General features: G+C 63.7%; 110 protein-coding genes (1 of these 110 running past the window's edge). 56 read left to right on the forward strand and 54 right to left on the reverse strand.

Going from position 1 to position 111,020, the window contains the following annotated elements; genetic code table 11:
* The first annotated feature begins 196 nt into the window (after positions 1-196).
* Entirely contained in the window at positions 197-484 is a 288-nt protein-coding gene (locus ACTIFE_RS09360; RefSeq protein WP_439528886.1) for a GIY-YIG nuclease family protein, read from the forward strand.
* Between the two features lie 284 nt (positions 485-768).
* Here ACTIFE_RS09360 and ACTIFE_RS09365 read toward each other — a convergent pair whose 3' ends face one another.
* The 3 genes from ACTIFE_RS09365 to ACTIFE_RS09375 all read right to left on the reverse strand — a co-directional run bounded on the left by ACTIFE_RS09365 (position 769) and on the right by ACTIFE_RS09375 (position 2,080).
* Complete coding sequence (locus ACTIFE_RS09365) at positions 769-1,173, reverse strand: MarR family winged helix-turn-helix transcriptional regulator (protein WP_439528887.1); 405 nt, start codon at positions 1,171-1,173, stop codon at positions 769-771.
* 147 nt (positions 1,174-1,320) lie between these two features.
* Positions 1,321-1,704, reverse strand: a complete 384-nt coding sequence (locus ACTIFE_RS09370) for a DMT family transporter (protein WP_439528888.1) — start codon at positions 1,702-1,704, stop codon at positions 1,321-1,323.
* A gap of 55 nt (positions 1,705-1,759) precedes the next feature.
* Positions 1,760-2,080, reverse strand: coding sequence for a DMT family transporter (locus ACTIFE_RS09375; RefSeq protein WP_439528889.1), 321 nt, complete (start codon positions 2,078-2,080; stop codon positions 1,760-1,762).
* Between the two features lie 519 nt (positions 2,081-2,599).
* Between ACTIFE_RS09375 and ACTIFE_RS09380 the strand changes: the two genes are divergently transcribed.
* Entirely contained in the window at positions 2,600-2,734 is a 135-nt protein-coding gene (locus ACTIFE_RS09380; RefSeq protein ID WP_439528890.1) for a hypothetical protein, read from the forward strand.
* A gap of 10 nt (positions 2,735-2,744) precedes the next feature.
* Here ACTIFE_RS09380 and ACTIFE_RS09385 read toward each other — a convergent pair whose 3' ends face one another.
* Positions 2,745-3,965 (reverse strand): MFS transporter, encoded by a 1,221-nt coding sequence (locus ACTIFE_RS09385; RefSeq protein WP_439528891.1) that lies wholly within the window; start codon positions 3,963-3,965, stop codon positions 2,745-2,747.
* Positions 3,966-4,333: 368 nt separating this feature from the next.
* Here ACTIFE_RS09385 and nadA point away from each other — a divergent pair, with 368 nt between their 5' ends.
* The 3 genes from nadA (at position 4,334) to nadC (ending at position 8,073) form a co-directional block, all read left to right on the forward strand.
* Positions 4,334-5,419 (forward strand): quinolinate synthase NadA, encoded by a 1,086-nt coding sequence (nadA, locus tag ACTIFE_RS09390; RefSeq protein ID WP_439528892.1) that lies wholly within the window; start codon positions 4,334-4,336, stop codon positions 5,417-5,419.
* A gap of 132 nt (positions 5,420-5,551) precedes the next feature.
* A complete protein-coding gene (locus ACTIFE_RS09395; protein ID WP_439528893.1) occupies positions 5,552-7,204 on the forward strand; it encodes an L-aspartate oxidase in 1,653 nt (550 codons plus the stop codon).
* Positions 7,201-8,073, forward strand: coding sequence for a carboxylating nicotinate-nucleotide diphosphorylase (gene nadC, locus ACTIFE_RS09400; RefSeq protein WP_439528894.1), 873 nt, complete (start codon positions 7,201-7,203; stop codon positions 8,071-8,073). Before ACTIFE_RS09395 ends, nadC begins: the two co-directional genes overlap by 4 nt.
* Positions 8,074-8,167: 94 nt before the next feature.
* Here nadC and ACTIFE_RS09405 read toward each other — a convergent pair whose 3' ends face one another.
* The 4 genes from ACTIFE_RS09405 to ACTIFE_RS09420 form a co-directional block, all read right to left on the reverse strand.
* Positions 8,168-8,761 (reverse strand): HupE/UreJ family protein, encoded by a 594-nt coding sequence (locus tag ACTIFE_RS09405; RefSeq protein ID WP_439528895.1) that lies wholly within the window; start codon positions 8,759-8,761, stop codon positions 8,168-8,170.
* Positions 8,762-8,973: 212 nt separating this feature from the next.
* Entirely contained in the window at positions 8,974-10,422 is a 1,449-nt protein-coding gene (locus ACTIFE_RS09410; RefSeq protein ID WP_439528896.1) for a DEAD/DEAH box helicase, read from the reverse strand.
* A gap of 482 nt (positions 10,423-10,904) precedes the next feature.
* Positions 10,905-11,255 carry a chorismate mutase gene (locus ACTIFE_RS09415; protein WP_439528897.1) on the reverse strand — a complete coding sequence of 117 codons (351 nt, stop codon included), beginning with the start codon at positions 11,253-11,255 and terminating at the stop codon, positions 10,905-10,907.
* 98 nt (positions 11,256-11,353) lie between these two features.
* A complete protein-coding gene (locus tag ACTIFE_RS09420; protein ID WP_439528898.1) occupies positions 11,354-12,478 on the reverse strand; it encodes a PA0069 family radical SAM protein in 1,125 nt (374 codons plus the stop codon).
* A 112-nt stretch (positions 12,479-12,590) separates the two neighbouring features.
* On the opposite strand from ACTIFE_RS09420, the gene ACTIFE_RS09425 reads away from it, so the two are divergent.
* Positions 12,591-13,268: a glycosyltransferase gene (locus tag ACTIFE_RS09425; protein WP_439528899.1), complete on the forward strand. Its 678-nt coding sequence runs from the start codon at positions 12,591-12,593 to the stop codon at positions 13,266-13,268.
* A gap of 13 nt (positions 13,269-13,281) precedes the next feature.
* Here the strand turns inward: ACTIFE_RS09425 and ACTIFE_RS09430 are convergent, their stop codons facing one another.
* Positions 13,282-14,298, reverse strand: a complete 1,017-nt coding sequence (locus tag ACTIFE_RS09430) for a helix-turn-helix domain-containing protein (RefSeq protein WP_439528900.1) — start codon at positions 14,296-14,298, stop codon at positions 13,282-13,284.
* Between the two features lie 291 nt (positions 14,299-14,589).
* Here ACTIFE_RS09430 and ACTIFE_RS09435 point away from each other — a divergent pair, with 291 nt between their 5' ends.
* The 6 genes from ACTIFE_RS09435 (at position 14,590) to ACTIFE_RS09460 (ending at position 21,047) form a co-directional block, all read left to right on the forward strand.
* Entirely contained in the window at positions 14,590-15,090 is a 501-nt protein-coding gene (locus tag ACTIFE_RS09435; RefSeq protein WP_439528901.1) for a cupin domain-containing protein, read from the forward strand.
* Between the two features lie 188 nt (positions 15,091-15,278).
* A complete protein-coding gene (locus tag ACTIFE_RS09440; RefSeq protein WP_439528902.1) occupies positions 15,279-16,769 on the forward strand; it encodes a flavin-containing monooxygenase in 1,491 nt (496 codons plus the stop codon).
* Positions 16,770-17,164: 395 nt separating this feature from the next.
* Positions 17,165-17,878, forward strand: coding sequence for a substrate-binding periplasmic protein (locus tag ACTIFE_RS09445; protein ID WP_439528903.1), 714 nt, complete (start codon positions 17,165-17,167; stop codon positions 17,876-17,878).
* 113 nt (positions 17,879-17,991) lie between these two features.
* Positions 17,992-18,546 (forward strand): chalcone isomerase family protein, encoded by a 555-nt coding sequence (locus ACTIFE_RS09450; protein WP_439528904.1) that lies wholly within the window; start codon positions 17,992-17,994, stop codon positions 18,544-18,546.
* Positions 18,543-19,862 carry an MFS transporter gene (locus ACTIFE_RS09455; RefSeq protein WP_439528905.1) on the forward strand — a complete coding sequence of 440 codons (1,320 nt, stop codon included), beginning with the start codon at positions 18,543-18,545 and terminating at the stop codon, positions 19,860-19,862. Before ACTIFE_RS09450 ends, ACTIFE_RS09455 begins: the two co-directional genes overlap by 4 nt.
* A 189-nt stretch (positions 19,863-20,051) precedes the next feature.
* Positions 20,052-21,047 (forward strand): DUF1402 family protein, encoded by a 996-nt coding sequence (locus ACTIFE_RS09460; protein WP_439528906.1) that lies wholly within the window; start codon positions 20,052-20,054, stop codon positions 21,045-21,047.
* A gap of 12 nt (positions 21,048-21,059) precedes the next feature.
* Here ACTIFE_RS09460 and ACTIFE_RS09465 read toward each other — a convergent pair whose 3' ends face one another.
* Positions 21,060-21,728, reverse strand: coding sequence for an MBL fold metallo-hydrolase (locus ACTIFE_RS09465; protein ID WP_439528907.1), 669 nt, complete (start codon positions 21,726-21,728; stop codon positions 21,060-21,062).
* Positions 21,729-22,360: 632 nt separating this feature from the next.
* Between ACTIFE_RS09465 and ACTIFE_RS09470 the strand changes: the two genes are divergently transcribed.
* The 5 genes from ACTIFE_RS09470 to ACTIFE_RS09490 all read left to right on the forward strand — a co-directional run bounded on the left by ACTIFE_RS09470 (position 22,361) and on the right by ACTIFE_RS09490 (position 25,987).
* Positions 22,361-23,233, forward strand: coding sequence for a cold-shock protein (locus tag ACTIFE_RS09470; protein ID WP_439528908.1), 873 nt, complete (start codon positions 22,361-22,363; stop codon positions 23,231-23,233).
* 107 nt (positions 23,234-23,340) lie between these two features.
* On the forward strand, positions 23,341-23,829 hold the full coding sequence (locus ACTIFE_RS09475) for a GNAT family N-acetyltransferase (RefSeq protein WP_439528909.1): 489 nt from the start codon (positions 23,341-23,343) through the stop codon (positions 23,827-23,829).
* Positions 23,826-24,674, forward strand: a complete 849-nt coding sequence (locus ACTIFE_RS09480; protein WP_439528910.1) for a 23S rRNA (adenine(2030)-N(6))-methyltransferase RlmJ — start codon at positions 23,826-23,828, stop codon at positions 24,672-24,674. The genes ACTIFE_RS09475 and ACTIFE_RS09480 overlap by 4 nt, the downstream gene beginning before the upstream one ends.
* A 159-nt stretch (positions 24,675-24,833) precedes the next feature.
* On the forward strand, positions 24,834-25,283 hold the full coding sequence (locus ACTIFE_RS09485) for a cytoplasmic protein (protein ID WP_439528911.1): 450 nt from the start codon (positions 24,834-24,836) through the stop codon (positions 25,281-25,283).
* A gap of 38 nt (positions 25,284-25,321) precedes the next feature.
* Positions 25,322-25,987 (forward strand): ribonuclease T2 family protein, encoded by a 666-nt coding sequence (locus ACTIFE_RS09490; RefSeq protein ID WP_439528912.1) that lies wholly within the window; start codon positions 25,322-25,324, stop codon positions 25,985-25,987.
* Between the two features lie 108 nt (positions 25,988-26,095).
* On the opposite strand, the gene ACTIFE_RS09495 is transcribed toward ACTIFE_RS09490, so the two are convergent.
* Positions 26,096-26,308: a hypothetical protein gene (locus ACTIFE_RS09495; RefSeq protein WP_439528913.1), complete on the reverse strand. Its 213-nt coding sequence runs from the start codon at positions 26,306-26,308 to the stop codon at positions 26,096-26,098.
* A gap of 299 nt (positions 26,309-26,607) precedes the next feature.
* Between ACTIFE_RS09495 and ACTIFE_RS09500 the strand changes: the two genes are divergently transcribed.
* Entirely contained in the window at positions 26,608-27,228 is a 621-nt protein-coding gene (locus tag ACTIFE_RS09500; RefSeq protein ID WP_439528914.1) for a glutathione S-transferase N-terminal domain-containing protein, read from the forward strand.
* A gap of 43 nt (positions 27,229-27,271) precedes the next feature.
* Here ACTIFE_RS09500 and ACTIFE_RS09505 read toward each other — a convergent pair whose 3' ends face one another.
* From ACTIFE_RS09505 to ACTIFE_RS09515, 3 genes are all read right to left on the reverse strand, one after another.
* Positions 27,272-30,475: an efflux RND transporter permease subunit gene (locus ACTIFE_RS09505; protein WP_439528915.1), complete on the reverse strand. Its 3,204-nt coding sequence runs from the start codon at positions 30,473-30,475 to the stop codon at positions 27,272-27,274.
* A gap of 3 nt (positions 30,476-30,478) precedes the next feature.
* On the reverse strand, positions 30,479-31,966 hold the full coding sequence (locus ACTIFE_RS09510) for an efflux RND transporter periplasmic adaptor subunit (protein WP_439528916.1): 1,488 nt from the start codon (positions 31,964-31,966) through the stop codon (positions 30,479-30,481).
* A gap of 167 nt (positions 31,967-32,133) precedes the next feature.
* Positions 32,134-32,808, reverse strand: a complete 675-nt coding sequence (locus ACTIFE_RS09515) for an outer membrane protein (RefSeq protein ID WP_439528917.1) — start codon at positions 32,806-32,808, stop codon at positions 32,134-32,136.
* A 356-nt stretch (positions 32,809-33,164) separates the two neighbouring features.
* Here ACTIFE_RS09515 and ACTIFE_RS09520 point away from each other — a divergent pair, with 356 nt between their 5' ends.
* The 5 genes from ACTIFE_RS09520 (at position 33,165) to ACTIFE_RS09540 (ending at position 38,329) form a co-directional block, all read left to right on the forward strand.
* Positions 33,165-33,932 carry an SDR family oxidoreductase gene (locus tag ACTIFE_RS09520; protein ID WP_439528918.1) on the forward strand — a complete coding sequence of 256 codons (768 nt, stop codon included), beginning with the start codon at positions 33,165-33,167 and terminating at the stop codon, positions 33,930-33,932.
* Between the two features lie 121 nt (positions 33,933-34,053).
* Positions 34,054-36,096 (forward strand): excinuclease ABC subunit UvrC, encoded by a 2,043-nt coding sequence (gene uvrC, locus ACTIFE_RS09525; RefSeq protein WP_439528919.1) that lies wholly within the window; start codon positions 34,054-34,056, stop codon positions 36,094-36,096.
* A gap of 70 nt (positions 36,097-36,166) precedes the next feature.
* The gene (locus ACTIFE_RS09530) at positions 36,167-37,279 is read left to right on the forward strand and encodes an endonuclease/exonuclease/phosphatase family protein (RefSeq protein ID WP_439528920.1); all 1,113 of its coding nucleotides are present in this window, start codon (positions 36,167-36,169) and stop codon (positions 37,277-37,279) included.
* A 138-nt stretch (positions 37,280-37,417) separates the two neighbouring features.
* Entirely contained in the window at positions 37,418-38,017 is a 600-nt protein-coding gene (locus tag ACTIFE_RS09535) for a thymidine kinase (RefSeq protein ID WP_439528921.1), read from the forward strand.
* 24 nt (positions 38,018-38,041) lie between these two features.
* Complete coding sequence (locus ACTIFE_RS09540) at positions 38,042-38,329, forward strand: HlyU family transcriptional regulator (RefSeq protein WP_439528922.1); 288 nt, start codon at positions 38,042-38,044, stop codon at positions 38,327-38,329.
* 8 nt (positions 38,330-38,337) lie between these two features.
* On the opposite strand, the gene ACTIFE_RS09545 is transcribed toward ACTIFE_RS09540, so the two are convergent.
* Positions 38,338-39,042: a GNAT family N-acetyltransferase gene (locus ACTIFE_RS09545; RefSeq protein ID WP_439528923.1), complete on the reverse strand. Its 705-nt coding sequence runs from the start codon at positions 39,040-39,042 to the stop codon at positions 38,338-38,340.
* Between the two features lie 191 nt (positions 39,043-39,233).
* Between ACTIFE_RS09545 and pgsA the strand changes: the two genes are divergently transcribed.
* The 7 genes from pgsA (at position 39,234) to ACTIFE_RS09580 (ending at position 44,915) form a co-directional block, all read left to right on the forward strand.
* On the forward strand, positions 39,234-39,806 hold the full coding sequence (gene pgsA / locus ACTIFE_RS09550) for a CDP-diacylglycerol--glycerol-3-phosphate 3-phosphatidyltransferase (protein WP_439528924.1): 573 nt from the start codon (positions 39,234-39,236) through the stop codon (positions 39,804-39,806).
* A 31-nt stretch (positions 39,807-39,837) separates the two neighbouring features.
* On the forward strand, positions 39,838-40,089 hold the full coding sequence (gene moaD, locus ACTIFE_RS09555; RefSeq protein ID WP_439528925.1) for a molybdopterin converting factor subunit 1: 252 nt from the start codon (positions 39,838-39,840) through the stop codon (positions 40,087-40,089).
* A gap of 1 nt (position 40,090) precedes the next feature.
* Positions 40,091-40,549 carry a molybdenum cofactor biosynthesis protein MoaE gene (locus ACTIFE_RS09560; RefSeq protein ID WP_439528926.1) on the forward strand — a complete coding sequence of 153 codons (459 nt, stop codon included), beginning with the start codon at positions 40,091-40,093 and terminating at the stop codon, positions 40,547-40,549.
* A gap of 125 nt (positions 40,550-40,674) precedes the next feature.
* Positions 40,675-41,934: a multidrug effflux MFS transporter gene (locus tag ACTIFE_RS09565; RefSeq protein ID WP_439528927.1), complete on the forward strand. Its 1,260-nt coding sequence runs from the start codon at positions 40,675-40,677 to the stop codon at positions 41,932-41,934.
* A 253-nt stretch (positions 41,935-42,187) separates the two neighbouring features.
* Positions 42,188-42,802, forward strand: coding sequence for a MarR family winged helix-turn-helix transcriptional regulator (locus tag ACTIFE_RS09570; RefSeq protein ID WP_439528928.1), 615 nt, complete (start codon positions 42,188-42,190; stop codon positions 42,800-42,802).
* Between the two features lie 3 nt (positions 42,803-42,805).
* A complete protein-coding gene (locus ACTIFE_RS09575) occupies positions 42,806-43,501 on the forward strand; it encodes a response regulator (RefSeq protein WP_439528929.1) in 696 nt (231 codons plus the stop codon).
* 121 nt (positions 43,502-43,622) lie between these two features.
* Positions 43,623-44,915 (forward strand): ATP-binding protein, encoded by a 1,293-nt coding sequence (locus ACTIFE_RS09580; RefSeq protein ID WP_439529009.1) that lies wholly within the window; start codon positions 43,623-43,625, stop codon positions 44,913-44,915.
* A 29-nt stretch (positions 44,916-44,944) separates the two neighbouring features.
* On the opposite strand, the gene ACTIFE_RS09585 is transcribed toward ACTIFE_RS09580, so the two are convergent.
* The 5 genes from ACTIFE_RS09585 to ACTIFE_RS09605 form a co-directional block, all read right to left on the reverse strand.
* Positions 44,945-45,307 (reverse strand): tRNA-binding protein, encoded by a 363-nt coding sequence (locus ACTIFE_RS09585; protein ID WP_439528930.1) that lies wholly within the window; start codon positions 45,305-45,307, stop codon positions 44,945-44,947.
* Positions 45,308-45,381: 74 nt separating this feature from the next.
* Positions 45,382-46,113, reverse strand: coding sequence for a TetR/AcrR family transcriptional regulator (locus tag ACTIFE_RS09590; RefSeq protein WP_439528931.1), 732 nt, complete (start codon positions 46,111-46,113; stop codon positions 45,382-45,384).
* A gap of 178 nt (positions 46,114-46,291) precedes the next feature.
* Positions 46,292-47,110 (reverse strand): pyrroline-5-carboxylate reductase, encoded by an 819-nt coding sequence (gene proC / locus ACTIFE_RS09595; protein ID WP_439528932.1) that lies wholly within the window; start codon positions 47,108-47,110, stop codon positions 46,292-46,294.
* Positions 47,107-47,607, reverse strand: a complete 501-nt coding sequence (locus ACTIFE_RS09600; protein ID WP_439528933.1) for a YbjN domain-containing protein — start codon at positions 47,605-47,607, stop codon at positions 47,107-47,109. The genes proC and ACTIFE_RS09600 overlap by 4 nt, the downstream gene beginning before the upstream one ends.
* Before the next feature lie 248 nt (positions 47,608-47,855).
* Positions 47,856-48,146, reverse strand: coding sequence for an accessory factor UbiK family protein (locus ACTIFE_RS09605; RefSeq protein WP_439528934.1), 291 nt, complete (start codon positions 48,144-48,146; stop codon positions 47,856-47,858).
* A 659-nt stretch (positions 48,147-48,805) separates the two neighbouring features.
* Here ACTIFE_RS09605 and lgt point away from each other — a divergent pair.
* The 7 genes from lgt to ACTIFE_RS09640 all read left to right on the forward strand — a co-directional run bounded on the left by lgt (position 48,806) and on the right by ACTIFE_RS09640 (position 56,147).
* On the forward strand, positions 48,806-49,630 hold the full coding sequence (gene lgt, locus ACTIFE_RS09610; RefSeq protein WP_439528935.1) for a prolipoprotein diacylglyceryl transferase: 825 nt from the start codon (positions 48,806-48,808) through the stop codon (positions 49,628-49,630).
* The gene (locus tag ACTIFE_RS09615) at positions 49,627-50,739 is read left to right on the forward strand and encodes a class I SAM-dependent methyltransferase (RefSeq protein ID WP_439528936.1); all 1,113 of its coding nucleotides are present in this window, start codon (positions 49,627-49,629) and stop codon (positions 50,737-50,739) included. Before lgt ends, ACTIFE_RS09615 begins: the two co-directional genes overlap by 4 nt.
* 550 nt (positions 50,740-51,289) lie before the next feature.
* A complete protein-coding gene (pgeF, locus tag ACTIFE_RS09620; RefSeq protein WP_439528937.1) occupies positions 51,290-52,060 on the forward strand; it encodes a peptidoglycan editing factor PgeF in 771 nt (256 codons plus the stop codon).
* A 3-nt stretch (positions 52,061-52,063) separates the two neighbouring features.
* Positions 52,064-53,221 (forward strand): M24 family metallopeptidase, encoded by a 1,158-nt coding sequence (locus tag ACTIFE_RS09625; RefSeq protein WP_439528938.1) that lies wholly within the window; start codon positions 52,064-52,066, stop codon positions 53,219-53,221.
* 84 nt (positions 53,222-53,305) lie between these two features.
* On the forward strand, positions 53,306-53,884 hold the full coding sequence (locus tag ACTIFE_RS09630; RefSeq protein WP_439528939.1) for a hypothetical protein: 579 nt from the start codon (positions 53,306-53,308) through the stop codon (positions 53,882-53,884).
* Between the two features lie 250 nt (positions 53,885-54,134).
* Entirely contained in the window at positions 54,135-55,067 is a 933-nt protein-coding gene (locus ACTIFE_RS09635; protein ID WP_439528940.1) for a ribose-phosphate pyrophosphokinase, read from the forward strand.
* A 387-nt stretch (positions 55,068-55,454) separates the two neighbouring features.
* Positions 55,455-56,147: an MOSC domain-containing protein gene (locus ACTIFE_RS09640; RefSeq protein ID WP_439528941.1), complete on the forward strand. Its 693-nt coding sequence runs from the start codon at positions 55,455-55,457 to the stop codon at positions 56,145-56,147.
* Positions 56,148-56,156: 9 nt separating this feature from the next.
* Here the strand turns inward: ACTIFE_RS09640 and ACTIFE_RS09645 are convergent, their stop codons facing one another.
* Both ACTIFE_RS09645 and ACTIFE_RS09650 read right to left on the reverse strand, forming a co-directional pair.
* On the reverse strand, positions 56,157-58,280 hold the full coding sequence (locus ACTIFE_RS09645) for a methyl-accepting chemotaxis protein (protein WP_439528942.1): 2,124 nt from the start codon (positions 58,278-58,280) through the stop codon (positions 56,157-56,159).
* 59 nt (positions 58,281-58,339) lie between these two features.
* Positions 58,340-58,909, reverse strand: a complete 570-nt coding sequence (locus ACTIFE_RS09650; RefSeq protein WP_439528943.1) for a hypothetical protein — start codon at positions 58,907-58,909, stop codon at positions 58,340-58,342.
* 429 nt (positions 58,910-59,338) lie between these two features.
* On the opposite strand from ACTIFE_RS09650, the gene ACTIFE_RS09655 reads away from it, so the two are divergent.
* Positions 59,339-59,932 carry a 50S ribosomal protein L25/general stress protein Ctc gene (locus ACTIFE_RS09655; RefSeq protein ID WP_439528944.1) on the forward strand — a complete coding sequence of 198 codons (594 nt, stop codon included), beginning with the start codon at positions 59,339-59,341 and terminating at the stop codon, positions 59,930-59,932.
* A gap of 292 nt (positions 59,933-60,224) precedes the next feature.
* Here the strand turns inward: ACTIFE_RS09655 and ACTIFE_RS09660 are convergent, their stop codons facing one another.
* Complete coding sequence (locus tag ACTIFE_RS09660) at positions 60,225-61,208, reverse strand: hydrogen peroxide-inducible genes activator (RefSeq protein WP_439528945.1); 984 nt, start codon at positions 61,206-61,208, stop codon at positions 60,225-60,227.
* 53 nt (positions 61,209-61,261) lie between these two features.
* Here ACTIFE_RS09660 and ACTIFE_RS09665 point away from each other — a divergent pair, with 53 nt between their 5' ends.
* The 5 genes from ACTIFE_RS09665 (at position 61,262) to ychF (ending at position 64,553) form a co-directional block, all read left to right on the forward strand.
* Positions 61,262-61,465, forward strand: a complete 204-nt coding sequence (locus ACTIFE_RS09665) for a YdcH family protein (RefSeq protein ID WP_439528946.1) — start codon at positions 61,262-61,264, stop codon at positions 61,463-61,465.
* Positions 61,462-61,677, forward strand: a complete 216-nt coding sequence (locus tag ACTIFE_RS09670) for a hypothetical protein (protein WP_439528947.1) — start codon at positions 61,462-61,464, stop codon at positions 61,675-61,677. The genes ACTIFE_RS09665 and ACTIFE_RS09670 overlap by 4 nt, the downstream gene beginning before the upstream one ends.
* A 169-nt stretch (positions 61,678-61,846) precedes the next feature.
* On the forward strand, positions 61,847-62,647 hold the full coding sequence (pth, locus tag ACTIFE_RS09675) for an aminoacyl-tRNA hydrolase (RefSeq protein WP_439528948.1): 801 nt from the start codon (positions 61,847-61,849) through the stop codon (positions 62,645-62,647).
* Between the two features lie 6 nt (positions 62,648-62,653).
* Positions 62,654-63,187: a type II toxin-antitoxin system PemK/MazF family toxin gene (locus ACTIFE_RS09680; protein ID WP_439528949.1), complete on the forward strand. Its 534-nt coding sequence runs from the start codon at positions 62,654-62,656 to the stop codon at positions 63,185-63,187.
* Positions 63,188-63,452: 265 nt separating this feature from the next.
* On the forward strand, positions 63,453-64,553 hold the full coding sequence (ychF, locus tag ACTIFE_RS09685) for a redox-regulated ATPase YchF (RefSeq protein ID WP_106754277.1): 1,101 nt from the start codon (positions 63,453-63,455) through the stop codon (positions 64,551-64,553).
* A gap of 286 nt (positions 64,554-64,839) precedes the next feature.
* Here ychF and ACTIFE_RS09690 read toward each other — a convergent pair whose 3' ends face one another.
* Positions 64,840-67,017, reverse strand: coding sequence for a DUF4214 domain-containing protein (locus ACTIFE_RS09690; RefSeq protein ID WP_439528950.1), 2,178 nt, complete (start codon positions 67,015-67,017; stop codon positions 64,840-64,842).
* Between the two features lie 207 nt (positions 67,018-67,224).
* Here ACTIFE_RS09690 and ACTIFE_RS09695 point away from each other — a divergent pair, with 207 nt between their 5' ends.
* On the forward strand, positions 67,225-67,911 hold the full coding sequence (locus ACTIFE_RS09695) for a fumarylacetoacetate hydrolase family protein (RefSeq protein ID WP_439528951.1): 687 nt from the start codon (positions 67,225-67,227) through the stop codon (positions 67,909-67,911).
* 213 nt (positions 67,912-68,124) lie between these two features.
* Here the strand turns inward: ACTIFE_RS09695 and ACTIFE_RS09700 are convergent, their stop codons facing one another.
* On the reverse strand, positions 68,125-69,021 hold the full coding sequence (locus ACTIFE_RS09700; RefSeq protein ID WP_439528952.1) for an AraC family transcriptional regulator: 897 nt from the start codon (positions 69,019-69,021) through the stop codon (positions 68,125-68,127).
* Positions 69,022-69,128: 107 nt separating this feature from the next.
* On the opposite strand from ACTIFE_RS09700, the gene mbfA reads away from it, so the two are divergent.
* The 3 genes from mbfA (at position 69,129) to ACTIFE_RS09715 (ending at position 71,137) form a co-directional block, all read left to right on the forward strand.
* Positions 69,129-70,112 carry an iron exporter MbfA gene (gene mbfA, locus ACTIFE_RS09705; RefSeq protein ID WP_439528953.1) on the forward strand — a complete coding sequence of 328 codons (984 nt, stop codon included), beginning with the start codon at positions 69,129-69,131 and terminating at the stop codon, positions 70,110-70,112.
* Positions 70,113-70,196: 84 nt separating this feature from the next.
* Positions 70,197-70,655, forward strand: coding sequence for a MaoC family dehydratase (locus ACTIFE_RS09710; protein ID WP_439528954.1), 459 nt, complete (start codon positions 70,197-70,199; stop codon positions 70,653-70,655).
* Complete coding sequence (locus ACTIFE_RS09715; RefSeq protein WP_439528955.1) at positions 70,652-71,137, forward strand: MaoC family dehydratase; 486 nt, start codon at positions 70,652-70,654, stop codon at positions 71,135-71,137. Before ACTIFE_RS09710 ends, ACTIFE_RS09715 begins: the two co-directional genes overlap by 4 nt.
* A 213-nt stretch (positions 71,138-71,350) precedes the next feature.
* On the opposite strand, the gene ACTIFE_RS09720 is transcribed toward ACTIFE_RS09715, so the two are convergent.
* The 3 genes from ACTIFE_RS09720 to ACTIFE_RS09730 are packed head-to-tail and all read right to left on the reverse strand — an operon-like array spanning position 71,351 to position 73,038.
* On the reverse strand, positions 71,351-71,830 hold the full coding sequence (locus tag ACTIFE_RS09720; protein WP_439528956.1) for a GNAT family N-acetyltransferase: 480 nt from the start codon (positions 71,828-71,830) through the stop codon (positions 71,351-71,353).
* Between the two features lie 9 nt (positions 71,831-71,839).
* Positions 71,840-72,493: a 5,6-dimethylbenzimidazole synthase gene (gene bluB, locus ACTIFE_RS09725; protein WP_439528957.1), complete on the reverse strand. Its 654-nt coding sequence runs from the start codon at positions 72,491-72,493 to the stop codon at positions 71,840-71,842.
* Positions 72,494-72,495: 2 nt separating this feature from the next.
* Positions 72,496-73,038: an adenine phosphoribosyltransferase gene (locus tag ACTIFE_RS09730; RefSeq protein ID WP_439529010.1), complete on the reverse strand. Its 543-nt coding sequence runs from the start codon at positions 73,036-73,038 to the stop codon at positions 72,496-72,498.
* Between the two features lie 175 nt (positions 73,039-73,213).
* Between ACTIFE_RS09730 and ACTIFE_RS09735 the strand changes: the two genes are divergently transcribed.
* Positions 73,214-73,849, forward strand: a complete 636-nt coding sequence (locus ACTIFE_RS09735; protein ID WP_439528958.1) for a LysE family translocator — start codon at positions 73,214-73,216, stop codon at positions 73,847-73,849.
* Positions 73,850-73,925: 76 nt separating this feature from the next.
* On the opposite strand, the gene ACTIFE_RS09740 is transcribed toward ACTIFE_RS09735, so the two are convergent.
* The 9 genes from ACTIFE_RS09740 to ACTIFE_RS09780 form a co-directional block, all read right to left on the reverse strand.
* On the reverse strand, positions 73,926-74,801 hold the full coding sequence (locus ACTIFE_RS09740; protein ID WP_439528959.1) for an S-methyl-5'-thioadenosine phosphorylase: 876 nt from the start codon (positions 74,799-74,801) through the stop codon (positions 73,926-73,928).
* Positions 74,802-75,112: 311 nt separating this feature from the next.
* The gene (locus tag ACTIFE_RS09745; RefSeq protein ID WP_439528960.1) at positions 75,113-75,955 is read right to left on the reverse strand and encodes a cytochrome c1; all 843 of its coding nucleotides are present in this window, start codon (positions 75,953-75,955) and stop codon (positions 75,113-75,115) included.
* Between the two features lie 30 nt (positions 75,956-75,985).
* The gene (locus ACTIFE_RS09750) at positions 75,986-77,251 is read right to left on the reverse strand and encodes a cytochrome b (protein WP_439528961.1); all 1,266 of its coding nucleotides are present in this window, start codon (positions 77,249-77,251) and stop codon (positions 75,986-75,988) included.
* Positions 77,252-77,274: 23 nt separating this feature from the next.
* Positions 77,275-77,835 (reverse strand): ubiquinol-cytochrome c reductase iron-sulfur subunit, encoded by a 561-nt coding sequence (petA, locus tag ACTIFE_RS09755; protein WP_439528962.1) that lies wholly within the window; start codon positions 77,833-77,835, stop codon positions 77,275-77,277.
* 302 nt (positions 77,836-78,137) lie between these two features.
* Entirely contained in the window at positions 78,138-79,976 is a 1,839-nt protein-coding gene (locus tag ACTIFE_RS09760; protein WP_439528963.1) for an ABC transporter ATP-binding protein, read from the reverse strand.
* Positions 79,960-80,397, reverse strand: a complete 438-nt coding sequence (locus ACTIFE_RS09765; RefSeq protein WP_439528964.1) for a hypothetical protein — start codon at positions 80,395-80,397, stop codon at positions 79,960-79,962. Before ACTIFE_RS09765 ends, ACTIFE_RS09760 begins: the two co-directional genes overlap by 17 nt.
* 386 nt (positions 80,398-80,783) lie before the next feature.
* Positions 80,784-82,127 (reverse strand): methyl-accepting chemotaxis protein, encoded by a 1,344-nt coding sequence (locus ACTIFE_RS09770; protein ID WP_439528965.1) that lies wholly within the window; start codon positions 82,125-82,127, stop codon positions 80,784-80,786.
* A 102-nt stretch (positions 82,128-82,229) separates the two neighbouring features.
* Entirely contained in the window at positions 82,230-82,631 is a 402-nt protein-coding gene (locus ACTIFE_RS09775; protein WP_439528966.1) for a DUF2177 family protein, read from the reverse strand.
* Between the two features lie 57 nt (positions 82,632-82,688).
* Positions 82,689-84,527, reverse strand: a complete 1,839-nt coding sequence (locus ACTIFE_RS09780) for an ABC transporter ATP-binding protein (RefSeq protein ID WP_439528967.1) — start codon at positions 84,525-84,527, stop codon at positions 82,689-82,691.
* 295 nt (positions 84,528-84,822) lie between these two features.
* Here ACTIFE_RS09780 and ACTIFE_RS09785 point away from each other — a divergent pair, with 295 nt between their 5' ends.
* Positions 84,823-85,296 carry a tRNA (cytidine(34)-2'-O)-methyltransferase gene (locus ACTIFE_RS09785; RefSeq protein WP_439529011.1) on the forward strand — a complete coding sequence of 158 codons (474 nt, stop codon included), beginning with the start codon at positions 84,823-84,825 and terminating at the stop codon, positions 85,294-85,296.
* Between the two features lie 106 nt (positions 85,297-85,402).
* Positions 85,403-86,338, forward strand: coding sequence for an oxygen-dependent coproporphyrinogen oxidase (gene hemF / locus ACTIFE_RS09790; protein ID WP_439528968.1), 936 nt, complete (start codon positions 85,403-85,405; stop codon positions 86,336-86,338).
* A 208-nt stretch (positions 86,339-86,546) separates the two neighbouring features.
* On the opposite strand, the gene ACTIFE_RS09795 is transcribed toward hemF, so the two are convergent.
* From ACTIFE_RS09795 to ACTIFE_RS09810, 4 genes are read right to left on the reverse strand one after another with little or no spacing between them, the layout of a single operon-like run.
* Positions 86,547-88,625 (reverse strand): hypothetical protein, encoded by a 2,079-nt coding sequence (locus tag ACTIFE_RS09795; RefSeq protein WP_439528969.1) that lies wholly within the window; start codon positions 88,623-88,625, stop codon positions 86,547-86,549.
* Positions 88,626-88,638: 13 nt separating this feature from the next.
* Positions 88,639-91,491: a DUF4159 domain-containing protein gene (locus ACTIFE_RS09800; protein WP_439528970.1), complete on the reverse strand. Its 2,853-nt coding sequence runs from the start codon at positions 91,489-91,491 to the stop codon at positions 88,639-88,641.
* Positions 91,491-92,420 carry a DUF58 domain-containing protein gene (locus tag ACTIFE_RS09805; RefSeq protein WP_439528971.1) on the reverse strand — a complete coding sequence of 310 codons (930 nt, stop codon included), beginning with the start codon at positions 92,418-92,420 and terminating at the stop codon, positions 91,491-91,493. Before ACTIFE_RS09805 ends, ACTIFE_RS09800 begins: the two co-directional genes overlap by 1 nt.
* Positions 92,421-92,435: 15 nt before the next feature.
* Positions 92,436-93,449 (reverse strand): AAA family ATPase, encoded by a 1,014-nt coding sequence (locus ACTIFE_RS09810; protein ID WP_439528972.1) that lies wholly within the window; start codon positions 93,447-93,449, stop codon positions 92,436-92,438.
* Between the two features lie 181 nt (positions 93,450-93,630).
* Here ACTIFE_RS09810 and ACTIFE_RS09815 point away from each other — a divergent pair, with 181 nt between their 5' ends.
* Genes ACTIFE_RS09815 through ACTIFE_RS09830 form a run of 4 tightly spaced genes read left to right on the forward strand, consistent with a single transcriptional unit; the run spans position 93,631 to position 96,407 of the window.
* Positions 93,631-94,284, forward strand: a complete 654-nt coding sequence (locus ACTIFE_RS09815) for a DUF1285 domain-containing protein (RefSeq protein ID WP_439528973.1) — start codon at positions 93,631-93,633, stop codon at positions 94,282-94,284.
* A 44-nt stretch (positions 94,285-94,328) separates the two neighbouring features.
* The gene (locus ACTIFE_RS09820; protein ID WP_439529012.1) at positions 94,329-94,919 is read left to right on the forward strand and encodes a CoA pyrophosphatase; all 591 of its coding nucleotides are present in this window, start codon (positions 94,329-94,331) and stop codon (positions 94,917-94,919) included.
* Complete coding sequence (locus ACTIFE_RS09825) at positions 94,919-95,179, forward strand: DUF6111 family protein (RefSeq protein ID WP_439528974.1); 261 nt, start codon at positions 94,919-94,921, stop codon at positions 95,177-95,179. The genes ACTIFE_RS09820 and ACTIFE_RS09825 overlap by 1 nt, the downstream gene beginning before the upstream one ends.
* Positions 95,172-96,407, forward strand: coding sequence for a CCA tRNA nucleotidyltransferase (locus tag ACTIFE_RS09830; RefSeq protein ID WP_439528975.1), 1,236 nt, complete (start codon positions 95,172-95,174; stop codon positions 96,405-96,407). Before ACTIFE_RS09825 ends, ACTIFE_RS09830 begins: the two co-directional genes overlap by 8 nt.
* On the opposite strand, the gene ACTIFE_RS09835 is transcribed toward ACTIFE_RS09830, so the two are convergent.
* Together ACTIFE_RS09835 and ACTIFE_RS09840 are read right to left on the reverse strand one after the other, a co-directional pair.
* Positions 96,404-96,901: a GNAT family N-acetyltransferase gene (locus tag ACTIFE_RS09835; protein ID WP_439529013.1), complete on the reverse strand. Its 498-nt coding sequence runs from the start codon at positions 96,899-96,901 to the stop codon at positions 96,404-96,406. The genes ACTIFE_RS09830 and ACTIFE_RS09835 overlap by 4 nt on opposite strands.
* Before the next feature lie 250 nt (positions 96,902-97,151).
* The gene (locus ACTIFE_RS09840) at positions 97,152-97,634 is read right to left on the reverse strand and encodes an NUDIX domain-containing protein (RefSeq protein WP_439528976.1); all 483 of its coding nucleotides are present in this window, start codon (positions 97,632-97,634) and stop codon (positions 97,152-97,154) included.
* A gap of 459 nt (positions 97,635-98,093) precedes the next feature.
* Here ACTIFE_RS09840 and ACTIFE_RS09845 point away from each other — a divergent pair, with 459 nt between their 5' ends.
* Positions 98,094-99,005 carry a metallophosphoesterase family protein gene (locus ACTIFE_RS09845; protein ID WP_439528977.1) on the forward strand — a complete coding sequence of 304 codons (912 nt, stop codon included), beginning with the start codon at positions 98,094-98,096 and terminating at the stop codon, positions 99,003-99,005.
* A gap of 19 nt (positions 99,006-99,024) precedes the next feature.
* Here the strand turns inward: ACTIFE_RS09845 and ACTIFE_RS09850 are convergent, their stop codons facing one another.
* Together ACTIFE_RS09850 and ACTIFE_RS09855 are read right to left on the reverse strand one after the other, a co-directional pair.
* A complete protein-coding gene (locus tag ACTIFE_RS09850; RefSeq protein WP_439528978.1) occupies positions 99,025-99,621 on the reverse strand; it encodes a hypothetical protein in 597 nt (198 codons plus the stop codon).
* A 172-nt stretch (positions 99,622-99,793) separates the two neighbouring features.
* Positions 99,794-100,408: a GNAT family N-acetyltransferase gene (locus ACTIFE_RS09855; RefSeq protein ID WP_439528979.1), complete on the reverse strand. Its 615-nt coding sequence runs from the start codon at positions 100,406-100,408 to the stop codon at positions 99,794-99,796.
* Between the two features lie 125 nt (positions 100,409-100,533).
* Here ACTIFE_RS09855 and ACTIFE_RS09860 point away from each other — a divergent pair, with 125 nt between their 5' ends.
* Positions 100,534-100,812: a hypothetical protein gene (locus ACTIFE_RS09860; protein ID WP_439528980.1), complete on the forward strand. Its 279-nt coding sequence runs from the start codon at positions 100,534-100,536 to the stop codon at positions 100,810-100,812.
* A gap of 34 nt (positions 100,813-100,846) precedes the next feature.
* Here the strand turns inward: ACTIFE_RS09860 and flhA are convergent, their stop codons facing one another.
* The 9 genes from flhA to ACTIFE_RS09905 all read right to left on the reverse strand — a co-directional run.
* Positions 100,847-103,000 (reverse strand): flagellar biosynthesis protein FlhA, encoded by a 2,154-nt coding sequence (flhA, locus tag ACTIFE_RS09865; RefSeq protein ID WP_439528981.1) that lies wholly within the window; start codon positions 102,998-103,000, stop codon positions 100,847-100,849.
* 31 nt (positions 103,001-103,031) lie between these two features.
* Complete coding sequence (gene flbD, locus ACTIFE_RS09870; RefSeq protein ID WP_106754305.1) at positions 103,032-104,387, reverse strand: sigma-54-dependent transcriptional regulator FlbD; 1,356 nt, start codon at positions 104,385-104,387, stop codon at positions 103,032-103,034.
* 21 nt (positions 104,388-104,408) lie between these two features.
* Positions 104,409-104,750, reverse strand: a complete 342-nt coding sequence (fliN, locus tag ACTIFE_RS09875) for a flagellar motor switch protein FliN (RefSeq protein ID WP_439528982.1) — start codon at positions 104,748-104,750, stop codon at positions 104,409-104,411.
* On the reverse strand, positions 104,747-105,451 hold the full coding sequence (locus ACTIFE_RS09880) for a FliH/SctL family protein (RefSeq protein ID WP_439528983.1): 705 nt from the start codon (positions 105,449-105,451) through the stop codon (positions 104,747-104,749). Before ACTIFE_RS09880 ends, fliN begins: the two co-directional genes overlap by 4 nt.
* A gap of 25 nt (positions 105,452-105,476) precedes the next feature.
* Entirely contained in the window at positions 105,477-106,526 is a 1,050-nt protein-coding gene (gene fliG, locus ACTIFE_RS09885) for a flagellar motor switch protein FliG (protein WP_439528984.1), read from the reverse strand.
* A gap of 3 nt (positions 106,527-106,529) precedes the next feature.
* Complete coding sequence (fliF, locus tag ACTIFE_RS09890) at positions 106,530-108,146, reverse strand: flagellar basal-body MS-ring/collar protein FliF (RefSeq protein WP_439528985.1); 1,617 nt, start codon at positions 108,144-108,146, stop codon at positions 106,530-106,532.
* 375 nt (positions 108,147-108,521) lie between these two features.
* On the reverse strand, positions 108,522-108,797 hold the full coding sequence (sciP, locus tag ACTIFE_RS09895) for a CtrA inhibitor SciP (RefSeq protein WP_106754310.1): 276 nt from the start codon (positions 108,795-108,797) through the stop codon (positions 108,522-108,524).
* 272 nt (positions 108,798-109,069) lie between these two features.
* Complete coding sequence (locus ACTIFE_RS09900; RefSeq protein WP_439528986.1) at positions 109,070-109,738, reverse strand: flagellar hook assembly protein FlgD; 669 nt, start codon at positions 109,736-109,738, stop codon at positions 109,070-109,072.
* 151 nt (positions 109,739-109,889) lie between these two features.
* Positions 109,890-111,020, reverse strand: partial view of a flagellar hook-length control protein FliK gene (locus ACTIFE_RS09905; RefSeq protein WP_439528987.1) — the 3' portion only. Its footprint extends 1,062 nt past the window's final position; only the last 1,131 of its 2,193 coding nucleotides appear in the window; its start codon lies beyond the right edge, outside the window; it ends in the stop codon at positions 109,890-109,892.

Raw genomic sequence — 111,020 nt, forward strand, 5'->3', positions numbered from 1 at the left:
TGAACACAAGTAGAATCAATGTCATGCACCTTGTCCAGAAACTTAAACCGGACAGCAGTGCCTTGTGCGGGGATCCATATCAGCCGCTCACCCACGCAAAGAGCCCATGGCATCCGCCTGATCCGCTGAACTGCGGCCTCCCCAATGAGGTCATCCCCGCCTTGTGCGGGGATCACCATCGGCCTATCCTCCTTGAATGGGCTTCTATGTCTACCTGCTGGCAAACCGGCGGCAGGGAACGTTTTATGTCGGTGTCACCAACAGCCTTGCCCGCCGGGTCTACGAACACAGGGAGAGAATCGGCAGCGATTTCACCCGCCGGTATGGCGTCGATCAGTTGGTTTACTACGAAGTCTACGACGCCCCTGACGAGGCGATCCGCCGTGAGAAGCGACTGAAGCGCTGGCCTCGCGCCTGGAAGATCAAGACAATAGAGGCCTTTAACCCGGATTGGCGGGACTTGTACGAGGACCTGAACAGGTAGGCCACGGAGCGATGCAGGTGCCCTGTGGATCCCCGCACAAGGCGGGGATGACCTCCTCAGAGTGAGGAGCCGCAGGGCCTCATGACCAGACACCGCAGCCGAAGCCCGCCACTCAGCGGTCATCCCCGCCTTGTGCGGGGATCCATATCGACCGCTCACCCATGCAAAGAGCCCATGGCATCCGTCTGATCCGCTGAACTGCGGCCTCCCAACATGGTCATCCCCGCCTTGTGCGGGGATCTACACTGCCACTCACCCACGCGACACCCAGCTGGTTCCGCGCCTCAGGGCACCGGCTGTAGCAGGCCGGTGAAAGCGCCGGGGCGCTCTGCCAATTGGGCTTCAAGCATTGTCTGATAGGTGACTTCGGACTGGGCCAGAAGGGTTCGGCCGGCATCGGTCAGCACGGTGTATACTCCGCGCTTGTCATCCGCGCAGACGTCGCGGACAGTCAGCTTGGTACGCTCGAGCCTTTCGACCATGCGCGAGACCGAGCTCTGGTTGAGCTTGAGATGGCTTGCGAGGTCCTGCATGCGCAGCTCGCTGTTCTTTGCCACGGCCAGGGCCTGGAGTGCGCGGAATTCCGACAGGCCAAGGCCATGCCGCGCTTGCAGCGCCTTGGCCAGCTCGGCCTCGACCGCAGCCACGTCCTGAACCAGTTGAAACCAGGCTTGATTGAGATGCGACATCAGACGGCCTCGGAACCCGGATGGCAGATATGCTGAGCTTGTATGCTCATGCAACTGGTTGGGCAACCTCCTGCCTTAGGGTAGGCCCGCGCGCGGCAATGGCCGGCTCTGCTGCGGGCAAGTCCGCTGCTGAGCCGGCCAGATGCGTCAACCGGGCTGCGCTGTTGCGTCCGGCTGCGGCCGGTCCGCCAGTTTCAGCCAGATGACGCCAGCGATGATGACCGCAAGCCAGAACAGCTGAACGCCGCTCACGGCCTGCTGCAACAGCAGCGCGCCAAACACGACCGCTCCGACGGCACCGATCCCTGCCCAAACCGCATAGCCGACGCTCACCGGAATGATGCGCAGCGCAGCGCTGAGGAAATACAGCGTCAGCAGGAAGAAAACGGCGGCGGCGGCGGACCACAGCGGCACGGTGAAGGCCTTGCTGGCGCCCACGGACAGCGCGTAGCCGATCTCGAACAGGCCGGCGAGCAGCAGTTGCGCCCAGGCGCCCGTGCGCCGGTTGGCGGGGAATTGAACTAATGTCATGACGGAAAATCCTCAGGAGGAGAAACGGGAACAGGAAACAGACTGACCGGGACGCTCACGCCACGCCGCTCAGTCGCAGGCCGACAACGCCGCCGATGATCAGCGTGATGCCGGCGATCTTCTGCAGTGTCAGGCGCTGGCCGAGGAACACCGTGCCGATCAGCGCGATGCCGACACCGGCGATCGAGGTCCACAGCGCGTAGCCGACACCGACATCGAAGGTCAGCAGGGCCAGGCTCAGGAACACTGTTGCCACTGCGCCACTGGCAAGCGTGGCGGCCGTCCAGCCGAGCCGGGTGAAGCCGCGCGACTGTCCTGCCGAAAAGGCGACCGCGATCTCGAAGATCACCGCCGCGCCGAGATAAAGCCAATGCATGTCATGTCTCCTTGGTGTGACCCCGGCCAATGGTTCCGCCCTCCCCGTGGCCTGGTCGGCCTGGACGGCAGGGAGGTAAACGCCACCGCCTTGCGGGATGGTCCGAAGTGAGCGGTTATGCAAATTATTTGCATGCGCATGCATATTTAAAACTAAAGCTCGAGTCAACTTATTTGTTTGCGCATGCATCTTTCATATTCTGGCATCCCCGTTGAGTTCCGCAGGCGTAGGGAAGTTGATGGTTTCTGGGTGGAGACCTTCCCGCATTCGTCATGCCATGGCTTGACCATGGCATCCATGCCGTGATGGTGCCCCAGGCAAGGCCGTAGCTGTGGAGGCGAAACGGCGTGGATCACCGGATCAAGTCCGGTGATGACGGCAGTGGGTGGGGAAAGGCCTCGCGTTCTCCTTCGCCCAGGACGGCGCTTCAACCGCTGCCGTTGGCAGGGGCGGCGTCATCCACGTGACGGTCATTTCCGACATTGCTGTCTATCAGGCAGTGCAGCACCAACCTTCATCATGCCATGGCTCGACCATGGCATCCACGCCGTGACGGTGCCCAAGGCAAAGCCGCATCTGGAGAAGCGAAACGGCATGGATCACCGGATCAAGTCCGGTGATGACGGCAGTGGGTGGGGCAAGGCACACGGATGAGCCCCGCCCCCTACTCGGCTGCCTGCAGCCGTGCGACCGGCTGTTCCTTGATCGGCCAGTGAATGACGGCGGCGAAGAGGCCGAGGGCGATGCCCATCCACCAGATCGCGTCATAGGAGCCGGTCTGGTCATAGAGCCGGCCGCCGAGCCAGACGCCGAGGAACGAACCGATCTGGTGCGAGAAAAAGACAAAGCCGAACAGGGTCGCCATATAGCGCGGCCCGAACATCACCGCGACGAGACCGGAGGTCGGCGGTACCGTGGACAGCCACAGGAACCCCATCACAGCGGCAAAGATCATCGCAGACAGCGGCGAGGCTGGCACCATCAGGAACACCGCGATGGCAATCGCCCGGCCGAGATAGATCAGCGACAGGAAGTGCGGCTTGGACCAGCGCCCGCCGATGTAGCCCGAGGCGAGCGAGCCGGCAATGTTGCACAGGCCGATCAGGCCGATGGCATAGGCGCCCCAGCGCGCATCCAGCCCGAGATCGGCCAGATAGGGCGGCAGATGCACGGTGATGAAGGCAACATGGAAGCCGCAGACGAAGAAGCCCAGCGTCAGCAGGATGTAGCCGCGTGTGTTGAAGGCCTCCGCGATGGCGGCGCCCAGCTTCTGGTCTGCCGTGGTGCCGGCGTAAGCGCTTGCATCCGCTTTTCCCCGCAGCGGGATCGCCAGCAGCGGCACCAGGGCCATCAACCCGGCAAAGACCAGCAGCGTCGAGTGCCAGCCCACCGTCTCGATGAGACCGATGCCGAGCGGGGCAAACAGGAACTGGCCGAGCGAACCGGAGGCGGTGCCGACGCCGAACGCGAGCGAGCGTTGCGCCGGGGACACAGACCGGGCAAAGGCGGCCAGGATCAGCGAGAAGCTGGAAAAGGCAATGCCAAGCCCGATGAGTACCCCGCCGGTGACATGCAGCATCACCGGGGCCTCGGCTTCCGCCATCAGCACCAACCCGAGCGCATAGAGCACCGCGCCGGTGACCAGCGTCTTCCAGGTGCCGAACCGGTCGGCCATCATGCCGGCAATCGGCTGGCCTGCGCCCCAGAGAAGGTTCTGGATCGCAATCGCCAGCGCGAAGATCTCGCGGCTCCAGTCCCGCGCCTCGGTCATCGGCTGGAAAAACAGCCCCATCGCCGAGCGCGGCCCGAAGGACAACAGCGCGATGGCGCAACCGCAAACGATGATCAGCGGGATATTCGGCCGGGTGGCGGTCGCGGTCGTCATTCTGTCAGCCTCTCCAGAGATGCCATGGCGCATGGACGCCGAACTATGGCTGCAGCGGACAGTCCTTCAAAATGAAAGTTTGTGAAGCTCCGATGAGCAACGTTGATGGGCAGGCCACCTGCGCCAAGGATTTATTTGCCAGCGCAGCACCAAAACCTTGTCATTCATTTCAACCCATTGAAAAGACGTATTCTTTCAAAATATGACAGTCTGACACGGGAAACAGTGGATTTACCCGTAGAAATACCCTATATAAACTCACGTTGAGCAAAAGCAGATGAAGGGACCGCCAAGTCCCGTTTTCTTTTGCCTCCTTTATGCTCAAAATGAGTATAAAAGCTTGCCGGTCCAGCAGGGAGTTAGGTCCGATGGCTACCACGTTGATTTCGACCCGTTCCGCCTGCCAGGTGAAGCCTGCCGCTGACCTTGCCATCGACCGTCATGGTTCGGTCGCCCGTCCCGAGCTTGCCTATACCGAAGAGGTCGCCCGCGCGACGGCGCCGATCTATGAGAAGGTCAAGCACATCATCCCGGCCATCGAATGGCCGGCGCTGGCCCCGACGATCCACGCGATCAATGTGCTCAAGAAGCAGCGCAACGCGGTTATTCTTGCCCACAACTACATGACGCCCGACATCTTCCACGGTGTTGCCGACGTTGTGGGTGACAGCCTGCAGCTCGCCATCGAGGCCACGCGCACGGACGCCGACGTGATCGTGCAGTGCGGTGTGCATTTCATGGCCGAGACGTCGAAGATCCTGAATCCGGCCAAGACCGTGCTGATCCCAGACATGCGCGCCGGCTGCTCGCTGGCCGAATCTGTGACGGCAGCGGATGTGCGCGCCCTGCGCGAGCGCAACCCGGGCATTCCGATCATCACCTATGTCAACACATCGGCCGCCGTGAAGGCCGAATGCGACATCTGCTGCACCTCATCCAACGCGGTTCAGGTCGTGGAAAGCCTCGGCGTACCGAAGGTGTTCCTGATCCCGGACAAGTATCTTGCCGCCAATGTCGGCCGCCAGACCGATGTCGAGGTCCTGACCTGGGACGGTGCCTGCGAGGTGCATGAGCGCTTCACGGCGCAGGAGCTGCGCGACTACCGCAAGATCGACCCGGGCGTGAAGATCATCGCCCATCCGGAATGCCCGCCGGAAGTGGTGGACGAAGCCGACTTCGCCGGTTCGACAAAGCACATGATCGACTGGGTCAAGGCCAACAAGCCGGCCAAGGTGATGATGATCACCGAGTGCTCCATGGCGGACAACGTGGCAAGCGAAACGCCGGAGGTGGATTTCATCCGCCCATGCAACCTGTGCCCGCACATGAAGCGCATCACCCTGGCCAAGATCCTCGACGCCCTCGTCGAGATGAAGGAAGAGGTGACGGTCGATCCGGCAGTCGCCGCCCGCGCCCGTCTGGCCGTCGAGCGCATGATCAATCTGAAGATGTGATAGTCCCGACGGGCGAGGCCGCAAGCCTCGCCCGGTCTGCTTTCCACTCCCGGCTGACCTGGCGCGCGCATTGCCCCGCCCAGCCTGAGCGGCTAGGCTTTGCCTCCGCAGTCCAGAAATGAAAGCCCTCCCATGGCAATACGCAGCGACCAGTTTGTCCCGGCCCAGTCGGCCCGTGGCGTAGATGATGTTGTGATTCTCGGCGGCGGCCTCGCCGGCCTGTTCTGCGCGCTGAAGCTGGCGCCGCGGCCCGTCACCATCATCTCCAACGCCCCGATCGGTGAAGGCGCGTCCTCCGCCTGGGCTCAGGGCGGCATCGCCGCTGCCGTCTCCGACGGCGACACCACAGACGCTCATATGGCTGACACCATCGCCGTGGGCGGCGGCATCTGTCAGGACAAGATCGTCGCCATGATGACGGCGGAAGCCCCGCGCCGGGTGCGCGATCTCCTCAGCTATGGCGTGCCCTTTGACAAGGATCTGGAGGGTCACCTCGCCGTCTCCCGCGAGGCGGCCCATTCCGCCAGCCGCGTCGTGCGCGTGCGCGGCGACATGGCCGGCAAGGCCATCATGGACGCGCTGGTCGCGGCCGTCCGCCAGACCCCGTCCATTCGCGTTATCGAGGGGTTTCTGGGTGAGAGCCTGATCACCGAGGGCAAGTTCGTCACCGGCGTCATGGCGCGCCGGCGCGGCGGTCTGGAGCGCCTCGCCTTCCAGGCGGCTGCCGTGGTGCTTGCCTCCGGCGGCATCGGCCATCTCTATGCGGTCACCACCAACCCGGGTGAGGCCAACGGCCACGGCATCGGCATGGCCGCCCGCGCCGGTGCGGTGATTGCCGACGCGGAATTCGTGCAGTTCCATCCGACCGCACTGGATGTGGGCCGTGATCCGGCACCGCTCGCCACCGAAGCCCTGCGCGGCGAAGGCGCGACCTTGATCAACTCCGCCGGCGTCCGCTTCATGGAAGCGGTGCATCCGCTGATGGAACTCGCCCCGCGTGACATCGTCGCCCGGGCCATTTTCCGCGAGCGTGCCGCCGGACGCGGGGCCTATCTGGATTGCCGCACGGCCATCGGCACCAAGTTTGCCGAGCATTTCCCGACCGTCCATGCGGCCTGCATCGCTGCCGGGATCGATCCGGCCACCGCTCCGATCCCGATCGCCCCGGCCGAGCACTACCACATGGGCGGTGTACTGACCGACGCCAACGGCCGCACGTCGCTGGACGGACTGTGGGCTGCCGGTGAAGTCGCCTGCACCGGCGCCCATGGCGCGAACCGGCTGGCCTCGAATTCCTTGCTGGAAGCCGTCGTCTTCGCCGCACGCATCGCCGAGGACATCCAGGGCCTGATGCCGACCCCGCGCACCGCCTATTGGGAAGCACTGGATGACGAACCGGGCCTGCCCAGCCAGCGCAACCAGGAGGAACGCGCCGCGATCTCCATCCTGCGCCAGACCATGAGCGATCTGGTTGGTGTCGAACGCGATGCCGCCGGCCTCACCAAGGCCCTCGCCCGCATCGCCGCTGCCGAGGCGCGGGTCCAGCGCACGTCGATCCGCAACATGATGATCGCCGGCAAGATCGTCGCCGCCGCCGCCCTCGCCCGCAAGGAAAGCCGCGGCGCGCATTATCGCACCGATGCGAAGGAGGCCGATCCGGCCCAGGCCCAGCGCAGCTATCTCACCCTCGATCAGGTCAATGCCGCCGCCGAGAAGGCCACGGCAACGCATCCGAATGCATTGCAGGGCGTCACCAGCGCGGCCACAGCCGGAGAAACCGAATGACCGCGCCCCTGCCCGAGCTGCCACAGCTGATGATCGATGACGCGGTTCACGCGGCCCTGCTGGAAGACTGGGGCCGCGCCGGCGACATCACGAGCCAGGCAACCATCGGTGCCGGCGTCACCGCCCGCGCCGTGATCGCCGCGCGCAAGCCCGGCGCACTGGCCGGGATCCGGCTTGCCGAAACCGCCTTCCGTCTCACCTCGCCCGATCTGAATGTGGAAGTGCTGAAGACTGACGGCGCGCGCCTCTCTCCGAAAGATATTGTCGCGCGGATCGAGGGACCGGCGCGGGCGCTGCTGTCCGCCGAACGTGTTGCACTCAACTTTCTTGGCCACCTCTCCGGCATCGCCAGCGCCACGGCGCGCTTTGCCGAGGCCATTGCCCACACAAAGGCGCGGATCGTCTGCACCCGCAAGACGACACCGGGCTTGCGCGCCTTTGAGAAATATGCCGTGCGCTGCGGCGGCGGCATGAACCACCGGTTCGGCCTCGATGATGCAATCCTGATCAAGGACAACCACATCGCCGTTGCAGGCGGGGTCACGGCCGCCATCATGGCAGCCAAGGCTTTCGCCGGGCATCTGGTGAAGATCGAAGTGGAGGTCGACACGCTCGACCAGCTGCGCGAGGCCATTCCCGCCGCGCCTGATGTGATCATGCTCGACAACATGAGCCCGGACCGCCTCGCGGAGGCCGTTGCCATCGTCCGGGCAGCTGTCGGTGATCAGATCAGGCTGGAAGCTTCCGGCGGCATCGAACTGGATACCGTCCGCGCGGTCGCAGAAACGGGCGTCGACCTGATCTCCTCAGGTTGGATCACCCATTCCGCCCCGGTGCTCGACCTCGGCCTCGACATCGAGATCGGCTGACACCGCCAAGCACGGCGACATGTCCCTGTGCTGACAAGAGCAGGCCGTTCCCACTGGCAGCTGGCAACCACCAGCCGCCCGCAGGAATGCACTCTTATCCGGCGAGGATGCCGATGCCGGCCACAGCGACAACCGCGCCGAGGGTTCGGGATACGAGGGCGCCGGTGCGGCTTTCGGTTCCCAGCACGGCGCCTATGGCCCAGCCAAGCGCGAGGCCGCTGGCGTGCAGCAGCGCGGTGGCGAGCACGAAGCCCAGCGCGTAGCCCAGTTCGCCGGCCGATCCGATCTCACCGCCATGGGCATGACCATGGAAGAAGGCGAAGACGGCAACAAGGGCAGCACTCGGCACAACCGGCAGACGCACGGCCATGGCCACGATCAAACCCAGCGCGACGACTGACGCGGCAATCACCGGCTCGACAAAGGGCAGCGGGATGCCAATGACGGCGGCGGCAAAGCCCAGCACCATGGTGCCTACAAAAGCAGCAGGAATGATCCAGATTGCGCGGCCGCCACTGCTGAAAGCCCAGAGGCCAACCGCGACCATCACCAGCACATGATCGAGCCCGAAGACCGGATGGGTAAAGCCGGCGGCAAACGAGCCATGTGCCAGCGGATCAAGATGGGCGTGGGCTGGAAGGCTTAGGGCAAGCAGGGCAAAGGCGGACATCGCAAGGCGCGGAAACATTTTTCAATCCCTCATCTGACGGAAGCAGCGGCAAAGCGCGCGTCTCAGGATTGTTTCCGCTTCGGCCTCTGACGCCAAGCCCAAAGCATTCGCAGGTTTCGACCCTGAGCGCATAAAATGCAGGCGACAGGCCGATCGGTCAGGCCACCAGGGCCATCAGGACAGCAAAACGCCGGGGATGCTTGCGCGTCCCCGGCGGAAAGAAAGATCAATCAGCCGTTGCGGCGACCGGATCCATCGCGATGCGAGCGCGACTGGACTTCGGCGGCCATCTGTGCCGGACCACCCGACTGCGGCTTGCGGCCGGGCTGGCCGGCGCGGGCCGGACGCTTGTCGCCATGGGCGGACTGACCGCCACGGGCATGCGGCTGCGGGCGACCCTGGCCACCTTCGCTGCGACCGCCGTCAAAGCGGCCTTCACCGCTGCGGCCACCGGGCTTGCCCTGGCCATTGCGGCCCTGGCTCTGGCCCTGACGCGGGCCGGCGCTCTGGCGACCACGCGCCGGGCGCGGTGCGGCATAGCGGCCTTCCGGCGGTGTTTCACCGCTGGCGACCGGGATCTTCTGGCCGGTCAGTTTCTCGATATCGCGCAGCAGCGAGATTTCATCCGGGGCACAGAAGGCAATGGCATCACCATCGGCGCCTGCACGTGCCGTGCGGCCGATGCGGTGCACGTAGCTTTCCGGCACATCCGGCAGGTCGAGATTGTAAACATGGCTGACGCCCGGAATGTCGATGCCACGCGCGGCGACATCGGTCGCGACCAGGATGCGGGTCTGGCCGGACTTCAGTTCCTTGATGGCGCGGTCGCGCTGGTTCTGGCTCTTGTTGCCATGGATGGCATTGGCCTTGAGACCGGCAGCTTCGATCCGGCGCACGACCTTGTCGGCGCCATGCTTGGTGCGCGAAAACACCAGCGACAGATCCTGCGGACGCTCGCTGAGGCAGGCGATCAGCCTGTCGATCTTATCGCCCTGCGAGACGAAGTGAACGCACTGGGTGACCTTGTCGGCCGTACGGCCGGCAGGGGCAACTTCAACGCGGATCGGATCGTTGAGGTAAGAGCGCGAAAGTTCCTCGATCTGCTTCGGCATGGTCGCCGAGAACAGCAGGGTCTGGCGCTTTTTCGGGATCAATGTCGCGATGCGGCGCAGCGCGTGGATGAAGCCGAGGTCAAGCATCTGGTCGGCTTCGTCGAGCACAAGATACTCAACCCCGTCCAGGCGCAGCGCGTTGCGTTCGATCAGATCGATCAAGCGGCCAGGGGTCGCAACGAGAATGTCACAGCCACGCGCCATGCGCTTGATCTGCGGACCCATCGAGACGCCACCCATGATGGTGGTGACCTGCAGCGAGGAGCCCTTGACGAAGGTGATGAGGTTCTGCGCGATCTGGTTCACCAGTTCGCGGGTCGGCGCCAGGATCAGCGCGCGAGTGCCGCGCGGAGCGGCCGGAATGGGACGCGCCAGCAGCCGCTCGATCAGCGGCAGGCCAAAGGCTGCGGTCTTTCCGGTGCCGGTCTGGGCGAGACCCATCAGGTCATTGCCGGCCAGCACGTGCGGGATGGCCGCCTGCTGGATCGGGGTCGGGGTGGTGTAGCCGGCAGCGGCAACGGACTTCAGAAGAGCGGACGAAAGCCCGAGGGTAGCAAATTCAGTCAAGAAATGTCCTTCACATGCGCCGCAGCAACAGGGCCGCGCACGACGGGAGCCGGCGGCGAGACAATCTCGCACCAGCCCGAATGCGGTAGCGGTTCAAGGTCTAGGGGCGAACCTCATTGTCCGCCGGTCCTCGGAACCGTCAGAACCCCGCGTGACATGGGAACTTTTGAAGAAGCGCCGGGACAGGACGTCCGTCGGCGAGCGATGGTCTTCGTTGCGTTCCGTCTCCGTCGCCGGCGCGGGGATCGCCGGTCCCTCATGGTGAGGGGCAAGGGCGACCAGGCCAGTTTCAGCCCTGACGCGGCGATAAAGCCGCGATGCCCTGGCTGAACCGGGGCGGGCGCATGGAGATCGGATCGGGTCGCTCACGCGGCGACCAGACCACATCCAGCCCCGTGTATCCCCCTTGTGCGCTGCAATGTCAAGCGCCGCCGGAAGGCGCTGTCCGGGCGATCAGGTGGCGTCAGAAGCCGGCAACGTATTTATTTCAAGGAAACAGCGGTCAATGACAACCCGGTCCTTGCGGCAATCGTGCGCTGTTCATAGGCGACATTCCAGTCGATCAACACCTGCCAGACCGCCTCGACCTGCTCCGCCTCAAGCCCGAGGGACTCGGCCAGCGCCCGCAGATCGGCCAACATCGTGTCGATTCGGTGCTGGTCATAGGCTTCATCGGGATGCTGCTTGATCTCGGCCATGCGCCGCACATAGGTCTGCCGTTCGACAAACAGGACCAGCAGCGCCCGGTCGAGCCGGTCGATCTCGTGCCGGATATGCGCCTTTTCCGTGCAATCCGCTGCCCCGCGCAGCCGCTTGTCCGCTTCGTCCGTCACACCTTCGCCTCGCCGTTCATTCCGGTCCCGGCTGCGGTAACGGCCTGGCGAGTACCGGTCAAGCGCCGCATCGTCGCAACAGGGAGCCTCCCGCAGCTTCAGAACAGCGAGAGCTGCACCCCGCCGGTCTGGGGCGCACTGAACAGTTCGGTCGTCAGCTTGCGCCGGCGCTGGTTGAGGCCGAAGCGGCGGGCCGCAAGCGAAAAGCGCTGGCCGATCTGCTGCGCATAAGGCCCCTGCCCCTTCATCCGCTGGCCCCATTCGGCGTCATAGTCCTTGCCGCCGCGCATGGACCGCAGGATGTTCATGACATGACGGTAGCGGTCCGGCCGGTTGCGCAGCAGCCAGTCGCGGAACAGTTCCGACACCTCCAGCGGCAACCGCAACAGCACATAGCCGGCCTCGCTCGCCCCATGCTCGGCCGCCGTTCCGAGGATCGCCTCGATCTCGCTGTCGGTCAGCGCCGGAATGATCGGCGCCATCATCACCGAGACGGGAATTCCGGCCTCGGACAGGCCCTTGATAGCGGCAAGGCGGCGGTGCGGCGCGCTGGCGCGCGGTTCCAGTGTCCGGGCAATCTCCTTGTCGAGCGAGGTGATCGACAGCGCCACCTTGGCCAGCCCCTTCTCGGCCATCCGGGCCAGGATATCGACATCGCGCAGCACCAGGGCCGACTTGGTGACAATGCCGACCGGGTGATTGGTCTTCTCTAGCACCTCGAGGATCTCGCGCATCAACCGGTAACGCCGCTCGATCGGCTGGTAGGGGTCCGTGTTGGTTCCGATGGCAATCGTGCGCGGCTGGTAGCCCGGCCGACCCAGTTCCCGCTCCAGCAGCTCGGCCGCATTCGGTTTCGCAAACAGCTTAGTCTCGAAATCAAGACCCGGCGACAGCCCGACATAGGCATGCGTCGGCCGCGCAAAGCAGTAGACGCAGCCATGCTCGCAGCCGCGGTAGGGATTGATCGAGCGGTCGAAGGAAATGTCCGGCGAGGAATTGCGCGTGATGATGGTCCGCGCCTTTTCTTCCTGCACTGTTGTCTGCACCGGCGGCAGGTCGTCGAGCGTTTCCCACCCGTCGTCAAACACCTCACGCTGGTCCTTCTCGAAGCGACCGGAGCGGTTGAGACCAGCCCCACGGCCGCGCCGCAGGTCCTCGGCAATACGGGCTCCCGCCAACGCCGTCTCACTGTGCACCTGATCTATCAGCGTGATGGCAGCCATGTGTCCGTCCACTCGACTCAAAAAGAGAACATTTCAGGAACATGACCCGAGAACACGGCCTCCGCAAGGGCCTCCCTCGCCTTGCCCCGGGAAAGACGCTAGAACGGGGCTCATGATCAGCGTTGTCATCTCTACCCTCGACAGCGAGGAAGCCCTCGCCCACTGCCTGACGGCCCTCGTTCCGGCGGCAGCGGAAGGCATTGTCCGCGAAGTTCTGGTGGTGGATGGCGGCTCGCGCGATGCCACGCGAATCGTCGCTGACGCTGCCGGCTGTGACCTTGAGGAAGTCCCGGGCAGCGACGGCGCCCGTTTTGCCGCCGGGTCGCGGATGGCACGGAAATCACCCTGGCTGCTGTTCCTCCCGGCCGGCTCGATGCTGGAACCGGGCTGGCATGCAGAGGCGGCCAATTTCATCGAGCGCACCGAGCGCAGCGGCCAGGCGGAGCGCTGCGCCGCCGTCTTTCGCCTGAAACAGGACGCCTTCGGCTTTGGCGCCAGAGCCGGCGAGGCCCTTGGCAACCTGACGACTCAAGTTTTCGGGATGCCGGCCAGTGAGCAGGGACTGCTGATCTCGCGCCGGTTCTATGTGAGCCTCGGCGGCCACCACGACCTTGCCGCCCTGTCCGATCTCGACATTGCCCGCCGCATCGGACGCGGACGCCTCGTGCTGCTGCGCAGTGCAGCGGTTGTCCCACAAGCTCCGTCCCGTTCGACCCGGCAGAAACTCGCTCGCTTTGCCGTAACGGCCCTGCGGCTGCCACCGCGCCTCGTGCGGGCCCTGCACGGCTAGGCCGGCCGCCGCCTCAGGTCCGCCCCTTGCGCAAGGTTTCCGCCGGCGTTTCCCCGAACAGCTCCCGATAGGCCCCTGCCGCCCGTCCGGCATGCAGCAGCCCGCAAGCCTGCATCAGGGCTGTCACATTGGCCTGGCCCCGGGCCGCAATCAGATGCTGGCGCAACAGGCTCAGCCGGCGTTCCTGCACCGCCTGCGAGATCGTCTGGCCCCGGTCGGCCTGGAAGGCAAGCTGCAGTGCCCTGAGGCTGTAGCCGCACGCCCTGGCCAGATCGGCGTAGTCGATCGCCGTCCCAAGATGCGCATCGATATAGTCCAGTGCCCGGTTGACTTTGCGCTGCGCACCATTGAAGTCCTGGGGACCTGCAAGAAGCAGATCGCGCGCACTGCCCGCATGGGTCCACAGCAGCGCCTGCGCCACCGACCAGGCAAGACTGTTGACCGCCATGCCCTGGTCCAGGATGCCCGCCGCCGCACTGTCCGCAAGCCGCGCCAGGGCAAGGATCTGCGCCCCGAGGGTCCGACCAGGCTCGCTGTCGAGCCGCAGCTGGGGGTCAAACACGATTTCCCCGGCCTCGCGCCCCATGAGCGCCGACAGAAGATCTTCCACCGCCTTGCGTTCGAGTTTGAGGATCATCTGGCCGCAGTTGGCCTGCCAGCGCATCAGGCTGGGCCGGGTCGGCGACAGGACGGATGCAGCCCGTCCCGGCGCGGTGACGATCCTCTGGCTGCCGATGCGGATCTGGGTTCCCCCGCTGAGCGGCACCTGAACCAGGAAAAACCGCTCCAGGCAGCCCGGATCGATCTCCACTTCGCCGCCATAGGCGACATAGTTGATCGAGCCGCCGTCAAACAGCCGGCTGTTGTGGCAGGCAAAGAAATCCCGGCCATGGTCATGCGGTGACAGGCGGTGCGAACAGAAGATCCGCCCGACCTCCTCCGCGGCCTGGTCCACGTCCCGCGTCGCCACCCGGGCATGGCCCGACAATGGCATCGGCAGAACCTGCGTCTGCATGGTTTGCATCTGCATGGCTTGCACCAGCTGGTTCCCCCGGCCCGTCCCCTCGGCTTTTTTGCTCATTGTCGGACCAGTTATCCGCAACGCTACCATCGGCAAGCCGGCGAAGCAAAGCCGCAAGCTGCCGATTTTCGCTCAGCGCATGCAGGCTTTCGCGCAGCGGATAGACCGGGGATCGGAGAAGAGGTCTCGTAGGGTCAGGACGAAGACAGGCGCATGGTCACTGCCCCCGAGGCAAAGGCCGCCAAGCGCCGCCCGTCCGATGGGAACAGCATGCCCGAACGGGCCTGAAGGAGAACCAGCATGAAAACCGCCATTGCCAACATGGTGCAGGTCAACACTGACCCGGGCATCACCCCGGCCGGCATCGGCCAGCACGACGTCGAATGGAGCATTCTTGGCCACACTTACTGGATGAAGACAGAAGGCGAGACCTGCTTCTCTTTCGAGACCCTCGATCCTCCCGGCACTTTCGTTCCCCCGCATATCCATCCGACCCAGGACGAGTTCATTTATGTGCTGGAGGGCCGCTTTGACCTTTACCTGGCCGGCGAACATCACGTGGCGCACAAGGGTGACCTGGTCCGCATGCCGATGGGCATTCCGCATGGCTACTACAACCTGACCGACACGCCGAACCGTGCCCTGTTCTGGGTCTCGCCGGCCCGCCGCCTGCGCGAACTCTTCGACAATCTGCACAATCTTGGTGATCCGATGGAAGTCGTGCGTCAGTCAGCGCTGCGCGAGGTGAATTTCCTGCGCCCGGAGGAGATGACCTTCGACCCGCTGACGCTGAAGATCTGAAGCAGCGACACCGCAGCGCGCAAGACGAGAATCGGCAGCGCGGGCAAACCCGCCTGCCGGACAGGTTCGGCGCGGGCAGATATCCGGCCGGTCAACCCTCTGGGCGCCCCATCCGCCTCCCTGTCTGACCGGCAGCCTCCCCTGCTCGCGCCGTCCGTCCTCCTTGCGCGGCAATGGAGAGAACGATCATGACACATCACAAGACAGTCTGCGTCATCGGCGCGGGGGTGAGCGGGCTTGCCGCCGCCCATGCCTTCAAGGACCAGGGCCACACAGTCACCGTGCTGGAGCGCAGCCATGAGCTGGGCGGCGTCTGGGCACCGCACCGGTCCTATCCCGGCATCCGCACCCAGAGCCCGAAGGACCTCTACCGCTATACGGATGCCGCCATGCCGGCCTCCTACCCGGAATGGCCCTCGGGGGCTCAGGTGCACGGCTATCTCAACGACTATGCCCGACAAAAAGGCCTGGTGCCGCTGATCCACTTCAACACCGCCGTCACCGGGCTCTCCCGGCGCGAGGGCGGCGGCTGGTGGGTCGAAAGCCGGCAGCAGGAAACTGCCAGCCGAACAGGCTATGACTTTGTCGTCGTCGCCAGCGGCGTCTTCAGCGACCGCAACGCGTTGGCCCATCCCGGCATGGATGCCTTCCGCGAGGCTGGCGGCCAGATCCTGCATTCGAGTGAATACACGGACCCAGCACAGGTGAAGGGCCGCAAAGTGGTGGTCCTGGGTTTTTCCAAATCCGCCACCGATGTCGCCGTCAACGCGGTCCAGCAGGGCGCTGCATCCGTGACCATCGTCTATCTCGAGCCGGTCTGGCGGGTGCCCTATCACTTCGGCGGCCTGATCAATTTCAAGCGCATTCTGTATTGCCGCGCCTCGGAGGCGATGTTCCCCGGCTGGGACATGTCCTGGGGCGAGAAGCTGCGACATGCGCTCACCAAACCCCTCGTCTGGGCCAACTGGCGGGCGCTGGAAAGCCTGCTGACGATGCAGTTCGGGCTGAAAAAACTTGGCATGCGGCCAAGCCAGCCGATCGAGAGCGGCATCTCCTGCGGTCTGTCCCTCGCCACTGAAGGCTTCTATCCGATGCTGAAGGACGGCCGGATCAAGGCGATCCAGGGCACGATTTCAGGCTATGAGCCAGGCAAGGTCCTCCTGTCGACCGGTGACAGACTGGACGCGGATGTCGCCATCCTTGCAGTTGGCTGGAAGATGGGCGTGCCCTTCCTGCCGGAGGACGTGCGGCAAACGCTCATGGAGCCGGATGGCCAGTACCGGCTTTACCGGCTGGCGGTGAACCCGGATGTCCCGGATCTTGGCTTTGTCGGCTTCAACTCGTCCTTTGCCACCGTCCTGACCAGCGATGTCTCTGCCCGCTGGCTGGTCCGCTACGCCGACGGCCAGCTCGCAAATCAGCCGGACAAGGCAGCGATGCAAGGCTGGATCGACCGTCACCTGGCTTGGCGCCGCACCGTGCGTCCAGCCGCCAAGGTTTATGGCGGGCTCTGCTCCGCCCCTTACCACTTCCGTTATCTCGACGACCTCATCGCCGATATGGGTGCCACGCGCCGCAAGCGCGGCAACCCACTGGCAGAGACATTCCTGCCCCCCGACGCCGACGCCTACCGCAGCTATCTGGCCAGCGTGCCGCCCTATCAGCTCGCCAGACCCTGAGAAGATGCATTCTGTGCCGGCTGGCGCGGAGTGACCTCAAGCCCCCCGATCAGCCGGCCAAATCAACCGGCCAAATCAACCGGCTTGATCGGGGCCGGGTGCCTTTGTGGCTTTCCAGGGCCGAAAGCAACTGCAGCGGGGCCTGCATGAACGACAGATCGACATCAAATAAACAACATGTCTTCAGCAACGTATCACTTAGCCAGACAACAAAGCGGCACGCGCGACCCGGTCTTCCCAAATCTCAAGGAGATTTGATCCTGCTTATTTGCAGCTCCTTAACAGGAAAGCCGTAGTCTTGCTGCACCGCGGAACGGTTGCATCCAGTTTAGTCCGAAAAGTCATTGCAGCACCGCGGCCGATCGAGACACCGATCTGACCTAGGGGACGAATATATGCCGACGACTTTCTTCAAGACTGGCCTGGCTGCCGCGCTTCTCATGACCGTCGCTTCGCCTGTTCTGGCCGATGCGTTTAAACTGACCACGCTGGAATGGCCGCCCTATGTGATGTCCGATGCCAGCGGTGCCAGCACCGATGCTGTCAAGGCAGCGTTTGCCAAGGCCGGACATACCGCAGAGGTTGCCGTTTTCCCGTGGAACCGCGCCGTCAAGATGGCAGCGGAAGATCCGGCCTGGATTGGCGTGTATCCCGAATACTATGCAGCGGATTCCGATGCGGAAAAGGGCGGCTCGCGCTGCCTGTTCTCCAAGTCCTTCGGCATCAGCCCGGTTGGCTTCGTCCAGTTGGCGGACAAGCCGATCACCTGGAAAACCCTCGACGATCTGAAGGCTCACAAGATCGGCGTGGTCCGCGGCTACAACAACGAAGAACAGTTCGACGCCATGGTCGCCAAGGGCGAGATCAAGGTGGATGAAGCCGAAAGCGACAGCCAGAACATCCTCAAGGCCGCCGGTGGCCGCACGGCCGCAGCCGTGGTCGACAAGCTGGTCTTCGAGCATCTTGCCAAGACCGACCCGCAGGTTGCCGCCGTCGCCGGCAAGCTGAGCTTCAACGAAGTTCTTCTGAAGGAACATGGCCTGCACGTCTGCTTCAAGAATTCTGACGCCGGCCGCGCGGCCCGCGACGCCTTCGACAGCGGCCTCTGATCGCCCCGGGGAGTGGCAGCGCCGCTGTCGCTCCCCGGCAGGTGCGATCCAGCACCAGGATACCTTCGTAGATCTCCTGACACGGCGTCCCGTCTGAGCCTTCAGGAGATCCCATGACACTCGTAGTCCACCTCTTGCCGCGCAGCATGGCCATAGCCCTTCTCGCCTGCGCGACCCTCATCCTGACGCCCCTGGTCGCCACTGCCGATCTCGGGCCCGCCAGCCGGCTCGTGCCCTCTGCAGAACTTGTCGGCAAGGGACGGCTCACCTTCTTTGGCTTTCGCATCTTTGATGCCGAGCTCTATGCACCGGAGGGGATCTACGCCACCGGCAAGCCCTTTGCGCTCAAGCTGACCTACCTGCGCCGGTTTACCGGAGAGGCAATTGCGGACCGGTCCGTCGACGAGATCCGCCGCCAGGGCTTCGGCAATGAGGCCAAGCTGGCGGCCTGGTCCGAGGCGATGCGCGGCATCTTCCCTAACGTTACCCCCGGTCAATCCATCACGGGTGTTCGCGACGCTTCGGGCCGCACAGTCTTCTACAGCGGCAACCGTCGTCTCGGCACGATTGCGGATCCTGAGTTCACGCGCCGGTTCTTTGCCATCTGGCTTGGCACCAACACCCAGGACCCGGACCTGCGCGCGCGCCTGACAGGCATCACCCGGTGACCCCGGATCGCTCCCCTGCACCGACAATCCCGGCCCTGGCCATGGCGCAATATGGCGCCATGGCTCTGCCCCTCGCCTTCGCCGGCCTGCCGGTCTATCTGCATGCCCCGGATTTCTACGCCACCGATCTCGGCGTCAGCCTCACCGGCCTCGGCATCGTGCTGTTGGTGCTGCGTCTGATCGATGCCCTACAGGATCCGCTGATCGGCAGCTATTCCGACCGCTGGTCGGACTACCGCTCCGCAATCCTCACCTTCGGTGCCATCTTGCTGGGCGGCGGCTTCTGGATGGTGTTTTCCCCTGTGGGATCGTTGCCGCTCTGGTGGTTCGCCGCCGCGGTGCTTCTGTGCACAACGGGCTTTTCCATCGTTTCGATCAACCTTCAGGCGCTCGGCGGGCTGTGGCATGCCCAGGATGCCGACCGCACCCGCATCGCCGGCTGGCGCGAGGGGCTCGGATTGCTCGGCCTGCTGCTCGCAGCCATGGCGCCGACGCTGCTGGCCGGTGGCGACGATCGCGCCACAGCCTTTGGCCGGCTCGCCCTTCTTTACCTCCCGGTCCTGGCCATCGGTCTCTGGCTGCTGCTCGGCTGGTTGCGCCGGGCGCAACTGGACCGTCCTGCGGCTGGCGAGCCTGCGGTCGCCTGGCGTGCCGTTTTGGCAGATCCTTGGCGGCACCAGTTCTTCGGTCTCTATCTCCTCAACACCATCGCCGGCAGCATCCCGGCAGTGCTGGTGATGTTCTTCATCCGCGACCGGATCGGCGCGGAAGACATGACCGGCTTGTTCCTGCTCGCCTACTTCCTGTCCGGCGCCGTCTCTATGGCGATCTGGCCAAGAATTTCCATCCGGATCGGCAAGCTACGGGCCTGGGCGGCCTCGATGGCGCTCGCCATAGTCACCTTCATCTGGGCCGCCCTTCTGGGACCTGGCGATATTGCCGCCTATGCAGCCGTCTGCGTCCTCTCCGGCCTGGCGCTCGGCGCCGACCTCGCCTTGCCAGCCGCTATCCTCGCCGATCACATCGCCCGCCGCCGGATGCAGGACGCCGCCTCTCGCCTCTACTCTGTGATGACTTTCGTCTCAAAGGCGGCCCTTGCCCTGGCAACGGGACTTGTCCTGCCCGCGCTTGGCCTGCTCGGCTACACGCCCGGCAGTTCGCTGACTGAAGGGACTGCCGAACTCCTCAGCCTCGCCTATGCGGTCCTGCCATGCCTCCTGAAGGCAGTCACCCTCGCCTGGCTGCTCAGCGTACTTGCCCGGATCGAGAGCGAACATGCCCCGACCGGGAGCCGCCCCGCAGCGGAAAATATCTGAAGGGAAGTTTTTTGGCGTCTTGCATGTGAAGACCGGGCAGTGGTGTTGTCACGCCATCCGGCGCGTGATTCGTTTTGGCGGGATTTGTCGCCCGATGACCGGGATTTGTCCGTAAAAATCCGTGTTTTCGTCTTGCGCTGGTAGTGATGGCCCGTGTAATTGCTCGCGGTGGGGGCCTGGAGTCAGGCGATGAAATTGACAGGACGAAAGCGCCCGGCACGGCGCCTCTCTCTGGCCATTCTAGGTCTTGCGGCAACGCTTGGCCTCGGATTGGCTTGGCTTGACCCCAGCCCTGTGAGCGCCCAAGGCGTTCGTGTGGTTCCGGAGGGCAACCGCAACGCCGAGCAGCCGCCGATCCCCTTTGCCTCGGCCCGGCGAACTGCCGCGCTCAAGTCAACCTATGATGCCAAGTTCGAGCGCGTCCTCACGGTCCTGCGCCGCGATACCACGCTGATTTCCGACATCAAGCGGGTTTCCGCACGCTATGATATTGATCCTGTTCACATGATCGGGGCCATTGTCGGCGAGCACACCTATAACTACGATTCCCTCGACAGCGCCCAGAGCTACTACGTCAAGGCCCTCGCCTATGCCGGAGTGACCCTGCGGTTCCAGCATGCTGGCGTCGATGTGGGTGATTTTGTCATGCGGCCGGAGTTTGCCCGCTGCAACACCGAAGACCGGCAGGACAACAGCAACGCCCTGTGGACCTGTTACGAAGCCGTGTGGGAGAGCGCGTTTCGCGGGCGATCCGTCGACGGCGTCCGCTACCCGCGCAAGAACCTGAACGAAACCTTCTTCCAGCCGCTCTTCGCCGGCCAAAGTTTCGGTCTCGGCCAGCTTAACCCATTGACTGTCCTCAAGATGACAGACCGCGTCGCCCGGGTCAGCCGGTTTTCAAAGCTCACGGCAAGCGATCCTAACGAGATCTACCAGGCCACAATGGATCCGAACATCTCGCTGCACTATATGGCCGCGATCATTCAGGACGCCATCGAAGCCTACAAGAAGGCTGGCGGTGTGGACATTTCCGACAATCCGGGCATCACCGCAACGCTCTACAATCTCGGCAACCCTTGGGGCCGCGCTGCGGAATTCCGCCGTTCAGGCAATGCCTGGCCGCAGGAAAACTACTATGGCTGGCTGGTCAATGACCGGCTCAAGGACCTGAAAAGCCTGCTGTAATTCCGCCCCCGCTCAGCGCAGGAACGGATTGGTCAAACGCTCCTGCCCGATTGTCGATGCAGGCCCATGCCCCGGCAGGAACGTCACGTCATCGCCAAGCGGCAGGAGTTTGTCGCGGATCGAGGCAATGAGGGTCGCATGGTCACCTCCGGGAAGATCCGTCCGCCCAACGGATCCGGCAAACAGCACGTCGCCTGAGATGGCAAAGCGCAGGTCCGCATCAAAAAACACAACATGTCCTGGTGCATGCCCCGGGCAGTGCAGCACCGCGAAGTCCCGATCGGCAATCTGGACTGTTTCTCCCTCGACAAGCCAACGATCCGGCGTGACGCTCTTCAGACCAGCAACACCGAACTTGACGGCCTGTTCCTCGACACGCGCCAGCAACGGGCGGTCCGCCTCATGCGGCCCCTCAACCGGAACATTGAGCGCCAGGGCGAGATCGGCGGCGCCGCCCACGTGATCCAGATGCCCATGGGTCAGCAGGATCCGCTCAACCTTGACCTTGTAGGCCGCCACCGTCTCCAGAATGATCTCGACATCGCCGCCCGGATCGACCACGACGCCATGACCGGTCGCCGGGTTCCAGATCAGCGAGCAGTTCTGCTGAAAGCTGGTAACCGGGATGATCGCGACCTGGATCGGCGGAAGGCCGCTTTCGGCATCGGCAGGACTGGACATGGCATTGCTCCGGCGAAGGGTTGATCCGGCCTGACTACCTGCCGGGCCCCGGCCAATCAAGCTTTGGCTTGCTGGAGAGGACAAGCACGGAAGTTCACATCGGGGCCCCTTGGTCACTTTGTGGTGCGCCGCAGGAGTGCGGACGCCTTGCGCTGCCACAGTTCCGGCCAGCCTGAGCAACATATCCAGAAAAATCGCAGCGAATTTGCTACCTATGGTAGATATCAGCGCGAAACACCTACATTCCACTGGACAGTTGCGCTGCACACAGAATGGTTTTCCGGCAGCATCGCACGCCCGCCGGCCGCCGGTCGGCCCTCCTTTCGCATGTGCTGCATCGCTGTCCGGCAACAAGTCCGCATTTCCGTTGCGACAGCCCATCGAAAACTGGCCGACGTCTCAAGATTTGAAGGCGAAAGTGTGAGAAGGATTCGCTTGCCCGAAGGCCTTGAGCGAAGGTAAGATATCAGTTGCAGAGGTCTGGGTCGGGTTGCAGCTATGATGTTCCACCCCAACACCATGCCGATTGCAGGTGCTGTCCTGTGGCCGGCACAAAACCCGCGTCAGTGATGCGGATATCGAGGAATGGGTCGGTGCCGTCAAAGGCGGCACGAAATGAAGGTGATTCAGCAATGCACGATGGCGATTCGGACCGGCGAGCGCGCGGACGGCGCGGCGGCAAGCGCGAGTTCGGCGGTCCGCAGGACTTCGGCAGCGATTTCGGCGGCGGCGGCAGCAGTGATTTCGGCGGCGGCGGTGGTTACAATAGCGGTGGCGGCGGCGGCTACAACAGCGGCGGCGGTTACAACAATGGCGGCGGTTACGGCGGTGGCCGTGAAGGCGGCGGCGGCTACGGCGGTGGCGGCGGCACCTACGGTGCAGGTCGCGATGGCGGCGGCGGCGGTTATGGCGGCGGCAGCCGTGATGGCGGCGGCGGCGGTTACGGCGGTGGCCGCAGCGGTGGCGGCGGTTACGGCGGCGGCGGCGGCAGCCGTGACGGCGGCGGCGGCGGCGGTGGCTACGGCGGTGGCCGCAGCGGCGGCGGCGGTGGATACGGCGGCGGTGGCGGCGGCTACGGCGGCGGTGGACGCAGCGGCGGCGGTGGCGGCTACGGCGGTGGTGGCGGCGGCGGTGGTCGCTTCGGCGGTGGCGGCGGCGGTGGTGAAGGCGATGGCGACGGCTTCCGTCCGCGTCGTCCGCGTCCCGAGTTCGACGCTCCGGTGGAACGCGGTCCGCGTCAGCCGGGCACAGTGAAGTTCTTCAAGGCCGACAAGGGCTTTGGCTTCATTACCCCGGACAATGGCGAAGCCGATGTGTTCGTTCACATCTCCGCCGTTGAGCGTTCGGGCTTCCAGGCACTCGACAGCGGCCAGCGCGTCTCCTTCGAGACCGAGCCGGATCGTCGTGGCAAGGGACCGAAGGCGGTCGACCTGCAACTGCTCGAAGGTGAAGCTGGCGGTGACGCCGGTCATGCCGACAACGACGGCGACGGTTACGACGACTGATCGTCAGCCTGACGAGAACAATATTCGGCGGCCCCTTCCGGGGCCGTCGTCTTTTTTAGCCCGGCGCAGCTTTCCGTGCCTGTTCCAGCCCCGGTGATATCCCTGCAATGATCCGTCCCGTGCAATCTGAAGACCTTCCGTTCCTACTCGCCATCAACAATGCCTGCATTCCTGGCGTCGGCGAACTGGACATGCCACGGCTTCGGCATCTGCTCGATCAAGCCGCCCATGTACTGGTGGCCGAGATCAAATCCGCCCCCGCCGGCTTTCTCCTGTGCCTGCATGAAGGGGCCGTGTATGGCAGTGCAAACTATCGCTGGCTGAGCGATCGCTTTTCCCGCATGGCCTATGTGGACCGGATTGCGGTGGCCGATGGTCATCGCGGGCTTGGTCTCGGAGATCGTCTGTACCAGGCGCTTTTGGATGCTGAGGCCGGGTCCGCCCGACCGATCACCTGTGAGGTCAACGAACGGCCGGCCAATCCGGGCTCGCTTCGGTTTCACACCCGGCTGGGATTCCGGCCCGTCGGCCATCTCGACCATGGCGACAAGGCCGTGGTGTTTCTGGCACGTCCGGCAGAGGAAGCCACTGCATGAACTACCGCCACGCCTATCACGCCGGCAACATCGGCGACGTCCTGAAACACGCCGTGCTCGCCTGCTGCCTGGTCTACATGCAGCGCAAGGCCGCGCCCTTCCGGGTACTCGACACCCATGCCGGCATCGGCAGCTATCCGTTGTCGCTTGAAGAGATGCAGAAAACCGGTGAGTGGGAACGCGGCATCGGCCGGGTGCTGGCAGAACCCTGTCCCGAGCCGGTCGCCAAGGTGCTTGCCCCCTGGCTCGACGCGGTCAAGGCCGCCAATCCGTCCGGCACCCTGGACGTCTATCCCGGATCGCCCGCCCTCACCCGCGCCCTGCTGCGCCCGCAGGATCGGATGACCCTGACCGAATTGCATCCGGCAGACTATGAAACGCTGTCACAACGCTTTGCCGGAGATCATCAGGTCAAGGTCATTCACCTCGACGGCTGGCTTGCCCTTGGCAGCTTCGTTCCGCCCAAAGAAAAGCGTGGCCTGGTCCTGATCGACCCCGCCTTCGAGGTCACCGACGAATTCGAGCGTATTGCCGATGGCCTCATCAAGGCCTGGAAGCGCTGGCCGGGCGGGATGTATCTTCTGTGGTATCCGATGAAGGACTGGCGTGCGGTGAAGCAGTTGCATGCCACGCTGGAAGAGGCGGGGCTGCGCGATATCCTGGCCCTGGAACTCAGCATCGGCCGCAGCGATCCGGACAGCCCGATGCGGGGCTCCGGCATGACACTGGTCAATGCGCCCTTCACCCTTGCCGAAGACATGCGCATCGCCCTGCCCTGGTTGCGGGACATTCTCGCAGAAGGCCCCGGCGCGGCGGCGCATGTGCACCAGGTGGTGCCGGAATAGGTCTCGCAGAGGCGGCCCTGCACGGGTCCGGCGCTGACCGCCAGCCACTCCCTTTCGGTCTGGCAAGGGCCAGGCTGAGACGGCTTTAACCTTGACGCTGACAGAGCGCTGAGCCAAGGTCGACGCACGGCGTGAGACTTGCCGTTGGGGATTTCGCACATGTTCAGCACTCTTCGGATGTCCCACCTGTGCTTTGTGGCCTGTCTGCTGGCCACCGCTTCGGGGCTGGCATTGCCCGTCCAGGCACAGGAGCAGGTCTATTTCTCCAGCACGGCCGAGCCACGTTTGCCCGCGTGTGACAGTCCGGCCGTCCAGAGTGCCGTCGCGGGGCGGGTGGCTTCGGCGGACGCGCTCTACTACGGCGGCCGCACCATTACGGTCATCGACCGGATTGCCGAGACTGCATACAAAGCCAACGGCATCAGCCCGCTGGCCCGCCGCTTCTGCACCGGCATCGCGACCCTGTCCGATGGCAGCCGGCACACTGTCCACTACGCCCTTGTTCAGCACGGCGGCTTCGTTGGCCTGTCCTGGGGGGTCGATGCCTGCCTGAACGGCCTTGACCGTTGGTATGTGCACGATGCCTCATGCCGCACTGTTCGTCCTTGATTGCGGCGCGCGGGTTGTCACTCTGACGGGAGCGAGTAATGTTTCGATCCGGAGCCCGGCGTTTCGCCGCCGCGCTTGTCAGCCTTGTCGCCCTGGGTACGACCTGTGCCTCCGCCAACGAAGACCGGGCGGGTGACTTCGACTTCTATGTCCTCGCACTGTCCTGGTCGCCGACCTATTGTTCGGAAGCCGGATCCCGTGCCGACCCGCAGCAGTGCCGGGCCTCGCGGCCGTTCCGGTTCATCGTGCACGGTCTGTGGCCGCAAAAGGAAAGGGGCTGGCCTGACTTCTGCCCGCTTCCGCGTGACATTCAGCCCAGCCCCGAGGTCATAACCGGCATGTTCGACATCATGCCGAGCCGCGGTCTCCTGCAACATCAGTGGCGCAAGCATGGCAGTTGCAGCGGGCTGAGCCCTTCGGCCTATTTCGACCTGACGCGCGCTGCCTATGATAAGATCAAGATCCCGGCTGCCTTCCAGAACCTGCGCAACGGCGGTCGAATTGGGCCGGATGCCGTGGAAATGGCCTTTCGGTTGTCAAATCCAGGCCTGCGCGACACCGCGATCGCTGTGACCTGCACCAATGGCAAGCTGCAGGAAGTTCGGGTGTGTTTCGACAAGGGGCTGAATTTCCGGTCCTGTCGCGGTGTGGACCGTGCGGGCTGCCGCGCGCGCGTGGTCGACGTCCCCCCGCCCAGACAATAGGGCAGAGCCTGACGCACATTTGTAGAGATCGGGGTTAGCGAAGCGCTCGATTAACTGTTTTTGAGATAGGTCCGGACGCGGCCGGCTCCAAAAGTGGCAGAAACTGCCTTAGCGGGGCAGTTCAAGCTTCAGCTTGTCGTCGATATACTGGCGACGCAACCGTTCGACCCGGAGTGTCATGACCTGCACAGGACCGCTGTCGATGGCAAACATGACGTCTTTGGCCGCCTCGTGAACCGCCATGCGATAGTCATGCAGGGGCTTCTCGGCGAATGCCGGGCGCATATGCTCGAAAGAGGGGCCGGAAAGAACATAGAACATGCAGGCCAGAAGCCCGGTCTCCATGAGACAACGGGCAACCCAAAATCTGCTCCAGAGCTGTGCAACTGCCAAATCCAAGGCTCCATCCATCCGCGCCTCGGACAAGCTAGTCGCAATCCTTTAAAGAACCTTAAGACAATCCGATAGAGTTTAGCTCAAAGATCGCAGCGATTTCAGTGTATTTGGCGCTTGATGGCAGGGCCGCGCCATGCACAGTTGGGTTCCCGCCCCCGGTTCATCGCCTTCCCCAGGCCGAGGTGAACGGCCTTTGACCATTGCCCCTCTGGAGTAGCCTGCCCATGCTGATCCTTCGCTCGTCCCCCGCCTCCCCCTTCGGCCGCAAGGTCAAGATTGCTGCCAGTGTTCTTGGCCTTATCGATCGCATCTCCATCGACATGGCGGACACCACCAATCCGGAAGACATCATCCGGGTGCAGAACCCGTTGGGCAAGATCCCGGCCCTGATCCTGGAAGACGGCACTGTGCTCTACGACAGCCGGGTCATTGTCGAGTATCTGGACTTTGTCGCCGGTGGTGGCCGGATCATTCCCGCCGACCTGTCCCGGTTCGAGATCCTGCGCCTGCAGGCAATGGCCGACGGCATGAACGACGCCAGCATCCTGCAGGTCTATGAAAAGCGCGTCAGGCCGGAAGAGCGGCGTCATCCAGACTGGGTGGCCTATCAGGCTGACAAGGTCGCACGCGCCTTGTCTGCGCTGGAGGCCGCCCCGCCGCGCATGATTTCACGGCCGGATGTCAACATCGGCGAGATCGCGCTGGCCTGCGCCCTTGGCTATCTCGACCTGCGCTTCAAGGGCACCTGGCGCAGCGCCTGCCCACATCTGGAGGCCTGGCTGGGCAGCTTTGAGACGCATGTGCCGATGTTCGCCAAGACCCGGATCGAACCGGTGGAGTGGTAAGACCTGATAGGGGCAGCGGGCCAGACGGCTCGCCTTGCCCCTTCTACCCCTGACGAGGTCCGGCAGGGGTCCGCCGGCCGCCGAACGCCTTGTCACCAAGCAATTGCAAAGCCCGGCGGCCCGAACGCAAGGCCATACCCGCGTCGTGCTGGATCGCCAGCAGAGACGGGGTCAGCAGCAGCACGAGCAGCAGACCAAAGCCGAGGCCATAAGCCAGGGTGATCACGGTCGGCAGCAGGAACTGCGCCGCCCGGCTCGCCTCGAACAGCAGCGGCGCAAGGCCAAAGACGGTCGTCGCCGTCGTCAGGATCACCGCGCGCAGGCGGTCGCAAACGCCGTCAACGATCGCCTGGCGGAACGGTTTCACCGCACGATGCTCGTCAATCGTGGTCACGAGAACGATGGAATCGTTGATGATGATGCCCGCCATGCCGATGAACCCGATGATGGAGAACATCGACAGCGGCAGGCCATGCAGATAGTGCCCCCAGATCATGCCGATGGCCCCGAACGGGATCACCAGCATGATGATCAGGGGACGGGTCCAGGATTCGAAAATCCACGCCAGCGTCAGATAAATCCCCGCCAGACACAGGGACAGGCCAAGCAAGGCATCGCGCAGGAAATCACTTTCCTGCTCTGCCAGACCGCCCAGTTCGGTTTCGATGCCATAGGCGCTGGCTATCTCGGGCAGGATCCGCCCCTTCAGCGTATCCATCACCTCAACCGCCGCTGACGCATCATCCTCGGAAATGTCACCGGTGACCCGAAGGGTCCGCAGCCCGCCCTCGCGCCGCACGGACGAGAAGCCATAGTCTGCGGTTACAGTCACAACCTCGTTCAGCGCAACATATGTTCCGCCGGGAGACTTGACCCGGGTTTCATAGAGGAACGCCGCGTTGGTTTCCTCATCCGGCATGTTGACCTTGATGGTCACCGTGCGCCGGTCGAGCGGAAACTCGACCACCTCGATGCCTTCCAGGCGATCGCGCAGTTCCTTTGCAATCTGCTCGGACCGGAAGCCGAGCGCCTCGCCCTTGGGCGTCAGGCGGACGGTGAGTTCGGTCTTGTCGAAGGCCATGGTGTCTTCAAGCGCCCCGACACCCGACAGAGCTGAAAGCTGCCGCTTCAGGTCTTCGGCCGCCGTCTTGAGCGTATCGGCAGACCCACCGCGCAGGCGCACGTCGATCGCCTGGCCGCCTGGACCCGAACGTCCGCCGCGCAGCGACAGGGTCTCCAGCAGCGGCGTCGCCCTCACTTCCTTCTCCCAGTCGGAGAGGAACCGATTTGCCGAATAGGGCCTGAGATCCGGGTCGATCAGTTCGATGTCGATACTGCCCAGTTGATCCGGATCCTTGGTCTCACCAGCCCGGAACCCCCATCCGGAACTGCCGCCGACCTGGGTCAGGGCAAACAACACGGGCGCCGTGCCATACTGGTCGCGATAGCGTTCGTTCACGCTCGCCAGCGCCCGTTCCATCTCCCGCAGCATCGCCTTTGTGTCGTCGCGGGCTGCCCCGGGCATCATCGCGACATTGGCGGAGACCACTGCCCGCTCCGGCGAATTGAAGAACCGCCAGGGCACGGTGCCATCGACATAAAGGCTGAAGGTCAGCAGCAGGACCATGATACCGCCGCCGAGCACCGGATAGCGCAACTTCAGCACCAGCGCGGTAAACGGACGGAACATCCGGTCGACGAACCATTCAAAGCCCCGGTTGAAGACGCGGTTCGGCCAGTCGAACCAGGACTGTTTCTGGTTCGCTGCGGCAATCGCGTGTTTCATATGGGCCGGCAGGATCAGGAAGGATTCAATCAGGCTGGCGGCAAGCACAATGCCAACTGTGACCGGAATGTCCTGGATCAGTGATCCAAACCGGCCGCCGACGATGGCAAGGCCCGAAAAGGCGATCATGGTCGTAAGCGACGCCGCAATCACCGGGGCCGTCATCCGGCGGGCAGCAAGCGAGGCGGCATCCGTTGGTGAATATCCCCGCTTGGCCAGTTGATCCGCATGCTCGCCGACGACGATGGCATCATCAACCACGATGCCAAGACAAATGATGAGCGCAAACAGCGACATCATGTTCAGCGTCATGCCAAAGGCATACATCATGCCGAGGGTGGCTGCCATGGCCACCGGGATACCGGCGGCAACCCAGAAGGCCGTACGGGCCGACAGGAACAGAAACAGGAACAGGAGAACCAGCAGAAGACCGACGATGCCGTTTTCGACCAGAATGTTGAGCCGGTCGACAATCTCCTGCGTCCGCGTCTCCGTCAGAACGATCTGAACGCCGGCCGGAAGCGTCTGCCGCATATCTGCTACCGTCTTCTCGACCTGCGACTGGATCTTGATCGTATCGCCCTGCGCGTTGCGGTCGATACGCAACACGACAGCCGGCTGTCCTTCATGGAAATAGGCAATGCCCCGTTCGGCGCCTTCGGTGGCAATGTTGGCAACCGCCCGCAGCACCAGCGCTTCGCCGCCGGCGGGCGCCCGAATCCGGATATCACCCAGATCCGTCTCGCTGCGCCGGTCTGCCCCCGTGCGCAGCCGTGCCGCCCCATTGGCGATGTTCCCGGCCGGTGCTGCTTCTGCCTCGGTACCGATTGCGGTGGCCACATCCTGCAGCGTCAGGTCATGCCGGATCAGATCCACCTCGCGCAAGCTGACCCGGATGATCGGATCTGCGACACCGCGCACGGTGACTTTTGTAACGCCAACGCGAAACAGCCGGCTCTGCAGGTCGTCGGCGAGACGTCCGATCTGTTCGACATCAACCGGCCCGTAGATGACCACATTGGTCACCCGGTCCCGGAACCCGCCCCGCGCCACCTCCGGCTGTTCGGCGCCAGCCGGCAGGTTGGCCCGGGTCTGGTCGACAGCGGACTTCACCTCCTCCGAGGCGCGCGCCATGTCCCAGTCGGCTTCGAAGGTCAAGGTGAAGGTCGCAACGCCCTGCCGTGCGACGGTCTGGGCCTCCTCGACGCCCTCGACAGCCAGCAACGGTGGCGCCAGCACCTCCACCACACCCCGGTCCATGTCCTCGGGGCCTGCCCCTGCCCAGCGCACGGTGACGGTCATGGTCTCGTTGACCACGTCCGGGAAATACTGCGTCCGGATCTGCAGGGCAGCAAAGATGCCGGCAAGCACCATCACCATCAGCAACAGGTTCGCCGCAGTCCCGTGCCGGACCATGTAATCGAGAAATGAACCGAACTTTGCGCCGCCGGGTGTCCGCATGGCCTAGCCCCTCCGGCCGGCGCGGGCCTCGATGCGCTCGACCAGCGCTTTCGAGACTTCCGGCTGTTGCAGGGCTTCGATCAGGCGTGCCTTGCGATCCTGCGGCATCCGGCTCGCCTCCAATTGCGCCAGAAGGGCCGCACGCCGCTCCGGATCGAGGACCACCACATCGGACGGCGGTGTTACCGGTGCAGCGGAAAGTGCGGCCGGCGGGGTAGCGGTCGGGCTGGCCGGCCGCTTCTGGATCCGGATCCCTGCTCCGAGTTGCGGCAGCCGTTCGCGCACATAGTCCCGGCCGAAGGGAACGTCGCTGACGATCACCTCATCGCCGCGTCGCCGCAGGATGCGAGCCTGGAGTTCCTCCAGCCGGTCGCCCTCGCCAACAACGAGAATCCGACCATCTTCTGTGGCAGCGCTGACCGGCAAAAGTGCCACGCCGGACAAGGCCGGCTCCTCGACCTCGACCGTCACGAAATCGCCCGGACGAAACACCGTGTCGGCGGTGACATCAAGGCTGGCAAACAGCGTACGCCCGGCCTCGCCATCGCCGACGACAGCCGCGACCCGTTCCAGCAGCCCGCGAGCCTCGATCCTGCGTTCGCCGAGGGACAGAATGGCACGAACGGGTTGCGGCAACAGCCGCCCGTCATCGCCCAAAAGGCGCGAGAACTGTTCGGTCGAGACAGAGAACCGCACTTCAAGCGCGGTCGGATCAATCAGATTTGCCAGCGCTTCATTCGGCGACACCCGTCGGCCCAGGGTCACGCCAACCGTATCGAGGATCCCGTCAAACGGCGCGGTCACCGTGGACTCCGACAGGACGCGCTCGGCGTCCTGAACCGCGACCTCACCGCGCTTGACGGCGAAGTCCGTGCGTTCGATCCGCTTGCGGGCCGAGACGACCGACTGCAGGCGGTTGTTCAGGGACTGTTCGATCGAGGCCACGGCGAGCTGCTCCTGCTCGACCAGCGCCATTGTCGAATACCCTTTTTCCATCAATTGCTTCTGGCGGTCGAGCGCTTGCTTGCGCAATTCAACCTGCTGCCGGGTGGCTTCAAGCTCGCGTTCGGCCGCGCCGATCGCTTCTTCGGCTTCCGCCTTGTCGGATTGGGCATCGGCGAGATTGGCCTGGGCATCAAGCAGCCGCGACGTCGCCTCCGCCGGGTCGATCCGCAAGAGCACGTCACCGGCCTTCACCCGCGCACCGTCACGGAATGCGTCGGACATCTCGACCAGCCGGCCATCCGAAGATGCGCGCAGTTGCAGCGTTTTCCAGCTGCGAATCTGGCCATAAGCCGTGATCTGCGGTGCCACGGTGATGGCTTCGAGTGTCGCGGTATTGGCGATGAAGCTGCGCTCTGAGGGCGGCTGAAGCCGCGTCTCGCGCGGTGTCGTCATGGCGCTGTAGAACCGGTAGCTGCCAAAGCCGATAGTGCCCAGCATCACGGCAAACAGAAATAGCCCCATGATGCTACGCAGAACAAACCGCATGCCGCCTCTCCCTCATGGCTGCCTTCAGATCCGTAGTTGGCATCTTATACAGCGAACATTGCCCAAACGAGGGCGGAAAACCCTTCAAGTGGGACAACTTATCGCGAAAACAAAAAAGGCCCGGTGACAAGCACCGGGCCTTTGCGCTGCTAAGAGGGCAGCTTGTCTTAGAACTTGTAGCTCACGCCGGCGCGAATGGTCGACGTCTGGGTCTCGGTGCGGTAGCGAACCGGGCCGAGGTTGAAGCTGTCGCGGCCATAGTCGGCATAAAGATATTCGACACGAGCGGTGATGTTGTCGGTCACAGCGCCTTCGACACCGGCACCGGCAACCCAGCCGAGCTGGGTGTCATCATGCTTGCCGGTCGGAGCACGCACGGCCAGGTCGGCGATGGCCAGACCACCGGTACCATAGACCATGAAGCGGTCGAAGGTCACACCGAGACGACCACGCAGGCTACCGTTCCAGTTGGAGCTGGTGCGGACGTTGATGCCATTGGACACGCGGCTCTTGTTGTAGTCGGTGTACTGCAGGTCGGCTTCGACACCAGCGATGAAGTTCGGGAAGATCTCATGGTTGTAGCCACCATGGATACCGAGACCGACGCCATTCGTTTCAGCCTTGAACTTGCCGGTTGCTGCGGAGTCGGTACGGAACTTTGCCCAGCCCCATCCGAGGTTGCCACCGAAGTAGAACCCGGACCAGTTGAAACGGGAATTGTCGACCGGCGCGCTGTAGTCGGCTGCCGGATAGGACGACTGCGGAAGGTCGGCCGCAAACGCCTGGCCGGAAACGGCGGCGAGAACGGCGAGGGAGACGCCGGCTGCTGCAAGACGCTTCATGATCATGCTCCACACATTACTGTTACGAACAAAAAATGGTCACCTGAAGAAGGGACCGCGCCGAGACAGTGTATGGCGGCAATCCCCAACCTCACCCGCATTCAGGTATGGGCTCGATTTGTGTCCGAAAAATTAGCGGAATGAGGAGAAACCGTGGCGCGAACGGGGTATCTTTCGGCATGGTTAGGGCTTGGTTAATGCCCTGAAACCTCAGGATTCGAGCCGTCTCGATGGTGCTTCGGGAGCATGGTCCCGATGCCCCGGAAGCCCGGACCCCAGTTCTGATCCGGCAACCGACTGCACAGCGTATGGCATGCACAAAAGCCAAAATGCTGGACACGCGAGAAAGAAACCCCATGACCTCATCCACCGGAACCGTCCTGATCACCGGGGCGTCAAGCCGCATTGGCGCTGCGATTGCACAGGACCTCGCTGCCCATGGCTGGGCCCTTGTCCTGCACGCCCATACCGGTCTTGCCCGGGTCGAGGAACTGGCCCGGGCGATCCGTTCCGGCGGTGGCACCTGCGCGATCATTGCCGCCGACCTCACCCGGTCAGATGGCCCTGGGGACCTGATGCGAGAGGTCGCCAGCCTGCCCCTCGGCCCGCTGTCATGCCTTGTCAACAATGCCTCGATCTTCCAGCCCGATGAACTCGGCGCGCTGGACGAGGCCCTGTTCGACCGGCATTTTGCCATCCACGTGAAGGCCCCGCTGTTTCTGACCGACGCATTCGCACGCCAACTGCCGGATGGACACGACGGCCTTGTGGTCAACCTGATCGACCAGCGGGTCTGGAAGCCGACCCCCAAGTTCATGTCCTATGCCCTCTCCAAAAGCGCTTTGTGGGAACAGACCCGGATGGCCGCCCAGGCGCTGGCCCCGCGGATTCGGGTCAATGCCATCGGGCCCGGCCCCAGTTTCCGCAACGAACGGCAAAGTGAAGCGGATTTCCGCAGGCAGCAGGAGGCTGTGCCGCTTCGCCGTGGCCCGGCACCCGAGGACTTCGGCGCGACCGTGCGCTATTTCTGGGCCGCACGATCCGTCACTGGCCAGATGCTGGCACTTGATGGCGGACAGCACCTTGCCTGGGAAACCGCCGACGTGGTGGGCGTCGGCGAGTAAGCATCCACCGGTCCAATAGCCGGCGACGTCTTCGGCTTTGGGGAGATCCGGTATAGTCTCGACGTTCTGCCCTGAAGATTCGCGGTGGCCACAAAGCCCGCCGGCGCAAGCGATTGTAGTCATGTCCAGCAGCCGTTCCCGATCCGACACGCCCGAAGAGGCCGAGGAAGTCGTTGAAACCGTCCAGCCCACCGTGAACTTTCTGGCGGCTGACACGGAGAACGCGACGGGCCTAGTCGGTGTCGAGGTCATTGCCGATGTGGTGAAGCGCCTGCCGATGGGGCCTGGCGTTTATCGCATGCTCGATGTGAACGGCGATGTCCTTTACGTCGGCAAGGCGCGCAGCCTGAAGAAGCGGGTCACCAACTACACCCGGCTGCAGGGGCAATCGAACCGGATCATGCGGATGATCATGGCGACCGCCGCCATGGAGTTCGTGCTGACACGCACGGAAACCGAAGCGCTGCTGCTTGAAGCCAATCTGATCAAGCGCCTGCGCCCGCGCTTCAACGTGCTTTTGCGCGACGACAAGTCGTTCCCCTATATCCTGATCACGGGCGACCATGCCTCTCCGGCGATCGTCAAGCATCGCGGCGCCCGTCGGCGCAAGGGCGACTACTTCGGCCCGTTTGCCTCGGCGACGGCCGTCGGCCGGACGATCAATGCGCTGCAGAAGGCGTTCCTGATCCGCAACTGCACCGACAGCTATTACGACAACCGCTCAAGGCCCTGCCTGCTGTACCAGATCAAGCGCTGTGCAGGCCCCTGCACCGGCGAAATTTCATCGCAAGGCTATGCTGACCTTGTCGGCGAAGCGAAGGCATTCCTGTCCGGCAAGAGCCAGCTGGTAAAGCAGCAGTTGGCCGCCCATATGGAGGCCGCCTCTCAGCAGCTCGATTTCGAGCACGCGGCCGTCTACCGCGACCGGCTGGCGGCGCTGTCGCATATCCAGGCGCACCAGGGCATCAATCCGCAGACCGTCGAGGAGGCGGACGTGGTCGCGATCCATCAGGAAGGCGGCCAGACCTGCGTCCAGGTGTTCTTCTTCCGCACCGGCCAGAACTGGGGCAACCGGGCTTACTTCCCCAAGGCTGACAAGTCGCTGGAAGAGGCCGCCGTTCTGGAAAGCTTCCTTGCCCAGTTCTACGATGACAAGCCCGCCCCCCGACTGATCCTGCTGTCGCACGAGATCGAGGAGCAGGAACTGCTGGCGGCCGCCTTGAGCGAGAAGGCCGAGCACAAGGTCGAGATCGCCGTGCCCAAGCGCGGCGAGAAGAAGGATCTCGTCGACCACGCCATGACCAACGCCCGCGAGGCGCTGGGGCGGCGGCTGGCGGAAACCTCGAGCCAGGCCCGTCTCCTGGAAGGCGTCGCGGAAGTATTCGGTCTCCCGGCCACGCCGCGCCGCATCGAGGTCTACGACAACTCGCATATCATGGGCACCAATGCGGTCGGCTGCATGATCGTCGCCGGACCGGAAGGCTTCGCCAAGGGCCAGTACCGCAAGTTCAATATCAAGTCCGAGACGATCACCCCGGGTGACGACTTCGGCATGATGCGCGAGATGCTGACGCGGCGCTTCAGCCGGCTGCTCAAGGATCACGCCAGAACGCCGGTCGAGAGCGAAGAGAGCGCGAGCGAAACACAAGCGGTGCTTGAGTTTGCAGCTGGTGGCAACGATGAAGACGACGACGGGTTGCCCCAGGCAGACATGCCGGCATGGCCGGATGTTGTGTTCATCGACGGCGGCCTCGGTCAGCTCAATGCGGTGCGGGAGATCCTGACCGAGCTCGGCATCACGGATGTTCCCCTCGTCGGCATCGCCAAGGGGCCGGACCGGGATGCGGGCCGGGAGAAATTCTTCATGGAAGGACGGCCGTCCTTCATGCTGCCGGAACGCGATCCGGTGCTCTATTTCGTCCAGCGTCTGCGGGACGAGGCGCACCGCTTCGCCATTGGCACCCACCGCGCCAAGCGGTCAAAGGAGATTGCGAAAAACCCGCTGGATGACATCGCCGGCATCGGACCGACGCGCAAACGCGCGCTGCTGCGCCACTTCGGCACCGCCAAGGCCGTCTCCAAGGCAGGGATCGAGGATCTGATGGCGGTCTCTGGCATTTCCGAAACCGTTGCCCGGCTGATCTACGATCATTTCCATGACTGACCTTGCATGTTAAACGGACCGGGGAACCGCGCTGCAGCGCAGCAAGAAACAGGCCGGAGACTGACCACCCATGAGCACAGCACCGGCTCGCCCATCCCGTCTTCGCCGCACCGTCAAAGCGCTGTTCCGGCTTGCGGCCTGGACTGGCCTGCTGCTCGGCCTGCTGATGGCGTTCCTGTCGGTTCTCCCCTTTGTCGCACCGGACTTCTGGTTCGCCGACAACATGAGCTTTTTCCTGCCGCAGCTTCTCATCGGCGGGGCACTGGCCCTTTGCGGCGCACTCGCCTGCCGTCTGGTTGCGCGCCGCCGGCTGAAGGGCAGTGTCTTTGCGACCTTTGCGCTGATCGTGGTCCTGTGTCTGGTCACGGGCACGGCATTGACCAGTCTGCGCACCGCGAGTGTCCAGGCGCTCGGGCGGAGCGGGCCGGCCAGTGCAAACGGTGAACAAGGCACACCGTTCCGCGTCGTCTCGATCAACCTGGAAATGCGCTATCTGGGCGACCCGGGCTTCATGGGATATCTGGAGAACCTGAACGCCGAAGTGCTGGTGTTCCAGGAAACCAACTGGCGCCAGCAGCTGCACTACCGCGAAAAAGTGATGAAGGAAACCGGCCCGCTTCCCGGCCTTGGACCTTATTCCACCCAGTTTCGTGTCGGCGACCTCGGCAGCATCGTCTTCTTCTCCCGGCATCCGATCCTTTCCAGCGAGAGCATTCGCATCGATGATGTCTGCGGCCATGGCCGTTGGGGGCAACGCGAGATCCTGCGCATCTCGCTGGATGTGGCAGGCAAGCCGGTGACCTTTGTCGCACTCCATCCGGAAAGCCCGCGCACGCCTTGCCGTTTCGAGGCCCGCCAGGCCTATTACGCTGCCCTTGGGCTGGAACTGGCACGGCTCAGTCGCGACAGCCGAGATCCGGTCATTCTTGCCGGTGACTGGAACATGTCACCCTGGTCGGCTCATTTCAGCCAGTTGCTCGAAGCCGGCGGCTTGAAGACCCGTTTCCCGTCCTTCATGCCGGTCATCACCCGCTTCTTCTTTGACTACCGGTTGAGCTGGTTCCTCGGATCGGCGGTCGACCATATCGCGGTCTCGCCGGACATCGCGATCACGGCGGTCGCTCTTGGCCCCGATATCGGCTCCGATCACGTTCCCCTTATTGCCGACCTCCAGTTGCCCTGACGCTGTCCGCTTCGCGATCCACAGCAAAGTCCGGCACAGGCAGAAGACGCGTTGAGCCGGCCGGCCCGAGCGGCAAGAGTGACATCCGACAGGCACGCGATTCTTCGCCACCTCTGGAAAAACTCTGCCGGAAAGCCAATGGCCAAGCTCTATTTCAACTACTCGTCGATGAACGCTGGCAAGTCGACAGTGCTGCTGCAGGCCTCCTACAACTACGTCGAACGCGGCATGAACACGCTGCTGATGACTGCAGCGGTCGATGATCGCGCCGGTGTCGGACGCATTTCATCGCGCATCGGCCTGACGGCGGAAGCCGACATCTTCCAGTTGGACGATGACCTCTACGAGCATATCCGCAAGGCGCATGAAAGCCGGCCGGTCGATGCCGTCTTCGTCGACGAAGCGCAGTTCCTGAGCGAGGCACAGGTCTGGCAACTTGCCCACGCCTCCGACCGGCTCGGTATGCCGGTGATGTGCTTCGGCCTCAGGACCGACTTCCAGGGCCAGTTGTTCCCTGGCAGCAAGGCGCTGCTCGCCCTGGCCGACAGCCTGAAGGAAATCAAGACGATCTGCTGGTGCGGCCGCAAGGCAACCATGGTTGCCCGGCTTGACGGCGCCGGCCGGATCGTCGAGGAAGGAGAGCAGGTGGTGATCGGCGGCGAGGATGCCTATGTCTCGCTGTGCCGCCGCCACTGGGTCGACAAAGATCTGGGACAGGGACCGGGCAAACCGGCCTGACCCGTCAGCAAGGATTAAGGGACCATGCTCGGCAAATTGTTCGGATCGCTGTTCAAGTCGGGCGAGCCCAAGGCTCCGGAAGGCCCGACCGCTCAGGAAGACTACAAGGGCTTCCTGATCCTGGCCGAGCCGCGCCAGGTCGGCGGCCAGTGGCAGATCGCCGGCCGCATCCTCAGGGAAAAGGACGGCGTGGCACAGGAACACGTCTTCATCCGCGCCGATCAGTTGCCGACCCGTGAAGAAGCCGCCGAATTCATGCTGCGCAAGGCACGCAGCATGATCGACCAGCAGGGCGACGGTATCTTCCGCTGATAAGGGCCTCAGCCCGCGCGGCACGCTGCCAATCGCCGCAACTGCCGGCCTTCAGCGTCAAAGTTTGACGGATCGAGCCAGGCCTCGAACCCCGCCTTCAGCTTCGGCCACTCTGTCTCAAGGATCGAGAACCAGGCCGTGTCCCGGTTTCGCCCCTTGTAGACCATCGCCTGACGAAACGTCCCCTCATAGGTGAACCCCAGACGTGTCGCGGCGCCGCGTGAGGCGGCGTTCTGATCGTCGCATTTCCACTCGTAGCGGCGGTTGCCAAGATCCTCGAAGGCATGGCGCATCATCAGATACATCGCCTCCGTCGCCAGTGCGCCTCTCTGCAGCGCCGGGCTGTAGCTGATGTGGCCGACCTCGATGCTGCCATTGGCCGGATCGATCCGCAGAAAGCTGGCGACCCCGACCGCCTTGCCGCTCTGCAGGTCGAGAACCACGTAGAACAGTGGATCTCGTCCGGCCGCCAACGGACCATAGAAGGCCTCGAAGGCAACAAGATCGGCAAAAGGGCCATAGGCAAGATAGGTCCAGTTCCGACCGACCGCGTCCGCCTGATAGGCGTCGAAAAGCTCCTTCCCATGGCGGGACAGGTCCAGCCGCTCCAGCCGGCAGAAGCGGCCCTCCAGCACCCGCCCGTCGGGAACACGAGCACCGGCCCAGTTCGCAACGGGACTGCCGACAGGCAGGCCGAGATCCGACAATGGCATGACACACTCCTGTGATTTCCTTTGAGTTACATAGCGGCAGAACCGGCCCTGCAAAAGAACCGCGCCCTCTCAAAGCAGGGAACCAGTTTCCACCAGGCGCGCCGATGCCGGACCTGGGTGCGTTGACACCCGCGCCCTGCACATGCTTGTGTCGCCCGGATCACCCTGCCCTCACAGTGACTGAGCCCTTCATGGCCCGAAACGTTATCCTCAGCCTGCCGAACATCCTGACCTACGCACGGATTCTGGCGATCCCGGCGGTCGTGGCCTGCTTTTACTTCGACGGAAACACCCCGCGCTGGGTCGCCCTTGCCATCTTCATCGCGGCAGCCGTGACCGATTTCTTCGATGGCTATCTCGCCCGTGCCTGGCAGCAGCAATCGGCCCTTGGCCGCATGCTTGACCCGATCGCCGACAAGCTTCTCGTTGCCGTCTGCCTGATCCTGCTCGTCGACAAGGGCGATATTGGCGGCTGGTCGCTGATTGCGGCCATCATCATCCTGTGCCGGGAAATCCTTGTCTCCGGATTGCGGGAGTTTCTCGCCGAACTGCGGGTCAGCGTCCCGGTGACCAAGCTGGCCAAATGGAAGACCACATTCCAGCTGGTCGCCGTCGCCTTGCTGGTTGCGGGTCCTGCCGGTGAGACGGTTCTGCCCGGCACGATGCTCGCCGGCTTGATCGCCCTGTGGATTGCGGCCATGCTGACGCTTTACACCGGATATGACTATTTCCGCGCCGGCATCGGGCATCTCATCGACGAATAGCCAACCGGCACCCGGACAAGGACGCCAAACCATGCTGATCCGCTATTTTGCCTGGGTGCGCGAGCGCGTTGGCCTCGATCAGGAGACGGTGGACCTGCCGCCTTCAGTTGAGACAGTCGCCGATGTGATCGCCTGGCTGCAGACCGTCGATGATGCGCATGGCCATGCCTTTGCCGATGCCGACGCCATCCGGGCTGCGCTCGACCAGGTGCATGTCGAGACGGATGCCACCATTGCCGGCGCCCGCGAGATCGCCTTTTTTCCTCCGATGACGGGGGGCTGACATGAGCCCGCGCCTGGTCGTCCGTGTGCAGCCCGAAGATTTTGACCCGGCCAGGGAAGCCGCCCTGCTGACCCATGGCCGCACCGATGTCGGCGCGCTCGTGACCTTCACGGGCCTTTGCCGCGACGAAAGCGGCCGTCTTGCCGCGCTGGAACTCGAGCATTTTCCGGGCATGGCCGAAGCACAGCTGACGCGGATCGCCGAAGATGCGCTCGTGCGCTGGCCTCTCACTGGCCTGGTTGTCCTGCACCGGCATGGCCGGATTACGCCCGGCGAGAACATCGTTTTCGTCGCTGCAGCCTCTTCGCATCGGCAAGCGGCTTTCGAGGCGGCCGACTTTCTGATGGATTTTCTCAAGTCCCGCGCGCCGTTCTGGAAGAAGGAAATCCCGGCCAGCGGCACGGGCGGTGACTGGGTTGACGCACGCGACAGCGACGAGGCGCGACTGGCGCGCTGGTAACGCCATCTCGTCAGTCCCAGCCTTGACGACGCCACAAAACTGACCGACTGGTCTATTCTGTCCATCTGCCGCTGCCTTGCGGCGCGTTGTCCTTTCCCCGCCCGCAAGGGCTCCCGAGGTATCCCATGACTGACCCGATCCGGCCAACTGGCCCGGATGCACGGCCGCATCCCGGCCTCTCCTTCCTTGAATTCGTCATCATGATTGCCGCCTTGATGGCGCTGAATGCGCTGGCCATGGACATCATGCTGCCTGCTCTGCCGGACATCGGCAATGCACTGAACATCGAGCATGAGAATGACCGGCAGCAGATCCTGATCGCCTATCTTGTCGGCTTCGGCGGCGCGCAATTGCTGTTCGGGCCGCTGACCGACCGGTTTGGCCGACGCAGCATCATTCTGGGCAGTCTCGGCCTTTATGCCGCCGCCAGCTTTCTTGCCCTCGTCAGCCAGTCGCTGGATGGCCTGCTTGTCGCGCGCCTGCTGCAGGGCGTCGGTTGCGCCGGGACCCGTGTCGTGGCCGTATCCGTCGTTCGCGATTGCTATTCCGGGCGGCGGATGAGCCAGGTGATGTCGCTGGTCATGATGATTTTCATGGCCGTGCCGATCGTCGCCCCCTCCATCGGCCAGGCGATCCTGCTGGTCGCCGACTGGCACTGGATCTTCAGCACACTCCTGATTGCCGGATGCATCATGCTGCTCTGGTCGGCCATCCGTTTGCCGGAGACCCTGCCCACCAATCAGCGTCAGCCGCTCAAGCTGCGGCCGGTGCTGCGGTCCTATGGACGGGTGGTCAGCAACCGCCTCAGCATTGGCTACACACTTGCAACCACAGCCATTTTCGGTGCGCTGTTTTCCTTCATTTCGATGGCGCAACAGATCTATGTCGACATCTTCGGGCTGGGCGTTTGGTTCCCGGTGGTTTTTGCCGGCGTGGCAATCACCATGGCCTGCGCGTCGTTCATGAACTCGCGTCTGGTGACGGTCATCGGCATGCGCCGCCTGTCGCATGGCGCGATCCTCACCTTCATCGCCTTCGGCCTGCTGCAATGCCTGATGCAGGCCACCGGCTTGCAGAACCTGACCCTGTTCACGATCTGCATGGCGATCAATATGGCGTGCTTCGGCTTCATGGGCGGGAATTTCAACTCCATGTCGATGGAACCCCTGGGGGACATTGCCGGCACCGCCTCGTCGGTCATCGGCTTTACCACGACCCTCGGCGGCGCGATCCTCGGTTTCATCGTCGGGCAGCAGTTCAACGGCACGCTCTGGCCGATCGCCATTGCCTGCGCCGGCTATGGCATCCTCGGGCTGGTCTTCGTGCTGATCGCGGAACGCGGAAAACTGTTCCAGACCCAGCATGCACCGAAGCCGGGAAGCTGACGCCGCACGTTCTTCGCAGCGTCGTCCACATCGCCCTGGACCTGAGCAGACCCGTGGCGCCGGTCCATCTTTCCGGCTGCGGCTTTGCGCCCTGGCGTAACAATCGGTATCCTGATGTGACGAGACGCCGGCAGGCATTTTTCGTAGGAACCCTGTCGAAGCCGCTGGCACAGCACAAGCAATTGGCATTGCAGACAGTTGAACCTTTCGTCCGGCGTCGAAACTGGCAATACTCGGTTCAGGCAAAATCGACATGGCTGACGTGGATTTCATGACCCTGACCAGTTTCACCAGCCCCGCGCTGGCCAAGGCCGAGACAACACGGCTCAACAGCATCCGCGACGATCAGGACGCTGCTGAGGGCATTCCCCCGTATGACCTGATCGAACTGCTTTTTTTTGCCTATCGAGACTTCACGGCAGACCCGGACACTGTCCTCGCCGACTTTGACTTCGGCCGGGCGCATCACCGGGTGCTGCATTTTGTCGACCGCAATCCGGGCATCCGGGTCACCGATCTGCTGGCGATCCTGCGCATCACCAAGCAGAGCCTCGGACGGGTCCTGAAACAGCTGGTGGATGAGGGGTTCATCGACCAGCGCCCCGGCCCCCTCGACCGCCGGCAGCGGCTGTTGCACACCACTGAAAAAGGACAGGCATTGGCCGGAAAGCTTGCCGCAATGCAGGCCCGGCGCATCGACGCGGCCATTGAAGCCCTGCCCGACACAGGCGCGGAAGTTGTCCGCCGGTTCCTGTTCCAGATGATCGATCCCGACCTTCGGCCAGAAGTCGGCCGCATGCTCGGGCCGGCCGCCCTGTGCCGGGTGCAGGACGCCGCAAGGCAGGTTGACGACAGCAGGGAGACCTAGATCATGCCCAAAGCCCCGGACGACAATGCGCCGCATCTCCTGCTCGTCGACGACGATAGCCGGATCCGCGAGCTGCTGGGCCGGGTTCTGCGTGAGGACGGTTACCGCGTCACGACGGCTGCCAATGCAGCGGAAGCGCGACGCTGCCTGACCGGCCTGGATTTCGATCTTCTGATCCTCGACATCATGATGCCGGGCGAGAGCGGGCTGGACCTCGCCGCGTCCCTGCGGCACGACAGCCCGGTTCCGATCATCATGCTGACGGCCCGCTCGGAAGCGGAAGACCGGATTGCCGGGCTCGAGGCAGGCGCGGATGATTATCTGCCCAAGCCGTTTGAGCCGCGAGAGCTGATGCTGCGCATTGCCGCCATCCTGCGCCGGGGCGGTCCGCGGCGCAGCGAACGGGCGGCTGAGATCCGTTTCGGCCCCTTTACCTATCTGACCGAACGCGGCGAATTGCGACGCGGCGACGATCTGATGCGGCTGACCGACCGGGAGAAGCAGATCCTGAACATCTTTGCCGATCAACCGGGCGCCACCGTCCCCCGTCACAAGATCGTCGGCGACGACAGCGGTCTCGGCGAACGGACGGTCGATGTGCAGATCAACCGGCTCCGCCGCAAGATCGAGGACGATCCGGCAAATCCGGTCTACTTGCAAACCGTGCGCGGGATCGGTTACCGCCTTGCCTGTGACTGATGCCGACAAAGCCGGCTCCGGCGAACCTGCTGAAAAGGCTACGAAAACCGGCCTGTTCCAGTCCGGTCTCCTGCTCGCCGGCACGCCTTACCGCCTGCTGGCGGGCGGCCTGTACCGCTACATGCCGAAAGGGCTCTACACCCGGGCACTGCTGATCATCGTCGTGCCGATGGTCGTCCTGCAATCTGTCCTCGCCTTCGTTTTCATGGAGCGCCATTACCAGCTCGTCACCAACCGGCTGTCTGAAGCGGTGGTGCGCGAGATCGCGGCGGTGGTCTATGCCCTTGAAAACTATCCGCAAGATGCGGACTTTCGGCTGATCGAGGAGATGGGAAGCCGCGCACTGGACATGACGGTGAGCGTCCTGCCGCCTGAACCGCTGCCGCCACCACGCCCCAAGCCCTACTTCGACCTTGTCGATCACAATCTCAGCCGCGAAATCTCGGAGCGAATCGGCAAGCCGTTCTGGATCGATACGATTGGCCGGTCCCGCTTCGTCGAACTGCGCATTCAGCTGAAGGACAAGGTGCTGCGCGTGGTGACAAGACGCAGTCAGACCTATGCCTCGAACTCGCATATTTTCCTGGTCTGGATGATTTGCACATCGCTCGTGCTCATCGTTATCGCCATGATTTTCTTGCGCAATCAGATCCGACCCATCGAGCGTCTGGCCAATGCAGCGGAGAGTTTCGGCAAGGGCCGGCCAATCGAGGATTTCCGCCCGAGCGGCGCCCGCGAGGTTCGGCGAGCCGCCCAGGCCTTTATCGAGATGCGCCGCCGGATCGAGCGCCAGCTCGAACAGCGGACCACCATGCTGGCCGGTGTCAGCCATGACCTGCGCACCATCCTGACCCGTTTCCGCCTGCAGCTTGCGCTGTTCGGCGACACGCCGGAGACGGCGGGCATGAAGCGTGACGTCAATGAAATGAAGCATATGCTGGAAGACTATCTCGCCTTTGCCCGGGGCGACGGCGGCGAGACTGTCGAAGGGACCGACATGTCCCTGATGCTGGAAGAGCTTGAAGAAGAAGCAGAAATCATTGGGGCGGCAGCGCGGTCCACCTTCACCGGGGACCCGGAAGTGCTGCTCCGGCGCCATGCGGTGAAGCGCTCTCTGATGAACCTGGTTACAAATGCCGCAAGGCACAGCGCCAGCGTCACGATCACCGGTCGTCATGCCGATGGCTGGCTGACCGTGACGATCGACGACGACGGGCCGGGTATTCCTGCCAACGAACGCGAGAATGTGTTCCGCCCGTTTTATCGGCTGGACGAGGCCCGCAACCAGGACGAAGGCGGCAGCGGGCTGGGATTGGCGATTGCGCGTGATATCGCCCGCAGTCATGGCGGGGACATCCAGCTGGAAGACAGCCCGCTTGGCGGCCTCAGAGCCCGGTTCCGGATCCCGGGTTAACAGCTCAAGTCATTGAAGCGAAAATAAATTCAGTAAAGACGGCCACCCAACGGAACGTCCTTGTCCGGCACGATCAGCACGACCTCGCCGTCCCTGTCCGGCACACCCAATGTCAGCACCTCGGACATGACCGGTCCAATCTGGCGCGGCGGGAAATTCACCACCGCCAGAACCCGGCGGCCGATCAGACTTTCCGGGGTGTAATGCCTGGTGATCTGGGCCGAGGAGCGTTTCACGCCGATATCCGGGCCGAGATCGATGCGCAGCTTGTAAGCCGGCTTGCGGGCTTCGGGGAAGGTTTCAGCCTCGACGATCTGGCCGACACGAATGTCGACCTTGAGGAAATCATCAAAGCCGATCAAAGCCGACGGGCTGTTGGCAGACGTGGACATGTCAGGAACCGGCTCCGCTGGAGGGACGTCCAACCTGCCTGCTCAATTCTGAAAAAACAAGCACTCCCTGTGGCTTAGGCCATCGGAGCGGTTGCCTCGTCGCCAACGTCTGCAGCCGTGTCGCCGCCGTCCTCCTGACGGCGCGCCCGCCGGGCCGCACGTTTTTCGGCAAGTCGGCACAAGCCCCGAACAACCGGGCGGGCGAGCCTTTCCAGACCATCGACCCGCTGCATCCAGCCTTCGCCGCGATCAAGTTCCTTGTCGAGAGCAGCCATGGTGCGCGGCAGGCCGGTGTCTTCTTCTTCCAGGAACACATCGACCACACGGGCAAAGGAAATCGCCAGTCCCTGCAAGGCGATAGGCGCTTTCAGACCGGTCAGTTCCAGCCCTGCGGCAGTCAGCATCCAGCGGTGCGAGCGCAGCGCCAACCCGTTCACGGAGAGGGCAAGACCTGGATCCCGCATGACCGCTTTCCTGAGATTTTTCAAGCTCTTGCGGTAAGGCATCAAGGCATCGACGCGCGCCATGAGCACATCGAACAGGCGATCGCGCGCCGGCTGGTCGTCCATCTCACCGTCGAGATCATCCAGCACCTTGCGGTCGATACGGGCGGTGAAGGCTGCCAGTACATCCAGTTTAGATGCCACGACACCGCGCAGGTCGCCGAGGCTCAACCCGGCCTCCCGGGCAATTTGCGGCAGGGTTATGTCTTTGAAATCATGCGTTTCCAGCAAACGGAACATCGCGTCCACCACCTGCTCGCGCGGATCGATTGCAGCGGCCTTGGCCGTTTTTGCAGCAGACATCGGCTCATCTCCTCGCCATGGACAACAGGGGCTCCCTGTCCTTCAATGTAGGTAGTCGCCGTGAAAAGGCAAAGACAGCTGTCGCCGCAGGGGCCGAATGTGCGCGTGAAAAAGGGCAGCGTACGCACTGCCCTTTTTGCGACAATCCAGGGACAAAACCCGACAAAACGGGAGAAAGTCAGCCCGCCAATTCCCGCGCCCGATTGGCAGCAGATGCAACGGCGGCATCCATCAGGGGCTGCAGCCCGTCTTCCCCCATCAACACCGACAACGCAGCAGCCGTGGTGCCATTGGGAGAGGTGACGTTCTGCCGCAGGACCGTCGGAGTGTCCTCGGACTGGAACATCAGTTCCCCGGCCCCGGTCACCGTCGCCTCGGCGAGCCGGGCAGCAAGCTCCGCCGGCAGCCCTGCTTTGCGGCCAGCCTCGGCGAGACACTCGGCCAGCAGGAAGACATAGGCCGGACCGGATCCGGACACGGCGGTAACGAGATCGATCTGGTCTTCAAAGGTCAGCCACTCGACGGCGCCGACAGCGGAGAGGAGCGCACCGACCATGTCGCGATCTGCTGCCGTGACCGACGGTGTCGGATAGAGAGCGGTGATGCCCCGTCCGACCATCGCCGGGGTGTTGGGCATGGCACGGACGACCGGCACCGGACCGAACGCCGCCTCGAAGGTGCTGACCGGCGTTCCGGCTGCAACCGAGAGGATGAGGGTATCGGGAGCAACCGCCGGACGAAGAGACGGCAGGACCGTGGCCATGATCTGCGGCTTGACCGCGATCAGAACGAGCGCGGCCTGAACACCGGCGGGTGCTGCCGGGGCATGGGCAATGCCATGTTCGCCCAAAAAAACCTTGAGGCTGTCGGAGGGGTTCGGGTCGATGACCAGAAGGCTTGCGGGGTCGATGCCACGGGACATCCAGCCCGCCAGCATCGCGCCCCCCATCTTGCCCGCCCCGACGATCAGGAACGGACGCTCTGCTGAAAATCTCATGCTTCTCCCGCAGTCTCGAACAGGGCTGTGTTGACCGCTTCAGTCGCGCTCTTGCCGGCCCAGACGACGAACTGGAAGGCCTGATAGTAACGCTCGCAGCATTCCAGCGCATTGGCCAGCATGCCTTCGATCTGGGCGCTGGAAGCCTCCGCCCCGCCGGCGAGCAGCAGGGACTGGCGGAACATGACCATGTTCTCGCGGCTCCACAGGTCGAAGTGACCCATCCACATCTGCTCGTTGATGAGCGCGAGCAGGCGGACAATCTCCGTCTTGCGGGGCTCGGTCACCTTGAGGTCGAAGGCACAGGCAAGGTGCAGCGATTCCAGCTCTTCCATCCAGGAGAAGGAGACGTGGTAGTCACTCCAGCTGCCGCCGATTGAAATTGAAATCTCGTCTTCGCCGGACCGCTCGAAAGCCCAGTCATTCAGGGCTGCGACATGCTCGATGGTGTCGACGGGATTGCCGGGACGCTCGAATTCGAACTCGATGAGGCTCATGTCGATCCTCTCCGTTGCGGGCCGCCGAAGCCGGGGCAGGACGCCACCGGTCCAGCAGGACAGTCCCATGTTCAGCAGGGCACCAGAGTGGCTTCTTCGGCCTTTTACCGGCGCTTGGACGATTCCCTGTCTGATTCAAGAATATAAGGTTCCTTCGCAATTGCAGTATAAAAGCGCAGGCCATTCTTGATCAATTCTTGTGGACGAGCGGACGTTTTGAACAAGTCCGCACGTCCATTGGCAAAGCGTCAGTCTTCCGTCTTGGCCTTGCGTGCAGGTTTCGCAGGGGCATCGGCAAGACGCGCCTCGAGCTCTGCGACCCGGGCCTCGAGCGCATCGATCCGGTCGAGGGCCCGGACGGCCATGTCACGGGCGACGTCGAAATCCTCCCGCTTGACGATATCCATGTCGGCAAGAAACCGTTCGGCCTGCGCACGGAAAGCGGTTTCCACCTCACGGCGTGCGCCCTGCGCGACACCGGCTGCATCCGTCATCAGCTTGGCGAATTCGTCGAGAAACCTGTTCGGGCCCTGGTTCATGACACGCTCCTGGTCAGTTGGAGCCGCAAGGGAGGCGCGGCCCGCATGCACACACCTATTGACCTTTTGCGCCAACTTCAAGGTGAGCGCACCGCGACGTGATGCATGACCGCTGTGCGAGGGGGACAGGAGGGGCGTCGAGAGGTCGGTCGTTGGGCCTGTCGTGGTGATGGGGAACGGCTTGGATGCCATGGTCGAGCCATGGCATGACGAAGGGAAGGTTTGGGTTGGGGGAGAGGTCTGGGCGGCCTTGGATGTCCGTGCCCCGGTACTGGTTGGCCCCTCGTTCCCCCGGTCGTCATGCCATGACTTGATCATGGCATCCATGCCGCGACGCTGCAGCGCAGAGAGCCCAATGGAGCGCCATTGAGAGGCCTGTCGTGGGGATGGGGAACGGCGTGGATGCCATGGTCGAGCCATGGCATGACGAAGGATGGGGGTGGGTTGCGGGAGAGGTCTGGACGGCCTCGGATGCCGGGTTTCCGGTGCTGGTCGGATCTTCGTTCCCTCTCTCGTCAGGCCATGGCAAGACGAGGGAGCGGGCGGCAGTGTGGCCGGCGACTTGACGCATGGCTGCGAATGCGCAAGGTCTCACTCGGCTGCAGCCAGTGGCTGCAAAGGCTGTCCGGCCCCGTAAGCCGGACCTGTGAGGATGACCGATGACACCGCTGCTCGCCCTGCCCTTCCCGGCCATTGATCCGGTGATCATCGAGGTTGGGCCGTTCGCCCTGCGCTGGTATGCGCTGGCTTATATCGCCGGGATCCTGCTCGCCTGGCGCTACATGGTGATGGTGGTGCGCAAGGACCGGGTCTGGGCCGGAACGCCGCGACCGACACCGGTTGATATTGATGACTTTGTCATGTGGGGTACCCTCGGCATCGTGATCGGCGGACGGCTCGGTTATGTGCTGTTCTACAACCCGGCCTACTACCTGCAGAACCCGTTCGAAGCGCTGGCGATCTGGTCCGGCGGCATGTCGTTCCATGGTGGCTTTGCCGGGACGGTTCTGGCGATGGTGCTGTATGCGCGCAAGCGCGGGCTGAATGTCTGGACCCTGTTCGATCTCGCCGGCATTGCCGCTCCCATCGGCCTGTTCTTCGGCCGCATTGCCAATTTCATCAATTCGGAACTGTGGGGGCGGCTGAGCGACGCGCCCTGGGCGGTGGTGTTCCCGAATGGCGGGCCGTTTCCCCGTCACCCGAGCCAACTCTATGAGGCCGCGCTTGAAGGCATTTTGCTGTTTATCGTGCTGCGGCTCCTGTCGCACCGGGCAGGCCTGCTTCAGAAGCCCGGCTTCATCGCCGGTGCCTTTGCCGCCGGCTATGGCATCACCCGGTCGATGGCGGAGTTTTTCCGCGAGCCGGATGCCCATATCGGCTTCCTCTCCGGCGGGGTGACCATGGGCATGCTGCTGTCCGTGCCGATGATCCTGGCCGGGATCGCACTGATGGTCTGGTCGGCCCGCAGGGCGCGCACCGCATGAGCGCAAACCGGCTGATGGCACGGCTTGAGGAGCGGATCCGGCTGACCGGGCCGATCAGTGTGGCGGACTACATGACCGCCTGTCTCGCCGACCCCGAGGACGGCTATTACACCACCAGCCCGGAACCGTTTGGTCGCGATGGCGATTTCATCACCGCGCCTGAGGTAAGCCAGATGTTTGGCGAGCTGATCGGCGGCTGGGTGGTGGCGACGTGGATTGCCATGGGCGCCCCTGATCCGGTGCATCTGGTTGAACTCGGCCCCGGCCGCGGCACGCTGATGGCCGACATCCTGCGCACCGCGCGGCTGCGTCCGGCCTTGATGGACGCGGTCGCGGTGCATCTGGTCGAGCTCAGCCCGAAGCTGCGCCAACGGCAGGGCGAAACGCTTGGCGGCTTCTCAAGCGCTTTGAAGGTCGCACCGCAGTGGCATGAGCATCTCTCCAGGGTGCCGGAGGGACCGACGCTCCTGATTGCCAACGAGTTTTTCGATGCCTTGCCCATCCGTCAGTTCGTGAAGACCGCCAAGGGCTGGTGCGAGCGCGTTGTCGGGCTGGATAATCAGGGCAAACTGTGTTTCGGCGTCAGCAGCGTGGCTCTGGCCGGAGGTCTGGTGCCAGACACCGCGCGGGCGGCAGAGGCTGGAGCCATCCTCGAGGCCTCGCCGGCGTCCGCTGCCATCGCGGCTGAGATCGGAGTACGGATCGCCGCCCAGCGCGGGGCGGCCCTGCTGATTGATTACGGTTATCTCCGCTCTGCCCCAGGGGATACGCTGCAGGCCCTGTCGCGTCACGCCTTTGCCGATCCGCTGGCGGAGCCGGGCAAGGCGGACCTGACGGCGCATGTGGACTTCCAGGCTCTGGCGCTGGCGGCCATGCAGGCCGGAGCGGACGCCATGGCACCGCTGACGCAGGGCGAATTCCTGCTGCGCCTCGGCCTGCTGGAGCGGGCCGGACAGCTGGGCGCGGGCAAGGCCGCCGCTACGCAGGAGAGGCTGCGCGGCGAAGTCGAGCGGCTGGCAGCGCCGGACCAGATGGGGGAACTGTTCAAGGTTCTGGCCCTGTCAACGCCGGGGATGATGCTGCCCGGGTTCGAGCGGCGGGGGAGATGAGGGGGGATGAAGGCAGCGCTGCCATGGACGCTGGCAGTTGACTGTCCTTGCAGGGCGACCCAGGTCGAAGTCTTTGGCTTTTGCAGGAATTTAGCTCAGCTCCCCCCACCCCCGGCCCCTCCCCACGAGGGGGAGGGGAGCGATGGGTTGTGCCACGGGGCGGGAATGCGGTGACGGAAGCGGATCGTGGAAGCAGATGGGCCGAGGCCTCTCAGCCCCCCTCCCCCTCGTGGAGGCCGAAGGCGGGGAGAGACCGGTGGCTCTACCCAGGTCGGGTAAGAGGTGGGGGGAGCCACGGACGCAGGTCGTGGACGATCTTTATAGGGTGAACGGAATCAACGTCTTCGGCTTTTGCTGGGGCTGGCTCCGCTCCCCCCACCCCCAACCCCTCCCCACGAGGGGGAGGGGAGCGACAGGCCGTGCCACGGGAACAAATCCCTGCCGCCCGGACTTGCAGGATCAGGTTGAAGCCGACCGCGCTTCAGAGATTTGACAGTCCCGGCCAAGCGACGCAGGATCGGCGCGCCTGGGACAGACACGGAGAGTGCTGATGATCACGTCTGACCTTCTTGATCAGCCCGGGGTGCTCCGGCACGGGTTCTTTACCCGGCAGGGCGGTGTGTCCGGAGGGATCTACGCCAGCCTGAACATCGGTCTTGGTTCCGACGACGACCGGGCACATGTGCTGGAAAACCGGGCGCGGATTGCCGGGAAGCTGGCGGTTGCGCCGGAACGGCTGGTGTCGCCCTATCAGGTCCACTCCCCCGATGTGATCACAGTCGAGGCGCCGTTTGCGGCGGACGCCGACCGGCGCGCCGATGCGCTGGTGACCGCAACGCCGGGACTGGCGCTTGGGATATCGACGGCGGACTGCGGCCCCGTGCTGTTTGCGGACCTGCAAGCGCGGGTGATCGGCGCGGCCCATGCCGGTTGGCGCGGGGCGCTGACCGGGGTGCTGGACAATACGATTGCAGCGATGGAAGCGCTCGGGGCCGAGCGCGGCCGGATCCGGGCCGTGCTGGGGCCGACGATTTCCCGCGCGGCCTATGAAGTTGGCCCGGAGTTTCAGGCCCGGTTCCTGGATGAAGCAAAGAGCAGCAGCGCCTTCTTCAGCCCGTCGCAGCGGCCAGACCATCTCATGTTCGACCTGCCCGCCTTCATCCTGGCGCGGTTGACAGCCGCAGGCATTGGTACGGCGGAGAGTCTCGGGCTTTGTACATACGGCGACGAGGACCGCTTTTTCTCCTACCGCCGGACCACCCATCGCAAGGAACCCGACTATGGCCGGCTGATGTCGGCAATCGTCATTGAGGGAGCATGACGCATGGCGCTGCATTTTTCCGATGAGGAATTCTCCGCCCGCCTGACCCGGCTACAGGCCCGGATGGGCGAGGAAAAGCTCGATGCCATGCTGCTGTTTGCGCAGGAGAGCATGTACTGGCTGACCGGCTACGACACCTTCGGCTACTGCTTTTTCCAGTGCCTGGTGGTGACGTCGGATGGCCGGCAGGTGCTGCTGACACGCTCGGCCGACCAGCGCCAGGCGCGGCACACGTCCAACATCGCCGATGTCCGCATCTGGATGGACCGGGGCGGGGCGAGCCCGGTGGCGCAGCTGAAGGAACTTTTGTTCGAGATGGACCTGCTCGGTGCCAAGCTCGGCGTCGAGTATGACACGCACGGGATGACCGGCAAGATCGGCCGGGAACTGGACGAGACGCTGCGCAGCTTTGCCGAGTTGCGCGATGCCTCGACGCTGATCCCGCGCTTGCGCGCCGTCAAGAGCACGGCCGAGCTGGACTATGTGCGCGAGGCCGCAAGGCTGGCCGATGCCGCCTATCTTGCGGCGCTGGAGGAGATTCGCCCCGGCGCCGACGAAGGACGTATCCTCGCCGTGCTGCAAGGCACGATCCTGGAAGGCGGCGGCGACTATCCGGGCAACGAGTTCATCATCGGTTCGGGCCGAGATGCGCTGCTGTGCCGGTACAAGTCCGGGCGACGGCAGTTGTCCGAACGCGACCAGATCACGCTCGAATTCGCCGGGGCCTTCCGCCACTACCATGTCGCCCTGATGCGCACGGTCATCGTCGGCGAGCCGACCCCGCGCCATCTCTACATGCACGAGGCTTGTACGGCAGCCCTTGCCGCTGTCGAGACGAAGCTGGTGCCGGGGGCGACCTTTGGCGACATCTTCGAGGCCCATGCCGAGGCGATGGACGCGCGCGATCTGATGCCGCACCGGCTCAACGCCTGCGGCTACTCGCTCGGCGCGCGCTTCACGCCAAGCTGGATGGACTGGCCGATGGCCTATCGCGGCAACGAGGCAGTGGTGGAGCCAAACATGGTCATCTTCATGCACATGATCCTGGCCGATTCGGCCACCGAGACGGCGATGACCCTAGGCCGGACCTATCTGACCACCGACAGCGGACCTGTGCCCTTGTCGGCGCTGCCTCTCGACCTTGGCGTCAAGGCAGGCTAAACCAAGGCTGACACAGGGTGTTTGCGCCGCAAGGCGTGCCGCTTGAGGACTGACCGGACCGCAACACGCGACCCAAGAGACAAGATGACGACGACCTTGCCTGCCGCCACCCGGCGCTTCGCTGCTGCTGCCCTCCTGGTGCTGGTTGCGGCCTGTGGCCCCTCCCCCCAGCCCCCACGTCCGGTGACCCCGCCCGCGCCGTCCGCCGCCGCCACCCCGACGACGCCGGCGCCTTATGTGGCAACCGAACAGGCGACCTTTGCCTTCGAACCCTTCATCGGCGCGCCCGGCAATGTGGCCGACGACCTGTCGCGCCAGATCGGCGCCCGCGCCCGCGATGAGGGCCTGACGCTGGTGCGCCGCGTTGACCTCAAGGCGACCTTCCGCGTCAAGGGCTACCTGTCGGCCACCGGTTCACCGGCCTCCTCGGCGCTGTTCTATGTCTTCGACGTGTTCGACGCCCATGGCCTGCGCGTCACGCGGATCTCCGGCAGCGAACTGACCCAGGGCGTCAGCGGCGATCCCTGGCGGAGCGCCGACAATGACGCGCTGAAGCGGATTGCCGCAACATCGGTCATGCAGCTGAAGGCGTGGCTCTACAGCCGTCCGGCCCCTGCCGGTGCAACCTCGTCTGCCCAGCCGGGACGGCCGCGCGCGGGCTGATCCGGGTCATTAGCCGGCAAGATTAGCCATATCGGCAGGTTCGGCTAAAAAAACGCGTCCATTGTGCACCTGCGCTGTTGTCGGCAGGACGGGAGGTTGTTACAACGCCGCCGCCCGGCCAGGCATGTGGACCGGGACTCAGACTGCCCCAAAGGCAGCTGAAACAGACGCGGACCATCGACGACCCCCCTGACGAGGACGTCCCTGCCGGACGTGCCTTGCCTCGTCGCATCTAGAGGACTGGCGGCCCATGAAAATCGTCGCGGGCAATTCCAATCGCGCGCTCGCCGAAGAGATCTCCAAGTACCTCGATGTCCCGCTGGCGCGCTGCCAGGTCCGGCGCTTCGCCGATCAGGAGGTTTTTGTCGAACTTCAGGAAAACGTCCGTGGCGAGGACGTGTTCGTGGTGCAGTCCACGAGCTACCCGGCCAATGACCACCTGATGGAACTGCTGATCATCATCGATGCGCTGCGCCGCTCGTCTGCGCGCCGCATCACCGCCGTGGTGCCCTATTTCGGCTATGCCCGCCAGGACCGGCGCGCCTCCGGCCGCACGCCGATCTCGGCCAAGCTGGTCGCCAACCTGATCACCGAGGCCGGCGCCGACCGTGTGCTGACCCTCGACCTGCACGCCGGGCAGATCCAGGGCTTCTTTGATATCCCGACCGACAACCTGTTTGCCGCGCCAGTCATGACGCGCGACATCAAGGAGCGCTACGCGACCGACAATGTCATGGTCGTCTCGCCGGATGTCGGCGGCGTGGTGCGTGCCCGGGCGCTGGCCAAGCGCATCGATGCCCCGCTCGCCATTGTCGACAAGCGCAGGGATCGTCCGGGCGAATCGGAAGTCATGAACATCATCGGCACCGTCGAAGGCCGCGACTGCATCCTGGTGGATGACATCGTCGACAGCGGCGGCACCCTGTGCAACGCCGCCGAGGCGCTGCTGAACAAGGGCGCCAATTCGGTGACCGCCTATATCACCCACGGCGTCCTGTCGGGCGGTGCGGTGGCCCGCGTGTCGGCCTCCAAGCTGAAGGAACTGGTGATCACCAATTCCATCGAGCCGACCGCCGCCGTACTGGCCTCTGCCAACATCCGCGCCGTCTCCATCGCCCCGCTGATTGGCGAGGCGATCAACCGGACCGCGCTGGAAGAATCGGTGTCGAGCCTGTTCGACTGAGCAGAACTGCCTGCCCCTTTCTGCAAAAGGCGCCCACTGGGCGCCTTTTGTGTTTGGCAACTTTAGAACTTGCGTCACCCCGGGCGCAGCGCAGCGAAGACCCGGGGCCTACTCATTCGCAGAGCGCATGAGCAATGCGAGGCCTTTCAAAGAACAACAGTCTTGTTGCCGATGACTGGCACGGCCAGCACCACAAACGGACTCTCTGGAAACGAGTAGGCCCCGGCTCGGCGCTACGCTTGGCCAGGGTGACGCAGAGAGAGACAGGACCCAGGGGGAACGCGGCACACGTAAAGCACCAGCGATCGTCATGTCGTACTTGCGGCGAATTGCGTGTTGCCGCTGACCGGCCGTCGCCATAGTTTCAGCCTTCAAAGGAGACCCGAGATGATTGAGACACTTGAGGCCACCATCCTTGGCGTGTTCACGGGCAAGGCGCGGGAGCGCTGGGATGGCAAGGCGCCGAGCGCGATTGCCAAGCAGGCCGCGACAACGCCGTTGTGGTTGTCAAAGACCGGGCTTGCCAGTGACGAACAGGCCGATACGGCCGTGCATGGCGGGCCGGAAAAGGCGCTGCATCACTATGCGGCCGACCATATGGCGCATTGGGCGACGGCCTTTCCGGACAAGGCCGGGCTCTTCCAGCCGGGTTGCTTTGGCGAGAACATCTCCAGCTTCGGCCTGACGGAAGCGAACCTGTGCCTTGGTGACGTGCTGCAGATGGACGGGGCGACCGTCGAGATCTGCCAGGGCCGCCAGCCCTGCTGGAAGCTGAACCTGCACACCGAGATTGCCGCCATGGCGCCCCAGTTTCAGCGGACCGGCTTCACCGGCTGGTACTATCGGGTGATCGAGGAAGGCGAGGTCGCCGCCGGCGGCGCGATCCGACTGAAGCACAGGCAGCATCCCGACTGGCCGCTGCAGCGGCTGATCAAGGCGAGGTTCGACCCGCGATTGCCGGCAAGCGAAGCCCAGGAACTGGCCGGGCTGAGCGTGCTGGCCGAAGGCTGGCGAGCGGCCTTTGCCCGCAAGGTTGATCCAACCTATGCGGAAAACACCGACCGGCGCCTGAAGGGCTGACCTTGCCCCTCAATTGACCGCGACACGGGCCAGGAAGGTATCGACGCGCTGGCGTAACAGGCCGGCGCTGGCATTCACCTCCTGCGCCACTGAGAGCACATCGCCCGCCGTTTCACTTGTCGTGCCGGCCTTCCCGGAAATCTCGCCCATGAGAACGGCGACGTGACTGGTCCCGCGCGCTGCATCGCGAACGCTGACTGAGATCTCCGTGGTCGCGCTGCCCTGCTGCTGAACGCCATCGGCAATGGCGCTGGTGTAGCCATTGACCGTCGACATCGCGTCGGTGATGCGCCCGATAGCCTGCACAGCTTCCTGCGTCGCATTCTGGATGCCGGCGATCTGGGCACTGATCTCTTCCGTCGCGCGGCTTGTCTGGGTGGCCAGATCCTTCACCTCCGCTGCGACAACGGCAAAGCCCCGTCCGGCCTCGCCGGCCCGGGCGGCCTCGATCGTCGCATTGAGGGCCAGCAGGTTGGTTTGATGGGCAATGGAGGTGATGAAGCCGACCACGTCCCCAATCCGCCCGGCCGCAGCCGCGAGCTCGCCAATCCGGTCATTGGTTGACAGCGCGTCTTCCAGGGCTGAGCCCATCATCCCGGTCACCTCGGCCACCTGGCGTGAAATCTCGGAGATCGATGCGGAGAGTTCCTCGGCCGCAGCGGCAACGGTTTCGACATTCGAAGACGCATCGGACGAGACGCCGGAAGCGGCATTGGCGCCGTCGGTGGTTTCGCCGGAAATCTGTGTCAGGTTCTGCGCCAGCGCCTGCATCTTGTTGCCGGTTGCCCCGACCTGATCGAGCACCCGGCCCATCTCATCGCGAAAATCGGCGATAAGCTGCTGCATGGCCGCGACCTTCTGTTCGCGGTCGACCTGGACCTGCTGCTGCTCCAATTGCAGCCGCAGCCGTTCGCGCGCCGTATCGCGAAACACAAGAACGGCCTGCCCCATGGCATCGATTTCATCGACATCACGCATTGCGGGCAGCGGGGCGTCGTTGTCGCCCTTCGCCAGAAGCGTCATTGCCTTGGCAAGGCCATTGAGCCGGCTGCATAGCTGACGCGAAAACAGATAGGACAGGATGCCGACGATCAAACCGCAAGCAAGGGCGATCGGGATGATCCAGTTTCGCAGCGCCTGCAAGGGAGCCAGGACCTCGCCTACAGCCTGCGTGATCACAACTGCATAGGGGCGGTTGCCAACCTCGAAACGTGCCGTTGCGACACTGTACGCCTTGCCGTCAGCGGCCACGAACTCACCAAGCCGCAACAGATCCGGCTTGCCCGGCACATAGCCCGCCGTCACGAACTGCGATGCCAGACGATCATTTTCAGCCGTGCGCGGACTGTCGTTCTGGATAAGCCCGGCTTCATCGAGAAGAAATTTGTTGCCCGTTTCGCCCAGTCCCGAAACACCACCCAGAACCCGGTCCAGCCCTGCTTTCGGCGCGCCAAACACCAGGGCACCCATAACCTTGGATCCGACGACAACAGGGGTCGCCAGATAGGCTTCCGGACGGTTGTCCAGCACAGGATCGGGGGCGAAATCGGACGCGAAAACCTGCAATGCATCACCGTTCAGGGCCGCATTGGCAACCTCGCCGAATGGCGTTGCTGCAATCGCAGGATCGGTCACGTTGAGCGCGAGGTTGGCCTGCTTGCGAACGCTGTAGAGGACGTTCCCGTCCCGGGAAACCAGGAGAATGTCCGAAAGGCCACTATCCTGCATCTGGTCACGCAGAAGGGCGTGATATGTCTTGTGGACTTTTTCGTAAGGTTTGCGGCCCGACTTGTCGAAAGCGTCCCGCGTCTCGGCTGGCTCCGGATTGCGCGTGATGTAGGTTTCGACGATGGCAGCAGCCGGAGCCTCGCCATATTTTTCCCAACCGGACGCAAACTCGGCCAAGGCAGTGCGAACGGTGACCCCGCCCGCACTGGCAACCAATGACGCCCGCATTTCAGCATAGTGATCCGCAACCGCATCCGCGTGACTGTCTGCAAGGGCCATCAACCGTTCATCGCCTTGTCCGCGAATGATCGTGGATGCGACCAGATAACTGGCAATAGCAACCACGAGGACGCACAGCATGCTCGTGCCGATCATCACGAGAGGCAACTTGACCGAAATACGCATGGCTATTCCCGCTGGACGGTTTGCACGATGAGACCGGATCGATGGGTGATCCAGGTCTCTCAGAGCTTGTCGACGTTGACCCCGAAAGTGACCGCGCCAATTACCTCATTCGTTGCCGGGTCGACAATGGAGACGCTCACCTGCGACTGGAGCATCTGGGTGGACTCATCCTTCTCGAGATCGCTGATATGCACGGCACCGGGCCCGACCAGGAACGTCTGCTGCCACTTGGCCTCGTCGCCCTGCCAGTAATCCGAAGTGACCTCGCTCTGGCCGACGTTCAGCCCTTTGGCGTCCATCACGAAAATTTCGGTGTATGTGCCACCGCTGGCCTCTTGAGCCGCGAGAAGATAGGCGGACAGCGCATTGTCCAGAACCTTGTCGATCATCGGCTGATCACTGGCCTCGACTTCCGCGCGCCAGGTCTTGTCCAACTCGTCGATCTTCGCCTGGTCAAAGGCTGCGGTTTCCGCGTTCTGCGCCTTGATCGCCGCGACGACTTCAGGCGCCTGAACGATCTCCGCAATTGGGCCTTTCGCCAGAGCCGTCAGTTCATTCGTGAATTCATTGGCGAAGGCGGAAGCAGACATCAACACACTAAGCGACACAATTGCGAGCATGCGTTTCATGGCAAAGTCCCCCATTGATCTGGACACAGCCATAATAGCGAGATTGATTAACAATTTTCAGAACAAGTCGAATTCCGTTGAGGAATCTAAGAATATATTTCGACCCTTCAATTTTATACATTAGATTGTAAATTTTTACAGGGGCCAGAACGGGTAACTTAATCCATCTGCCCACACGTGCGGCTCAAGGTTTGTGGCGATCCTGGGCCAATCCGGACCTGCCTTGCCGTCCGCCAAACGGGCAAGCTATGGCGAAGGCTCTGAAGCTGGACATGTGATCGGTGAACCGTTGCCCTTTTCGGCAGGTTCGCGTATAAGCCGGCTCGCGCCCGCACCCCTGGAGGCGGCGCCAAGGGGCCGATTCCGGTTTCCGCGCCGAAAGGCACGGGATGCCGCCGGCCTGTTTTTGCATCCGAAGGAGTACTACCCATGGCCACCGGCTTTGAGCTGAAGGCATCGGTACGGAACCGGGTGGGCAAGGGGGCCGCTCGTGCACTGCGTCGCGAAGGTCTCATTCCCGCTGTCATCTATGGTGACAAGCAGCCGGCACTGCCGATTTCCATCCCGGTCAAGGAAACCTCGCTGGCCCTGCACAAGGGCGGGTTCCTGACCCACATCGCGACCGTTGAAGTTGACGGCGTCAAGCACCAGGTCATCGCCAAGGATTATCAGTTACATCCGGTCAGCGACAAGGTCGTTCACGTCGACTTCCTGCGCGTGTCCGCCAATGACCGCCTGACCATCGAGATCCCGGTCCACTTCCTGAACCAGGAAACCTCTCCGGGCCTCAAGCAGGGCGGCGTTCTGAACATCGTCCGTCACACGGTCGAGCTGATCGTCCCGGCGCTGGCAATCCCCGAGTTCCTCGAAGTTGACCTGGCCAAGTCCAAGGTCGGCGACTCGATCCACATCTCGGCCGTGAAGCTGCCGGACGGCTGCCAGCCGACCATCACCGACCGCGACTTCACCATCGCAACGATCGTCGCTCCGGCTGGCGGTCTGACCGAAGAAGCCGCCGGCTGATTTGCCCGCAGGCATTCCTTCGAAAGGGGCGCGATTATCGCGCCCCTTCAGACTGCTGACAAACCCTCTATGGTCATCCCGGACGCAGCGAAGCGAAGATCCGGGACCGGAGAGCCAAGGTCTCTCCGGTGTTAACTCATTGAAATATAGAGGCATCGGCTCTCCGGTCCCGGCTCGGCGCTACGCTTGGCCGGGATGACGGCGGTGGGGTCGAGGTTTGTCATCAAGCTCAGGGGGCGCGATTTTCGCGCCCCTTTTTTTGTTGGCTGGACTGCCCTGAAGAGCATCGCAGTCAGGCTGTCGACGGGCTGATGCCCTCCACGGCCCCACCGGCAAGCGCCAACCGCGCGAGGATGGCGAGGCGCTGGAAATGCAGCTGGCGGGGGGAGCCGGAACGCCAGGCGAGAACGATGCGGCGCTGCATCGGCCAGTCGGACACCTGTCGCAATACCACCTTGCGCTCCTTGCCGAATTCGGAGGCGATATAGGCCGCCGGAAACAGCGACAGCCCCATGCCGATGGAGACCATCTGGCGCAAGGCATCGAGACTGGTGCCCTCGTAGTCCTCCCCCATGACGGCGCCCGAGACGCTGCACAGCGCCTGGACCTGATCATACAGGCGATGGCCGCGGCCGAGGGTCAGCATGCGCTCGCCGTCCAGCGCAGCCACGGGAATATCGGCAGCCTCAACCAGGCGGTGACGGCCCGGCAGGCCGAGATAGATCTTTTCCTCGCAGATGGTCTCGTGAACCAGGCGTTCGTCGCGCAGCGGCAAAGGGGTCAGGGCACAGTCCAGAGCCCCTTCCCGCACCGCCGGCTCCAGCTGGGCCGGCCGCTCCTCGCGGATATAGAGCTCAAGCGCGGGCACTTCTTCCTGGAGATATTCCAGCACCGAGGGCAGAAGATACGGCCCGACCGTGGGCGCAACGCCAAGTCGGATCAGGCCACCAAGTCCCGTATCGGCATCGCCGGCAAGCCGGACCATCTCGTCCAGCGTCTGCAGCACGCTGCGGGCCAGCGGCAGCAGGGCATGCCCGGCTGGTGTCGGTTGCACGGGCGCCGCGCCGCGATCAATCAGCACGACGCCAAGCCGGTCTTCCAGCAGTTTCAACTGGGCGGACAGGGTCGGCTGGGACACGTGACAGGCCCGCGCCGCCGCGCCGAAATGGCCAAGCTCGGCAACGGCGACAAGATACTCAAGCTGGCGATGGGTTGGACGATACGGCATGCGATAGATAATAACTATCGCGGCGATACAGTCTATGTATTTCAACAATCACCACTCCGATGCCATCTCCTGGAGGCAAGGCCAACGAAAGGAGATCCGCCATGCATCGCAAACTGGTTGCCCTGCGCGTCCGCCACGCCATCCTCGACGCCAAGATCGAACGGGAAAGCCGCCGGCCACACGCTGACAGCCTGCGCCTGACCATGCTGAAGAAACTGCGGCTGCGGCTGAAGGAAGAAGTCCTCAAGCTGGAGCGTGAATTTTTCCGCAAGCCGGCCCAGCGCGGCGGGGTGGTCAGCGCATGAGCCACGCCAGTCTCGTTCCCTTCTGGTTCGCCATGCGCGGCATCGGCACGCGCAAACCGCACAGCCGCCGGACTGAACGGCTCACGGAACTGGACAGCCGGATGAGCGAGTTTCTCGCCGAAAAGCACGAAACCGGCAGTCTCGATGTGATCCGCCATGTTGCCGGGGAACGTGCCCGCATCCGCGACGACCTCTCCGGCAAGGCCGGCTGAAAATGTAACCGCCTGAACAAGGCATTCCGGTTGGGGCGGCCACTGTGGCCGCCCCATCGCCGTTTCAGCTTCAGGCGTCGGGTGCGGCTCGACATGAGCCTGCTCCTCCTGTAAGCGGGCACGGACTGAAAACCTGCCGCACTGCCGGCAGACGTGGAACGGACGCGCCATGCAGATCATCGTCGGCCTCGGCAATCCCGGCGGGCAATATGCCCGCAACCGCCACAACATCGGGTTCATGGCCGTGGACGAGATCCACCGCCGCCATTCCGGCTTTGCCCCCTGGCGCAGCCGCTTCCAGGGCGAAGTGAGCGAAGGCAGCCTCGAGGGCACCAAGGTCATGCTGCTGAAGCCGATGACCTACATGAACGAGAGCGGTCGGGCGGTTGGCGAGGCGATGCGCTTCTACAAGCTGGAGCCGAAGGACATCGTCGTGCTCTATGACGAGTTGGACCTTCCGGCGGCGAAATTCCGCATGAAGACCGGCGGCGGCCACGGCGGCCACAACGGCCTGCGCTCCATCACGGCGCATATTGGCGATGCCTATCGGCGCCTGCGCCTCGGCATCGGCCACCCGGGCGACAAGAAGCTCGTCTCCAACTACGTGCTCGGCGATTTCGCCAAGGTGGATGCCGAGTGGATCGAGCCGCTGCTCAGCGGAATTGCCGACAACGCCGGCATGCTGGCGCGCGGCGAGGACAGCAAGTTCGCCAACAAGCTGACCCTGCTGCTGGAGCCGGAAAAGGCGCGCCGCCCAGAAAAGGCAGCAAAGACGGAGAAGGCCGACAAGGTGGCGGCACCAGTCGAACCGTCAGCATCCCTGCCGCCGCAGGCCGACATGCCACCACGCACCGCCCCGAAAGGCCAGAGCCACATCCGCCAGGCCCGCCAGCCCAAGGGCCCGCAGATGCCCACCAGCGGCCCGATGGCTGAAATGCTGAAGAAGCTTTTGGGCAAAGGTCAGGACTGAACGGAGTTGCAGGCAGAAACCCATGTGCACTATTCTGCGTTGAACATTCTTCCCCTCTTGGGTGGCCCGTTCGGTGGTGAGGCGAGACAACGAGGACTGATTGGCACACGCAGCCCGCTCCTTGCGAGCATCATGGCGATAGGGTTTTTCCCGCCGGCCGGGCAAATTCTCATCTGCGACTTTTCCGGCTTTCAACCTCCGGAGATGATCAAACACCGACCCGTGATCATTCTGTCGCCAAAGCTGCCAAACAGAAGCGAGATCGTGACTCTCGTCCCGCTCAGCACGACCGCTCCAAGACATAACCTTCCGTTTGTCGTTCAGCTGTCGAAGAACTATCATCCACTGGAGGACGACACGCTGGCCGTTTGGGCGAAGTGCGACATGGTCATGAACGTGTCGCGCCAACGTCTCGACGGGTTCAAGATCGGGCGGCGCAAATGGGCAACGCCCATGGCCAGTCAAGAAGATCTGCATGCTGTACGCATTGGTGTGATACACGGCCTCGGGCTGCGGGACTTGCTGAAAGCTCAAGTGTGACTTATCTTAAGTGCGTATCCCGGTCTTCGGGCTTTAAGACCTAGCTTGCTAGGCAGGTTGCTCAAACGGCGATGACAAGCCACGGGCAACCGAGCTGCTTTTGTCCACAAGCCCCGCCTCGCGCGGGGCTTGTTGTTTTTGCGCAGCACCGATCCAAGGCCTTGTGCAAGCGCAGTCGAACGACAAACACCCCGCAAAGCTTGACGTTCCGTGCCCCCTCGGGCAAGAAGCGGCAACTCTTCGATCCAACCGAAAGCGATCTCCCATGGGTTTCCAGTGCGGCATCGTCGGGCTGCCCAATGTCGGCAAGTCCACGCTCTTCAACGCGCTCACCAGAACGGCTGCCGCGCAGGCTGCCAACTATCCGTTCTGCACCATCGAACCGAACACCGGTGAAGTCGCCGTGCCGGATCCGCGCATGGCCGCGATCGCCAAGATCGCCGGCAGCAAGGAACTGATCCCGACGCGCATCACCTTCGTCGACATCGCCGGCCTCGTGCGTGGCGCGTCGAAGGGCGAAGGCCTCGGCAACCAGTTCCTGGCCAACATCCGCGAAGTGGACGCCATCGTTCACGTGCTGCGCTGCTTCGTCGATGACGACATCACCCACGTCGAGGGCAAGATCGATCCGATCTCCGACGCCGAGACCGTCGAGACGGAACTGATGGTCTCCGACATGGAGAGCCTGGAGCGCCGACTTGCGCCGATGAAGAAGAAGGCCCAGGTCGGCGACAAGGACGCCAAGGCGATTGCCCCGATCATGGAAGCCGCGCTGGCGCTGCTGCAGGAAGGCAAGCCGGTTCGCACGTTGAAGCTGGCCGATGCCGAGGAAGAGAAGATCCTGCAGGGTCTCAACCTCCTGACCTCCAAGCCGGTGCTTTACGTGTGCAACGTCGAGGAAGCCTCGGCGGGAACGGGCAACGAACTATCGGCCAAGGTCGCCGAAATGGCCAAGGCGCAGGGCGCGGGCTCGGTCGTGATCTCGGCCGCCATCGAGGCGGAAATCTCGCAGCTCGGCAATGACGAGCAGGCGGAGTTCCTGGAGACGCTCGGGATCGAGGAACCGGGCCTCGACCGGCTGATCCGCGCCGGCTACGACCTCCTGGGTCTCATCACCTATTTCACCGCAGGCCCGAAGGAAACCCGCGCCTGGACCATCACGCGCGGCACCAAGGCGCCGCAGGCGGCCGGCGTGATCCATTCGGACTTCGAGCGCGGCTTCATCCGCGCCCAGACGATCGCCTTTGACGACTACGTCAGCCTCAACGGCGAAGTCGGCGCCAAGGAAGCCGGCAAGGCACGCGACGAAGGCAAGGAATATGTCGTCAAGGACGGCGACGTGCTGCTGTTCAAGTTCAACACCTGACCGGCAACCGGTTCAGGAAGCGATCCGGAAAGCCCCGCGCGTTGCGCGGGGCTTAGACTGCCGGCAACCACTTCATCGTCATCCCGGGCGCAGCGAAGCGGAGACCCGGGACCGGAGAGTCACGGTCTTTCCAGCTTTTACTCATTGAAATATTTATACCTCGGCTCTCCGGTCCCGGCTCGGCGCTTCGCTTGGCCGGATGACTCTGGATTGGTCGAGGTTGGCCAAAAAACTGAGCCCCGCACACTGCGCGGGGCTTTTGTTGTTTAAAGGGCCGGGGCCGGGATCAGATCAGCCAGATGCCGTTGTCGGTCAAAGCCGCAGTCGCAGTCTTGTTTTCCGCGCTTTCCGAGAAGCCGAACAGCACATGCTGGCGATCGGTCTGGCCGCTGTCGAGCTGTGAAAGCCAGCCATTGAGACCGGCCGTATCCGGCGCACGGTCGAGGACGTTGCGGTAGAGCAGCGTCAGGAACGTGGTGTTGTCGATGTTGGAACCGTAGGTCTGCTGGAACTCGGCCGAGGCAATGAAGGCATTGGCCATGTCGAAGATCGAGAAGCCCTTGTCCATGATCTTGACGTTGTGCGACAGCCCAACCTGATCCGGCTCCCGGTTGAAGGCCGCCCGATACAGACGGAAGGTCTGGCCGGCCGATCCAGTGAGATCAAAGGCCAGAATGGCGTCGTTGAAGGTGATCCGTTCAATGTTCTCGTAGGTATCCGTGCCAAGCGCGGCGGAGATCACGGTGGTCGTCTTCGTCGTTGTGCCGGTGACGCTGACGGTGGCCTCCGCCCTAGAGATCTTCAGCAACGCAACATCAAACCCGGCCCCGCCATCAATGGTGTCATTACCCGCGCCGCCTTCAATGATCTCGTTGCCGGCGCTGGCGATGAGGCGATCATCGCCGCCCAGAAGGCGGATGACGCTGTTGCCGAGCGCGCTTGTCCAGTTGTCGGCCCCATCCGTCCCTGAAACCTGCGCACCATTGGCCATGCCAAACCGGCCGGCCTGCTGGCCCACAGCCAGATAATGCGCCAGTCCAGTCGCATAGGCACCGCTCGCCACAGCGGCCGCTGCGTCGGCGTTCTGGTTGAGATAGTAAAGCTCGTTGAAACCGGCGGCGCCCTGATCCGCCGCGTTGGTGCCATAGGGGCCGGTGGAAACCGGTCCCTTGAGGTTCAGCGGCGTGTTGATGAAGTTGCCATTGAAGAGGAAAGGCGTGATGAACTCGACCCCGTCGGTCGTCGTGACGGCCACTTGTCGTCCGGCAAGAAACTGATAATTCGCCGGATACAGTTCGGAGTTAAGGATCGCCGCAAACTTGCCCGTCCCGTCATTGAGCCAGAAGGCCGGCGCGGTAGTGGGCGTTTCGGTCCCGATGTAGTCGGCAACCAGATCCACGAAACCGTCATTGTTGACATCGAGCAGGTCGAGAAAGGACAGAAAGTAGCCGACACCGGATTGTTCCGCTTCCCCGGGCCGGAAATGCGAGGCGGTCTGGTCGGAGAAGTGACCGGAGCCGTCATTGATCAGGACCTGCAACTCCCAACCCCGCACATCACGGGAAGGCGTATAAGTGACAATCAGATCCTGATCGCCATCCCCATCAAGATCGAGCGCATCGATGTCATAGGCGGTCGCCAGCAGGCCATTGGTTTTCGGATGTGGCAAGTCCAGCCGCGCTGAATCCGAATACGTGCCCTGGCCATTGTTGAGATAGACCCGCGACGTCAGGGTGCTGGCGCCGGGCGCACTGGGATCGCCGCCATAGGTTTCGAACTTGCCGAGGATCATGTCCACGGCCTTGTCGCCGTTCACGTCCACAAAGCACACACTGTCAAACCAGTCGGCCTTCCACGGCTCGCGACCGTCGGAGGCAACGACACTGGTGGGAAGACGCGACCGGTCGAGCGAAAAGCCGCCCTTGCCATCGTTGATCATTAAATAAGGCGGCACATTTTGTCCGCCGACATTGCCAACATAGATGTCGAGATCGCCGTCGCCATCAATATCGCCGCTGGCGGCAGAGTGGCTGAACTCCGTCGGAATAAAGGGCACCGGTGCGCTGGTCAGTCCGCCCTTGCCATTTGACAGGAGGAGAACATTCGGCTCCCCCGGAAACGGGGCGTAATCCCAGCCATGCGCGGCGATGAAGACGTCGTTGACGCCATCACCGTTGTAGTCGTCGAACAGCATCCAGCGTGGCCAGACCGTATCCGGAAATTCGGCCAGAGAAATGATGTCCGTCGCCAGCGACACGGCGCCATTGCTGTCAACCCGGTAGACCGCACCGCTCCGCGCGGCATTCGCCGTGGAGTTGTGACCTGCAACAATCAGCTCGTCGAAACCGTCACCATTCAGGTCCGCAGAATCGATCCAGGTTAGATCGAGGTCGAAGCCAGGATTGAAAGTCTGATCTTTCGATTGATCGATTACAAATCGAGATGAAATATCGTAGGTCTTCATCAAACGTCCCGGAAAAAGACAAAGGATGACTTAGCTCATAGCCAACAGGACGCCCTGTCAAGGTTGAAAGTCTCCTGAAAAGTTCCGGATATGGTCGATCGCGAACAGATACACCGCGAAACGACAGCCAGGCTTGGCAGACCAACAGCAGATGCGCTATGCGATGCGAGGATATCAAGTCCCCTCAACCTGTTGCCGGAGCACACCATGACCAGCTTTGTGATCGACGTTCCGAAGGTTCCTGCCCTCCCCGTCGAGGGTGAGGCCGGGCTGTTTCCGGTGCGGCGGGTCTATTGCATCGGCCGAAACTATGCCGCCCATGCGGTGGAGATGGGGCACGACCCCAGCAAGGAACCGCCGTTCTTCTTCCAGAAGAACCCGGACAACCTCAATCCGTCGAGCAGCTTTCCCTATCCGGGCAAGACGGCGGATGTGCATCACGAGGTGGAACTGGCCGTGGCGCTGAAGTCCGGCGGCAGCAACATCGCGGTGGCCGACGCGCTGACCCATGTCTATGGCTACGCAGTCGCGCTCGACATGACCCGGCGCGACCTGCAGGCGGAAGCCAAGGATCTTGGCCGGCCCTGGGACACGGCCAAGGCCTTCGAGTATTCGGCGCCCATCGGCCCGATCGCTCCAGCGGCGCGCATTGGTCATCCGAGCGCGGGCGACATCACGCTCTATGTCAACGGCAGCCCGCGCCAGAGCGGCGACCTGAACCAGATGATCTGGAAGGTGCCGGAAATGATCGCCTATCTGTCAGAGTATTTCACGCTCGCCGCCGGTGACGTGATCCTGACCGGCACCCCGGCCGGCGTTGGACCGATTGCCCGAGGCGACCGGATGGAGGCGCGGATCGAGGGCTTCGATCCGCTTGTTGTTGAGGTGGTCTGAGCGAGGCTATTGCTTAGGTGGGCAGACGGCTGTCGAGGTCTCTCAGTCCCCCTCCCCCTCGTGGGGAGGGGTGAGGGGTGGGGGGCACCGGCGGCAATCAGTTCACAAAGAGTCCGTAGTCAGCCTGGTCAGGAACGTGGATATAAGGCAGCTCCCCCCACCCCCAACCCCTCCCCACGAGGGGGAGGGGAGCTTCAAGGCTGCGACAAAGCGCTATCCTTTCAGTGGCAGGCAGATATCGGTGAGAATATCGGCAGGAGCCGTGTCGCGCGGGTTGCTGATGTAGACTTCCATCACCGGAGCATCCGCCAATTCCTCGCCGGACGCCGGCAGCCAGGTGCCGTAGAGCCAGTCATACGCGGCCCTCATGTCGGCATAAGGTCCCTTGTGCCGCAACACGGCATAGCGGCGCGCAGGCATCTCAAGCCGCTGTAACGGAGCCTCGAAGGCGATTTCCTCCGTGAGTTCCATGGTCGCCTTCGAGTGCAGATCTGGTTCCGGCACGACGGATGGATCGCTGTAGTAGAAGCCGAACATTTGCCCGGCCTTGTCCATCAGGCCGCGGCTGGCGAGACTGCCGATCAGATGTTCGAAGGCGCGGTCGATTTCGATATAGGGGCCGGTATGGGGAATGCTGGCGAAAAGGCGCTGCGGCTCGTGGCGAATGATGATGTCTTGCATCGGATACGCTCCTGTGGTGTCCGACCCTGAAGGGGCCGGTGGGGTCCAGTCCTTGTCAAAGCGGCGATGCGACCCCTCCTGGCGGTAGGTTGCCGGCGGCAGACCGTAAGACTGGCGAAACGCGCGGCTGAAAGCGGCCAGGCTGCCATAGCCCGCCTGCAACGCGAGCTTCTCGAGATCCGTTTCACCAAAGGCCAATGCCGACGCTGCCCGGTGCAGGCGCATGCGACGGACCATGGCCACAACGCTCTCACCGAAGACAGCCTGCCACACCCTGTGCCAATGCCACCGCGACAGAGCCGCGATATCGGCAAGCCGGTCGAGGTCGAGCGGCTCGTCGAGATGGGTGTGCACATGCTCGATGACACGGGCGAAGCGCCGTTCGTAGGTTCTGGCGCGGGTCAGATCCGCAGGGGACTGGAAAGTCATATCGCTTACTCACTTTGACGCACCGGGCGTAGCATGGGTGGTTTTGACATATCTTGCGGTTTAGATTGACTGCAGTCTTCCTTGTTTTTCCTGATCGGATGCGACCGATGCTTTCCCGGTTTCTGTCAAATGGCCGCCGCGACTTTTCCTCGCTGAACGAGGCCGAAATCCTGGCGCTGGCCATTTCCTCGGAAGAGGATGATGGCCGGATCTACAGGGCCTATGCCGACGGGCTGCGCGATACCTATCCGGCCTCCGCCGCCGTGTTCGACGCCATGGCCGAGGAGGAAAGCCAGCACCGGCAACGGTTGATCGATCTGTTCCAGCGCCGCTTCGGCGAGACCATCCCGCTGATCCGGCGCGAACATGTGCGCGGCTACTACACCCGCAAGCCGGACTGGCTGGTGCGCCCGCTCGGCCTCGACAAGGTGCGGGCAATGGCGGAGGAGATGGAACTGCAGGCGGCGCGCTTCTATGAGGAGGCCGCCAAGCGCACCCAGGATGCCGCCACGCGCAAGCTGCTCGGCGATCTGGCCATGGCCGAGCGGGGACATGAGAAAAAGGCGGTGGCACTTGGCGAGGCGCTGACGCCGCAGGATGTGCGCGAGGAAGAGGACAAGGTCGAACGGCGGCAGTTCATTCTCACATATGTGCAGCCGGGCCTGGCCGGGCTGATGGATGGATCGGTCTCCACCCTTGCGCCGATCTTTGCTGCCGCCTTCGCGACGCAGGACACCTGGCAGACCTTTCTCGTCGGCCTCTCCGCATCGGTTGGTGCCGGCATCTCGATGGGCTTCACGGAAGCCGCTCATGATGACGGCGTGCTGTCCGGACGCGGCTCGCCGCTGAAGCGTGGCCTTGCCTCCGGCATCATGACGACCATCGGCGGGCTCGGCCATGCCCTGCCCTACCTGATCCCGGATTTCTGGACCGCAACCAGCCTCGCAACCGCTGTGGTGTTCATCGAACTGTGGGCGATTGCCTGGATCCAGAACCATTACATGGATACGCCCTTCTGGCGGGCTGCCCTGCAGGTGGTTCTGGGGGGATCGCTGGTGTTCGCTGCCGGCGTGCTGATCGGCAACGCCTGACTGGCCTACCGCTGGCCCTGGCCCAGGCCCTGCTCATCCTTCGGCGTATGGCCCTGCCGATGATGCCGCGCTATAGAGGATCGCATGAGCATAATTCGCCATTTTGAAGACTTCACGCCCGGCGCGATCATCGAGCTGGGCAGCCGAAGCGTGTCGCGGGACGAGATCATCGCCTTCGCCTCCGAGTTTGATCCGCAGCCGTTTCACCTCAGCGAGGAAGCCGGCAAGGCTTCCCTGCTGGGCGGTCTGGCAGCGTCCGGCTGGCACTCGGCAGCGATCTTCATGCGGCTGCTGGTGGACGGATTGCTGGGCCAGGCGGCGGGCCAGGGCGCGCCAGGGATCGACAAGCTGATGTGGCGACGGCCAGTCTATCCCGGAGACACGTTGAGCGCGACGGCGGAAGTTCTGACCAGCCGGCCCTTGCGCTCCAGGCCCGGCCTCGGGGTCGTCGGCTTCCGCTTTGTCGTCTCCAATCAGCGCGGCGAGACGGTGATGACGCTGGAAAACCCGATCCTCTTCGCCTGCCGGGAGATGCCCGCATGAGTGCCTGGTTCGACGACATGGCAATCGGCGACACGCTGGCGCTTGGCAGCCATCTGTTCACCGCCGAGGACATCATCCGTTTTGCCCGCGATTTTGATCCGCAGCCGTTTCATCTCTCGGAAGAGGGCGCGGCGCGGACGCATTTCGGCCGGCTCTGCGCCTCAGGCTGGCACACCGGCGCGGTGTTCATGAAGCTGCTGGTGACGACGCAGCAGCGATTGGACGAGGAGGCACGCCAGCGCGGCGAGACACCCGTGCCGCGCGGTCCCTCCCCCGGGTTTGAAAACCTCAAGTGGCTGAAGCCGGTCTATGCCGGAGACACGATCACATATTCCAGCACGGTGACGGGCAAGATCGAGACGACGGGCCGGCCCGAGTGGGGCGTCATCCTTGGCGTCAACGAGGGGATCAACCAGCACGGCGACCTGGTGTTCCGCTTCGACAGCCGGGTCTATATCCCGAAGCGGCCCGTGGCGGGCTGACACGAGGTTGCATGTGCCAGCTGACGGCAACGCGTCACGTCCTCTAGGCCGCCACACACACTTCGGTCATCCCCGCCTTGTGCGGGGATCTGCCTTGCAGGGGAGCAGCATCCGCAAGCGTTCCGCCTGATCGGCGACCGGATGGATCCCCGCACGGGGCGGGGATGATTCAGAGTTTGGGGCAACCCTCTGATAGGAAAAGGTGACCCTGCTTCAAATCTCGCGGCCAAGGACGACTTCGTCGTGCAGGGGGATGCCGTATTCGCCCATGATCGGGATCTCGGGCTTCAGGAGACGTTCGGCATCAATCACGCCGGGGACGATGCGCTCGAGGCGGAACCCACGCCGCTGATAGAAGCGGAAGGCGTCGAGGTTGTCGTTGGACGTGCGGACCATCAGGCGGGTGATGCGCTGTCGGCGGGCGTCCTGCACCACCGCGTCCAGCAGCTGCGTTCCCGTGCCGCCCCAGCGGCTCAGCGAATCCAGCGTCAGGATCTCCCACTCGGTGTCGCGCTTGATCAGCGTGACGAGGCCGACCAGTTCATCGCCGTCCTCGGCAAGAAAGCCGGGCAAGGCCGAGGCGTCGATCATTTCGCCTTCGATCAGGATGTCCGGTGACGTCCAGCGCTCCGTCAGGAGTTGCGTGACGGCCGGACGATCAGTGTCCTCGATAGCGCGAATGAGGATGGGCATCGGTGGGTCCTATCGGCTGAGAAGGCGGGACGAAAGCGGCGTGCGGGCCTGCCAGCCCTCCCGCTCCAGCTCCGGATCACTATGTTCCTCTATCGGATACCCGAGGCAGAGGTAGGCGACAAGCTGCCAGTTTGGCGGAACATCGAGGGCGCCCTGCACGGCCTGCGGGTCGAGGATCGACACCCAGCCGACACCGACGCCGAGCATGCGAGCCGCAAGCCACAGCGCCTGCACCATGCCGGCAACGGAATGGGCGAGCGTCGCGGGCATGGTCGCCCGGCCAAGACCTTGCCCCTGTACCGGATCCGGATCGCAGAAGACCGCAACATGGACCGGAGCCTCTTTCAAGCCCGCAAGCTTGAGCCGGGCATAGAGCGCCGCCCGCTCCGTGTCGTAGCTTTCCGCCGCCCTTGCATTCTCCTGTTCGAAGCTGGCGGCCACGGCCGCGCGGGCCGCCGCGCTTTCGACCAGCACGAGGCGCCAGGGCTGGCTGTTGCCAACCGAAGGCGAGAGGTCCGCCAGACGCAGGATCTCGTCCAGCAGCCCATCTTCCAGCGGATCCGTGCGGAACCGCCGCACATCCCGGCGCCAGCGCAGGAGCAGCTCGAACTCGGCCCGGAAACGGGCATCGAAACGCGGTGGAAGCGGGCCCGTGTCCGCCACGGTCAGTGTCCCGGGAAGGCGGCCAGTGTGCGTACGGGCACGCCAAGGGCTTCCAGCTTCGCCCGCCCGCCCAGATCCGGCAGGTCGACAATGAAACAGGCAGCGACGATCTCGGCCCCCTGCCCGCGCAAAAGCTTGCAGGCCGCCTCCGCAGTGCCGCCAGTGGCGATGAGATCATCAACCACGATCACCCGGTCACCGGGGCGGATGGCATCCTTGTGCATCTCCATCTCGTCAATGCCATACTCGAGCGAATAGGCAATGCGCACGGTCTCGTGCGGCAGCTTGCCCTTCTTGCGGATCGGCACGAAGCCGGCCGACAACTGATGCGCCACGGCGCCGCCAAGGATGAACCCGCGCGCTTCGATCCCCGCGATCTGCTCGACCTTGGAACCCGCCCAGGGCTGGACCAACGCATCCACCGCCCGGCGGAAGGCGCGGGCGTTGCCGAGCAACGTCGTGATGTCGCGGAACAGGATCCCCGGCTTGGGATAATCGGGAATCGTACGGATCGCGTCGATGAGTTCGTCCGAAACGCTGGGCATGTCCATGGTTTGCCGTCCACCTGAAAAAGCTTCACCTGCCGCCCTGTTGGCCGGCTCTTTTGCCGGTTATACAGGAGTGCTGCAGGCAAGCAGCAAAAACTCGCGTGGGCACAGGCACCGTCCCGCGCTTGCCGCTCTGCCCATGCTCCCTCGCCCCCTGTTCCGGACCTTGCCGATGTTCGACTATTCCCTGCTGCACTGGACCACGTTCTTCACTGCAGCCCTTCTGCTCAACCTGTCGCCGGGGCCGGACTTTGCCTTCATCCTGGCGCAGACCGCAGCCGGCGGGCGAAAGGCCGGTTTTGCAGCGATGTTCGGGATCTGGACCGGGGCCTTTGGTCACGTGCTGATGGCCGCAGCCGGTCTGTCCGCCATTCTGGCGGCCTCGGCAGTGGCTTTCTCCATCGTCAAATGGGCGGGAGCTGCCTATCTGATCTGGCTCGGCATCCAGGCGCTGCGCTCGAAGGGCAGCGTGCTGCTGGCCGGCAAGGCGATGGACGAGCACAAGGTGCTGGCGATCTACCGCCAGGGCGTGATCGTGTCGCTGCTCAACCCGAAGGTCGGGATGTTCTTCCTTGCCTTCCTGCCGCAGTTCGTTGTGCCCGGCGCTGGCCCCATCGGGGCGCAGCTGTTCCTGCACGGCTTTCTTGTGGTGCTGATCGCCGCCTGCATCGAACCGCCGCTGGTGCTTGTCGGCGAACGGCTGACCAGCCATCTGCGGCAGAGCCCGCGCCTGGCCATGTGGATGGACCGGGGCCTCGGCGCGATCTTTGTCGGCCTCGGCCTGCGGCTGGCGATGCAGCAGCGCTGAAGCCACTGGTTCCAAGGCTGAAGCACCGCCAAGGCTCGACCGGACCTTGATGCGCCACGGTCATCGAAGTCTGCTATCAGTACCCCAACACGCGCGCTGTGATCGCCGCAAGCTTCGTCATCAGCGCCGGATCGCGCTTGTCTGGAGCTGTCATGATGGCGTGATCAAGCGCCCGGTCGGAGCCGATCGGGCATGGCTCATGGCTGCGCGGCAGATCGCGCGCCAGACGGGCAACCAGCCGCTGGGCATTGTGCGCATTGTCATGCAGCACCTGAATGATCGACTGGATGTCGACCTCACCATGGTCGGGATGCCAGCTGTCATAATCCGTCACCATGGCAACGGTGGCGTAGCAGATCTCGGCTTCCCGGGCGAGCTTGGCCTCAGGCATGTTGGTCATGCCGATGACATCGCAGCCCCAGGCGCGATAGAGATGGCTCTCGGCCAGCGAGGAGAACTGCGGGCCTTCCATCGCCAGATAGGTGCCGCCGCGCCGGTACTTGAGGTCCTCGCCCCGGGCGGCCGCTTCGATATGATCGACAAGCCGCGGGCTGACCGGATAGGCCATCGACACATGGGCAACGCAGCCGGCGCTAAAGAAGGATTTCGGCCGGGCGAAGGTGCGGTCGATGAACTGCTCCACCAGCACGAAAGTGCCGGGCGCAAGCTCCTCCTTGAGCGAACCACAGGCGGAGACGGACACCAGATCGGTGACGCCGCAGCGCTTCATGGCATCGATGTTCGCGCGGTAGTTGATGTCGGACGGGGCATGGACGTGTCCGCGGCCGTGGCGCGGCAGAAAGACCACTTTCAGCCCGTCGATGTGGCCGACGCGCAGGTCGTCCGATGGCGGCCCCCAGGGGCTGTCGACATGGACCCATTCGGCGCCTTCAAGGCCGGGAAGATCGTAAATGCCCGACCCGCCGATGATACCTAGTACCGATTCTGTCATGCTGCGTCCCCTTTAAGCCGGCTGATTCCTGCAGACTAGTGTGGCTGCCTGACACAAGGAAGACAGCCGGCTTATGGCGTGGCGCGTCCAGCGCAAGAGTAGGATCTCGCATCAGGGCCATTGGGGATCAGCCCGTCCACCCACCCATCGTCGCTCCTGCGAAGGCAGGAGCGACGAAGAAATGACTTCTCCGGCCAGACATACACAGGAGCGGCTCACGATGACCTGTCTGGAATGACGACGCTGCCCGAATACAAAAAGGCCGCCGTGCTGCCACGGCGGCCTTGATGAGATCGCAGAACGCAGCGCCCTCAGTGAGCGACGTTGCGCCAGAGCTTCTTCTTGGTGAAGTAAAGCAGCGAAGCGAAGACCAGAAGGAAGACGATCACGCGGAAGCCCATGGCCTTGCGCTCTTCCAGCTTCGGCTCGGCAGCCCACATCATGAAGGCGGCAACGTCGCGGGAATACTGGTCCACGGTCATCGGCGTGCCGTCGGTGTATTCCACCAGTTCGTCGGACAGCGGAGGCGCCATACCGATGGCGTTGCCCGAGATGAACTTCGGATTGTAGTACTGACCCGCGTTGATGACCACGCCTTCAGGGACGTCTTCCTCATACCCAGTCAACAGGGCATAGAGATAATCGGGACCTTGAGCGTTGTACTGAGTGAAAATGTCAAACACGAACCAAGGGAAACCGCGCTGAACGGCGCGGGCCTTGGCGAGCAACGAGAAGTCCGGCGGATAGGCGCCGCCGTTGGATGCACGTGCCGCCTGCTCGTTCGGGAACGGCGAGGGCCACTTGTCGGCGAGGATGGCCGGACGGTCATACATGTCGCCGTCATCATTCGGACCGTCGACGACGGTGTATTCGGCAGCGATGACCTTGGCCTGTTCCTCGGTGAAGGACGGACCGCCCTCCTGCGACAGGTTGCGGAAAGCAACCTGTCGGAGGCCATGGCACGACGCACAGACTTCCTTGTAGACCTTGAAACCGCGCTGCAACTGAGCCCGGTCAAAGGTGCCGAACGGGCCCGAGAAGGACCATTGCTGGCGTTCGATAGTCGGTCCCGGACCGGCAGCGAATGCCGGAGCGGTAACCGCGAGGACGACGGCGGCGGCAAGGGCGCGGACCGTCTTGATCATGATGCTCATGTTCAAAAACTCCTGAACCTTAACCGTCACTTACTTGGATTGCGGTGCTGCAACAGCAGCCGCAGGCTTTCCGGCCCCATTCGCCAGCACAGCGTCCGAGATCGACGCCGGGATCGGCAACGGTTTCTCAAGGAAACCGAGCAGCGGCAGGATCACGAGGAAGTGGGCGAAATAGTAGACGGTGCAGATCCGCGACAGGATCACGTAGATGCCTTCCGCCGGCATGGCGCCGAGGTAGCCGAGGGCAAGTGCGTTGATCGCGAAGATCCAGAAGAACTGCTTGAACAGCGGGCGGTAGACACCCGAGCGAACCTTGGAGGTGTCCAGCCACGGCAGGATGAACAGGACCGCAATGGCACCGAACATGGCCAGAACGCCGCCGAGCTTGTCCGGAACCGCACGCAGAATCGCGTAGAACGGCAGGAAGTACCATTCCGGAACGATATGCGCCGGCGTCACGAGCGGGTTCGCCTCGATGTAGTTGTCCGGGTGCCCCATGTAGTTGGGCATGTAGAACACGAAATAGGCGAAGACAATCATGAACACTACGATCGCGAACAGGTCCTTGATCGTGTAGTAGGGATGGAACGGCAGCGTGTCCTGGTTGGACTTCGGCTGAACACCCGTCGGGTTGTTGTTGCCGGTGGTGTGGAAGGCCCACACATGCAGCAGAACAACACCGAAGATCATGAACGGCAGCAGGTAGTGCAGCGAGAAGAAGCGGTTGAGCGTCGGATTGTCGACGGCAAAGCCACCCCACAGCCAGGTGCGCACCGCTTCACCGACGAGCGGGATCGCGGAGAAGAGGTTGGTGATCACGGTGGCGCCCCAGAAGGACATCTGGCCCCAGGGCAGAACGTAGCCCATGAAGGCGGTGCCCATCATGATGAGGAAGATCACCACGCCCAGGATCCACGAGATCTCGCGCGGCGCCTTATAGGAACCGTAGTAGAGGCCGCGGAAGATATGGATGTAGACGGCGATGAAGAACATCGACGCGCCGTTGGAGTGCATGTAGCGCAGCAGCCAGCCGAAGTTCACATCGCGCATGATGTGTTCGACGCTGTCAAACGCGGCAGCGGTGCTCGGCGTGTAGTGCATCACCAGCACGATGCCGGTGATGATCTGCGAGATGAGCATGAAGAACAGGATACCGCCGAAGGTCCACCAGTAGTTGAGGTTCTTCGGGGTCGGAAAATCGACGAAGGAACCGCGAACGAGCGAAATGACCGGCAGGCGGCTTTCAAGCCACTTTGCCGCCGCGCTCTGCGGAACGTAATTGGAATGTCCAGCCATGGCTGTCTCCTCAGGGCTGCGGCTCAACCGATCGTGATCTTTGCGTCGTCAACGAACGCATAGGGCGGGACCAGCAGGTTTTCAGGTGCAGGCCCAACGCGGATGCGACCGGCGGTGTCATAGTGCGATCCGTGGCAAGGGCAGAACCAGCCACCGAAATCACCGGCATCGCCGATCGGCACACAGCCGAGATGGGTGCAGATCCCGACCATCACCAGCCAGGGCTCCTTGCCCTCGGCGGCGCGGTTGGTGTCTGTCGCTTCCGCGGTTTCCGGCAGGTTCGAATTGCGGGCAAACTTGTCCGGCAGCGCGCTGAGCGGAACGGCCTTGGCCTCCTCGATTTCCTTTTCCGTCCGATGACGGATGAAAACCGGCTTGCCACGCCACTTCACGGTGATCGACTGACCGACCTCGACGGCGGACACGTCCACCTCGATGGAAGCCAACGCCAGCGCAGACGCATCGGGGTTCATCTGGTCGATGAAGGGCCAGGCGACGGCGCCTGCGCCGACAACGCCCATTGCGCCCGTCGCAAGATAGAGGAAGTCACGGCGGGTCGGTTCCGCCGAATGGGTATGTGCCAAGGTCGCGTCCTCTCGATACTTGTTCCACGTATACCGAATGCCCACAGGCAGGCTGCTGCGGCTCTCAAGTGAACCTTAGGCAGCCCGGCGCAGGCATCAACAGCAGACGGGTGCGGCATTCACCCGCACCTCACCAAGTGGCTCGTCTTTTTGCACCCTTCTAAGGGCTTGTCCAGATCGCCAGTGGATGCAGTCCCAAATGTCGCACCGCTTCCCGTCTCGCCCTCGCCCTCTTGATGCCGCGAAACCGCCGGGATTGGAAGGGGGGAACGGCGCACAAGGCGCCATCCCCCGCTTTATGTTCAGGCTTCTGCATGCGAAGGCAGGAATCCGCCGGACTGGTGCGTCCAGAGCTGGGCATAGAGCCCGCCTGCGGCCAGCAGATCCTCGTGCCGGCCCATCTCAATGATTCGGCCCTTGTCGAGGACGATCAAGCGGTCCATGGCGGCAATGGTCGACAGGCGGTGGGCGATGGCGATGACCGTCTTGCCTTCCATCAGGTCGAACAGACTGTCCTGGATCGCGGCCTCGACCTCGGAATCGAGGGCAGACGTCGCCTCGTCCAGCACCAGGATCGGGGCATTCTTGAGCAGCACCCGGGCAATGGCGATGCGCTGGCGCTGGCCACCGGACAGCTTCACCCCACGCTCGCCGACCTGGGCCGACAGGCCGCGCCGGCCATCCTTGTCCTCAAGCTGACCGACGAAGTCGAGCGCGTGGGCCTTGCGCAGCGCTTCCAGCACGTCCGCTTCCGAGGGATCCGGCGAGCCATAGGAGACATTCTCGAAAATCGAGCGATGCAGCAGGGAGGTGTCCTGCGTCACCACGCCGATGTTGGCGCGCAGGTCATCCTGCTGTACCTTCGAAATGTCCTGCCCGTCGATCAGGATCTGGCCACTTTCCACGTCGTAAAAACGCAGCAGGAGATTGACCAGGGTCGACTTGCCGGCCCCCGAGCGGCCAATCAGGCCGATCTTCTCGCCCGGACGAATGTCCAGTGAAAGCCCCTCGATCACGCCGCCGGTCTTGCCATAGTGGAAGTTGACATTGCGGAAGGAAATCTCGCCGCGCGGCACAGACAGCGACCCAGCTTGCGGGACATCGGCAACGTCCCGTTCGCGCGAGATGGTGCCAATGCCGTCCTGGACGGTGCCGACATTCTCGAACAGGCCCGAGACTTCCCACAGGATCCACTGCGACATGCCCTGCAGACGCAGGATGAGCGCAATCGCGATCGCGATATCGCCGGTGGTGACCACATCGATCTGCCAAAGGTAGATCGCCATCGCGCCTGTTGAGAACAGCAACAGGTTGTTGATCAAGGTCAGCGTCGAATTGAGGATGGTCACCAGCCGCATCTGGCCAAAAACGGAGTGGAGAAACACCGTCATGGATTTGCGGGCATAGGTTTCCTCCCGGTCAGCATGCGAGAACAGCTTGACGGTGGCGATGTTGGTATAGGCATCGACCACATGACCGGTCATCACCGAACGGGCATCGGCCTGTTCCTGGGAAATATCCTTCAGGCGCGGGATGAAGATCCGCAGCACCGCCAGATAGGCAGCGAGCCACACCAGCAACGGCAATGCCAGGTAGAGGTTGGCATCACCGACGACGATCACGGCGCTGGTGAAATAGACGACGACATAAACGAAGATGTCGACGATCTTGGTCACCACTTCACGCACCGCCAGCGCCGTCTGCATCATCTTGTTGGCGATGCGGCCGGCGAAGTCGTTGTGATAGAAGGTCATGCTCTGGCGCAGCAGATAGCGGTGCACGCGCCAGCGGATCGACATCGGATAGGGGCCGAGCAGGCTCTGGTGCATCAGCAACTCGAACAGGACCTCGATCACCGGCAGAAACAGCAGGATCACAAGGCCCATCCACAGAAGATGATGCCAATTGTCGGCCAGGAACGTGTCCCGGTCCGCCGTCGACAACCAGTTCACCAGATCGCCAAGATAGGTGAAGATCGTCACCTGCAGCACCGCGATGAGCGCGGCGAACAGCGCTACCGCCAGCAGGATCAGCATCACCGGCCGGGTGTAGTACCAGCAGAAGGCCGCAAAGCCCTTCGGCGGCACGGACAGGTCCGTGTCGACGAAGGGATCGACCATACGTTCAAATCGCGAGAACATCAGTCAACTCCGAGCGGGCATGCTGAGCCCGGGTTTTGGCCCGCGCACGGCGGACAGGGGCAAGCGTCTTCGACCGGTGCGCCGACAAGGCCACAGCCAGCGCAAAGCTGACCAGGGCCCCCGACAGCACCACTGTGCCAAGGAAAAGCGACAGCAGGCGGTCGGTGTTTTCTGCCATCAGCATGACCTGACCATGACGCTGCACAGCCTGCAATGACATCAGGTCATGCAACAGCACAGGCATGAAAAGCACGGCCGCGACGACAGCGACACCAGCGGCAAAGCCCGCAACGGCCAGAACGGCAAGGCGCAACCGGCGGACCGGCGACACGGCTGCCAGGCGGCGGGCCCCGGCGAAAGGGAAGTCTACATCCGGACCGTTCGGTAGCGCGAACGGGTCCATCGGGTAACGAACGGACATGGGTCTGCTCCAGGCAGGGGAGATGTCAGAATGCCACCGGAAAACAGGAACCGGAGAAAGGCGGCTGCAGCCCGTCGTCGAGGCGACGCGGCTTGGACCGGTGACAGGTCAGCTGGAGTTTTGAGCTTTGGGTCAGGCCTGCTGGGAGCAGGCAGACTTGGCGATCGAGCCCAGACGCAGGGCGACGGTCATGCAGACGCGCGACGCAATGGTCATGTACACCCTCCTGAGTTCGATTTTGGATCAAAGTGCCAAGGCGCATCCGCCACCGGATGCAAGAAAAGACATAGTCGAATCGGCTGTAAAGGAAAAGCTGTACAATGCGACCGCAGGCTTGATTCACGGGACCTGTGGCTGTTGCGCAACAAACTGGGGTTGCAGCGCGATCAGGCTGCGCGGATGCTGGTCAGGAATTGACGGACCTGCGCCTGCAGTTCGCCCGAGAGGCTGCCAAGCTGGCCGGATGCCAATTGCATCTCGTCAGTGGCCCGGGAACTGGCCTGCATGGCGCCCGCAAGCTGGTCGACGTTGCTGTCGACGCGGGCAGTGCTGGAGGTCGCGACGGAGACTGAACGGCCAATCGCATCGGTTGCCTCCGCTTGCTGCTGGATCGACGCACGGATGGTGTTCGAGATGTCGCTGATCCGGTCGATGGTTCCGGCGATGGAGCGGATCGCGCCGACGGCCTGATCGGCCACGCTCTGGACCGATGCCACCTGCGCGGTGATTTCCTCGGTTGCCTGGGTGGTCTGCCCGGCCAGCGCCTTGACCTCGTTGGCCACGACGGCAAAACCGCGCCCCGCCTCCCCGGCCCGCGCGGCCTCGATCGTCGCATTGAGCGCAAGGAGATTGGTCTGGTTGGCGATCTGGCTGATCAGTTCAACCACCTCGCCAATCGCCCGGCCGGTTTCTGCCAGGCGGCCGACGATGGCATCAGTCTGGCGCGCCTCTTCCACGGCACTGCCGGCAATGAGCGAGGCTTGCTGCACGTCTTCGGTGATCCCGGCGATGGACTGGGCAAGCAGATCGGCCGCATCGGACATGCTGCTAACCGACTGGCCGGATTCTGACGTTGCCACACTGACTTCGGAGACAGCGTGTGACGACCGGCTCACGGCATCGCGCAACTCGCCGGCATTGGTGCCGACTGCCTTTGCGGTTTCGTCAAGGGATTGCACGGCGGTCAGAACGGACCGCTCGAAATCATCGGCGATGTCGCGCATCAGGGCCTTGCGCTCTTCTTCGATATGCTGCTGCTGCATCGCCTGCCGAGAGGATTCCTCGCGGGCGCGCGCCGCGAGCTTGCCACGAAACTCCAGCACGGAGCGGGCGATGTCGCCAATCTCGTCGGACCTGTCCGCGCCATCAATGTCGACATCAAGATCACCATGGGAAAGCCGGGTCAGGCCGCCCTGCAGCCGCTTCAAGGGCCTTGCAACTCCCATGGCAAGCATGATGGCAAGACCAAGAAACGCGATGCCGACAGGCGTGCAGACCAGGACAATCTGCAGCATCTGGTCAAGGATCAGACTGTCGACGCGGGCCGCACCGTCCGGCCCCAGGAAGCCTTGCGCCTCGGTCGGGTTGGCGAGAGAGCGGGTCAGGGCCATGCGAAAGACATAGAATGCGTAACCAGTCCCCGCGACCATGATCGCGGCTGCCGAGACAACCAGGATCAGAAAGCGCCCGATGATCGGCAGACGCAGGCCGGCATTCGTGGGATGAGACATTGTTTGAACCCGCAATATGAAAACGCTGACCTGCTGGCCTTTCACTCGGGTCAATACTGGAGAGTTTGAGTAAATTTTCTATGGACGCACGCGCAATGATTGCTAGATCAGCTTCTGCGTCAGATAGTAGCCACCGGCCGCCGCCACGCCGGACAGCACCGTGCCCCAGACGACATCAACAACGACCACGATAAAGGGCCAGTCGCGCATCGTCGCAAAATTGGTCATGTCATAGGTCAGATAGGCAAAGAAGCCGAACAGGCCGCCATAGACCAGCGCATGCCAGAAGGACTCGTTGCGCAGGGCGGGCAAGACCGCGAAAATCACGATGCCGACCACATAGACGATGTAAAACACCGCAGCCGCGCCGAGGTTCGGCTTGTCCATCAGCAGGTGGCCAATACGGTCGAAGTAGAACCGGGTCGCGATCTGGGACAGCCAGATCGCATCGATGACAAGAAAGATTGCGGCAGTCGTGCCATAGGCGACGAGTATCTGGGCCATGCGTCCGGTTCCTTTTTCAAGCCTTACGGCTTAGGGCCTGGGACAGATCACCGCAGCTTACACCTCAGCCAGAAAACCTCCCGACTGGCGCGCCCACAGGTCGGCATAAAGCCCACCGCTCGCCAGCAGTGCGTCATGGTTGCCTTCCTCGACAATGCGCCCGCCGTCCATCACCAGCAGCCGGTCCATGGCGGCGATGGTCGACAGGCGATGGGCGATGGCGAGCACGGTCTTGCCGACCATCAGCGGCGCGAGGTTTTCCTGGATCACCGCCTCGACCTCGGAATCGAGCGCCGAGGTTGCCTCGTCGAGGATCAGGATCGGTGCGTTTTTCAACAGGACGCGGGCAATGGCGATGCGCTGGCGCTGGCCGCCGGAGAGCTTGACGCCGCGCTCGCCGACCTGGGCATCAAAACCACGCCGGCCCTTCATGTCGACCAGTTCCTCGATGAAGCCAAGCGCATGCGCCTGGGTGGCAGCGGCAACGAGATCCGCCTCGGACGCATCCGGACGGCCATAGAGGATGTTGTCGCGGATCGAGCGATGCAGGAGCGAGGTATCCTGCGCCACCATGCCGATGCTGGCCCGCAGAGATGCCTGTGTCACCTCACGCACGTCCTGCCCATCGATGAGCACCCTGCCCGCCTCGACATCATGGAACCGCAGCAGCAGCGAGGCCAGTGTCGATTTGCCGGCGCCAGAGGGGCCAACAATGCCGATCTTCTCGCCGGGACGCGCGGCGAAGTGCAGGTTTTCCAGCACGCCCTCGCCCTTGCCGTAATGGAAGGTGACGTTTTCGAAGGTGATTGCGCCCTGCGACACCTTAATCGGACGGGCATTGACGGCGTCGGTTATGGCAACCGGCCGGGAAACCAGCTCGACACTGTCCTGCAGGGTGCCGAACAGGCGGAACAGGCCGTTGAGCTGGCCCAGCATGCGGCCGAGCAGCAGGTTGAGCCGCAAAACAAGGCCGAGGGTCAGGGCGACGTCGCCGGTCGTCAGGCTGCCACCCTGCCACAGATGCAGGGTGTAGCCGGCAATGGCCACCATCATCACCCCGGACAGGGTGGACATGAGGGTGCGGACTTCGGTCAGGCTGCGGGTGAAGCGGGTCAGGACCACAAGATAGGACCCGAACTGCTGCCGCATCCCGATGTCTTCGCTCGGACGCGAGCCGAACAGCTTGACCGTCTGGATGTTGGTATACGTGTCGACCAGCCGGCCGGTCAGGCTTGAGGCGGCATGGGCGGATGACTTCGACTGCTCACGAATGCGTGGCACGTACACGCGGGCGATGACAACGAACACCACCAGCCAGATCGCCACCAGCAGCGCCAGGCGCCAGTCGAGCTCGCCAAGCATCAGCATGGTCGCAGCGGCATAGACGAGGATGTACCAGACCACCTGCAGCAAGGTGACCATGAGTTCACCCGCGACCTGCCCCGTTTGCCAGACCTTGGAGGAAATGCGCCCGGCGAATTCGTCGTGAAAGAAGCCTAGGCTCTGGTCCATGATCCGGCCATGCGCCTGCCAGCGAACCAGCGTGTAGAAGCCGGGAACAACGGTCTGCTCCTCGACAAGGGCCGTCAACGCAACCGTGGCAGCCCGTGCCACAAGCACGACGAAGGCCATCCACAGCAGCATCATCGCATTGTCGGAGAACAGGTTTTCGCGCGGACTGGCATCCAGCATGTCGACGATGGTGCCGATGAAGCTGTAGATGCCGGCCTCGATCGCGGCCGTCAGACCGCCCAGCACCAGCATGAGCAGGAAGGGCCAGCGGCATTCCCAGACATAAAGCCGCAGGAACGCCAGCGCCGACGAGGGCAAGGCGCGGGAGGCAACCGGCTGGAACGGATCGATCCAGCCTTCGAACAGGCGGTAGATGAACTGCAAGGCCTTGGGTCCGGTGCTAGGTGCCTATCTCTCCCGAGGGTCTATGTAGCATCTCATCTCGTGCCGGCCAGCGATTAAGTGTCTCAAGATTGGTCAGAGCCAGATGAGACTGGCGCGAACAGCGCACTCCGGTTCATCAATCCACGCGTGGGTCGATGCGAGACAGTGGCTCTCCGGTCCCGGCTCGGCGCTTCGCTTAGCCTCAGCTGGGCCGGGATGACGTCCGTGAGGTGGCAGCTTGCAGGCGAGTTCGTATAGTGCCCTGGTTTTCATGACAAAGGCCCTGTCGCTGTCCATGCCCGATCTCGTTCTCTATCAGCCAGATATTCCCCAGAACACAGGCACCATGCTGCGCATGGCGGCTTGCCTGAATGTGAAAGTGCATCTGATCGAGCCGGCTGGGTTTCCGCTGTCGGATCATGCGCTGAAGCGGGCGGGCATGGACTATCTGGAACGGGCGGCGCTGATCCGGCATGTAACTTTTGCCGCCTTTGAGGAGTGGCGGCTCGCGGAGGGGCGGCGGCTGGTGCTGATGACCACGCGAGGGAGCATGGCCTATACCGGACATGCCTTCGCGGCCGGGGATCTGGTGATGATGGGGCGGGAATCGGCCGGGGTCCCCGACGCGGTGCATGCAGTGGCCGATGCGCGGATCGTAATTCCGATGGCGGAGGGCATGCGGTCGCTCAATGTGGCCGTGTCCGCCGGCATGGTTCTGGGCGAAGCGTTGCGGCAGACGGGGAACTTTCCGCCGCTCGCCCGCGTTTGAAGGCGAGGCGCGGCATTGCTGCGCTTTGCAAGAGAGGCCTCAGGCCGCTAGAACGGCGGCAGGAGAAAGCCGGGCTCTGCCCGGTCATCAAAGGATGCGACAACCCATGAGCGACAAGACCCCGCAGACCGGACAAGAGCGTGGCGGCCCCGTGCCGGCGGATATCGAGGCGAAGAAACTCGCCGCGCCCGCCTGGTTTGCCGACTTGCGCGACCGGATCTGCGCGTCGTTCGAGGCGCTGGAGGACAAGATCGGCGCTCTGGACGGACCACTGGCAGACCGGCCAGCCGGACGCTTCGAGCGCACACCCTGGGAGCGGACCGATGCCAACGGCGCCAAGGGCGGCGGCGGCGTCATGTCGATGATGCATGGCCGGGTGTTTGAGAAAGTGGGCGTGCATGTGTCCACCGTCTTCGGCGAGTTCTCGCCGGAATTCCGGGGCCAGATCCCCGGAGCGTCGGAAGACCCGCGCTTCTGGGCCTCCGGCATCAGCCTGATCGCGCATCCGCAGAACCCGCATGTGCCGGCCGTGCACATGAACACGCGCATGGTCGTGACGACGCGGCAGTGGTTTGGCGGCGGCGCCGACCTGACCCCGGTGCTGGACGCGCGCCGCACCCAGACCGATCCGGACAGCATCGCCTTTCACAAGGCGATGGAAAACGCCTGTGCGCCGCACAAGAATGCGGACTATCCCGCCTTCAAGGCCTGGTGCGATGACTATTTCTTCCTGAAGCATCGCAATGAGCCGCGCGGCATCGGCGGCATTTTCTACGACTACGTCAATTCGGGCGACTGGGATGCAGACTTTGCCCTGACGCGCGATGTCGGTCTGGCGTTTCTCGACATCTACCCGAGGCTGGTCGAGACGAACTTCGAGAAGCGGTGGAGCGAGGCCGAGCGCGAGGAACAGTTGATCCGGCGCGGACGCTATGTGGAATACAATCTGCTCTACGACCGGGGCACGATCTTCGGTCTGAAGACCGGCGGCAATGTCGCCTCGATCCTGTCCTCGATGCCGCCTGTGGTGAAATGGCCCTGAGACCGTGTTGCATGTCAGATGGTTGCCGACATTCGCTTCAAGGTCATCCCGGGCGGAGCAAAGCGAAGACCCGGGACCGGAGAGCCCCAGGTTTTGCAGAGTTAACCCGTTGAAAAATCGAGGCCTCGGCTCTCCGGTCCCGGCTCGGCGCTTCGCTTGGCCGGATGACGCACGAGGGGCCGAGGTAATCCATCAATGAAGCGGGGGGCTATCGCCCCTCGCGGAACCAGGTGACGGACAGGGCGCCGAGAAGAAGGGCAAGGCCGAGGAGGCCGGAGAGAAGCGGAATCCGGTCGATGCCCTTCAGCACGCTGGCGTCGGTCGTCTTCAGCCCGATCCAGCCCGACCCGGCATAGTCATCGGCCCGTTTCAGCGGCACGATGCGCGGGATCGACTGCCCGCCGCCGATATCGGCAATGCGCAGCGCCGCACCTCCTGTCTGGGCGGACAAGGGCGCAAGTTGTTCCGTGGTGGAGAGCACGTTGGAGAATTCACGCGGATTCTGCGGCCCGACATGGATGAGAGCGGTGCGCTCGCCATCCGTCAGGGAATAGAGGCCAAGTTCGGTCGCAGCCTGGCTGGCGCGCCACAGGCCGGGTTCAGCTTCCGTAAGGCTCAACACCCGCGTGCCGCCAGTGGGCAGGGTGAGCGTCACATCCGCCGCCATGTCGCCAAGGGTCTGGCGTTCGACAATGAGTTCAGAGCCGCGCAGGCTGACACGCAGGGCTTCCTCCTCCAGTTCCGGCTCCTGCATCAGCCAGTGACCAAGGCGGCGCAGCAAGGGGACATGCGGGCCGCCGCCCTCATAGCCACGTGCCCAGAGCCAGACATGATCAGAGAGGAGCACGGCAACGCGGCCGGCTTCTTCGCGGTTGAGCACCAGAAGCGGCGTGTCATTTGGCCCGGACATCAGCGACTGACCAGCATCGATCTCGGCTTCGACCGCGCGGAACCAGCGGCTCCACTGGGGCGGTTCGGACCGGGCGCCGGGCAGACCGCGCGTCACCGGATGCCGGTTGCCGATGTCGGAGACCCGGGCATGGTAGGGCGTCTCGATGACATTGCCGGTCGGCCGGGCCGGCAGCACCGGCGCCATCGGCGTCTGGTAGATCGTCGAGCCTTCGGCGTAGTCCGGACCGCCGGCAATCAGCAGCGCCCCGCCGCCGCGCACATAACGGGCGATGTTGTCGAAATACAGCATCGGCAGCACGCCGCGGTTCACATAGCGGTCGAAGATGATGAGATCAAACTCGTCGATCTTTTCCGAGAACAGCTCACGCGTCGGGAAGGCGATCAGCGACAGCTGGTTGACCGGCGTGCCGTCCTGCTTTTCCGGCGGGCGCAGGATGGTGAAATGTACCAGATCGACCGAGGCATCCGACTTCAGCAGGTTGCGCCAGGTGCGCTCGCCGGCATGCGGCGAGCCGGACACCAGGAGAACCCGCAGGTTCTCGCGGATGCCGTCAATGGTGACGACGACCCGGTTGTTGAGCGGAGTCAGCTCGCCGGGCAGTGTTTCAGCCTCAAATTCGAAGATGTTCTGGCCGCCATGGCCGATCTCGACAGGGACTTCGAGCCGGGATCCCGGGCGAAGCCGAAACTCGTTGACCAGTTGGCCATCCCGGCGCACCCGGATCGTGGCCGGGCTGCCATCCGCACCGGGCAGGTTGCCGCCATCCTCCAGGTTCAAGGTGACCAGTTGCTCTGAGCCGACCAGTCCGAAACGCGGCGCGCGCACCAGCGACAGGCGCCGGTCGCTTTCGTCCGGCCGCCCGGTCACGAGGGCATGCAGCGGCGCGTTGAAACCCAGAGCCGTGCTGGAGGCAGGGATGTCGTGGACCTGACCGTCTGTCAGAAGGATCGCGCCGCCGACCCGCTCCGGCGGCACATCGGCAAGGCCATCGGCCAGCGCGCCGAACAGCGCAGTTCCATCATCACTGAGCGACGGATTGGCCTCGATGCGGCGCAGCTCGAACCCCGGCAATGCGGCAATGCGGGTCTCAAGCTCGGCGAGCGCGGCAGAGGTGGCGGCATCACGGCCATCCAGCGTCTGGCTCTGGCTCCTGTCGACAACGACCGCAACAACGCTGGACAGCGGGTCCCGGTCTTCACGCTCCAGCGCCGGATTGGCGAGCGCCAAGAGGACGAGAGCCAGGGCAAATGTGCGCAGGAGCCCGCCGCGCAGGCTTAGGAAAAGCGCTATTCCGAGAAACAGGACAACCAGTCCCGCCCCGGCCAGAAGGCTCCAGACGGGCACGAAGGGGTCAAAGGAGACAGACCAGATCATTGCCGTGTCTCCCTCACTGGCCAAGCCGTTCGAGCAGTGCCGGCACATGCACCTGATCGGCCTTGTAGTTGCCGGTCAGGCTGTACATGACGATGTTGACCCCGGCACGATAGGCATATTCGCGCTGGCCCGGATCATCGGGAACAGTTGGATAGAGCGGGTGGCCGCCGGCATCCACCGCCCATGCCGCCGCAAGATCATTGCCGGTGATGAGGATCGGCGTCACCCCGTCACCGGAGCGTACGGGCCGCTCGCTGTCCTGCGGACTGGCCTCCGTCGCCTCGACCCAGAGCGGACTGGTGGCAAAGCGGCCGGGGAAACTGTCGAGCAGGAAAAACGCCTTGGTCAGCACGTGATCCTCAGGCACTGGCTCCAGCGCGGGGACATCGAGGCCTTCCAGGATCTCGCGCAGCTTCAGTGTCGCCGGCGTGCCGGAGAGGCCAGTGGCCGAGGTGGTGATATGATCCCGGGTGTCGAAGAGGATAGTCCCGCCACCACGCATGAACCCATCGATGCGGCCCATGGTGCGGGCATCCGGCTTTGGGCTGGCCGGATCGATGGGCCAGTAGAGCAGCGCGAAAAAGGCCAGTTCATCGCTGGAAATGTCGAGACCAATGGGCGCGCCCGGCTCCAATGCCGTGCGAGCGGCCAGATACTGGGAAAGGCCGTCAAGACCCGCGCGACTGGCCTCGTCGATCTCCGGATTGCCAGTGATGACATAGGCAAGCCGCGTCTCGACAGTCGCCTCAAGCGCCTTAAGGTCCTCGGAGGAGGTTGCCTGGGCCTGCGCCGGCCCGGCTGCACTGACTAGGAGCGAAAGGGCGACGCCGATGGCGAGGAAGCCAACCAAGACGGCAGCCAAACGGGCAAGACGCAGGCGGCTGAGCATCCCGGCCATCAAGAGCACGATCAGCGCATCCAGCGCCAGCAGCAGGAAGGCAGAGGAGAACAGCCCGGCACGCAGATCCACCGGCTCGGCATCGAGATAGGGGCGGACGTCAAGACCGTTGCCGAAAGGAGCGGTGTCGAGCGGCATGAGGCGTTCCCCGCCAGAAAGAAGGTTGAGCGCACGGTAGCCATCCTCGGTGCCATAGAGGCCGGGCGGCGTGTCGCGGCTGGCGCGGACTGCTGCAAATCCCGACGCCGGGATGGAAGTAACATCGGCCCGAGGCGGAACGAAGGCGCCGAACCCATCGAGCAGCCGCAGCGGCGGCAGAACGGAGCGCACCTCGGTTTCTGCTGCTGCACCCGCCGGCAGGCCCTCGCCTGAATCGGGTGCGGCGGCCACGGCGCTGGCTGAGGCAACGATCCGGCGCAGCATGTCGACATAGGTGCCGGAGAGCGGCAGGTTGGACCAGGCACTGTCCGCTGTGACATGGAACAGGACGATGGCCCCCTCCCCGCGCCGGCCGGCGGTGACCAGTGGCGTGCCATCCGTCAGCATGGCCCAGCTGCGCTCGGGCAGATCCGCCGTCGGCTCGGCAAGCACCTGACGCGACACCAGCACCTCGTCAGGAACGGCGAGCCCGGCAAAGGGCGAGGCGGCGGGGAACGGCGCCAGCTTCTGCGGCTGTTCCCAAGACAGGCTGCCGCCGAGGGTGCGGCCACCGGCGCGCAGGGCAACCGGCAGAAGATCATCCGTGCTGCCCGCTGTGCGCGGACCGGCAAAGCGGACCAGCAACCCGCCGCCACGCACCCAGCGATCGAGCGCTTCGACGGCCGGATCCGGCAGGCGGCCGACATCGGCCAGCATGACGACGGAGACGCCCTGCTCCAGCAACTCCGGGATGGCTGCGCCGAGATCGGTGGAGCGCGGCAGGCGCAGATCCGCGAAAGGCGCAAGTGCCCGCTGCAGATAATACAGCGGCGACAGCAGCGGTTGGGCCTGATCGGCCCCAGCGCCGGAAATCAACCCGACCGTGCGCCGGCGCCAGCTGTCATCAATCAGCTTGACAGCTCCGGCGGCACGCTCCCCGTCGATTTCGAGACGGGCGATGTCATTGCGCAGTTCGCTGGGCAAGGTGAAACTCGCAGAGGCCTCGGCCGCATCGGTCTCGAACCGGGCGATGGCCTCACCGAGGACCAGGCCCTTTGGGTCCAGCGCCCTCAGCTTGACGTCGGCAGCCGCTTCCCCGGGCGTGCGGATCAAGGTGGCGGTCAGGGCATCGGCCGTGCTGGACAGAGCGGCGATGCCCTGCGGCGTCCGGGCACCGGTGTAGAGCGTCAGCGGCGTGGCACCGGCCAGAACGGCCAGATCCCGCTGGAAGGCCCCGGCAAACGGATCCTCCAACCCGTCGGAGATCCAGACGATGTGGCCGGGTGGTGTCTCGGCGATGGCCTTGCGCAGGGCGGTGACCAGTTCAGCGCGCTGCCGGTCCCAGGGCTGCGGCGCCATGGCGCGCAATCGTTCAGCGGCAAGGGCGGCGGATGTCGGGGTCAAGGGCTGGGCCGGACCATCGGCCGTGGCCGCGAGGATCACCGGCACCTCAGCGGTCTCGGCGAGTTCCAGGACGCCCCGGGCGGCCGTCAACTGACGGTCCCAATCCGCGGCGGAAGTCCAGCCGTTGTCGAGAAGAATGAGCACCGGGCCCTCGCCGAGCGCGATGCGGTCGGCAGGGCGCCACTGCGGGCCGGCCAGGGCCAGGATCAGCAGAGCAGCGATGAGCAGGCGCAGCAGGGTCAGCCACCACGGGCTTTTCTGCGGCGTTTCCTCGCGCTTCTCGATGTCGACCAGGAGCCGGGTTGGTGGAAAGGTCACCTCTCGCGGACGCGGCGGGGTGAAGCGCAGCAGCCACCAGATCACCGGAAGCAGGACAAGCGCACCAAGAACAGCGGGCGCGGCGAAGGCGAGCGGCAGACCGAACATCACAGACGCCCTCCCTTGCCTGTGAGCCCGTCCGAATGGCCGCTGAGGCGCTCATGCAGCGCCAGCAGCGGCTCGGTCGCAGACCGGTCGGTGTGGTGCAGGATATAGCTCCAGCCGGCGCGGGTGGCGAGCTGGCGCAAGGCATCCTTGCGCTCGGCCAGGCGCGCCTGATAGGCCGCGCGCCAGCTTTCGGCGCGTCCCGTCGTCAGCTTGAGGCCGGATTCCGGGTCGCGGAACTCGACCCGGCCATCGAAGGGGAAGGTCTCCTCGATCGGATCCAGCACCTGGACCAGCGCGCCGCGTGCCCCGGTCCCGGCCACCCGGTTGACCCAGTTGGCGATGTCGGCGAGGGGATCCAGAAAATCGGCGATCAGCACCACGTCGGAAAAGCGCCGAATGCCGGTGCTGTCCGGCAGTGCGGCAGGCTTGGCCAGATGCACCAGCGCATCGGCGAGACGCTCGGCGGCATTGCGGTCGGACAGGGGCCGGGTCACGCCTGGCAGGCCGATGCGCTCGCCGCTGCCGGCCAGCATGTCGGCAAGGGCCAGCAACAGGACGATCGCGCGGTCGCGCTTGGAGACATGTGACAGATTGGACCGGAAGGACATGGAGGACGACAGATCCGCCCACAGCCACAGCGTATGTGCGGCCTCCCATTCCCGTTCGCGGACATAAAGATGGTCATCGCGGGCCGAGCGACGCCAGTCGATGCGCCGGGCCGGCTCGCCCATGTTGAACGGACGGAACTGCCAGAAGGTCTCGCCGGGCCCAGAGCGCCGGCGGCCATGCCAACCAGCGGAGACCGTGTTGCCGATGTGGCGGGCATCGACCAGCAGATCCGGCAGGGCTTCGGCAAGGCTGCGGGCCTCGCCCATGGTGACGGGGCCGGCCAGGGATGTGTCTGCTGCTGTCTCCGCGCCGCGCGCCATTCAGCTTCTCCCACCTCAGCCGATTTTCGCCTTCAGCCGGCCAATGACCTCGCGCACGCTGTGCCCATCGGCACGGGCGGCGAAGGTCAGGGCCATGCGGTGCTGCAGCACCGGTTCGGCCAGCGCCAGCACGTCGTCGATGGACGGGGCCAGACGGCCTTCCAGCAGGGCACGGGCGCGGACGGTCAGCATCAGGGCCTGGCTGGCACGCGGGCCGGGGCCCCAGGCGATCAGGCGCTGCAGCTCGTCGCCCTCGCCCCCTTCCGCCGGGCGGGCGGCCCGCACAAGGCTCAGGATTGCCTCGACGACGCTCTCGCCCACCGGCATGCGGCGGACAAGGGTCTGGATCGCGGCCAGTTCCTCACCGTTCAGGACACCTTTTGCCTTGGCCTCACCGGCGCTGGTGGTTTCCAGCAGGATCCGCCGCTCGGCCTCGAGGGTCGGATAATGCACGTCGATCTGCATCAGGAAGCGGTCGAGTTGGGCTTCGGGCAGCGGATAGGTGCCCTCCTGCTCCAGCGGATTCTGGGTGGCCAGAACGTGGAACGGCCGGGGCAGGTCATGCGGTTGGCCGGCGATGGTGACATGATATTCCTGCATCGCCTGCAGGAGCGCCGACTGGGTGCGCGGGCTGGCACGGTTGATCTCGTCGGCCATCAGCAACTGACAGAACACAGGGCCTGCGATGAAGCGGAAGGCACGCGCGCCATCGGCGGCCTGCTCCATGACTTCGGCGCCGAGAATGTCGGAGGGCATCAGGTCAGGGGTGAACTGGATGCGGCGGGCATTGAGACCCAGCACCGTGCCGAGCGTGTCGACAAGCTTGGTCTTTGCAAGGCCTGGAACCCCGACAAGAAGCCCGTGGCCACCGGCGAGGATGGTCACCAGCGCGCGCTCGACGACGCTTTCCTGGCCAAAGATCACCCGGGCGATGTCTGCTTTCGCCTCCCCGATGCGGGCGACGGCCTTTTCGGCCTCGGCCATGATCGCGGCGGGATCCGTTTCTGGGGAGGGGCTGATTGCGCTCATCGCGGACCTCTTCGCTTTGCCTGCATCACCACCGGACGGCTTGGCCGAACAGGCCATTGGTTCGAATACTCTGACAGCATATCTTAACCCCGGTAAGCCGCTAATTCTGGCAAGAGCTTCTGTGAGCGGCCTACGGACCAGGCCGTGAGCATGGATCACACCGCCCGGACATGGCGGAAGAATGGCGATGCAGCCGCTGCCCCTTGGGACGCAGCAGGGCGAACAGGAAGAAACGATGACGCAACTGGATGCAGGACTGACCGCGCTGCTGGCCCGCGCCGGGGCCGGCAATGGCCGCAAGCCGCCGGTTGAACAGTGGAATCCCCCGTTTTGCGGCGATCTGGACATGCGCATCGCGGTCGATGGCAGTTGGCATTACATGGGCTCCCCCATCGGCCGGGAGGCGCTGGTGCGGCTGTTTGCGTCTGTCCTGCGCCGCGACGCGGACGGGGCTCACTATCTTGTGACCCCTGTGGAAAAGGTAAGGATTCGCGTCGACGACGCTCCGTTCCTGGCCGTGGAGTTGCATGCGGAGGACACCGGCCCGGCGCAGCGACTCACCCTGCGCACCAGTGTCGGAGATGTGATCACCGCCGGCCCCGAACATCCGTTGCGGTTTGCTGTCGAGGCTGACACTGGCGGCCTGAAGCCCTATGTCCATGTTCGCGGACGGCTGGAGGCGCTGCTGGCGCGGCCGCTGCTCTACGAGCTTGCGGACCTGTTCGTGGACCGGGACGGGGAAACCGGGGTGTGGAGCGGCGGGGCTTTCTTTGCCTTGCCGACCGAAGCCTTGGACAAAATGGAAACAGACACGAACGGGGAGACGGCAGCGTGAGCGTGGTGGATCTGGCGCCCTATAGCCTGGCGGAGTTCCGCAGCATGGCGCTGTCGCGCCTGCCGGTTCCCGCCGACCGTGTCACGGGCGACCACATTCTCAACCCGGACATGGGGCCGTATGCGAAATGGACCGGGGCACCGCGCGAGGCAGCGGTGCTGATCCCGATCCTTGAGCGAAGCAGCGGCAAGGTGAGCGTCCTGTTCACCGAACGCACCGCGCATCTGTCCTCCCACGCCGGACAGGTGGCATTTCCCGGCGGAAAGATCGACCCCGAGGACGGGACGCCGGAAATGGCGGCCCTTCGGGAGGCGGAAGAGGAAATCGGCCTCCATCGCCACCATGTCGAACCCTTCGCCCGGCTCGCCCCCTATCTTACCGGCTCCGGCTACCGGGTGACACCGATCATCGGCTTCGTCAGCGGCGATCCAGTGCTAACGCCAAACCCCGGTGAAGTGGCCGATGTCTTCGAGGTTCCGCTGGCCTTCCTCATGGATCCGGCAAATCATCAGCGCCAAAGCCGGGACTGGCAGGGCAAGGCGCGCTATTTCTACGCCATGCCCTATGAAACCAGATACATCTGGGGCGTGACCGCGGGCATTGTCCGCTCCCTTTACGAAACGGTGTATGGCTGATGCTGCGCGTATTTCTCACACAGCTCCTGTTCTTCCTGCTGCCGTTCATTGGCTATGCCATGTGGCTGTGGTTCACCCGAAAGGGGCAAAGCGCCGACAACTGGCGCAACGGCCCGGTGTTCTGGCTCATTTTCAGTGGCCTCCTGATCAGCATCGGCAGCTTTATCCTGATGGCGAGCTTCGACCGGATGCCGCAGGACAAGGAGTACAGGCCGGCAGAGTTCCGCGACGGCGCGCTCGTGCCCGGACGCTATGAATAACGCACTGCCCGCGCTGGCATCAGCTGCCTGGCTGAAGGCCCCTGCCCTGCAGCGCGTTTTTGGCGCCATCGGGCGTGACGGCGATGAACTGCGCGCTGTCGGCGGCGCGGTGCGCAACAGCCTCCTCGATGAACCGGTCAGTGATGTCGACCTGTGCACCACGGCCCTGCCGCACCAGGTGATGCAACGGGCCGAGAAGGCCGGGCTGAAGGCGATCCCGACAGGCATCGACCACGGCACGGTGACGGTGGTGAGTTCGGGTGAGGCCTTCGAGATCACCACCTTGCGCGAAGATGTAGAGACCTTCGGCCGTCATGCGGTGGTGCGGTTCGGACGCGACTGGACGCATGACGCGGCCCGGCGTGATTTCACCCTGAATGCGCTTTATTGCTCTGCCGATGGCACCTTGCATGACCCCTTGGGCGGGCTTGCCGATTGCCTTGCCCGAAAAGTCCGCTTCATCGGCGATGCCAGCCAGCGCATCCGGGAAGACTATCTGCGCATCCTGCGTTTTTTCCGCATGCAGGCGACCTACGGCCGCGGAGATCTGGACGGCGAGGGCCTCAGCGCCTCGATTGCCCTGCGCGATGGTCTGCGCCAGCTGTCAGCCGAACGGGTGGGCAGCGAGTTGAAACGGCTTGTCGTCGCCCCGAAGGCAGCACCCGTCGTGCATCTGATGGAGGACAGCGGGATACTGGAAATCGTCACCGGCGGGGTTGCGCGGCTTGCTGATTTCGAGGCGCTGAAGCACTTGCAGCCGGATCTGCCGGAAGCCGCCGCAGCGCCCGTCTGCCTCGCCGCGCTGTTCGGTTTCGGGACCGATGACCTTGAGCGCTTGGCCGAGCGCCTGCGATTGTCCAATGCCGAACGCGACCGGATGGTTCGCGCAAGACTGGCAGCCGATCGCATCGTGGCGACGTCAGATGCACAGCGCACCGTCAAGGCGCTGCTTGTCGACGAGGGCGGGACGACGGCGGCCGATGGTCTGGCACTGGCGACCGCGATGTTGAGGGCAAGAGGCGAGGATGGAAGACAGCTAGCTGCCGCTCGGGCCTTGCTGACGGACTGGACCGTACCGGTGTTTCCGGTGACGGGACGCGACCTGATCGAACTTGGCCTGGAAAAAGGCCCGGCGCTCGGGGCAGAGCTGGCGCGCCTCAGGACGGCCTGGGCTGACAGTGACTACACCGTCAGCCGGACCGACCTGCTTGCCCTGATCAGCCCCTAACCCGCCCCGCCGCGAACGAGACCGGACGGCATCGGAGAGCCGTCCAGCATGGCGACCAGCAAGCGGTTCGGATCGACCGGCCCAGGCATGACAATGCGGCCGAAGGGCACCGGATCGAAGCCGAAGGGGCCATAATAAGGCGGATCGCCCACCAGCAGCACGGCCGTTTCGCCGAGCCGCTTCGCCTCGTCCAGTGCCGTGCGCATCAGCAACTTGCCGAGACCCCGGTTCTTGTATTCCGGCGCGACGGTCAGCGGCCCGAGCAGCATTGCCGGCGTGTCGCCGATGCGGATGCGCGTCAGCCGAACGGAGCCGGCGACCTGATCCCCGGCAAGGCCGACGTAGCTGAGGCGCTCGTCATGCGGGATACCCTCGCGGATGCGAAACGCTGTGCGGACGAAACGGCCAGGGCCAAAGGCTGCGGCTTGCAGGGCGTCAACAGCAGCCTCGTCGCACGGGTGCTCAAGGCGAATGAACCAGGTGTCGGCTTTCATGATCATGGGATCCGGGGCAGATAAGGACATCAGTCACGTCCGTTGCCCGGTTCCGCCGCAGCGGACGGGTCCGCTCAGCAGCCAGACAGGAGACGCGCGAAGGCGGACGAGATCCGGTCTCGTCGGCAGCGTCGTCGTCGCAGGTCATGGCACGCGATCATCGCAAGTCCCGAAAACGGCTGCGCCTTGCAGCCAACAAGAATCGCACTATCACGCGTCAGCCGATCAGGTCCATGAAAAAATTCAGCACTCACCAGATCGCACTGGGCGCCATCCGGCCGGCACGTTCATCAAGCCGGCGCAAGGTTGCGCTGGTGATGTCCGCCGGCAGGGCCACAGGCGAGAAGAAACGGGCTTCCGCAATCTCACTGTTGGGCACCGGACTGCGGCTTGGCGGATCCCACTCGGTAATCTCAAAAAGGGCAACGTGATCGCGGCGGGTGGTTTCCCGGTTGTGATAGAGGCCGAGCAGAACCGGTTCGCTGCGGGCAATGATCCCCGTTTCCTCGAAAGTCTCTCGCACTGCCGCCTCGGCCAGCGTCTCGCCCACATCGACGCCGCCGCCGGGAAAATACCAGCCCGGCAGATAGGTGTGGCGAACCAGCAGCACATAGCCGGAGGCATCGCGCAGGATCACGCGAACACCCAGGGTATGGGCATGCCGCAAGAGCGCCGCGCCATGAATCAGGCGGCGTGTGAAACGGGCAGGAAGCAGCGACAGGAGAAAATGCATGGTTCACATATGCCAATGCAGCCGCAAGAGACAAGCCTTGATCCCTTGCGGCGCAGCAATAGCTAACGCGCAGGAAACCGGCCATGCGGAAAACGCAGCCCTGCCCCTCGGGAAAGTTGGATTGTGCACGTGCGAAGAAAGGTTATATATCGCGCATTCCGATCAAAAAGCGGGCAGCGACTTGCACAATCCCTGCGCAAGGCTCTCGCCGGAAACCAAAAGAGTTCAAAATGTTTACCGCTCTGTTCACGCGCCGTCGTCGCACTCGCCGCTTCGCATGGAAGCCGGAGATTGACCTGAGCAATCCGCGCATCCGTGCCACCCTGTCGACCTTCAGCGCCAACTAAGGCTGCGAAGCACCGATAAAAAAGACGTCCGGCCTCCCCCGGGCGTTTTTTTATAACCGCAGGAACCGGCTTTTCGCTTGACCGGCAGCTAATGGCAGCGAACATGCGGCCCATGTTTCGACTGGCACATTTCTCCGATCCGCATCTCGGGCCCCTGCCCGACCCGAGCCTGTGGCAGCTCGCCTCCAAGCGCGTGCTCGGCTTCGTCAACTGGCGCCGCAACCGGTTGCGCGCCATGGGCGGCGATACGCTCGCCCGGCTGCTCGACGACATGGAGGCAGCCGAACCCGACCACATCGCCCTGACCGGCGACCTCGTCAACATCGCCCTGCCGGCCGAAATCAGCGCGGCCCGTGACTGGCTCACCGCCGTCGCGGCGCCGGATCGGTTGTCCGTGGTGCCCGGCAATCACGACGCCTATGTGCCCGGCGCACTCCGCAGCGCGATGCAGGCCTGGCACGCCTACATGACCGGCGACGACAGCGCCATGACACAGCATGGCGCGGCGCACTTCCCCTATGTCCGGCGGCGCGGACCGGTCGCCATCATCGGCGTCTCCACCGCCAAGGCCACCGCGCCCGGCTTTGCCTCCGGTCGGGTTGGCGTGCGCCAGACCCGGCGGCTGATGCAGATGCTGGAGAACCTGGGGAAGGAGCAGGTGTTCCGGGTGGTGCTGATCCACCACCCGCCCTTCAAGGGCGCGACAAGCTGGTACAAACGGCTGGAAGATGCCTCCCGCGTGCGCGCCGCCATCAAGCGCTCAGGCGCCGAACTCGTGCTGCATGGCCACACCCATATCGACAGCCGGACGGTGATCGAGGGGCCGCACGGGCCAGTGCCGGTGATCGGCGTTCCATCCGCCAGCCAGAGCCCCGGCGGGCACAAACCCGGCGCCCGCTACAACCTGTTCGATATTGCGCGCAAAGACACCGGATGGACCTGCCATCTCGAAGAGCGCGGGTTTGCTGAAATTGGTGGCGGGATTGACGTGATTGACCGGCTGGACCTGACGATCCCCGGCTAGCCGCCCGACTTGGCCAGGCTCAGCCCATCGGGTTGGCGAACCAGGCATAGGCGATGAGGCCGATCATGCCGGCAAGGATGCCGCCGAGAAAGGAGACAAGCACCGGACCCCAGATCACGCCACCGCGCGCCGTACCGGAAGGCTGACCGTTGATGGCCGCCTTCATGCGCTTGTCGAGCCAGTCGCCTTCAAGGGCTCGCTCGCGCTCGATGATGCGCTCGGCGATATATTCCGTGACGCAGTCGGCCATGTCATCGAGGTCAGCGGTTTCCAGGATGACGACGCGGCCCAGTCTTGTGTCTTTGAGGAAGCGGTAGGTGCGCCGGTCCCCGGCCACGGCGATATGGCTGGTCATGTCGATCCACAGGCGCGGTGTCGTGCCCGGAACGATCTGGAACGAGAACTGATCGTCGTTCTCCGGCACTTCCTTGAACACATCGGTAAGCTCGTCGGCGAGCATCTCCAGCCGCGTGCGTTCGGTCTCCTGCAGCTCGATCACCACATCCGCCCGTTCGGCCTCGCCAAGGCGGACTTTGCGGATTGCATCGCGCAGGTTGCGCACCTTTGCGTGGGGCACGACATTCGTCGGTGAACCGCTGGTCTGTTCGTTGGCCATGGTGATTCCAGGTTGAGGACATCGCTTTTGTTAAGCGGACTTTTACCCAATTGCGCGGCAGTTAAAACCGCACTGACCGGCCCCCCGGCACTCGTCCACCGGCAATGTCGGCAGGTTGGTTAACTCTTCTTAAGACATTTTAACCGTTACCGCCAGCGCCCTGCCCGGTTGATCACCGATCCGGCCGGATGATCGGCAGATGCGGGCCGACGCTGTCCGGCAACAGGCCGGAAAGGCGCGGGTCATCGATGACTTCCAGCGCGCGCCGGTAAGGCGTGAACCCGCTGGCACAATAGAAGCCGAGCGCCGCAGGGCTGTCACCCGTGCAGGTGTGAACATAGAAGCGCCGCGTTTCAGGCCGGGCCCAGGCCATGTCCAGCCCGGCTTCCATCAGCCAACGGCCCAGGCCGCGCCCGGTTTCCTGCGGCACCAGGCCGAAGAAGGCCAGTTCCACATTGGCCGGATCGGCATAATCCAGTTCAAGCAGCCCGACGGGGCGGCCATCCGAAACGGCAACGTGGATGGTGCGGGTCTCTTGCGCCAGGATCGCGGCAAGCCGGTCGCGCGGCATCAGAAGACGGGAGAACCAGAGCCATTCGTCGCCGATGGCACGGAACAACGGCAGGTAGGTATCCGGATCCGGCTGTTCCCAACGGGTCAGCGTGACGCCCTCGGGCACGCGCGAAAGCCGCGGGGCTGGCCGGGCGAACATCTCGAGATAGGTGACGACAAAGGCGATCTTGCCGGCTGGAAGATCGGTGTATCCATTCAGATTGAGGGGGGTCATGGAAGGTCCTGGGGGCGGGATGAGTGATGTCCGCTTAGCATCCACTGCCAACGACCGACAACCGGCATTTGACGCAGATTGCCGACGTTAACCCCCTGTTAACCATATGCGCCCAGCATGAAGCCATGGCAAAGATCGGAAACAATTTCGGTAAAAGATACGGTGGCAGGTCCGGCAACAAGTTCGGGCAGCAGAAAGAACGCGTGTCGCTGAAAGACTACAACGACGCATGGGCGGCAGTCCGCAGGAAGTCGATCGAGAAGACGAAGGCCCTGTCGCAGGAAATCCAGAACACGATCTATCAGACGACGGTCACCGTCGGCCAGCAACAGACCTATAATGCGTTCCAGGGCAACAATGTCAGCACCGCCTCGGCGCTGTCCCGCCTGAATATCCTAGTCTGACACGGCGGCCTGAGCCGCGCAACTCACCCAATCCTCAGATTGATCCGATCGTCTTCAGCTTGACGCGCGGATGCACCTCGTTCTGGCTCATCACGGTCGTGTGGGCGCGGAAGCGTTCGACAATCGAGCGGACGAAGGGTCGGGTTTGCGGCGAGGTCAGAAGCACCGGCACTTCGCCCTGCTGTGCCGCCTTCTCGAAGGCATCGCGCACGAGCGTGACGAATTCCTGCAGTTTCGACGGCTGCATCGCCAGTTGGCGGTCGTCCCCTTCCCCGACAATCGCCTCGATGAAGGACTGTTCCCAGCGCGGGCTGAGGGAGACAAGCGGCAGATAGCCGCCCGGCGACATGTTCGCGGCACAGATCTGGCGAGCCAGACGCGTGCGCACATGTTCGGCAATGGTGTTGGTGTTGCGGGTAAAGCCGGCAGCCTCTGCGACCCCCTCGAGAATGGTGCCAAGATCGCGGACGGAAATGCGCTCGCCCAGCAAAGTCTGCAGCACACGCTGGATGCCCGATACGGTGATCTGCGACGGAATGAGGTCCTCTACCAACTTGGCCTGTTCCCCTTTCAGCTCTTTCAGCAGCTTCTGCACATCGGCGTAGGTGAGCAGTTCGGCCACATTGGCCTTGATGGTCTCGGTCAGATGGGTCGACAGGACGGTCGCAGGATCGACAACGGTATAGCCGCGCAGGGACGCATCTTCGCGATAGATCGCCTCAACCCAGGTGGCTGGCAGGCCGAAGGTCGGCTCGGTGGTGTTGGTGCCCGGGATTTTCACCTGGCCGCCAGCCGGATCCATGACCATGAAGCGGTTGGGGAACAGCATGCCCTTGCCCGCATCCACTTCCTTGACCTTGATCGTATAGTCGTTGGCGCCAAGCTGGATGTTGTCGAGAATGCGCACCGGCGGCATGATGATGCCCATGTCGGCCGCGACCTGCCGGCGCAACGCCTTGATCTGTTCGGTCAGTTGATCCGGCTGGCCGGTCTGCTGGCCATTGATGAGCGGCAACAGCGCATAGCCAAGCTCGATGCGCAGTTCGTCCATCTTGAGGGCGTCGGTGATCGGTGGCTCGGGGACCGGCTTTGGCGCGCTCTCGACCGCCTTGACCGCCGCAGCCTGGAAGGCCGTCACCTTCTTCGCGTTGCCTGCCTTGATCGCCAGCCAGCCGGCAAGCGCTGCAAGCCCCAGAAACGGCACCATCGGAATGCCGGGCAGCATCGCCAAGGCCACCATGACGAAGGACGACATGCCCAGCGCCTTGGGATAGCCGGTGAACTGCGCCACCAGTGCCTTGTCGGCCGAGCCGCTGACACCAGCCTTGGAAACAAGGATGCCGGCGGCGGTGGAGACGATCAGGGCCGGGATCTGCGACACAAGGCCATCACCGACGGTGAGGATCGTGTAATTCTGCGCCGCTTCGCCGAAGGTGAGACCCATCTGGGCCACCCCGATGACGATGCCGCCGATGACATTGATGAAGGTGATGAGCAGACCGGCGATGGCATCGCCGCGCACGAATTTCGACGCGCCGTCCATGGCGCCGAAGAAGGTGCTTTCCTCCTCCAGTTCCTTGCGCCGGCGCTTGGCTTCCGTCTCGTCGATGAGGCCGGAGGACAGGTCAGCGTCGATGGCCATCTGCTTGCCGGGCATGGCGTCGAGGGTGAAGCGCGCAGCGACTTCAGCGATACGTCCGGAACCCTTGGTGATGACGATGAAGTTCACGATCACCAGGATGGCGAAGACGATGATGCCGATGACGAAGTTCCCGCCCATGACGAACTGGCCAAAGGACTGGATCACCTGACCGGCAGCCCCGGTGCCTTCGTGTCCACCGGCCAGGATGAGGCGGGTCGAGGCCAGGTTCAGCGCCAGGCGCAGCATCGTCGAGATCAGCAGGACCGTCGGAAAGGACGAGAATTCAAGCGGCTTCTGGATGAACAGGCCGGTCATCAGGATCATCACCGACAGGATGATCGAAATCGCCAGGAAGAAGTCCAGCAGCATCGCCGGCATCGGCATGATGAGCATCACGAGGATGACCATGACACCGACGGCAAGGCCGATATCGCCCTTGCGGATGGAATCCAAGAACTCGGCCGCCGACGGCAAGCCGAAGCTGGGCACTGCCGGCGGACGCGGCGGTGTCGGCGGTGTCGGCTCGTTGGCGGACGTATCGGTCATGGGGTGTCCCTGGCCTGCCCTGGTTCAGTGATCACGCGCCGCGCGCCTCGCCGGGGCCCGGCACCAGGACGCCTTCGTCCATGTACTGGTTCAGCTTGTTGCGCAGGGTGCGGATCGAAATGCCGAGAATCTTGGCGGCATGGGTGCGATTGCCAAGACAATGATCGAGGGTGTCGAGAATGAGATCCTTCTCGACATCGGCCACCGTGCGGCCAACGAGAGAACGCGAGACCGCCTCTGCCGTCTCCACGGCCCGTTCCACCGGGCTGCGGGTCACGGTGAGCGGACTGCCGTCCGGCATGCGGATGGCGTCGACGCCAATCTCGGGACCGTTGGCGAGCAAGATCGCCCGGTGCATGGTGTTTTCCAGCTCGCGCACATTGCCCGGCCAGGGATTTCCAGTCAGGGCGCGACGCGCATCGGCGCTGATCGGCCGGTCCGGAAGGCCATTTGCCTGGGCATAGTGGCGGGCGAAATAGCTGGCCAACTCAAGGACATCCGCCGGCCGATTGCGCAGCGGCGGCAGCTTGAGATTAACCACATTCAGCCGGAACAGAAGATCCTCGCGGAACGTCCCCTGACGGACGCTGTCGGCAAGATCCCGGTTCGACGTGGCGATGATGCGGATGTCGACCGGTACAGGACGCGTGCCACCAACCCGGTCGATCACACGCTCCTGAATTGCACGCAGCAGCTTGGCCTGCAGCCGCACGTCCATCTCGGAGATTTCGTCCAGGAGCAGCGTGCCGCCATCGGCCTCCTCGAACTTGCCGACACGGCGGGCGACAGCCCCGGTAAAGGCGCCCTTCTCATGGCCGAACAGCTCGGATTCCAGCAGTTGTTCCGGGATCGCGGCGCAGTTGATGGAAATGAACGGCTTGCCCGAGCGCGAGGACGAGCGGTGGACGTGCCGCGCGATGACTTCCTTGCCGGTGCCAGATTCGCCGGTGATCAGGATCGAGGCATCGGACGGGGCAACCTGCTCGGCCAGCTTCACCACCGCCGCCATGGCCTCGTCGCGGTAGATGAGATCGCCGCGCTCCTGCGCCACAGCTGCAAGCACCGCGGCGATCATCTCCGGATCGGGCGGCAGGGGGATGTATTCCTTGGCTCCGGCGCGAATGGCGGCGACAGCCGCGCGGGCGTCGGTCTCCACACCGCAGGCGACGATCGGCACGTGGATGCGCTCATCCGCAAGGCTTGCGAGAAGCGCGGCGATGTCGAGCTTCACGTCCACCATCAGCAGATCCGCGCCGCGACCGGACCGCAGCACCTTCAGCGCTCCCTCGGCGTCCTCGGCATGGGTCACCTGGGCACCGCGCTGCATCGCGATCCTGGAAGCCGTGGTCAGCTGACCACCCAGCGTGCCAACAATCAGCAAGCGCATCGTCGTCTCCTGCTCGAGCTCTTAGCGCTCGGCCTTGATCATTTCCGTCATGGTCACACCGAGCTTGTCCTCGACGAGCACCACTTCCCCACGCGCCACGAGGCGGTCATTGACATAGATGTCGATGGCCTCGCCGACCTTCCGGTCCAACTCCAGCACTGTCCCGGAGGCCAGTTTCAGGAGGTCAGACACATGCAGCCTCGAATGGCCCAGCACGGCAGAAATCCGCACCGGAACATCGAACACCGCCTCAAGATCGGCCGCCGACTGGGCGGTCCCGGCGTTTTCATCCCGCTCATCGCGGCGCCGGCCTTGCGGCGTGAGTTCATCGAGCTGAATGCCGCGGTCACTGTCACTGGTCATGCTTCAGTCTCCCTGGCCCCTGCGACGGCTGCCTGCCGGGTTCGTGCCCGTGCAGCGGCCTTGGCCTCGAAATAGTTGCGAATGGACAGGTCGACCTGCGCCTCGACCGCCTTGCGGTCACGCATGATGCCGCCATCGGCCCATTCAATCCGGCAATCGCCCCGTGCAATCTCCGGCTCGCCCAGAAGGACGAGACGTCCGTCAAAACCCTTTTCCCGCACCACGGGGTCAAGCCGCGCCTTCAGCGGCTCCACATCCCGCTCCGCCACCCGGATCACCAGATGCGGCGCCTGGCGCAGCGGCCCGAGACACTCCGAGACCAGCGCAACGGTTTCACCCAGCGGATTGCGGGCAATCAGATGGGCGCTCAGGCGGCGTGCAACCAGAAACGCAAGCGTTACCGCGTCCTTTTCCGTCTGCTCGCGCGCCTCGTCGAGTGCCCCCAGCAGGCGCGAGACAACCTGAACCAAATCCCCCACCTGGTCGGCCAGGCGGCGCTCCTCGCCGGAACGCCCCTCCATCAGGCCGTCGGCATGGCCCTGCCGGCGCGCGTCCTCGCGCGCGGCCACGAGAAGACGCTCGTGCTCGGCCACGGTTATCATCGGTTCGACAGGCTCCGGCGGCGCCGTTTCCTGGGGCACCTCCGGTACGTTGAAATTCTTGTCGAACAAGAACTTCGACGGTTTGCTCAGGCGTGACATACGCTGATCCTAAGGTTGCCCGAGATCAATAGATGATCTCATCGTCATTCTTTGACTTCGAAATCATGAGCTCGCCGCGTGCAGCGAGATCCTTTGCGGTGTTGACCATGCCGGTCTGCGCTTCATCGACATCGCGCAGGCGAACCGGGCCAAGCGCCTCCATGTCGTCCTGCAGCATCTTGGCCGCACGGCCAGACATGTTGGAGAAGAAAAACTCGCGCACCGCATCGTTGGAGCCCTTGAGCGCGATGGCCAGCCGATCCTTTTCGACATTGCGCAGCAACGTCTGGCAGCCGGCCGCATCGAGCTTCATCAGATCGTCGAAGGTGAACATCAGGTTCTTGATGCGCTCGGCAGACTCGCGGTTCTCCTCCTCCAGCGCCGCGAGGAAGCGGGCTTCCGTCTGGCGGTCGAAGTTGTTGAAGATGTCCGCCATCATTTCATGGCTGTCGCGGCGGCTGGTGTTGGTGAGGTTCGACATGAACTCCTTGCGCAGGGTCAGCTCAACCTTCTCCAGCACTTCCTTCTGCACCGCCTCCATGCGCAGCATGCGATTGATCACCTCGAGCGCCAGATCTTCCGGCAGGATGCCGAGCACCTTGGCGGCATGATCCGGATCGATCTTCGACAGCACGACGGCAACGGTCTGCGGATATTCGTTCTTCAGGTAGTTGGCGAGAACGTTTTCCTGCACGTTGGAGAGTTTCTCCCACATGTTGCGGCCGGCAGGACCACGGATTTCCTCCATGATCGTCGCCACCTTGTCGCCCGGCAGGAAGGCAGCCAGCAGGCGTTCTGTGGCGTCCACATTGCCCATCAGCGATCCGCGCGAGGACAGGCGGCGGACGAAATCGGCAAAGAGGTCCTGCAGCATGTTGGGCGTCACAGGCCCAAGCTTCGCCATGGCAGCCGAAATCTGCCGCACCTCGATCTCGTCGAGCCGCGACCAGATCTGCTTGCCGTGCACTTCGCCGAGCGCCAGCATCAGAACCGCCGCGCGCTCCGCTCCCTTGAGCTCGCGCTCGATACCGTCATCGGAGACGGTCAGCTGGTTCTGCAGGGAATCCGCTGCCATGTCTTATGCCGCCTCATCCAGCCAGCCGCGCACGATCGTCACGGCCTCGGTCGGGTAATCATCGATCATCGCGCCCACCTTGGCGATGGACGAGGCCTGCAGCGCGCCTTCGCGCTTGGCCTCTTCCAGCCACTCGATCACGATGCCATCATCTTCCTCGACCAGTTCACCGGCCGGCAGCTCGGACTGCGCCACCAGCGTTCCATCCGGAGCGATGACCAGTTCCTGGGCCGTCTTCTCCTCCGGCGTCACGATCCGCTTGAGCAACGGACGAACCACGAAGAGCAGCAGCAGCAGCGAGATCAGCATCAGCACGCCAAGCTCGGCGAAGCGCATGATGTCGTCGCGGGTAAAGTCGAACATGCCGGCTTCCGCCGTGTCGAAGTCCGGCTCCGGCGCGGTGGCGAACTGGAGGTTCACCACCTCGACCACATCGCCGCGCGCCGCATCAAACCCGACCGCCGAACGCACCAGGACAGAGATCCGATCAAGAACTTCCTGCGGGCGCGGCGCATATTGCATCACGCCCTCCGCATTGGGCTCATAGATCCCGTCCACCAGCACCGCCACCGAAAGGCGCTTGACGCGGCCGGCCTCGATGACTTCGGTCCGGATCGCCTTGGACACTTCGAAGTTGACGATCTCCTCGGTCAGGCTGGACCCTTCGGTATCGCCGCCGGCCCCGCCCGCATCGGCATTCGGGATCTGGTTACCGGCCGTCACGCCACCCTGCTGGTTGGTGCGGGTGGTGTTTTCTTCCTTGCTCTGGGTCGAGCGGACAACCTGGCCCTCCGGATCAAACCGCTCCTGGGTTTCGGTGATCCGGTTGAAGTCGACGTCAGCCGCCACGCGGACACGGGCGCGGCCCGGGCCAACGACACTGTTGAGGATTTCCTCGATCTGGTTGCGCAGGCGCTGCTCGACCTCGAAGGTGCGCTCCTGGATCTTGCCGGCGGACATGTTGTCCGGGTTGTCATCACCGACGGTGGCCAGCAGGCGGCCGGCATCATCGACGATCGACACGCGTTCCGGGGTCAGCCCATCCACGGCCGCGGCGACAAGATGCTGGATGGCCCGGATCTCGCTGCCGCCGAGGGAGCCCCGGACCTTGATCGCAATCGAGGCGGAAGGCGGACGAACGTCACGCTGGAACAGCTGCCGCTCCGGGATCACCAGATGCACACGCGCCGAGACGATGCGGTCGATCGAACGGATCGTTCGCGCCAGCTCGCCTTCAAGCGCACGCAGGTGATTGATGTTCTGGACAAAACTCGTGGCGCCGAGCGTATCGGAGCGATCAAAGATCTCGTAGCCGACCGAGCCCCCTGTCGGCAGGCCCTCCTCGGCAAGGCGCATTCGCGTGCGCGCGATCTGGTCCTTCGGAATAAGGATCGTTGAGCCTTCCTGGCGCAACTCGTAGGGGATGGCCAGTTGCTCCAGATTGTTGACGATCTGGGAGGAGTCCTCGATCGTCAGGTTCGAGTAGAGCTGCCCCATTTCCGGTGCAGTCACCCGGAAGATGATGAAGGCGAACATCCCGACCAGAATTGCCGCCACCGCGCCCATGGCCGCGATACGCGTTGGACCCATGGTCCGAATAAATTCGATCAATCCGTTCACGTTTGCCCGCTCAACTTGTTTGCCCCGCCGCAGACACCAAGGGAATCGAATCCCTGCATTGCCGACGCGCCATTGTCCGATAGGCAAAATTTGCCCGCCAGAAGGTAAACAAGTTATTAACGAATATCGGCACCGGGAATGAGAATGGCTGTATTCCGCCATTTCTGACTGCCGGGCGGCTTCGCAAAACGGTAGAAAATGCCGGGCAGCGTTAACCAATCACTCATATTTGCCGAAAGGGGCCGCCGAATCCGGGTGCAGGACCGCTCCGCCAGGCTCCTGCCTCGCACGGCGATCGCCATAAAAAAAGCCTGGCCGTTGGGCCAGGCTTAGGTGTTGGAGGTTCAGTCCGTGCGCGCGGGGGGCGCCGGGCTGTTAATTTCGATATTGCTGAACCCGCGTAGCACGCAGGCCAGCCAATCCGTGGCGCTCGATTGAGCTCTGCCAGGACAGAAACTCCTCAACCGTCAGCGTGTAGCGCTGGCATGCTTCCTCCAGCGACAACAAGCCACCACGAACTGCGGCGACGACCTCAGCCTTCCTCCGGATCACCCATCTCTTGGTGCTCGGAGGTGGCAGATCCGCAATCGTCAGCGGACTGCCGTCAGGCCCAATTACATATTTTACACGCGAACGAATTTGCTCGGTCATTGTACTCTCACACAAACCATGACCAGGTTTAGAGGTGAGATTACACGCCGGGATTTAAAATTTACCTAAGCAACGATACACCGATGATTAACCACGAAAATGCAAATTCTTCAGTTGTTATTAAAGTCTTCGTCGCGATTTGCATTGCCTTTGTTCCGACACATTAACGCGTCGCTAACCATGAAATATCAACTAACGTAACGGCTTCAACAAAAAGGCGACCGGCGCGAGAGCGCCAGCCGCCAGACAGCGAAATGAAATGACTGAAGATCTTAAAGAGCTGTCGAGGACACTGACCTGACCGATGCGACCGGAATACGGACATCACCGATTTTCAGGTAAGCCGTGCCGCCAGAAATATCAACTTTGTCGACTTTTCCCTTCACTTCGGTCGTGACCGTCTGCTGGCTGCTGCCAGAGTCAAAAACCGAGAACTTGACCGTGTAGGCTCCCGGGCCTGCGGTACCTCCCTCGGTCATCTTGCCGTCCCAGGTGTAGGAGCCGCTGCCCTTGTTGAGGCTGACGTCGCCGCGATAGACCAGCGCCCCGCCGGAGTTGCGCACTTCCACAGTGCCCTTGGCATCATTGGGGACCGAGTAGTTCCAGGTTGCCTTGCCATCATCGAGCATGGTCGTATCGCCCGCAGCCGAAACATAAGAGTCGAGGTAAGACACATAGCTGCTGGCCTGCCCCGACTGCATGACGCTGAGAAGGCTGGCCAGCTGTTCGTTGGTTTTAATCCCTTGCTCGACGGTCGAATACTGAACCAGCTGCTGGGTGTATTCCGCCGGATCCATGGGTTCCAACGGGTTCTGGTTCTTGATCTGCGTCGTCAGCAGGGTCAGGAACAGATCATAGCTGCCGAACAGGGACTCTCGGCTCTTGTCCGTTGCCGACGTTGTACCGGTACCGGCTGCCCCGGCGGCGCTGACTGTTGTCATGTCACATAAACTCCTTCAGTCGTTCCGAACCTGGAGCAGCTTTCCGTTTCCATGAAACGCACAGCGACCCGGTTTGTTGTTTGTTGCGCTCCTCCAAAGAGAAGCGCGTTTCATGCTGGCTTCCGTGATGCGCGGGCACCTGGAACCCGCCTCAAATCCGAATATCGAGCCCGCCCGATGCACTGCCCCGATAAAGCTGCGCCACGCGTTCGCTGGCAAGGCGCTCTGCCTGGGTCGCATCGGCCTCAGCCGGCTGGCCGTCGCCGCCCTGCTGCCGGGAGCCATTGGGATCGCGGCCCTCGCCACTGAACGCGAATGACCGCCCGCCCTCATCGCGCAGCGAAAACTGCAGGCTGCCCTGCTCCGCCTTAAGACCCGCCGCTTCCAGGGCCCGCTCGAGGCTGCGCTGGTCACGCATGAACAGGTCAAGGGTTTCCGACTTGTCGACCGTCAGCTTGGCCTTGACCTCGCCATCCTTGGTGACCGTCATTTCGACATCAATGCGGCCAAGCTCTGCCGGGTCGAGACGGATCTGGAACCGGCTCTGGCCCGGCCGGGCCTGCTGCTGCATCTGGACTGCGACCTGCGCCGCCGCTGCCTGGGCCATCTGCGGCCCCGGCAAGTTGGCGGCCTGCGCCTCGGCCCGTGTCATTGGGGCAGCACCCCGGGCACCGAACAGTGCGTCCGCCTCACCGAAGCTTTCACCGAACTCGGCAACGGCAGCGGCGGCCTCCAAGGCGATGGCCATCGCCGGATTTTCTACCTGCGCCTGACCGGCGGCTGCCTGGCCTGTCGCGCGGGCGGCCGCTTCAGCTGACCCGGCCATGGCCGCATCGGCACCAGCCGTGCCGCGCGGCGACGACGCCTCAGTGAACTGTCCCTCGGCGGCGGCGGCAAGGCGGTTGGCCAGAGGCGAGCGGTCCTGTATCTCGGCCAGATCCGCTGCATCCGGATCCCCCGCTTGCGTTGCCAGTGCCGGACGGGTGCTCGGCGCGCGGGTCGTCCCGCCATTTACAACTTGCGCCGCCGCACCAGCAGCCAAAACAGGCGCGGGATCTGCAGCATCGAAACCGGACTCCGGTCGGCCGGCCGCTTCGACAGTGGCCGCCTCGACATCAGAACCGGCCACGGCCAGCTGCAGCAGGCCCGGGGCAGCGCCGGCCGGCACCATGACCGGCTGGGCCGGCGGCACAGCCTGGACATTCACCGGCTGGACAAGACCACTTGCCTGTGGCTGGGCCGGCGTGATCTCCGCCTTCAAGGTGAAGGCGCCGCCGACGGC

The organism is Pannonibacter sp. (assembly GCF_051860505.1).
Classification (GTDB): domain Bacteria; phylum Pseudomonadota; class Alphaproteobacteria; order Rhizobiales; family Stappiaceae; genus Pannonibacter.

What these genes read in the sequence shown, in the direction of transcription:
- ACTIFE_RS09360 (WP_439528886.1), top strand. Translation starts at nt 197, where the DNA reads ATGGGCTTCTATGTCTACCTGCTGGCAAACCGGCGGCAGGGAACGTTT.
- ACTIFE_RS09365 (WP_439528887.1), bottom strand. Translation starts at nt 1,173, where the DNA reads ATGTCGCATCTCAATCAAGCCTGGTTTCAACTGGTTCAGGACGTGGCT.
- ACTIFE_RS09370 (WP_439528888.1), bottom strand. Translation starts at nt 1,704, where the DNA reads ATGACATTAGTTCAATTCCCCGCCAACCGGCGCACGGGCGCCTGGGCG.
- ACTIFE_RS09375 (WP_439528889.1), bottom strand. Translation starts at nt 2,080, where the DNA reads ATGCATTGGCTTTATCTCGGCGCGGCGGTGATCTTCGAGATCGCGGTC.
- ACTIFE_RS09380 (WP_439528890.1), top strand. Translation starts at nt 2,600, where the DNA reads ATGCCATGGCTCGACCATGGCATCCACGCCGTGACGGTGCCCAAGGCA.
- ACTIFE_RS09385 (WP_439528891.1), bottom strand. Translation starts at nt 3,965, where the DNA reads ATGACGACCGCGACCGCCACCCGGCCGAATATCCCGCTGATCATCGTT.
- nadA (WP_439528892.1), top strand. Translation starts at nt 4,334, where the DNA reads ATGGCTACCACGTTGATTTCGACCCGTTCCGCCTGCCAGGTGAAGCCT.
- ACTIFE_RS09395 (WP_439528893.1), top strand. Translation starts at nt 5,552, where the DNA reads ATGGCAATACGCAGCGACCAGTTTGTCCCGGCCCAGTCGGCCCGTGGC.
- nadC (WP_439528894.1), top strand. Translation starts at nt 7,201, where the DNA reads ATGACCGCGCCCCTGCCCGAGCTGCCACAGCTGATGATCGATGACGCG.
- ACTIFE_RS09405 (WP_439528895.1), bottom strand. Translation starts at nt 8,761, where the DNA reads ATGTTTCCGCGCCTTGCGATGTCCGCCTTTGCCCTGCTTGCCCTAAGC.
- ACTIFE_RS09420 (WP_439528898.1), bottom strand. Translation starts at nt 12,478, where the DNA reads ATGGCTGCCATCACGCTGATAGATCAGGTGCACAGTGAGACGGCGTTG.
- ACTIFE_RS09425 (WP_439528899.1), top strand. Translation starts at nt 12,591, where the DNA reads ATGATCAGCGTTGTCATCTCTACCCTCGACAGCGAGGAAGCCCTCGCC.
- ACTIFE_RS09430 (WP_439528900.1), bottom strand. Translation starts at nt 14,298, where the DNA reads ATGCAGATGCAAACCATGCAGACGCAGGTTCTGCCGATGCCATTGTCG.
- ACTIFE_RS09435 (WP_439528901.1), top strand. Translation starts at nt 14,590, where the DNA reads ATGAAAACCGCCATTGCCAACATGGTGCAGGTCAACACTGACCCGGGC.
- ACTIFE_RS09440 (WP_439528902.1), top strand. Translation starts at nt 15,279, where the DNA reads ATGACACATCACAAGACAGTCTGCGTCATCGGCGCGGGGGTGAGCGGG.
- ACTIFE_RS09445 (WP_439528903.1), top strand. Translation starts at nt 17,165, where the DNA reads ATGCCGACGACTTTCTTCAAGACTGGCCTGGCTGCCGCGCTTCTCATG.
- ACTIFE_RS09450 (WP_439528904.1), top strand. Translation starts at nt 17,992, where the DNA reads ATGACACTCGTAGTCCACCTCTTGCCGCGCAGCATGGCCATAGCCCTT.
- ACTIFE_RS09460 (WP_439528906.1), top strand. Translation starts at nt 20,052, where the DNA reads ATGAAATTGACAGGACGAAAGCGCCCGGCACGGCGCCTCTCTCTGGCC.
- ACTIFE_RS09465 (WP_439528907.1), bottom strand. Translation starts at nt 21,728, where the DNA reads ATGTCCAGTCCTGCCGATGCCGAAAGCGGCCTTCCGCCGATCCAGGTC.
- ACTIFE_RS09470 (WP_439528908.1), top strand. Translation starts at nt 22,361, where the DNA reads ATGCACGATGGCGATTCGGACCGGCGAGCGCGCGGACGGCGCGGCGGC.
- ACTIFE_RS09475 (WP_439528909.1), top strand. Translation starts at nt 23,341, where the DNA reads ATGATCCGTCCCGTGCAATCTGAAGACCTTCCGTTCCTACTCGCCATC.
- ACTIFE_RS09480 (WP_439528910.1), top strand. Translation starts at nt 23,826, where the DNA reads ATGAACTACCGCCACGCCTATCACGCCGGCAACATCGGCGACGTCCTG.
- ACTIFE_RS09485 (WP_439528911.1), top strand. Translation starts at nt 24,834, where the DNA reads ATGTTCAGCACTCTTCGGATGTCCCACCTGTGCTTTGTGGCCTGTCTG.
- ACTIFE_RS09490 (WP_439528912.1), top strand. Translation starts at nt 25,322, where the DNA reads ATGTTTCGATCCGGAGCCCGGCGTTTCGCCGCCGCGCTTGTCAGCCTT.
- ACTIFE_RS09495 (WP_439528913.1), bottom strand. Translation starts at nt 26,308, where the DNA reads ATGTTCTATGTTCTTTCCGGCCCCTCTTTCGAGCATATGCGCCCGGCA.
- ACTIFE_RS09500 (WP_439528914.1), top strand. Translation starts at nt 26,608, where the DNA reads ATGCTGATCCTTCGCTCGTCCCCCGCCTCCCCCTTCGGCCGCAAGGTC.
- ACTIFE_RS09505 (WP_439528915.1), bottom strand. Translation starts at nt 30,475, where the DNA reads ATGCGGACACCCGGCGGCGCAAAGTTCGGTTCATTTCTCGATTACATG.
- ACTIFE_RS09510 (WP_439528916.1), bottom strand. Translation starts at nt 31,966, where the DNA reads ATGCGGTTTGTTCTGCGTAGCATCATGGGGCTATTTCTGTTTGCCGTG.
- ACTIFE_RS09515 (WP_439528917.1), bottom strand. Translation starts at nt 32,808, where the DNA reads ATGAAGCGTCTTGCAGCAGCCGGCGTCTCCCTCGCCGTTCTCGCCGCC.
- ACTIFE_RS09520 (WP_439528918.1), top strand. Translation starts at nt 33,165, where the DNA reads ATGACCTCATCCACCGGAACCGTCCTGATCACCGGGGCGTCAAGCCGC.
- uvrC (WP_439528919.1), top strand. Translation starts at nt 34,054, where the DNA reads ATGTCCAGCAGCCGTTCCCGATCCGACACGCCCGAAGAGGCCGAGGAA.
- ACTIFE_RS09530 (WP_439528920.1), top strand. Translation starts at nt 36,167, where the DNA reads ATGAGCACAGCACCGGCTCGCCCATCCCGTCTTCGCCGCACCGTCAAA.
- ACTIFE_RS09535 (WP_439528921.1), top strand. Translation starts at nt 37,418, where the DNA reads ATGGCCAAGCTCTATTTCAACTACTCGTCGATGAACGCTGGCAAGTCG.
- ACTIFE_RS09540 (WP_439528922.1), top strand. Translation starts at nt 38,042, where the DNA reads ATGCTCGGCAAATTGTTCGGATCGCTGTTCAAGTCGGGCGAGCCCAAG.
- ACTIFE_RS09545 (WP_439528923.1), bottom strand. Translation starts at nt 39,042, where the DNA reads ATGCCATTGTCGGATCTCGGCCTGCCTGTCGGCAGTCCCGTTGCGAAC.
- pgsA (WP_439528924.1), top strand. Translation starts at nt 39,234, where the DNA reads ATGGCCCGAAACGTTATCCTCAGCCTGCCGAACATCCTGACCTACGCA.
- moaD (WP_439528925.1), top strand. Translation starts at nt 39,838, where the DNA reads ATGCTGATCCGCTATTTTGCCTGGGTGCGCGAGCGCGTTGGCCTCGAT.
- ACTIFE_RS09560 (WP_439528926.1), top strand. Translation starts at nt 40,091, where the DNA reads ATGAGCCCGCGCCTGGTCGTCCGTGTGCAGCCCGAAGATTTTGACCCG.
- ACTIFE_RS09565 (WP_439528927.1), top strand. Translation starts at nt 40,675, where the DNA reads ATGACTGACCCGATCCGGCCAACTGGCCCGGATGCACGGCCGCATCCC.
- ACTIFE_RS09570 (WP_439528928.1), top strand. Translation starts at nt 42,188, where the DNA reads ATGGCTGACGTGGATTTCATGACCCTGACCAGTTTCACCAGCCCCGCG.
- ACTIFE_RS09575 (WP_439528929.1), top strand. Translation starts at nt 42,806, where the DNA reads ATGCCCAAAGCCCCGGACGACAATGCGCCGCATCTCCTGCTCGTCGAC.
- ACTIFE_RS09580 (WP_439529009.1), top strand. Translation starts at nt 43,623, where the DNA reads ATGCCGAAAGGGCTCTACACCCGGGCACTGCTGATCATCGTCGTGCCG.
- ACTIFE_RS09585 (WP_439528930.1), bottom strand. Translation starts at nt 45,307, where the DNA reads ATGTCCACGTCTGCCAACAGCCCGTCGGCTTTGATCGGCTTTGATGAT.
- ACTIFE_RS09590 (WP_439528931.1), bottom strand. Translation starts at nt 46,113, where the DNA reads ATGTCTGCTGCAAAAACGGCCAAGGCCGCTGCAATCGATCCGCGCGAG.
- proC (WP_439528932.1), bottom strand. Translation starts at nt 47,110, where the DNA reads ATGAGATTTTCAGCAGAGCGTCCGTTCCTGATCGTCGGGGCGGGCAAG.
- ACTIFE_RS09600 (WP_439528933.1), bottom strand. Translation starts at nt 47,607, where the DNA reads ATGAGCCTCATCGAGTTCGAATTCGAGCGTCCCGGCAATCCCGTCGAC.
- ACTIFE_RS09605 (WP_439528934.1), bottom strand. Translation starts at nt 48,146, where the DNA reads ATGAACCAGGGCCCGAACAGGTTTCTCGACGAATTCGCCAAGCTGATG.
- lgt (WP_439528935.1), top strand. Translation starts at nt 48,806, where the DNA reads ATGACACCGCTGCTCGCCCTGCCCTTCCCGGCCATTGATCCGGTGATC.
- ACTIFE_RS09615 (WP_439528936.1), top strand. Translation starts at nt 49,627, where the DNA reads ATGAGCGCAAACCGGCTGATGGCACGGCTTGAGGAGCGGATCCGGCTG.
- pgeF (WP_439528937.1), top strand. Translation starts at nt 51,290, where the DNA reads ATGATCACGTCTGACCTTCTTGATCAGCCCGGGGTGCTCCGGCACGGG.
- ACTIFE_RS09625 (WP_439528938.1), top strand. Translation starts at nt 52,064, where the DNA reads ATGGCGCTGCATTTTTCCGATGAGGAATTCTCCGCCCGCCTGACCCGG.
- ACTIFE_RS09630 (WP_439528939.1), top strand. Translation starts at nt 53,306, where the DNA reads ATGACGACGACCTTGCCTGCCGCCACCCGGCGCTTCGCTGCTGCTGCC.
- ACTIFE_RS09635 (WP_439528940.1), top strand. Translation starts at nt 54,135, where the DNA reads ATGAAAATCGTCGCGGGCAATTCCAATCGCGCGCTCGCCGAAGAGATC.
- ACTIFE_RS09640 (WP_439528941.1), top strand. Translation starts at nt 55,455, where the DNA reads ATGATTGAGACACTTGAGGCCACCATCCTTGGCGTGTTCACGGGCAAG.
- ACTIFE_RS09645 (WP_439528942.1), bottom strand. Translation starts at nt 58,280, where the DNA reads ATGCGTATTTCGGTCAAGTTGCCTCTCGTGATGATCGGCACGAGCATG.
- ACTIFE_RS09650 (WP_439528943.1), bottom strand. Translation starts at nt 58,909, where the DNA reads ATGAAACGCATGCTCGCAATTGTGTCGCTTAGTGTGTTGATGTCTGCT.
- ACTIFE_RS09655 (WP_439528944.1), top strand. Translation starts at nt 59,339, where the DNA reads ATGGCCACCGGCTTTGAGCTGAAGGCATCGGTACGGAACCGGGTGGGC.
- ACTIFE_RS09665 (WP_439528946.1), top strand. Translation starts at nt 61,262, where the DNA reads ATGCATCGCAAACTGGTTGCCCTGCGCGTCCGCCACGCCATCCTCGAC.
- ACTIFE_RS09670 (WP_439528947.1), top strand. Translation starts at nt 61,462, where the DNA reads ATGAGCCACGCCAGTCTCGTTCCCTTCTGGTTCGCCATGCGCGGCATC.
- pth (WP_439528948.1), top strand. Translation starts at nt 61,847, where the DNA reads ATGCAGATCATCGTCGGCCTCGGCAATCCCGGCGGGCAATATGCCCGC.
- ychF (WP_106754277.1), top strand. Translation starts at nt 63,453, where the DNA reads ATGGGTTTCCAGTGCGGCATCGTCGGGCTGCCCAATGTCGGCAAGTCC.
- ACTIFE_RS09690 (WP_439528950.1), bottom strand. Translation starts at nt 67,017, where the DNA reads ATGAAGACCTACGATATTTCATCTCGATTTGTAATCGATCAATCGAAA.
- ACTIFE_RS09695 (WP_439528951.1), top strand. Translation starts at nt 67,225, where the DNA reads ATGACCAGCTTTGTGATCGACGTTCCGAAGGTTCCTGCCCTCCCCGTC.
- ACTIFE_RS09700 (WP_439528952.1), bottom strand. Translation starts at nt 69,021, where the DNA reads ATGACTTTCCAGTCCCCTGCGGATCTGACCCGCGCCAGAACCTACGAA.
- mbfA (WP_439528953.1), top strand. Translation starts at nt 69,129, where the DNA reads ATGCTTTCCCGGTTTCTGTCAAATGGCCGCCGCGACTTTTCCTCGCTG.
- ACTIFE_RS09710 (WP_439528954.1), top strand. Translation starts at nt 70,197, where the DNA reads ATGAGCATAATTCGCCATTTTGAAGACTTCACGCCCGGCGCGATCATC.
- ACTIFE_RS09715 (WP_439528955.1), top strand. Translation starts at nt 70,652, where the DNA reads ATGAGTGCCTGGTTCGACGACATGGCAATCGGCGACACGCTGGCGCTT.
- ACTIFE_RS09720 (WP_439528956.1), bottom strand. Translation starts at nt 71,830, where the DNA reads ATGCCCATCCTCATTCGCGCTATCGAGGACACTGATCGTCCGGCCGTC.
- ACTIFE_RS09730 (WP_439529010.1), bottom strand. Translation starts at nt 73,038, where the DNA reads ATGCCCAGCGTTTCGGACGAACTCATCGACGCGATCCGTACGATTCCC.
- ACTIFE_RS09735 (WP_439528958.1), top strand. Translation starts at nt 73,214, where the DNA reads ATGTTCGACTATTCCCTGCTGCACTGGACCACGTTCTTCACTGCAGCC.
- ACTIFE_RS09740 (WP_439528959.1), bottom strand. Translation starts at nt 74,801, where the DNA reads ATGACAGAATCGGTACTAGGTATCATCGGCGGGTCGGGCATTTACGAT.
- ACTIFE_RS09745 (WP_439528960.1), bottom strand. Translation starts at nt 75,955, where the DNA reads ATGAGCATCATGATCAAGACGGTCCGCGCCCTTGCCGCCGCCGTCGTC.
- ACTIFE_RS09750 (WP_439528961.1), bottom strand. Translation starts at nt 77,251, where the DNA reads ATGGCTGGACATTCCAATTACGTTCCGCAGAGCGCGGCGGCAAAGTGG.
- ACTIFE_RS09760 (WP_439528963.1), bottom strand. Translation starts at nt 79,976, where the DNA reads ATGTTCTCGCGATTTGAACGTATGGTCGATCCCTTCGTCGACACGGAC.
- ACTIFE_RS09765 (WP_439528964.1), bottom strand. Translation starts at nt 80,397, where the DNA reads ATGTCCGTTCGTTACCCGATGGACCCGTTCGCGCTACCGAACGGTCCG.
- ACTIFE_RS09770 (WP_439528965.1), bottom strand. Translation starts at nt 82,127, where the DNA reads ATGTCTCATCCCACGAATGCCGGCCTGCGTCTGCCGATCATCGGGCGC.
- ACTIFE_RS09775 (WP_439528966.1), bottom strand. Translation starts at nt 82,631, where the DNA reads ATGGCCCAGATACTCGTCGCCTATGGCACGACTGCCGCAATCTTTCTT.
- ACTIFE_RS09785 (WP_439529011.1), top strand. Translation starts at nt 84,823, where the DNA reads ATGCCCGATCTCGTTCTCTATCAGCCAGATATTCCCCAGAACACAGGC.
- hemF (WP_439528968.1), top strand. Translation starts at nt 85,403, where the DNA reads ATGAGCGACAAGACCCCGCAGACCGGACAAGAGCGTGGCGGCCCCGTG.
- ACTIFE_RS09795 (WP_439528969.1), bottom strand. Translation starts at nt 88,625, where the DNA reads ATGATCTGGTCTGTCTCCTTTGACCCCTTCGTGCCCGTCTGGAGCCTT.
- ACTIFE_RS09800 (WP_439528970.1), bottom strand. Translation starts at nt 91,491, where the DNA reads ATGTTCGGTCTGCCGCTCGCCTTCGCCGCGCCCGCTGTTCTTGGTGCG.
- ACTIFE_RS09805 (WP_439528971.1), bottom strand. Translation starts at nt 92,420, where the DNA reads ATGGCGCGCGGCGCGGAGACAGCAGCAGACACATCCCTGGCCGGCCCC.
- ACTIFE_RS09810 (WP_439528972.1), bottom strand. Translation starts at nt 93,449, where the DNA reads ATGAGCGCAATCAGCCCCTCCCCAGAAACGGATCCCGCCGCGATCATG.
- ACTIFE_RS09815 (WP_439528973.1), top strand. Translation starts at nt 93,631, where the DNA reads ATGGCGATGCAGCCGCTGCCCCTTGGGACGCAGCAGGGCGAACAGGAA.
- ACTIFE_RS09820 (WP_439529012.1), top strand. Translation starts at nt 94,329, where the DNA reads ATGGCGCTGTCGCGCCTGCCGGTTCCCGCCGACCGTGTCACGGGCGAC.
- ACTIFE_RS09825 (WP_439528974.1), top strand. Translation starts at nt 94,919, where the DNA reads ATGCTGCGCGTATTTCTCACACAGCTCCTGTTCTTCCTGCTGCCGTTC.
- ACTIFE_RS09830 (WP_439528975.1), top strand. Translation starts at nt 95,172, where the DNA reads ATGAATAACGCACTGCCCGCGCTGGCATCAGCTGCCTGGCTGAAGGCC.
- ACTIFE_RS09835 (WP_439529013.1), bottom strand. Translation starts at nt 96,901, where the DNA reads ATGAAAGCCGACACCTGGTTCATTCGCCTTGAGCACCCGTGCGACGAG.
- ACTIFE_RS09840 (WP_439528976.1), bottom strand. Translation starts at nt 97,634, where the DNA reads ATGCATTTTCTCCTGTCGCTGCTTCCTGCCCGTTTCACACGCCGCCTG.
- ACTIFE_RS09845 (WP_439528977.1), top strand. Translation starts at nt 98,094, where the DNA reads ATGTTTCGACTGGCACATTTCTCCGATCCGCATCTCGGGCCCCTGCCC.
- ACTIFE_RS09850 (WP_439528978.1), bottom strand. Translation starts at nt 99,621, where the DNA reads ATGGCCAACGAACAGACCAGCGGTTCACCGACGAATGTCGTGCCCCAC.
- ACTIFE_RS09855 (WP_439528979.1), bottom strand. Translation starts at nt 100,408, where the DNA reads ATGACCCCCCTCAATCTGAATGGATACACCGATCTTCCAGCCGGCAAG.
- ACTIFE_RS09860 (WP_439528980.1), top strand. Translation starts at nt 100,534, where the DNA reads ATGGCAAAGATCGGAAACAATTTCGGTAAAAGATACGGTGGCAGGTCC.
- flhA (WP_439528981.1), bottom strand. Translation starts at nt 103,000, where the DNA reads ATGACCGATACGTCCGCCAACGAGCCGACACCGCCGACACCGCCGCGT.
- flbD (WP_106754305.1), bottom strand. Translation starts at nt 104,387, where the DNA reads ATGCGCTTGCTGATTGTTGGCACGCTGGGTGGTCAGCTGACCACGGCT.
- fliN (WP_439528982.1), bottom strand. Translation starts at nt 104,750, where the DNA reads ATGACCAGTGACAGTGACCGCGGCATTCAGCTCGATGAACTCACGCCG.
- ACTIFE_RS09880 (WP_439528983.1), bottom strand. Translation starts at nt 105,451, where the DNA reads ATGTCACGCCTGAGCAAACCGTCGAAGTTCTTGTTCGACAAGAATTTC.
- fliG (WP_439528984.1), bottom strand. Translation starts at nt 106,526, where the DNA reads ATGGCAGCGGATTCCCTGCAGAACCAGCTGACCGTCTCCGATGACGGT.
- sciP (WP_106754310.1), bottom strand. Translation starts at nt 108,797, where the DNA reads ATGACCGAGCAAATTCGTTCGCGTGTAAAATATGTAATTGGGCCTGAC.
- ACTIFE_RS09900 (WP_439528986.1), bottom strand. Translation starts at nt 109,738, where the DNA reads ATGACAACAGTCAGCGCCGCCGGGGCAGCCGGTACCGGTACAACGTCG.